Below are 113959 nucleotides of genomic sequence, written 5' to 3' on the forward strand. Positions count from 1 at the left end.
CCCGCCAGATTAAAGTCGCGCCAATCTCGCACCAGGGCGAACATCGCCCCGCCCCATCGTGCGCCATCGCAGTCCGCGGTGGCGCTGCGTGGGTCCAGGCGCGCCGAGCATGGAGGTTCCGCGCAGGTCGTACGGCGGGTCAAGCCCGCCCGACGCTTACTTGTCGCCGCTGCGCGCCAGCTTGGCGATGATCCAGCCCGCCGCGAAGGCCACGCCGAACGATGCCAGCGGACGTTCGCGGATGAGTTCGGAGGCGCTGTCGATCAGGTCGCGACCCTTGTCCATCAGGGCGTCCATCTGCTCCTTCGCGGCGCCGCCGGCCTGTTCGGCTGCGCTCAGTCCGGCGATCGCGCCATCGGCGAGGCTGGCCTTCACGTTGGCCTTGCCCAGGCGCAGTTCGTCGGCGGCTGCGCTGGCGGCGTTGCGCAGCGCATCGCCGGAATCGGTTGCGGCCTGCTTGAGGTGGCCGCCGGCTTCGCCGAGGTGGGACTTCAGGCCATCGGTGGAGTTGCTGTTCATGGGGGAGCTCCTGTGACGACGGGGCGGCGGTGTTGCCGCTGCTCGTGCTGCTTGTACCACGGTGTCCTGCGCAGGTGCCGCCGTGACGTGATCGCGCGCGAAGGCGATGCTCTGCAAAAGGTGATCCCTTCGCAAAGGTGATCCTCCGCGCGCCGCTCTACCGGACGGGTGCAGTGCTGCTCAGCGCATCGCCAGGTCGCCGCGCTGGCCGCCGCGCACCACGCGCAGTACCAACTGTGCCGGTGCCTGCGTGAAGCTGGCGCGGAAGCCCGGCAAATCGTCGAAGTTGCCCGCAGTGGCCGCGACAACGACGTCGCCCTTCTGCAGTCCGTTCTGCGCCGCACGACTGCCGCGCGCGACCGATTCCACCAGCACGCCGCCGGCGCCGGACTGGCGCAGCGACGCCGGCAGTTCGGCGAACGTCGCACCGTCCAGGCGTGCATCCAGGTCATTGCCGGCCAATGCGCGCGGTTGCTCGCGCAGGCTGGCGGTCAGCTTCAGCGGCTTGCCATCGCGCAGCACGTCCAGCGCGATCTTGCTGCCCACCATCTGCAGGCCTTCGAAATTGCGCAGCGCATTGCGGTCGTCGATGCGTTCGCCGTTGGCGGCGACGATCACGTCGCCTGCCTTCAACCCGGCTGCCGCCGCAGCGGATCCGCCGAACACGCGCGTCACTGCCGCGCCGCGGGCTTCGTCCAGGCCCAGCCCGCGCGCCAGGCCGGCGTCCACGCTCTGTGCTTCCAGTCCGAGGGTGCCGCGCCGAACCTCACCGGTGGCGACCAGCTGGTCCATCACGCCGCGCGCAATGGCGGTCGGAATCGCGAAGCCCAGGCCGATGTTGCCGGCCATCGAGCCGCGCGGATTGAAGCTGGCGGTGTTCACGCCGACCAGCTCGCCGTTGAGGTTGACCAGTGCGCCGCCGGAATTGCCGGGATTGATCGACGCATCGGTCTGGATGAAGTCCTGGTAGCCCAGCCCGCGCAGGCCGCTGCGGCCCACCGCGGACACGATGCCGGAGGTAACCGTCTGGCCGATGCCGAACGGATTGCCCACCGCGACGACGAAGTCGCCCACGCGCAGCTGGCTGGAATCGGCGAGCGGCAGCGCGACCAGTCCATCGGCCTTGATCCGCATCACCGCGATGTCGGTGTCGGGATCGGAGCCGACGAACTCGGCCTTGAGCGTGCGTCCGTCGCTGAGGGTGACGGAAACCTCGTCGGCGCCTTCGATCACGTGGTGGTTGGTGAGGATCAGGCCGCGCTGCGCATCCACGATCACGCCCGAACCCAGCGACTCGGCGATCCGCTCCTGGGTGAGCTGCGGGAACATGCGGCGGAACATCGGGTCGTCCCCGAATGGGCTCACCCGCACGCGCTGCTTGGTGTGCACGCTCACCACCGTCGGCGTGACCCGCGCCAGCATCGGTGCCAGCGAGGGCAGGGGCGTGGTGCCCACGGCGGCCGGCAGGGCGGCGACAGCGGGCACGGCGGGGGCTGCGGCCGGAAGCGGCGCGGCATCGGCGGGCGTGTCGATGGCGTCGCGCATCGCGGTGGCGGCAAAGCCGCCGAAAGCCGCAGCGGCGGTGAGGGCGAGCAGGGTCTTGTTGGCGGTGCGCATGGGCAGAAGGTCGACGGATATCGAGGGAAGGTCGTGGCGCCCCTGGCTGGATTCAAGTAACTGAACCCTGCCGAGGCGGGCACTGGGATTCCCATCTTCCGCACCGTTGCTTAAATCGGGGATGAAATCGGGCATGAATCGGGCGCGCGTTCCGATGCGAGCGCCGCGTCGCAGGTCGCCACTGCGCGCTGCCGGGCTCCAAGGATCGTCAACCGCGGCGTAGGTGCTACGCAGCGGCCCGATCCTTGCCCCGCGCAATGATCGGTCCCGGGCTACGTTGTTCCCCGCGCGGAGCATGAGAGCCCGGCGTCGGAAGACGGTTCCGATCGTTACGCGTCCGCCTCCCATGCATCGGAACGATGCCAGTCACATCATCGTGGCCCACGCCACGGCGACCAAGGGAAGTGTCTGCCGGGTCGCGGAATTGGCCGAGTTCCAGATGACATTGGCGCCGGTCGCGGAGTTGCGCCAGAACAGGTCCCACTTGCCGTCGCCATTGAAATCCCCCGTCGCGGTGACCTGCCACCGCTGGTCGATGACGTTCGCCACGACCTGCCGCAACAGGTTGTTGCCGGACTTCCAGATCGCGTTGGCACCCGTGCGGGTGTTTCGCCACAGGATGTCCGAACGGCCGTCGCCGTCGAAATCGCCGACCGTTGCGACCTTCCAGTCCAGGTCCCGGACGGAGGCGATGCCTAGCCGGGTCGCGGCGTTGCCCGAGCGCCAGATCGCGTTCTGCCCGGTAGTGGCGTTGCGCCAGAGGACATCGGATCGCGCGTCGCCATCGAAATCGCCGATCCCGGCCACCGTCCAGGCGAGGTTGGAGACCGACGCAACGGGATAGACGCCGGACCAATCGGCCCACGCCGCTTCCGCATGCAGGAAATTGCGGCCGTCGCGTTGGTTGCGATAGAGCACGTCCGACGTTCCGTTGCCGTCGAAATCGCCGGCGCCGACCGCTTTCCAATCGGACGTGCCGAGTGATTTGTATGCGGAATAGCCGGTGCTCCCGTTATGCGGGAACAGGTCGAAGTCGAAGCCGGTGCCCGCGTCGCGCACCAGCAACGTGCCACGAGGCGAGTAAAAAATGCCTTCGCCAATCGTGAGCGCCGGGCTCATGCGCCGCAAATCGAAGCCTGAGGGAACCGAACTGGCGAGATGGTCCACCTGCACGTACCTGGCCACGGCGGCACTGGCGTGGGACCAGTAGACGATCGTTCCGGTGGCCGCATTGCGCCAGATCAGGTCCGAGCGGCCATCGCCGTCCAGGTCATTGTGTCGCGCGGGTTCCCTGGCCTGTGCCAGCCCCGTTATGCCACCGAGTGCGAGCGTGATCATCGAGAGTGGAATCAGACGGTTCATGGGAGGTTTCCTTCTATCGGACGTTTCGGGCGCTTCGGTTCCTGGAGACACCGGAGTGGGGGATGCAGCCGGTGCCCAGTCCGGAGGCTCAGATCCTCGTCGACAGCGCGGAGCCGCACATTTCCGACATCAACGAGCCATCCGCGGCATAGCGTCGCGTGATCACCGGGCCGCCGGCCTGATTGCCGTCGGTGCTGAGCAGGATCGTGCGGTGTACTGTCTGGTAACCGTCGTACTGGCTGTCCAGGTACCAGTCGAACCGTTGGTCGACGCTGTACTGGCCGTTGTCGGGGTTCAGGCTCCAGGTCCCCACGCCGACGCTGCGATAGCGGCGCTGGGTGGTGCCTGGTACCGGGATGCCCGCAGGCGGGAAACGTGGATTGTCCAGGAACGTGCCGCCCGCGTTGAACAGCAGGGTCTGGCTCCCCGGGGCGCCGGCCGCGCCACCGCAGGGGCCGATTCGTGCTTCGTTTGCCCAGGTGCCGACGATGCGGTTGGCCGGGGTCGCCAGGGCGCCTGTGGTGGCAGGGCCGCCCGCGCCGGCGGGCAGGGCGGCGAACAGGCAGGCCACGAGCAGGCAGCCGTTGAGCATCAGATTGCGGCGTTTCATGGACGTTCTCCGTGCGGGCGGCGGGACCTCCCGCCGCGCTCCAGCACCAGACTCCCGCGACCATGGCCGGATTCGCTACGAAAAGCCGGTGAATTCCTCTGAATAGATATGAACCCGATGCCCGCCTCAGCCTTCCGTCGCTACCGCTTCGAGGATTACGTCCTCGACACGCGCACGCGTGAACTGCGCGGCGCCGGCGGCGAGGCGGTGACGCTCACCGCGAAGGCATTCGACACGCTGGATTTCCTGGTCGCCAACCGCGACCGCGTCGTCGGCAAGGACGAGTTGATGGCCGCCGTGTGGGCCGGCCGCGTGGTGGAGGAAAACAACCTCACCCAGGCAATCGCCGCGTTGCGTCGCGCATTCGGCACCGACGGCAGCGACCACCGCTACATCGTCACCATCCCCGGCCGCGGCTACCGCTTCGTCGCCGACGCGGGCGACATTGGAGCGGATGAGGCCGCCACGCCTGCGCCGGCAGCGCCCACCATCCCAGCGCCACCGGTGGCTGCGTCGCCACGCGACGCCGACATCGCCAGCCAGCGCCGCGTCGCCGGCCTGGGCGCGTTGCTGTTCTCCCTCGCGCTGTTCGCGATCGCCGCCTGGCATCTGCGCGACACGGCACCGCCGCGGGCGCCCGTTCCGGTGGTGACACTGGCGGTGATGCCCTTCCGCTCGATCACCGCGGCGCCGCGCGACGAGCTTCTGGAGCTTGGGCTCGCGGACACACTCGTCACCCGGTTGAGCCGGTCGCCCGCGTTGCGCGTACGCTCGCTCGCTTCCAGCCAGCGCCTGGCCGCGCGCGAGACCGACGCCCTTGCCGCCGGCCGCGAGCTGGGCGCCGCCTACGTGGTCGAGGGCTCCGCGCAGCGCATCGGAGAGCAGATGCGGGTCAACGCGCGCCTGTTGTCGGTAGCCCAAGGGCGTGCGCTTTGGTCGGGCACGTTCGATGCCGGCGCCGATCGCGTGTTCACCCTGCAGGACGACATCGCCGATGCCGTCGCCTCCGCGCTGGAAGTGCAGCCGCCGGTGGCGCCCGAGCGCGAGGCCAGCCCCTGCGACGGCGACGATTCCCAGGCTTATCGCGGCCTGATCGGTGCCCAGTACAAGCTGCAGCGCCGCGCGATCGATACCATCGCGGCGTTCCAGGACGTGATCCGCCGCGATCCGGTCTGCGCCCGCGGCTATGCGGGATTGGCCACGGCGTACATGTTCATGGCCCACTACGACCGGTCACCGGACGAGGTGTTTCCACTGGCGGCCGCCGCCTCGGCGCAGGCGCTGCGCATCGACCCCGATTCGGCCGCCGCGCACGTGGCGCGCGGCCGCTATCTGCAGTTGCACGAGTGGAAGTGGCGCGAAGCGGAGGCAGAGTTGCGCCGCGCCATCGAGATCAATCCGAGCCTGGCCGAGGCCCACTTCAGCCTGGCCCACCTGCTGGTGGACACCGGGCGCTTCAACGAAGGACTGGCGCAGGCACGCCAGGCGCGCGAACTGGACCCGCTGTCGCCGCTCATCAACGCCCTGGAGGCCGGATTCCTCAGTGCGGCGGGCATGCCGGAAGAAGCGCAGGTCCGCGTGGAACACGCACTGGAACTCGAGCCGGACTTCTGGATCGCGTTGCTGATCCGTGGCGGGCTGGCCCTGGATCGCGGCGACACCGCGTCCGCCCTCGCCGACCTGCAGCGCGCCGCCGAGCGTTCCCACCGCAACAGCCAGGTGCTGGCGGTACTCGCGATCGCCCACGTCGCCGCGGGCGACCGAGCACGGGCGGAGGCGATCCTGGGCGAACTCGATGCGCGCGCGCGGACCGAATACATCCCCGCCACGAGCCTGGCCGCCGTGCATACCGCCCTGGGGCAGACCGGCGCCGCCCTCGACCAGCTCGAACGTGCCCAGCAGGCCCACGACATCCGCATGGCCTTCCTCGGTGTCGACGCGCGCTGGAACAGCCTGCGCCGCGAGCCCCGCTTCCGCGCCATCGCCGCGCACATGGGTCTGTCCGCCGACACCGCTTACGGACGCTTCTAGGGCCCGCGCTGGGCGGCCCATTCCCCTCCGCGCAGCTGGCATGTTTCGTGCCGGCGCGGCATCGACGAACGGGCGCCGGCGTTTTCACGCAGCGCGGCTTCGCGGAACAAAAAAACGGTTGACTTGGTCTGGGGCCGGGTTTAGGTTTGGACCCCTGCCAGCCACTACATCTTGTGGTTCGGTAGGCGAAAGGAACCCAAGCTTAGGGGTAGCTTGGGAATTTCAGGCAACGGCCGGAAGCGCTGTGGAATCGGCGGCCGGCAGGAGCAGGATGGGTCGGCAACCGGCCCGTGACCACGAAAACCAACGCAGTCGCGGCGCCAGTCTGGATCTCCATCGGAGGCATCAGGGGAAGCATCGCAGGCCGGCCTGTTGGCGTTTTCGGGGTATGTGACCTGCAGCACACAATCATAAGAACAACATGGACGCGGGCCCGACCTGCGCCACTACGGAGACAGGACAGGCATGAGCACCGTACGCCTCGAGGCAGTCAAATCCCCCATGGCCGACCAGGCTCGCTCCAACGAAGAGATCCCGATGCAGCCGGCATCCCAGGACATCTGGGACAAGAAGTACCGGCTGAAGACCAAGTCGGGCGAAGCCGTGGACGCCGACATCGACGCCACCTACCAGCGCGTCGCCCGGGCCCTGGCCGACGCCGAGCCCAATGCCGAGAAGCAGGCCTACTGGTATGAGCGCTTCGTCTGGGCGCTGCGCCGCGGGGCCATTCCCGCTGGCCGCATCACGTCCAATGCCGGCGCGCTCGAACACAAGCCGGCGACCTCGACCATCAACTGCACCGTGTCCGGCACCATCGAGGATTCGATGGACGGCATCCTCGACAAGGTCCACGAAGCGGGCCTGACGTTGAAGGCCGGCTGCGGCATCGGCTACGAATTCTCGACCCTGCGTCCGCGCGGCGCGTTCGTCGCCGGCGCCGGCGCGTACACGTCGGGCCCGATGTCCTTCATGGATATCTACGACAAGATGTGCTTCACCGTGTCCTCGGCCGGTGGCCGTCGCGGCGCGCAGATGGGCACGTTCGACGTCTCGCACCCGGACGTGAAGGACTTCATCCGCGCCAAGCGCGAAGACGGCCGCCTGCGCCAGTTCAACCTCTCGCTGCTGATCACCGACGGCTTCATGGACGCCGTCAACGGCGACAAGGACTGGCCGCTGGTCTTCCCGATCAACAACAAGGAAGCCGGCGACATCGACCTGGCCAACGCCGAGCAGGTCGTCTGGCGCGACTGGCCGACGCACAAGAACTACATCAGCCGCGACGACGGCCTCGTCGCCTGCAGGATCTACGGCCACATCCGTGCCCGGCACCTGTGGGACATGATCATGGTCTCGACGTACGACTACGCCGAGCCGGGTTTCATCCTGATCGACCGCGTCAACGAGATGAACAACAACTGGTGGTGCGAATCGATCCGCGCGACCAACCCCTGCGGCGAGCAGCCGCTGCCGCCGTACGGCGCCTGCCTGCTGGGCTCGGTCAACCTGACCAAGTTCGTGCGCAAGCCGTTCACGGACGAAGCCTCCTTCGACTGGGAGGAATACAAGGAAGTCGTGCGCGTGTTCACCCGCATGCTCGACAACGTCGTCGAAGTGAACGGCCTGCCGCTGGAACAGCAGCGCAAGGAAATCATGCGCAAGCGTCGCCACGGCATGGGCTTCCTGGGCCTGGGTTCGACCGTGACCATGCTGCAGATGAAGTACGGCTCCAAGGAGTCGTGCGACTTCACCGATCGCATCGCCCGCGACATGGCCGTCGCCGGCTGGGAAATGGGCCTGTCGCTGGCGCAGGAAAAGGGCGCCGCCCCGATCATGGACGAGCGCTTCGCCGTCACCGCCGAGATGCTGCGCAAGCGTCCGGAAATGGTGAAGGACGGCTGGAAGATCGGCCAGGAGATCGAAGGCAAGACCCTGCACGCGCGCTACAGCCGCTACATGCAGCGCATTGCCACGGTCGCCCCGGAGCTGGTGGATGAGCTAGCTGTCGTCGGCGCGCGCTTCACCCACCACAGCTCGATCGCCCCGACCGGCACCATCTCGCTGTCGCTGGCCAACAACGCGTCGAACGGCATCGAGCCGTCCTTCGCCCACCACTACAGCCGCAACGTGATCCGCGAAGGCAAGAAGTCGAAGGAAAAGGTCGACGTCTATTCCTACGAACTGCTCGCCTACCGCGAACTGATCAACCCCAAGGCGATGCCGTTCAGCGAGGAAGCCGGGGCCAAGCTGCCCGACTACTTCATCTCCGCCGACGACATCACCCCGAAGGAACACGTCGACGTCCAGGCCGCTGCGCAGAAGTGGGTGGACTCCTCGATCTCCAAGACCGCGAACGTCCCCACGGACTACCCGTACGAGGACTTCAAGGACATCTACCGCTACGCCCACCAGCAGGGCCTGAAGGGTTGTACCACCTTCCGCTTCAACCCGGCCGCCTTCCAGGGCGTGCTGGTGAAGGAAGCCGACCTGGAGAACACGCTTTACCGCTTCGAACTGGAAGACGGCAGCGTGGTCGAGGTCAAGGGCAACGAGCAGATCGAATACGACGGCGAGATGCACACCGCCGCCAACCTGTTCGACGCACTGAAAGAAGGCTATTACGGCAAGTTCTGAAGCCCGCCTTTTTCTCCCTCCCTTTCGCGCAGCGAAGGGGGTGAGGAGAGGCGCTTGCGAGCCACTGGCTCGCGCCTCGACGAACGCCATCGGGCCTTGCCCGATGGCCGGGAAGCCGGGGAGGGGTAACAAGCGCCGCAGGCGCGAGTGCTTTCACCCGACCTGAACATCAAACAGCACTACACAGCTCCGATCCGCAGCAGTAGCATCGATTCGCAGCACCGCAATTGCGATTGTTTGTCCCGATAAAACCAGCAAGGCCTAAACGCCCGCGAGGAGGGCACATGAGCAACGGGAATGGAGTGACGGCGACCTTGTCGCAGGCAGCCGAAACGGTGAAGGAAACCGCGTCCAACGTCGGCGCCGCCATCGCCACCAAGGCCGAAGGCGCCGTGAACGCCGTGAAGAAGCGCGCCAGCAAGGCAACCAAGGCCGTGCAGAAACGCGCCAGCACCGCGAAGAAGGCAGCGAGCAAGGCCGTCAGCAAGGCGAAGAAGAAGCTCGCATCCGCCTCGGCCGCGGCCAAGAAGGAAGCCACCGCGCTGAAGGCCAAGGTCACCGGCAAGAAGGCAGCCAAGAAGACCGCGAAGAAAGCTGCAAAGAAGACCGTGAAGAAAGCGGCCAAGAAGGTAGCGAAGGCACCGGCGAAGAAGGCAGCAAAGAAGGCCGTCCGCAAGGCGCCCGCGAAGAAGGCTGCAAAGAAAGCAGTGAAGAAGGCAGCAAAGCGCCCGGCGAAGAAGGTCGCGAAGAAAGCCGCCCGCAAGTAAGCGCAGTACAAAGCAGTACCAAGAATAGAAAGCCCCGATTGGTCACCGCGCCCCGCGCGGGCGCGGTGACCGCACTGAACCACTTGGCTCCCCCAAGGCAGCACCAGGACAGCACGATGACCGTCAAGATCAACAAGAAGATCAAGGGCTACACCGTCGTTACCGCCGACGACAAGGCCAAGGAAGCGATCAAGGCGGAATCCGTATCGCGCGCCACCGTCGAAGCCGAGCTTCCGGTCGCCGACGTGATCCAGATGCACGAGCGCGTCGAGCGCCCGGAAGTGCTGATCGGTTCCACCTACAAGATCAAGACGCCGCTGGTCGAGCACGCCATGTACGTGACGATCAACGACATCGTCCTCAACCCGGGCACCGAACACGAACTGCGCCGCCCGTTCGAGGTGTTCATCAATTCCAAGAACATGGACCACTTCCAGTGGATCGTGGCCTTGACCCGCATCATGTCCGCCGTGTTCCGCAAGGGCGGCGACGTCACCTTCCTGGTCGACGAGATGCGCGCCGTGTTCGACCCGCGCGGCGGCTACTTCAAGGCCGGCGGCGTGTACATGCCGTCGCTGGTCGCCGAGATCGGCGCCGTGGTCGAGGAGCACCTCAAGTCGATCGGCCTGATGCACGACCCGGAAATGAGCGACGCCACCCGCGCGCTGATCGCCGAGAAGCGCAAGGCGTTCGAAGACCGGTCAAAAAAAAACAGTGAAATAGGCAAAGCCGGTGAAATGGGCGGCGCCATGAGCGGCGACGCCGACGCCCGCACCGAAGAAGTCATCGAAGTCACCGGCGAAGGCGTGTCGTTCCCGCCGTCCGCCACCATGTGCCACAAGTGCAGCGCGAAGGCGCTGGTGATCATGGATGGGTGTGCGACTTGTTTGAATTGTGGGTATAGCAAGTGCGGGTGAGGTAAGTGTTTGAACAGCGAAAGAAAGAAGGTGGGGGTGGTGCCGCGCGGTAAAGGCCGCCGGAAATTGGCGCCTTCTGGAGTTCTCACAGCGTTGAGCGTCTGGGGAGATGCGGGTTGAAGCAAATAGGCTCGACGGCCTGGCGAGTTATGCTCGTCCTTTTGGCTGTTACTACGCTAATCCTGGCGATTAACTCCCCGGCAACTCGCGGCCCCATGGAGACCGTCACGACGATCGTAGATTTTCTTGGTGACCTATTCACCGTGATGGCGTCTGCCCTAGCGCTCTATCTGTACTTCTTCCGGCGCGGCGAAATTGGAGCTGCAATCAAGGCAATTGCGAACTTTGCATACCAAAGCACGCTTGCGGAATTGCGTCAGAAGCTCGAAGCCCTCGCCAATTTGCACGCTAGCAACGGCGACCACCTTGACGACATAGTTAGTACATGGCACGACGTGTGCGGCCAAATTGAAGGAAATCCCGCGTTGGTCGTGGAGTGTGCGGAGTTCGTAAAGCGGGTAAAACGGGCGACCAATCGAGCGACGCCAATATCGCAGCCTCAGCATCGTGCGCTCATAAGTCAGTTGCGCGAGAAGCTGCGCCACATCGATGTGACGACCTTCGCTGATGCGCTTGGAGAAACCAATAAATGAAGATCGTTTCCGCAGTCAATGCGATGATCGCCAACGCTAACAAGATCTCAAACGTCTGCCACGGGAATACGCCGAACGACGAGGTGTTCTTTGTTTACAACGAGAAGTACAAGTTCTCGGTAATGAAAGCCAAGGATGATGTATCAGTCTACTTCTATCCTGGCGGAGAAGCGCTCGAGTCGCTGGCCGCATGGGACGATCGCGATTGGGATCAGTCCGGAGTCAGCGTGGTTCGCTATTCCGCGAAGGAGTTGGGCGATAAGGAAGCAATGGAGAGCTTCTCCGAACTGTTTCGCGTAGCTAAAGAGCGCGTTTATGGTGTCGACGACGTGCTCGACGACATAATTTCGGATCTGCAGTTCTAGCCGAAGCCAGCATAACCCTGAAAACAGGGATCAGAGTCGACTTCGGTTGCAGTAGAGCGTCGCTCAGCACAAAAGGAACAATAGGGACGGAGGCAATTAAGTGAGGCTACTCGCCTCCCTCCCTTTTCTGGTCGGGCTCTTCGCCGCGCTGCTCGTACAGCGACGGTGTCACGCCGGCACTGGCCAGGTAGCCGCGTAGGCTGCGTACGGCATTGCGGTCGAGGACGTTGCCTCGATGCGGGCGATGCAGGATCGCCTCGACCTGCTTGATGCGAAAGCGGATGCGATTGCCACTCAAGGTTTCGATTTCTGCGCCCAGGTGGTGCAGTAACGATTCCACTTCACGCCAATGGATGTTGCCGCTGACCGGGTCGTGGAAGATGGTGCGAATCAATGCGCCGTGATGATGACTCATGGCCAGCCCCTCCAGTCGCGGAAACAGTGGTCAGAGTACGTTTTCCAGGTTGACTGCGCCCTACGACGCTACGGATCGAATCGCTCGGTCGTATCCATGCGGACACCGCGGAGGTGCGCTGTTGCGAGGTGCGCGGCATGGCGGGGCTCGGCGAAGTAGCCGATCAGGATCGTGCGCCGGCGCGCGCCGCTGTGGTTCTGGCTGGCCGCATGCAGCAGGTCGGCATCGAACACGAGGACGTCACCCGCGCTGCCCGTGAGCGGCATCGACCGGGCTTCGTCGTCGAGCTCGACCAGCGCCGCGCCCTGCGTAGGGCGATGACTGCCAGGGACGATACGCGTTGCGCCGTTCGCGGGGCCGTAGTCGTCGAAGAAAGCCAGGACGTTCACCGTGTCGCCGGGCCGTTGCGCCGACAGGTCGCGATGCAGGCCCTGGTGGCCCGCTCCCGCCAGGGGCTCGCGCCCCTCCACCTGCGCGAGGAAGAACCTTTCGCCGATCAACGCGCCGACCGCGGCCAACAGCGCTGGCAAGCGGCACACGGCCTGCACTTTCGCATCGAGGTCCAGCAACGCATGGCGCCAGCCTGGTCCACGCGGCACGGGCCATTGCCCGGATGGCGTGACGCCCGCGTCGAACGCGCTGCGCAAATCGTCCAGCCACTCGGCCGGGATCGCTTGACGCAGCAGGGCGTAGCCGTGTCGTTGGACTTGTTCGCGATCGATCATGGCTTCCCGGTGGAGTGCTTCAGAAGGGGTCGGCTAAAAGGGGACGGAGGCAATCATGAGCGCGGGGTATCTGCGACTCGCTTCAGCAACCTCGCTGTTTTCGACTACGGCTTCCGGATCCGTTTCCACGGCCGTAGGGCGGGTTGGCTTTCAACGGCGGAGCCGGTCAAGCCGCCCTACGCAACGTCAGGGCGCTGATTCGGCCCCATTACCGCCTTTCAGCCTCAAGACTCTGTCGCCGGACCTCCCGGGGTCCAAGGGTGCACCTCTCCAGGTTCTGTGCCGGAGCTTTTTGGTCCGCGGTTGCACCTTTGCAGCCCCAAGGTCGGACCGGTTTGGGTCCAAGGTTGCACCCCCCAAGGTCCAGGCCCCGAGCATTTGGGTACAAAGTCGGACCTTGCCAGGTCCACGCTTGCACCTCCCCAGGTCCGATACCGGACCTTTCTGCTCAACGGTTGTACCTGCTTAGGTCCGCGGTCCGACCTTCCGAGGTTCGCGGCTGCACCCACTCAGGTTCAACGCGTTTGCGGCTCGGCTATTCCTGACGCCACTGGGGCGCAGAATCCTCGCGCCGCGCCTGCTCAGGCATCCAGCACCAGGCGATAGCGCGCCTTGCCCGCACGCAGGTGGTCGAGGGCGTCGTTGACCCGGTTCATCGGGAAGTGCTCGGTCTGCGGGGCGATGCCGTGGCGGGCGGCGAAGCCGAGCATGGCGTCGATCGTGCCGCGCGATCCGGTGGGCGAACCCGACAGGCTCTTCTGCCCGGAGATCAGCGCGAAGGCGACCACCGGGATGGGTTCCAGTACCGCGCCCACCACGTGCAGGCGACCGTTGGGTGCCAGCGCGGTGAACAGCGCCGGCCAGTCCAGCGGCGCGTTGACGGTGTCGATGATCAGGTCGAAGGATCCGGCCAGCGCGTTGATCGCCGCGCTGTCGCGGCTGGACACCACGCGGTGCGCGCCGAAGGCGCGGGCCTCCTCGGCCTTGGAGTCGCTGGAGGTGAACGCGGTCACTTCGCAGCCCCAGGCGCGGCAGAACTTCAGCGCCATGTGCCCGAGGCCCCCGATCCCGAACACGCCGACGCGACTGGTGGGGCGGATGCCCAACAGCTCCAGCGGCGAATACACGGTGATGCCGCCGCACAACAAGGGCCCGACTTCGGCGAAGGGCAGGGCGTCGGGAATGGGGACGGCCCACACCCAGTGGCAGCGGACCTTGTCGGCGAACGCGCCGTGGCGCCCCGTGATGGTGCCCACCACCGAGCGGCACAGGTGCTGGCGGCCGGCCACGCACTGTTCGCAGTGCAGGCAACTGTAGGCGTTCCAGCCGATGCCCACGCGCTGGCCGAGCGCCAGTCCCTTGGCCTGCGGCCCCATCGCCACCACGCGGCCCACGCCTTCGTGCCCCGGCACGAACGGATACACGGTCATGCCCCATTCGTTGTCGAGCATCGACAGGTCGGAGTGGCAGATGCCGCAGTGCTCGATCGCGATCTCGACGTCTTCGGCACCCAGCGGCCCCGGATCGTATTCGAAGGGTTGCAGGCGTTCACCGGCGGCCAGTGCCGCCCAGGCCTTGATCGTCGCCATCGTTCGCACCTCGGGCAGAGGCCCCGATGCTACGCGTCGTGTGTTCCGTCATCGTCAAGGAGCAGGAAAGCGGGGACAGCATCGACTGGTCGCAACAGCCGGCGTAGCCCGGGTAAGCGAAGCGCACCCGGGACTTTTCATCGGAGGCCGCGAACGGATCCAGCCCCGGGTGCGGCCTGTGGCCTTGCCCGGGCTACGATGGAAGCGCCCTCGCCGAGCAACGGCCGTGGAATGAATCGCCGAAAAGGAGCAACCGATGTCCGACCTCAACTATTCCGACACCAATGCCAAAGACTGATTTTTCCGTGATTCTCCGGCCTGTTGTCTGCGCGACTGCGCTCGGTATCAGCTTGATGGGGCCACGCCTTGCGGTGGCCGCCGAGGCGCCAGCAGAACAGGATCAGACGGGAAACCGGATCGAGGCTTTTGAGCCGATACCCGCGGAGGCGGCGACTGCGACTGCGACTGCGGAGATGGATTCGTCGGCCATGCATTGCACGCAGGACCGGCGATGGTGCGCGCGGATCCGCTCTGACGCCCAGGCCGGACGCCAGTGGCTCGAGTTGTTCGATCAGACGGTGCCGGTCGAGCAAAGGCGAACCTGGCGTCACGAACTGCCGGCGGGCGACAGCGATGAATCACCCACGCTCTGGCCTCGCATCGTGCGCATGCCGGAAGCTGACGACGACGGCAAGCGCGGGCGCCACATCGCAATCGTTGGCGTGGTGACGCATCTGAGCACCGGATATTCGGGTGGCGGGGCGAGTGCTGATTACCTTGGCCTGGTCAAGGTTGATGCCGCCTACGGTGGTGAAGCGGCGTTTGCGGAAGTGCTCTCGGTGCCGGTGAGTGGTTCGGTAATGATTCGCGCCTGTTTCTCGGAAGAGGATGTCAAGAATCGGGCGGAAGCCTGCCACGACGAATACAACTTCTCGGCGACGCTGGCCTTGGACGACGCGAAGTCGTTGCCCGGAGCGCTGCCACAGTTCAGTTACGTAACGCAGGCCACGAGCTTTCCGGGACCCATTTCGCGTAGCGCGGATTCTCTCGCCAATCCGCCGCTCCGAGAGGAAGACCTTGTTACGGTGGTCAACGATGAATGCAGTTACAGCAGGATCTTGCGCTTCAATCCTGCAACCGGTCGTTATGAGTTTGATTCGCCCGTCCCGGACTGCAGCGACTTCACCGTGCCTTAGCCGAGCATGCGAGCGCGCTGCGCCTTTGCAGCGGGGGACAAGGGGGGCGGAGGCTATCAAGCCAAGTTGACTGCCTCTGCGCCGCGCCTTTGCAGCGGTGCCTGCGCTTTCGGATACGAAACGAGGGAGCTTCGCCTCCCTCGCTTCGTCTTTGGCGCAATGTGCTGCAATGCTCGCGACTTGCGGGCGGGGCTTAGGTAGAACTGTTGGCTGATCGGTCACGTGAATCTGCAAGCAAAAGTTGGTTCCATAACGCACAAGCCCGCCGTTTGGCGGGCTTGTGTGATCCCGTCGCGTTGTCGCCTTGCGATGCACTAGCCAAGTCGTGGTGAAGGGGCGGTGGAAACCACCGCCCTTCCGGAGCACGCCTGCGATTGCGATCAGTAGAAGCTGTATTCCCAGCGCAGCGTGACGCTGCTTTCCGGCCCGTAGATTTCATACAGCGGGGCCCGGGTGTCGATGATGACGTTCCCGTCTGCGTCGACATCGCGCGAGCGCGCCGAGCGGTAGGTCGCGTAGCGCTTGTTGAGCACGTTGTCCCAGTGGATGGAGAACTCCGAGTTCTCGTTGACGCGGATGCGGCCGGACAGGTTCAGGGTGTGGTACGCATCCACCATGTCATCGTCGCTGGTGATGAAGTGCGACTTGTAGCTGCCGTAGGCGTTGACGTCGGCGCGGAGGAACGCCTCGCGGTTGAACAGGGTGAAGCCCTGGTCGAAGGCGATGTAGGCGTTGTAGTGCGGGATGTTCGCCATGCCGTCGCCCTTGTGCGCACCGATCGAGTCGACGTCGGACAGCATCTTCGAATCCGTGTAGGACGCGTTGAACGTCAGCTGGCTGCGCTCACCCAGGCCCAGGGTGCTCTCCACCTCGACGCCTTCCGAGCGTGCCTTCGCCGCGTTGGCGGTGTAGCTGAAACCGCAGCTGGGCATGTAGATCTCGGCCTGCACGCCACTCCAGTTGATGCGATAGGCCGCGGCGGCCAGGCGCAGGCGATTGTCGAACGCCGCGGTCTTCAGCCCCAGCTCGTAGTTGTCGATCTGGTCGGAGTTGTAGCGCGGCTTGAACGCGCCAGCGTACGTGTCTTCTTCGCAGTCGTGCGGCAGCGACGGGAAGTTGTTGCCGCCGGGGCGGTAGCCTTCCGAGTACAGCGCGTAGAGATTGAGGTTCTGGTTGGGCTGGTAGGACACGCTCAACTTCTTGCGGTTGCCCGATTCGCTGCCCGCGGACTGGGTGTCCAAGGGTTCCGGCCCGATCCAGATGCCTTCTTCGCGACCGGAGTAGGCGTCCTCCAGGCGGAAGTGGCGCAGGCCGCCGGTGAACTCGAAGGCGCCGATGCCGGTGTCCAGGTGATAGGTCAGCTCGCCGAAGCCCGCCAGTTCGTTCTGCTTGGAGTAGTAGAGGATGTTGCGGTAGTTGGCGTTCGGCCGACCCCACAGGTACTGGCTCATCTCGGTGACGTTGTGCACGCCGTAGGGTTCCCAGTCTTCCCAGGCCCAGTCGTTCCAGTCGGAGAAGATGGCCATGCTGGCCGGGTCGCTGTCCTCGTACTCCCATTGCAGGTCCGGTTCCGGATTCGACCAGGTGCGGTCCTGGAACACGCCCAGGGTCCAGTCGAAGCCGGCATGGGTTTCGTTGTTCTGCAGGCGCAGTTCGTGGGTGACGCGCTTTTCCGAATCCTTGTTGATGATCCAGGCATGGATCAGGTCGTCCATGTCCAGGCGCGACCAGTTGTCCAGCCCACTGTGGGCGCTGGTGCGGTACGAGCCTACGTAGTGCAGTGAGGCGAAGCCCCACAGGTTGTCGTGGTCGAAGCTGAGCGAGTAGAGGTTGGTCCGGTCGTTGTCCCAGTCGTCGAGCGACTCGTAGATGCTGTAGACGGGATCGGCGTGGCCGCGTGGGTTGCCGCCGGAGTAGCACTCCGCGCGCTCCGCGCCCGGCCGGCAGGTCACGTCGGTGTAGCTCACGTCGTAACCCCAGGGCGAGTCCACATTGGGCGTGGCACTCGCGAAGGTGCGGTATTCGGGGATCGAGCGGTCGGCGCGGTTGGTGCCGACGTCGTGGCTGTAAATGTAGAAATGACTGAAGTTGACGTGCATGTCGTCCGTCGGTTCCCACTGCAGCTGGGTGCGCAGGAACTTGCCTTCACGGTTCGACTGGGTGCCGGTGGCGGCATTCACGATTGCCAGTGGCGTGTCGTACACGCTGGCGGTCACGCGCGCGGCCAGCTTGCCCTTGATGAGCGGGATGTTCAGGCCGGCATCGCCGCGCAATGCGGTGCCTTCGACGTTGTTCGTCTCGGTCGCGCGCAGCGTGGTGAACATTTCGAAACTGTCCGTCTGCGGCCGGCGGGTGACGATCTGCACCGTGCCGCCGATGGCGTTGGAGCCCCACAGCGTGCCCTGCGGGCCGCGCAGGACTTCCACGCGCTCAACGTCGGCGAGGTCGCTGAACAGGCCGGCCGAAAGCGGCACCCCATCGACGAACTGGTTGGTGGTGCCCGGCGCGCCGCTGTTGCTGCCGGCCAGGCCGCGCAGGATCAGTTCGCCGGTGGCGTTGGCGCCGCTGGCGATGGTGCGGTACAGGTCGGTCACGCTACTCAGGTTGCGTTCCTTGATCTCGGTCGCGGACACCGCGGAGATGCTCATCGGCACCTTGAGGATGTTTTCCGAGCGTTTGCGCGCAGTGACCAGGACGGTGTCCAGGTCGGTGGCTTTCTTCGTGCCGGCGTTCTCACTGGTGCCGTCCTGCGACGCCGCGTCCTGTGGGGTGGCGGGCTGTGCGGGGTCGGGGGGCGAGGCGGGGGATTGCTGGGCGAACGCAGCGTTGTTGAACAGCAAGGCGGTTGCCAGGGCGACACTCAGCCTGTCCAGGTGCAGGCCGTTGCGGTGGTTGGTTTGCATTCTGTTCCCTCGAATGGAGTGCATGACCGGGGTTGCCGGTTCCCGCTCCGGCAGTGGGGGAACGTAACAGATTGGCTACGGGTGGTGTTCCGGCCCGCTGAGAGGCCAATTTGTCCCAGTTGCGCCGTTCGCGTTGCGGATCAAGGGCCAGATTCATTTGTTCGAAGAATGAGTCGCAAGGACACAGGGCGAACAATGGGAGGCAATCAAGCCCAGTCAATTGCCTGCGTGCCTTTGCTTGGCCCTTGCTGCGATGTTTGCGCTTTCACCAGGCGATTCCTGGAACGCGCCAGGGCCCACAAGATCGCAACAACGGCACAGGCCAACACCATCGTGACCAGCGAAGCTTCCGGGCCAAATACCCCGCCGGTCAGCCAGTCGGGCCCGTGGTATCGGCTGGCAATCGGCGCGAGGGAAACCCAGTCGCCGAGACCGGAAAGCGGCATGCCGGTCAGGATGATCGAGAAGTTCCAGGCCGCATGGTTTGCCGCCACCACCCAGAGATTGCGCGCGTACGCGAACACCAGGGTCAACAAGGCGCCCAGTAGCGTGACCGAGACGACGGTGGTGACCAGTGCTGCAGTGTTCGCATGGCCCTCGATGTTCTCCAGATGCCCTAGTCCGAACAGCAACGCCTGCAGCCACAGGGCGATGGTGGTGCCCCAGGCATTCTCCAGGATGCGAAACACGATGCCCCGGTAGACGACTTCCTCGAGCATTGCCGCGACCACGATCAAGCCGGCGACGCCGAGCAATCCGTGTTGCAGGCCGCGATAGGCGGTGACTTCGTAGGCGCCCAGTGCGAACAGCAGCAGTGCGGCGAGCAGGATCAGGCCGGCGCCAGTCACTCCCCCGACGACGATGCCGCGCAGTGTCGGACGAAGTTCGTCGACCTTTCGCTTCTCATGGAAGCGGACGTAGGCCCAGTAGGCCAGCAGCACGAAGGCGAAGATGCCGATGCGCCGCAGGAAGCTGGTCAACGCTTCCCCGGGGTGGAACAGCGAAACAAGTGCCGGCAACAGCAGCAATCGGAACGCCTGCACGCTACCGACGACGGCCGCTGCCGCGAGCAGCAGGCTCAGGCCAACCCGCCCGGCCAAGCGAAGCTGAAACATTGATCACCCCCCCGTGTTGTCTGCCGCGACCGCGATCAATGCAACGCGCTGATCCGTGCGGCGGATTGGGTGGCCACGCTAGGGTATTGGGGAATGCAGGGATAGGCGAAATGCGACAAACAGCCCGCCAGCGGCGACAGAAGCGGGAATGGAGCGACGTACGCAGCTTCCTGGTAATTGCAGCGGTCGGCACCTGGAGGCGGAGACAGCCGACGATAGAGCGCAGGGCGATCGCGCCGCATCGGGTAACCGAAGCCGTGGGTTCCGGCGCATCAAGCCTTCGCGCAATTTCGCCCTGCGTGTCCGCTTCTGGCTGGGGGCGGTCCCGTCATCGCGAGGGGACAATCAGGGACGTTTCGTGCCGGGGGTTGCCTGGCCCGCACGATTACCAGACCAGGTCGTCAGGCACCTGGAACTGCGCGTAGTACGCATCGTCTTCTGACGTTGCGGTAGGCTGCTCGTCGCCCGCGTTGCCATGATCGAGCACGACCATGCTGGCGTCGCGTTCGCGCACCTTGTCGCCAGCCGCGCGCGGCAACAACTCGTAGCGTTCGCCCAGGCGGACGATCACCAGCACGCCGGCGGACAGCTGCCTGCGCTGGTCGTCGTTGACGAGGAGGGTGCGGATGGCGCCGTCGGCGGTGAAGCGGTACTCGCTCTCACCGGCTGCCGGCACTTTCTTGTCTTCGATGATCTGCCGTGCCTGCGCACGAAGTTCAGCGACCCGGGCCTGGGCTTTGCGTTCGGCGGCCAGTGCGCGGTCCCGTTCGGCCTTTTCGGCGCGTACACGTTCGGCTTCCAGCTGGATTTCGCTGGGGCCGGACGGGCCTTTGGCATGTCGGGCCTTGTTCTGCTCGCGCGCCACCTCGGCCACCTTGGACTTCTTGACGAGGCCCGCCTTGAGCAGCTGTTCCTGGAGCGGATTCGTCTTCGCCATGACGCGGTTTCATGTTGGGGATATCGGGCCCATCATACCCGCCGTCCTTGCCGCCGCTCCCGTCCGCTTCTGCCATGGAACCTTTGAAGTACCTCGCCGGCTACCCGCAACACCTCCAGGCGCGGGTGCGCGAAATGATCGCGCAGGACCGACTGGGCACGATGCTGGCCGACAAGTACCGCGAGCCACACGCCGTGCGCAACGACGGCCAGCTGTACGACTACGTCCAGGCGCTCAAAGAGCAGCACATGCGCAAATCGGTGCCGCTGGGCAAGGTGGTCTACGACAGCAAGCTGCAGGTGATGAAGCATGCGCTCGGCACGCACACCGCCATTTCCCGGGTGCATGGCGGCAAGCTCAAGGCCAGCCGCGAAGTGCGCATTGCTTCCGTGTTCCGCGATGCGCCCGCCGGGTTCCTGAAGATGATCGTGGTGCATGAACTCGCGCACCTGAAGGAAGCCGAGCACAACAAGTCGTTCTACCAGCTATGCACGCACATGGAGCCCGACTACCACCAGTTGGAGTTCGATCTGCGCCTCTACCTGACGCATCTTGATGCAGGGCAGGGTTGAGGCGGGTGCGCGGTCGCAGCGGGCAGTGACTGCAATTGGCCGCTAACCGACCGGTGGTTGGATGCCGACCCATAGCGGCCAATCGCCACTCGTGCCGGCCCCGCTCTGGCAAGGCCAGGACACGGCCATGATCGGTTTAAACCCTCGAGCCGTTCGGCACATCGCACTGAGCGGGCCGGATGCGCGATCGCCCGACCCAGAGGCTTTCTGGAGATCACATCATCAGCGCGTTTGTCAGGAAAAGTTGCATGCGGTCTGGAAAACACCGCCTCACCACCATCATTGCCGCAGCGCTGATGTCGTTCCCTTGTCTTGCGCTCGCCGCCAATACGTTGCAAGAGGCCAACGGACTGGCCAGGCAATTCGTGCAGCAGACCATGAAGCAGCAGCGGATACCCGGCTTGCAGGTTGCAGTCATCAAGGACGGCCGGGTTGTGTTGTCCGAAAGCTATGGCTTCGCCAACGTCGAGAACCACGTACCAGTCACGAGCAGGACACTGTTCCCCATCAATTCCGCGACCAAGTCATTCACGGGCGTTGCCATGATGCAACTGGTCGAGTCAGGGCTGGTGGATCTCGACGCCCCGGTCTCCCGCTACCTGGACGACCTGCCCGCCACCTGGCGGGGGATACGCATCCGCCAACTGCTCGGGCATACGTCCGGCTTGCCCGACATCGTGGGCCAGCACGGCCTGATCGGGGGAGGGACCGAGCTGGATGCCTGGAAGGCAGTCAAGGAGCTGCCATTGGACGCGCCCATCGGCGACAGGTTTGCCTACAACCAGACCAATTACGGCTTGGTGGCGCAGATCATCGTCAAGCAGGCGAAGGTGCCCTACGAACGGTATCTGGCAGACCATCAGTTCGCCGCGGTGAACATGCCCTTGACCACGTTCGGCGACAGCTACGACCTTGTTCCCAACGCGGCGACGATCTACAGCCCCGGATCGGCAAGTGGCGGGAATTGGCGGTGCCCGCGCTGCATTCGTCGTCTACCCGGATGATGGATTGGCCATCGTCATGTTGACCAATCTCGCCGGAGCGAATCCGCAGAGGTTCATTCCGCAGATCGTCGAGTTCTACAGGCCATTGCAGCACGCGCCCCGGCGCTGAGCTCTTGCCTCCACGTAGAGCCCGTCGAAGCTTTCAGGTCGGTCCGCTTCTGGTCGGAAGTAGCCATTGGCGTTGAAGCCCACTCCATGCGGGTCGCAATGGATCTCGTAAGGCGGGTCTTGACCCGCCGCCCGACGGATCTGCATTGATCGCGTCGGCCTTGGGCCGCGGTGCAACGCCGCGAGGACCAGCGCCCTCCGCCCGCCCTCCCAAGGCACTTGCGGGTCGGGCCAAAACATTTCACCAAACAGTTGACAATCGTCCGCGTCGCTGTATATTCAACCTCATGGTTGATAAATATTCCGGCCGCCTCGACGCGGTATTTCAGGCCCTCGCCGACCCCACCCGGCGCGCGATGCTGCACGACCTCGCCCAGGCGCCGCGCACGGTCAGCGAACTCGCCGCGCCGTTCGACATCTCGCTTGCCGGCGCCTCCAAGCACATCCAGGTGCTCGAACGTGCCGGGCTGATCCAGCGCGAGATCCAGGGTCGCGTGCATACCTGCCGGATCGACGCGCGTCCGCTGCATGACGGCGCCGAGTGGATCCGCCACTACGAACGTTTCTGGAACCAGAAGCTCGACGCCCTCGAAGCCCTGCTCAAGGCCGGGGACGCCGCCAACCCACCTGGCAACAAGCGCACCAGCAGACCCGCGGCCCAGTCCGCCCGCAAGCCCCGCACCCCACGGAGGAAGTCATGAACATCGCCCTGCCTGAAACCGGTTACGCCACCCTCGACGCATCCAACACCGTGCGCGTCGAGCGCCTGCTGCCCGGCCCGATCGAACGCGTCTGGGCCTACCTCACCGACGGCAACCTGCGTCGACAGTGGCTCGCGGCGGGCGACATGGCGATGCACGTCGACGCGCCCTTCGAACTGACATGGCGCAACGACGAACTCACCGATCCGCCGGGCCAGCGCCCCGAAGGTTTCGGCGCGGAGCACCACATGGCCAGTCGCATCACCGAACTCGATCCGCCGCACCGGATCGCCTTCACCTGGAACGGCACGGGCGATGTCTCGTTCGAACTGCAACCCAAGGGCGACGCCGTGCTGCTTACCGTCACCCACCGCACCATCCGCGAGCGCTCGACGCTGCTGAAGATCGGCGCTGGCTGGCACATGCACCTGGACATCCTGGTCGCGCGCATCAGCGGCGAAACGACGGAACCGTTCTGGGACGGCTGGGCCCGGCTCCGCGACGAATACGACCGGCGCGTTCCTGCCTGACGCGGTCGCCGCAACGCCGGCTTCGAAGGCAGCACCACGCGTGCCATCGATTTCCACGATGGCGATGGGATCGGTGGAAACACTTTGCAGGCACACACTCGCGCCGCCGTGGCACTGAACACGGCGGCGCGACTTTGTCGTCATGGCCGAGGCGAACGCATGGGCGGACCAACGGCGTGGAACCGAACGACGGGCAATTGCAGCGTGGGCAGTCGCCACTGGTCGCCAGCACGGCAGCGCCAGCGGAACAATCCCGATCGGCGGGGCACTGAATCCCGCGGATCGCCGACCCGCGGTGCTTGCGCGGCGTGCCCGCGCCCCCATGTGCTCACGGTCCCCAGTGGGACGCACCTCCCTCCACCAGGAATTAGCCATGACACTTTCCATGTACCAGGCCAGCGTCCCCGTCTTCCAGCGCGTGCTCGGCAACCTGCGCCACGTGCTCCAGCAGGGCGAGGCCCACGCGACGCAGAAGGGCGTCTCCAACGAGGTGATGCTGCAGACGCGACTGATCCCGGACATGCTGCCGCTGGTAAAGCAGGTGCAGATCGCCACCGACATGGTGAAGAACGGGTGCGCGCGCCTGGCCGGTGTCGATCCGCTGCCGTTCCCGGACGACGAAACCACCTTCGAGCAGCTCTACGCCCGCCTGGACCGCTGCATCGAACATCTGTCCAGCTTCCGTCCGGAGCAGATCGATGGCACCGAGTCGAAAGAGATCGCCTTCGCCACCCGCACCGCGGAGCTGAAGTTCGACGGCCAGAGCTACCTGCTGCACTACGTGCTGCCGAACCTGTTCTTCCACGCCACCACCGCCTACGCGATCCTGCGCAGTGCGGGTGCACCGCTGGGCAAGATGGACTTCCTGCGCGGCGGCAACTGACCGGCTGCGGCTGCGGCTGCGGCGCGGGATGCCGTATCCTCGGCGCCGCGCCGCAGCCACCGTGTTTGACCCCGCGCTGACGTCAGGGCGCCGAATCCACCGCGCCGCAGCCATCTCGCCATTTCCGCAACTGCCCATGCGATCCACGATCAGAACCTCCCTCGCCGCGGCCACGCTGTTCGCGTTGCCACTGCAGGCCGCGCCCGCCGCCCAGGCCATCCGCTGGCCCAATCCGTGGGCCGCAACGCCGGACCTCACCTACCAGTCCGAAGGTCTGGAGACGCAGGTGAAGAACGGCGTGCGCGAACAGACGCGCCACACCGACACCACCACGCTGCATGTCACCGCCGACAAGGGCGAGGGATTCGTGCAGGAATGGACGGTCAACGGCTCGAAGTGGGAGATCATCGAAGGCGATCCGGCGAAGGCCGCGACGCTCGAGGCCGCCGGCAAGGTGCTGCAGGGCTTCCCGATCGCGACACGGCTCGACCGGGACGGCAACTACGTCGGGATCGACAACATCACGGAGCTGGCGACGCGCATGCGTGATTCGCTGCGTCCGCTGATCGTCAGCGGCGTGGAACGCAAGCTCGCCGCGATCCCGGATGCCACCGCGCGCGAGTCCGCGCGTAGCGAGGCGATGCAACGCGTGGACGACGCGCTGGCGCAGCTGACCACGCCGGCCGTAGTGGAGGTTACCGTGGGTCGCGTCATCCAGACTTACAACGCCTTCGTCGGCGTCGAGCTGGAACCCGAGCAGTGGTACGAAGTCGAAACCGCACTCGACAATCCGCTCGGCGGCGACAAGCTGCCAGCGAAGCTGCAGTTCACACTGTATCCGTCGAAAGACGACGCCGATGACATCTTCCTGGAATGGAACAGCTCGATCGACCCGGCGAAGGGCGCGCAGGTGGCATGGGACATTGCCGGCAAGCTGGCCGGCGTGCCGATCAGCCAGGCGCAGCGCAAGGGCCTGCCTGGCCAGGTCGTGATCCACGACACCGGCTTCGCCCTGTTCCGCCGAGCGACCGGCGTGACCGAGATGTTCGAAACCACGCGAACGGTGAAACTGGGCGGGCAGGAAAAGACCAAGCGCGAACGCATGCGCCTGGCCAATGGCAACCACGCGCACGAATGGACGCAGGAAGACGCTCCAGCCGCCGCGATGCCTGCACCCTGACACCAAGCGCAATGCCAACCTCCGCACTCGCGTGCGACACGAAGCCGACCCGCCATGTCCCGTAACTCAAAAGCCAAGCGCGATGCGCGAAAGAAGAAGGAACCCAAGCGTCCGATCCGGCGCCTGGGCGCACCGCTGCAGCCGCACGCGCAACTCACCGATGCGCAAGGCAATGCCATAGGCGGCGCCGGCTGGCGCGATGGCCAGTGGTTGATGGTGCTCGGCGGCCAGGTGGTTGCACGCACGCCCAGCGCGGCGATGACGATGGCGATGTTGCGCCATGTCGTTGCCCTGCAGGCGCAGTCCGGCGTAGTCGTGCACCTCACCCAGTCGCCGGCGATGGTGGACGTAGCGACGAAGGAAGCCGCGGCCCTGGGCCAGACGCTGGACGAGTACCTGCAGCAGCTTGAGCAGGAGCGCGTGGAGCGCGCCGTGCGGCAGGACGATCAGGTTGAAAGTACGCACGGTGAAAGCGAGCGTGCGGATGTTGCCGATGCAGGACGCGTTGATGTGCCGCCTGTTGTGTCCGCGGACGACGAACTGCCGTAGTTGGGTAAGCTCCGGCGCACGCTGGATTGAATCAGGGCCTGTTGACCAGGTCTTGTTTGAGATGTCGTCCCGAGCGCAGCGAGGGACCTGCTGTCCGGCGCGAAAACCAGATCCCTCGCTGCGCTCGGAATGACAGGGCAAGACTTGTTCAGTCCTCCTCGGGAACGTCAAGAAGCTGGAATTTCGAGCGGGGCGGGAAGTCCTGATCGTGGTGTCCGCAGATTCCTCACCACGTCCCGGGATGACAATTCCAGGTTGCCAGACCTTCCGGGATCGCTGAAAACGAGACGGCCGCGCGTGGCGGCCGTTCGTTCACCGCGAGTGTCGCCGCGCTTACTTCGCGCCGGTCACCGGCGTCGCTTCCGTCGCCTTGCCTTCGCCGGAACTGGCCTTGCCGGAGCCGGTTTCGCCGGACTTGCCTTCGCTCGCGCGAAGTTCGGCGAAGGTCTCCTCCTGCAGTGCTTGCAGCTTCGGCATCATCTGGCCCATGCGTCCCTGCATCGCCTGCATGGTGTGCTGCATCACCTGCGGCATCTTCGCGATCACGGCCTGTCCGGCGGGCGAGCGATAGAAGGACAGCATGCCGTCGACTTCGCCCTGGGTGAACGTCTTGCGGTAGACGTCGAGGAAGATCGGCTCCATCGACTCCCACGTCATCTCCGACTTGAGCAGCGCGATGACCTTGCCCTGCATCTTCGACAGGATCTCCTGCTGCTTCGGCGTGAGTTCCTGGCCCTGCGTCGCCTGTTGCATCGACTGCTGCATCATCGCATCGACCTGGGCCATCGAGCTGTCCAGGATCTTGCGCGATTGCGAAACCTCGATGAGTTCGCGCAGCGAGGCATCACTGACGGCGGCGTCTGCGCCGCGGGCAGCGGTTTGTTCGGCGGCGCTCGCACCGTGACAGGCGAGCAGGGCAAGCAAGGCGTACTTGGCGATCTTCATGTGGGTCCCCGGAGTTGGAAGTGGAGGCCGGAGTTCACGGTCCGGCCATGGCAAATCTGATCGACGATTGAGGTGTCGGTGTTTTTCAGGCTTCTAATCTGGCATCGCTCGAGCCCGCGATCTCAGTCGCCGAACTGCTCGCGGGTCAGGTTGATCGGATCGCCGTCGGTGCACACCACATCGTCTTCGATGCGGATGCCGCCGTAGGGCTTGAAGGCTTCGACGCGGTCCCAGTTCACGCTTGGACCCAGGCCCTTGTCCTTGAGCTCGTCCAGCAGCATGTCGATGAAATACAACCCCGGCTCGATGGTCACCACCATGCCTGCCTCCAGCACGCGGGTCAGGCGCAGGTAGGGATGGCCGACCGGCTTGGCGATGGTGCCGCCGCTGTCGCTCTGCGCGAAGCCGGCGACTTCATGCACCTGCAGGCCGATGCCGTGGCCGATGCCGTGCGGGAAGAACGCGCTGCTCACGCCAGTCTCCACCGCGACTTCCGGCGCGACGTTGATCAGGTCGAAGTCGCGCAGGATGGTCGCGATGGCCATGTGGGCATCGAGGTGCAGCTGCTTGTAGTCGAAACCGGCGCGGACCTGCGCGCACATCGTCCGTTGCGCGGCGTCCATCGCATTGATCAGCGCCTGGAAGTCGCCTGACGTGTCGCTCGCGTAGGTGCGGGTGATGTCGCTGGCGTAGCCGTGGAAGCTCGCGCCGGCATCGATCAGGAAGCTGCGGAAATCCTTCGGCGGCAACCGGTCGCGTTCGAAGTTGTGCAGCACCGCGGCGTGTTCGTTGAGGGCGATGATGTTGCTGTACGGCAGGTCGTTGGCGTCCTGCCGCGCTGCCTGGCAATACACCAGGTGGATGCCGAACTCGCTCGTGCCGGCGCGGAATGCGCGCTCAGCGGCGCGGTGCGCGCGCACGCCAATCCGCGAGGCCTCGCGCATCATCTCGATTTCGTACGGCGTCTTGAACGCGCGGTGGTATTCCAGGTAGGCGATCACCGCTGGCGGATTGTTCGGGGCGAAGTCGCCCACCGTGCTCAACGCCTCGCCCAGGATCGCGCAGCGCGCCGGATCGCTAGGGAGGTGCTGCAGCGCTTCATCGGGCTTGCGGATGACGACGATGTCGAAGTGCTCGGCCCAGTAGCCCGACGGGGCTTCCGGCACGACGTGCCAGTAGTCGAACGGCTGCAGGTAGATGAGCTTCGGCCGGCGACCCGGCGTGGCCACCAGCCAGCTGCCGGGATTGCGCGTCAGCGGTGCCCAGTGCTTGAACTGCGGATTGGTCGCGTACGGATAGTCGCGATCGTCGAAGAGCTGGTAGTGCAGGGTGCCGCTGGGAACGACCAGGTGGTCGAAGCCGCCGCGCGCGAGGGCTTGCGCGGTGCGTTCGTGCAGGACGTCCAGGTGCTGCGGATACAGCGCAGCGATGCGGGCGGGAATGGCGGGGTTCATGCGCGCTCACCAGGGGAGGGTGGGCGCATTCTACGTTCGGCCGGCGCAAGGCGCCGTGTGCAATTGGTCAGTCGCCGATGCCGCGCTTTGCCGTATTTGCCGGGAGCGGAATGCCAACATGCTGGTCGCGATCCTGCCTCCCATCGGCACGACTGCGCCGTTGGCACTTCATGCGTAGCGACTGCCGGGAGCGTCGATCCAGCTGCGCAGCTCCATCATCTGGTCATCGCTCATGCTGATGAAACGAAAGCCCGCCCATGCCTGGCCCGCGGCGCTGGCCTGGTCATTCCACAGCAGTTGCGCACCGACTTCGATCGAGGGCTTGCCTCGGCCAGTCGGGCCATCGGGCAGGCTGAAGCGCAGCTGGTAGAGCGCATCGGGCACGAGTGGCGCGCTGGCCATTACCAGCATGCCGGTCTCCGACAGGTTGCCCAGGTTGCCGATCACGACCTCGGTCATGCTGTCGATGATGTGGACGGTCTCGGCTACCTGGCGCCGTCGGCTGCGTCGGAATTCCTTCATTCGTACGACTCCCCGGTTGCGTGTTCGCCGTGGTGGATGAAGTTGCGCAGCACCCCGAGCGCGCTGTGCCAGGCGCGATCCACCAGGCTGCTCTGCTCGACGGTGACCACGCGCAGCTGTCCATGCGCCAGCATGCGCGCCAGGCTGTCCAGCGACTGCTCGCCCACGCGCTGGCCGCGCTGGTTGACGAACAGCGCGTGGTCGGTGAGCGGGCTGTACCACGACAGGCGGCGGCGTATCGCATCGCCCTGTTGGTTGGTGAGAAATTCGAACCAGGTACCGAACGGCAGGTGCTTGAGTTCCTCATAAGCCAGCTGCTCCGGCTCGGTGCGCGGCGGCAGGTCGGGTTTCTCGCCGGTGGCATCCTGGCCCAGGCGGCCGCGGGCCTTCAGGCGCATGGTCAGCTCGGTGCGCGAGGCCGGATCGTCCACGTCATCGTCGATGTTGGCGGTCAGGCGCCTGGCGATCTCGCTGGCTTCCTGGGCGTGGTAACCGACCAGGCCCAGGGCGTGCTCGATCTGCTCCGCCAGTCCGGGCGGTGCCGGCCGGGTGTCGGTGAGCGAGGTCGCCGCGATGATCGCGTGCGTCGCGGCCAGTTCCCGGACCCATTCATCGGACTCCTCGCCGTGACGCAGCAGCATCAGGGTCAGCACGTCGGCCCAGGTGTTGACCAGCAGCGTCTGCACGAAGCGCGGCAGCTTGTGGTCGCGCGATGCACCTTCGATGATCTCGGCGGCGCGGGACTTGGCGAGTTCCAGCTTCTCCTTGCCGCGCGCGGCATCGACATGGCGGCGCTCGGCCACTTCGGCGCGACGCGCCATCGTCTGCAGGTGCTGCTGCACGCGCTGGTTGGCGGCATCGAAGACGCTGGCATCGCCCTGGTAATGGGTGACGACGTCGTCCACGGCGCTGCGCAGGTTTTCGTTGAGCTGCGGGTCGGCTTCGTCTTCGGGCAGCCAGGAAGCGCCGGATTCGGCGACGGCGTTGAGCAGTTGCCGCGCCGGATGCTGGTGGCGCACGAAGAAACCGCGGTCCTTCAGCACCAGTCGCAGCAACGGCACCACCAACTGGTGCATCAGGCGGTGGCTGGGGGCGTCCTTGCGCACTTCGCGCTGGATCTCGTTGAGCAGGATCGACAGCAGTTCAAAGGCGTCGTTGTCCTCGCGCGACAGCGCCGCGGCTTCCCCGCGCACCTGCCGCGCCTGTGCCAGTAGGGCCTGGCGCACGTCGTGCACGCTGCGCGGTGCGCCCGCGCTGGACTCGCCGGGTTCCTTGGACTTCGACTGCAGCCGAGACAGGCCCTGCATCACGTCGTCGGTGCTGAGGTTCGACTTGTGGCCGCCGCCCTTCCCGGGCTTCAGCTTGCCCAGCAGGTCGCGGCGCGAGGCCAGCATCTGCTGCAGCATGGCGAAGGTCTGCGCCTCGGCGTCGCTGTCGGCGACTTCGTCACCGCCGAACCACGCGGTGTGCGGACGCGCGCCGGTCGGCATCGTCGCGGGCTGCGCGGTGGCGCCGGCGATGTCCTCCAGCTGGCCGCGAACGTGTTCGCGGCGCAGGCGCACGGCTTCGCCGGTGAGTTCGGACTGCACCGTCGGGCGGATGCGGATCGGGACGTAGGCCAGGTTGGGCAGGATGTTCTCGCGCGCCAGCGTGGCGTTCATCGCCTCGACCAGCTGCATGTAGCCGTTCAGCGCGTAGTGGTCGAAGCAGCGGAACAGGTCCAGTCGCGGCGCCAGGTCGATCTGCAGGACCTGGCTGGCCTGGGCCAGGATCAGGCCGAGCTGCTGCGGACCTACGGGCAGCTTGTCGGCCTCGAAGGCGGGCGTACCGGCCATCACGCCGAAGCGCTGGCCAAGCAGGTGCAGCGGCAGGCTGGAACGCGCTTCGTGGCGCGAGGCCACCGCGCGCAGCACGCTGCCTTCGTCGACTTCATGGTCTTCGACCAGGCGCAGTTCGCCGAAATGCAGGTGGCCGGTGGGCTTTTCCTCGACCGGCGCCACCAGTCGGATGCTGGCCAGCGCCGATTCCATGCCGCTGAGGAACTGCGGAATCAGGTCGGCGCGGTTCTGCCGCACCATGCGCAGGGTTTCGAAGTGGGCCTGCTGCTGGCCCGGACTCGGGGCTTGGTCGGCCTGGCGGAACAGCTGCTGTTCGAACTCGATCAGCATGCGTTCCAGCGCACGCGCCATCTCGTCGGAGGCCAGTGCGTAGAGTCGCTCCAGCGCGCGCCGGACCCGTCGTGGCAGGGTGGCCGAGGCCAACGTAAGGCGGTGCGAGGAAGCTGAAGACCCGAAGATCACGGACATGATTCCTTCCCGACGGCCCGGCTGAGCTTGGGAAATCTAACCACGCTCACGTTCTTATCGCCAGCGGGCAGGCGGTCATCCGGTCGTCCGGTCGGCGCCGACGACCCTACAGGAACAACGACACGAGGTCGTTGGTGAACCGGCGGCCCGCGTCGGTCGGCCACACGTGGCTGCCCTCGAGCGCCAGCCAGCCCTGCGCGCGGGCCTGTTCCAGCTGCGGGGCGATGGTTTCGACGGGCAGGCCGGTGCGGTGGATGAACAGGTTCAGGTCGAAGCCGTCCACCAGCCGCAGCGCATTGAGCATGAATTCGAACGGGCGGCGATCCGCATCGATGCGATCATCGCCCCCGATCGCGCCGTCGCTGCCCGCCGCGGCGAGGTAGGCGGCGGGATGCTTGTGCTTCCAGCGCCGCAGGATGCTCTGCTCATGGCCCAGGGTCAGCTTGCCGTGGGCGCCGGCGCCGATGCCCAGGTAGTCGCCGAAACGCCAGTAGTTCAGGTTGTGCACGCACTGGCGCCCGGGTTGCGCGTAGGCGCTGACCTCGTATTGCGCGTAACCGCGCGCGGCCAGCATTGCCTGGCAGTGCTCCTGCATGTCCCAGCTGGCGTCGTCGTCCGGGATGCCCTGCGGCGGTTTTGCCGCGAACACGGTGTTGGGTTCCAGCGTGAGCTGGTAGTGGCTGACGTGCGTGGGCTGCAGGGCGAAGGCGCGTTCGAGGTCGTTTTCCGCCATGGCCAGCGTCTGCTGCGGCAGCGCGTACATCAGGTCCAGGTTGATGTTGTCGAAGCCGGCGTCCTGCGCCAGCTTCACCGCCGCGTCGGCCTCGCGGCTGTCGTGGATGCGCCCAAGACGTTGCAGGCAGCCGTCGTCGAAACTCTGGATGCCGAAGCTCAGGCGATTGATGCCAGCGGCGCGGTACAGCTCGAAGCGGCCGTGTTCGGCGGTGCCCGGGTTGGTTTCCAGGGTGATCTCGCAACCCGGCGCGAAACGCAGGCGGCTGCTGGCGGCCTGCAGGAACCGGTCGATGTGCTGCGGCGGGAACAGGCTGGGCGTGCCACCGCCGAAGAACACCGTCTGCACGCTGCGACCCCACGCCAGCGGCAGGTCGTGATCGAGGTCGGCCAGCAATGCATCGATATAGGCATCGAACGGCAGCGCGCCGCGACCTTCGTGCGAATTGAAATCGCAGTACGGACATTTGCGCACGCACCACGGCAGATGCACATACAGCGACAGCGGTGGCGGCGAGAGTGTTGCGGTGTTCAGCATGATGCGTAGCGACCGATGCAGCGCTCCGCGACGGTCAGCGCATCGCCGCGTGCGTCGATGGCGGCGTAGCGGTCGCGGGCGGCTTCAAGGAAGGCGTCGTAGTGCGCGGTGGAGTCCCAGCGGTCGATGGTGACAAAACGCCCGTCGACGCCGCGCAGGCGTTGGGTGTCGATGTAGCCATCGTGCTCGCGGAACAGCGCGGCCCAGTCGCCGGACGTGCTGTACAGCGACGTGAACGCGGCGTCGTGGCCGGCGCGCACTTCGTATTCCCAGATCACGACGAGCATGACTGCGCCGCGGCGTGGGCGGCCGCCTCTTTCAAGGATGTCCCTTCCGGAGCCAGCTCTTCCGGGGGCGTTGCCTGAAGCGCCATTCCACCCAGTGTCGCGCCCTCCAGCTTGGCCCGCAGCACGCTGAGCGCGCGACCGCGGTGACTGCGACGGTTCTTGATCGCCGGATCCAGCTGCGCTGCCGCAAGCCCGCTTTCCGGGTCCAGGAACACCGGGTCGTAGCCGAACCCGCCATCGCCCTGTGGCGTATGCAGGATGGAGCCGGGCCATATGCCTTCGGCGATCAGCGGTTGCGGATCGTCGGCGTGGCGCAGCAGCACGATCACCGCGTGGAAATGCGCGGCGCGTTGACCGTCGGGCACGTCTTTCATCGCATCGAGCAGCTTGGCGATGTTTGCCTTGGCATCGCCGTGCGTGCCGGCGTAGCGCGCCGAATACAGTCCTGGCGCGCCACCCAGCGCATCCACGCACAATCCGGAGTCGTCGGCGAGCGCCGGCAGGCCGGTGGCGAGCGCGGCATTGCGCGCCTTCAGCAATGCGTTCTCGACGAAGGTCAGGCCGGTTTCTTCCGCGTCAACAACGCCCAGTTCGCCTTGCGTCACGAAGTCGAAGCCGCCTTCGCCCAACAGGTCGCGGAACTCCGCCAGCTTGCCTGCGTTGCTGCTGGCGACGACGAATCTTTTCGGAGCGGATGTCTGGTTGGAATTCATGACGGCAGGCGGGTCGCGGCAGGCAATGACGACAGTAGCGGGACGGATCTCAGGGAGTGACCAGTTCCACCAGGTCCCAGCGATTGCCGTACAGATCCACGAACACGGCGACGGTGCCGTAGCTTTCGCGGCGCGGATCCTCGGCGAAACGCACGCCGCGTTCGACCATCGCAGCGTAGTCGCGGGCAAAGTCGTCGGTGTGCAGGAAGAAGCCGACGCGGCCGCCGACCTGGTCGCCGACGCGGGTGCGCTGCGCCTCGGTGTGGGCCTGCGCCAGCAGCAACGCCGTACCGGTCGCGCCGGGCGGCGCCACGCGCACCCAACGCTTGCCATCGCCCAGGTCGGTGTCCTGCAGCAACGTGAAGCCGAGCACCTGCGTGTACCAGGCGATGGCTTCGTCGTAGTCGCCGACGACCACGGCGACGTTGGCCAGATGTTGGGTCATGTGTTCCTTTTACTGCAAAGCGGGGAGGGTAGGCGGGTCGAGCGGCTTAGCGGCGTAGCGGAGGGGCGGACAGGCCGGACGGGGTGCGCCGGGCTTCGCGGGCTGTCGCACCGCTCGCTGCAGGCGGAATACAACCCGCCTCCCGCGTCAGGGGCGAGACACGCACCGCACCGGATGTGCCGACACCGCCGGCGCGCTATTCAGGTTCGGGCGACGATGGGAGATTCGCGATCGACGGCGCGCGGCGGTGTCCTGCGCGCGCCAGCCAAGCCGGGGTTATGCCAGCGCTTCCCGTTGCAGGGCGATGAGCTGCGTGATCCCGGACTGCGCCAATGCGAGCAGTTCATCCAGCTCTTCACGGCGGAACGCATGGCCTTCGGCCGTGCCCTGAAGTTCGATGAAGCCGCCGCCGTCGTTCATGACGACGTTCATGTCGGTGTCGCAGTCGCTGTCCTCGGCGTAGTCCAGGTCCAGCACCGGCGTTCCGCGGTAAACGCCGACCGACACGGCCGCAACCGCCCCGAACACGGGGTTGGTGGTGATCATCCGCTTGGCCTGCATCCAGCGCATCGCATCGACCAGCGCGACATACGCGCCGGTGATCGCGGCGGTGCGGGTGCCCCCGTCAGCCTGCAGGACGTCGCAGTCGAGGGTGATCGTGCGTTCGCCCAGTGCCTTGCGATCGATGCACGCGCGCAGCGCGCGACCGATCAGGCGCTGGATCTCCAGCGTGCGTCCGCCCTGTTTGCCGCGTGCGGCTTCGCGGTCGTTGCGGGTATTGGTCGAGCGCGGCAGCATCCCGTACTCCGCGGTCACCCAGCCTTCGCCCTTGCCGCGCAGGAAGCCGGGGGCCTTCTCGTCGACGCTCGCCGTGCACAGCACGCGCGTGTCGCCGAAGCTCACCAGGACCGAACCCTCGGCGTGGCGCGTGTAACCGCGTTCGATGCGCACATCGCGCAATTGGTCGGCGGTGCGGCCGCTGGGACGCCGGAAAGTCGTATTCATCGGCCGCAGTTTAGCAGCCGCCGCCGCAGCCCACCCGGAGATGCGCTCCGGGGCCCCGGGCGACGCGGCTCGCAACCAGGATCTGCCGAAGGATCGTCGCGCCCCACGCAATGGCATACTGCGCGCCCAAAAGAACCGGCCGGAGTCCCGCATGATCCGCAGCATGACCGCCTTCGCCAGCGGCGAACGCGCCACGCCCTGGGGCACGCTCGGCTGCGAACTGCGCTCGGTCAACCACCGCTTCCTCGAGATCGGCGTGCGCCTGCACGACGAACTGCGCTCGCTGGAGCCGGCGCTGCGCGAGCGCGTCGGTGCCCGGCTGACACGCGGCAAGCTCGACCTCACCCTGCGCCTGCGCAGTCCGGAAGGCGGCAACGGCCTGCAGCTCGATCCCACGCGCCTGCGCGAACTCAGCGACCTGTCCATCGACCTGGCCGCGCGTTTCCCTGGGCTGCACACCGATTTCACCCAGCTGCTGCAGTTTCCCGGCGTGCTGCAGGCGCCGGCCACGGATGCCGCGGCGTTGCAGGAACAGGCATTGGCGTTGCTGGACGAAGTGCTGGATGAATTCGTCACCTCGCGCGAACGCGAAGGCGCCAAGCTTGCGGCGGTGATCAACGAACGTGTCGACGGCATTGCCCGCATCGCCGGCGATGTACGCACGATGATGCCGGCCATCCGCGCCGGGCAGCGGCAGAAGCTGGAAACGCGGTTGGGTGAGCTGACGCAGTCGCTTGAACAGGGACGGCTCGAGCAGGAACTGGTGCTGTGGCTGCAGAAGCTCGACGTCGAGGAAGAGCTCGATCGCCTTGATTCGCACGTCAGCGAAGCGCGCCGCGTGCTCAAGCTGAAGGAGGCCGTCGGTCGCCGCCTCGATTTCCTGCTGCAGGAATTCAACCGCGAAGCCAACACGCTGGGCTCCAAGTCGGTCGACGCGCGCAGCTCCGCCGCCGCGGTGGAACTGAAGGTGCTGATCGACCAGGTGCGCGAGCAGATCCAGAACATCGAGTAGCCGGGCGGTAGCGGGCTGCGGGTTCGTAACCACGTACGATCCCGGCAGTGGTCCCGACAGCTCAAGCGAATCCCCTGTTTTCCTGAATCATCTTCCCGAATCATTTTCGAGAGCCCCGGCCTGCAATGCGCGGAACCCTCTACATCGTCGCGGCGCCTTCCGGTGCCGGAAAATCCAGCATCGTCAACGCCACGCTGGCGCGCGATGCGAACATCGCGCTGTCGATCTCGTTCACCTCGCGCCAGCCGCGTCCGGGCGAACGCCACGCCGAGCACTACCACTTCGTCAGTGCGGCTGAGTTCGAGGCGATGGTCGAAGCCGGCGATTTCTTCGAGCACGCGCTGGTCCACGGCGACTGGAAGGGCACGGCGCGGCAATCGGTTGAACCGCAGCTGGCCGCGGGCAAGGACGTGCTGCTGGAGATCGACTGGCAGGGCGCGCGCCAGGTCCGCAGCAAGGTGCGCGACGCGGTGAGCGTGTTCATCCTGCCGCCGTCGCGGCCGGCGCTGGAGCAGCGCATGCGCAACCGCGGCCAGGACAGCGAAGAGGTGATCCGCCAGCGCCTGGACGCCGCCCGCGAAGAGATGTCGCACTACACCGAGTTCGACTACGTCATCGTCAACGAGCGCTTCGACACCGCCGTCGACGAGATGTGCGCGATCTTCACCGCCAGCCGGCTGCGCCGGGAGGCGCAGGTGGCGAGGCATTCGCGCCTGATCACCCAGCTGCTGGTGGACGAATAGGGTTTGCCGTTCGTAGGGCAGGTCTTGACCCGCCGCCCGGCTGCTCCGGGTGTTTCGATGGCTTGATCCCGCGCAGGTTGGGGGCGGGTTTGAACCCGGGTCCCCAATTTTGTGGGCGGCGGGTCAAGACCCGCCCTACGCTGACCCGCTGATTCCGTGAGCGACTCGAGTGCGGTGATGCCTTGGTCTCGGGATGACAACAGGCGCCAGGATCGCCTCCGGCGACGGCACAAATGGGGCTGGGCCCGACCCAGGGCGGGTCGATTCGCCCTAACTATTTGATTCATATGGAAGCGGCTTGCTTTCGCCCCGCCGGAGCACTTACACTCCGCACCCCCTCAAAGCCTGCATGGACGGCCGCCTGGCCGCCCGGGAGTCCCATGGCCCGCATCACCGTAGAAGATTGCCTGGAAGTGGTCGATAACCGCTTCGAACTCGTCATGATGGCCGCCAAGCGCGCCCGCCAGCTGGCCAACGGCGTCGAATCGCAGCTGGACAACAGCGAAGCCAACGACAAGCCCACCGTGCTGGCCCTGCGCGAAATCGCCGCGCGCCGCATCAACACCGACTACATCGACGCCGTCGAGAAGTCCGAGCGCGAGCGCAAGGAGCGCGAGGCGCTGGAATGGGCCGCCGCCGAAGTGGTCGCCGACGACGACATGTCCAAGGGCGACGACTGACCGGTCGTCCACCCACCGAGATACAGCAGACGGCCCCGCTTCGGCGGGGCCGTTTGTTTTCCGGCCTCTGGTTGCGTAGGCATGAACGAGGCTGGTGTAGGCCAGTCAACCCGCTCGTCCTGAGCGTAGGCGTGAAACGCCGAAGTCGAAGGGCCTGATGCCATGCGACGTGACGGTTCCCCGCCGAACGCTTCCCGGCTTCCGACGCGCACCAAGATATTCGCGTCGCCATTCCTGTGCTCTGACTCCCGGGCGATTGCCCTGTCCATTGCACCCCGCCGGTCGCGCCCTTAGATTCCAGACATGACTCCTTCGACGCCCGTACTCGATCCGGCTGTCGCGTCCTACGACGCGGACATGCCCGATTACGTGCGCGAGCTGGAGCAGGCCGCCCACTACCTGCCCGAACCCCAGCGCGTCCTGCTGCGCCGGGCATGGACCGTCGGCGCAGCCGCGCATGCGGGGCAGGCGCGCAAGTCCGGCGAGCCGTACATCACCCATCCGGTAGCAGTCGCCAAGGTGCTGGCCGACCAGGGCCTGGACGTGGAGACGCTGATCGCCGCGATCCTCCACGACACCCTCGAGGACACGCCGCTCACGCCCGAAGCGATCACCACCGGCTTCGGCGCGACCGTGACCGAGCTGGTCGACGGCGTCACCAAGCTGGACAAGTTGCAGTTCCGCGACCGCCAGGAAGCCAACGCGGAGAGTTTCCGCAAGATGCTGCTGGCGATGTCGCGCGACCTGCGCGTGATCCTGATCAAGCTCGCCGACCGCCTGCACAACATGCGCACGCTCGGCGCGCAGAGCGTGGAAGCGCGCCGCCGCATCGCCACCGAGACGCTGGAGATCTACGCGCCCATCGCCCAGCGACTGGGCATGAACCTGATCAAGGCCGAGCTGCAGGACCTCGGGTTCCGCGCGCTGCATCCGTGGCGCCACGCCGTGCTGGAAAAGCGCATCCGCACCCAGCCGGTGATGCGGCGCGAGGCGATGGTGCAGATCGAGGCGCAGCTGGCGCAGAAGCTGGCCAAGGAAAAACTGCAGCACCGGCTGATCAGCCGGGTGAAATCGCCATGGAGCATCTATTCAAAGATGCGCGGCGAGCACAAGAACTTCACCCAGGTGATGGATGTGTTCGGTTTCCGCATCGTGGTGGGAAGCGTGCCCGACTGCTACCACGCGCTCGGTGTCGTGCATGCGGCGTACAAGCCGCTGGACGCGCGCTTCCGCGACTTCATCGCGATCCCGAAGGCGAACGGCTACCAATCCCTGCATACCGTGCTGTTCGGCCCGTACGGTTCGCCGATCGAAGTGCAGATCCGCACCGAGGACATGGACCTGATCGCGGAAAAGGGCATCGCCGCGCACTGGTCGTACAAGCACCGCGGCGACATGCCGTCCAGCGCGCAGAGCCGCGCGCACAGCTGGATCGCCAGCCTGGTCGAGTCGCAGCGCAGCACCGGTTCATCGCTGGAATTCCTCGAGAACGTCAAGGTCGACCTGTTCCCCGACGAGGTCTACCTGTTCACCCCAGCCGGCGACATCCTTTCGTTGCCGCGCAATGCCACCGCGCTGGACTTCGCGTACGCGGTGCATACCGACGTGGGCAACCGCGCCGTCGCCGCGCGCGTGGACGGCAAGCTGGTGCCGCTGCGCAACAAGCTGGCCAGCGGCCAGCGCGTGGAGATCATCACCGCCAAGTCGGCCTCGCCCAAGCCGCAGTGGCTGGAGTTCGTCGTGTCCGGCAAGGCGCGCACCTCGATCCGCCAGCAGCTCAAGCAGCTCGAGCACGAAGACGCGGTGCAGCTCGGCCATCGCATGCTCGACCGCGCGCTGGAATCGCTGGCGACCTCGCTGGAGCGCGTGCCGGCGCAGCGCATGGAAGCCTTCCTCACCGAACACCGCTATCCGCGGCTGGAAGCGTTGCTGGCCGACATTGCGCTGGGCAACCGCATGCCGCAGCAGGTGGCGCAGGCGCTCACGCGAGAAGCCGCCGCCAAGCCGCGTCGCCGCGTCGTCGCCGATCCGGTGCCGATGCCCAGCAGCGGCGACAACATCCTGATCACTGGCGCCGAGCGTGGCGTCATCAGCTTCGCTCAATGCTGCCTGCCGATTCCCGGCGACGAAATCATGGGCTACCACACCACCGGGCGCGGCATCGTCGTGCACCGGCTGGATTGCCCGAACGTTGCCGAATACCGCAAGTCGCCCGACCGCTGGGTCGCGATCGGCTGGGACCGCAAGGTCAACGGCGACTTCCCGGCGGGGCTGCGGATCGAACTGGACAACCGCCCCGGCGCGCTGGCGCAGGTCGCCGCCGCCATCGCCGAAGCCGGGTCCAACATCGATCGCGTGGAATACATGGAGCGCGACACCAACGTCTCGTCCATCCGCTTCCAGATCGAAGTCGGGGACCGTAAGCACCTGGCCGAAGTCATGCGCCGGGTGCGCCGCCTGAAAGTGGTGCTGGGCGTGCAGCGGATCTGAAGGCAAGGGGTTGTCGACGCGAAGATCGGACGTCGCGTGGGCGGGCATTACACTACCCGTACAGAAAACCCATCTCGAATCCCACACCGGACTCCTCCATGTCACGCGACATCATCCACAGCGACCGCGCTCCTGCCGCCATCGGCCCATATTCGCAGGCAGTACGCGTTGGCGACACCGTCTATCTGTCCGGCCAGATCCCGCTCGATCCCGCCACCGGCCTGGTGATCGAAGGCGACATCGAGGCGCAGGCGCGCCGCGCCTTCGCCAACCTGCAGGCAGTATGCGAAGCCGCGGGCGGATCGCTCGACCACATCGTGCGCGCCGGCCTGTTCCTCACCGATCTCAACGACTTCGCCAAGGTCAACGCGGTGATGGCCGAATATTTCAGCGCACCGTTCCCCGCGCGCTCCACCGTGCAGGTCTCGGCATTGCCGCGCGGCGTCGAGTTCGAGGTCGACGCGATCATGGTGCTCGACTAAGCCGGGTACCGTTGTTGCCGGCGTGAGAGCGTTATGCCCCTGTAGTGCCGAGCTTGCTCGGCACGCTTTCCCCGGGCGCCAACGCCGCCGGGCAAGTTCGACACTACCCCGCTTCTGAATTAACCGGAAGCGCACCCAGTCGACGCACCGATCCACGATCCGCGACGTTCACTTCCGCATCCCGCCGCACTGGGGTTCTGCCCGGCGCGAATTCCCGGCATCCTTGCCGCATGCCGACCAATTCCGGCGCCGCCGCGAACCGGCCGGCCGTCGATCTCAACCAGCAACCCCTGACGCGCCTGCAAGGCGTGGGTCCCAGCATGGCCGAGAAGTTGGCCGCGCGAGGGTTGTTCACCGTGCAGGACCTGTGGCTGCACCTGCCACGCCAGTACGAAGACCGCACCCGGCTCACGCCGATCCGCGCATTGCAGGCCGGCGTCGCGGCGCAGGTCGAAGGCGTGGTCGAAGCCGTCGACCGCGGCTTTCGCTACCGCCCGATGCTGCGCGTGGCCATCGGCGACGAGTCGCGCGCGACACTGGTGCTGCGCTTCTTCCATTTCCGCGCCGCGCAGGTCGCGCAGTTCTCGCCCGGCACACGCGTGCGCTGCTACGGCACGCCACGTCCCGGACAGCACGGGCTGGAGATCGTGCATCCCAGCTACCGCGTGCTCGATGCCGCTGCGACCGACGATCTGGGCGACGCGCTGGATCCGGTCTACCCGGCCATCGAAGGCATTGGTCCGGCGACGCTGCGCAAACTGATCGGCCTCGCGCTCGACCGCCTGCCCGACGACGATTCGCTCGAACTGCTGCCGCGCGAACTGCGCGAGGCATTGCAGCTGCCAACGCTGCGCGCGGCATTGCTCACCGTGCACCGGCCGCAGGCGACCGACGACGTGTCCGCGTTGCTGGCCGTCCGCCATCCGGCGCAACGGCGACTCGCGCTGGAAGAACTGCTCGCACATCACCTGAGCCTGCGTCGGCAGCGTCTGGCGCAGCAGGCGCACGCGGCGCCGGCACTGCGCAAGGCGACGCTGTCGACGAAGCTGCGCAAGGCGCTGCCGTTCCGCCTGACTGGCGCGCAGGAGCGGGTGTTCGAGGAAATCCGCATCGACCTGGCGAAACCATCGCCGATGCTGCGGCTGGTGCAGGGCGATGTCGGCAGCGGCAAGACCGTGGTTGCCGCGCTCGCCGCCATGTTCGCGGTGGAGGCGCGCAAGCAGGCCGCGCTCATGGCGCCGACCGAGCTGCTGGCCGAGCAGCACCTCAACAACCTGCGCGGCTGGCTGGAACCGCTGGGCGTGCGCGTGGCCTGGCTGGCCGGCAAAGTGACGGGAAAAGCGCGCAGCAAGGTGCTGGAGGAAGTCGCTTCGGGCGCGGCGCAGGTCGTGGTCGGCACGCATGCGCTGATGCAGGAAGGCGTGGCCTTCAACGACCTCGCACTCGCCATCGTTGATGAACAACATCGCTTCGGCGTGCACCAGCGCCTGGCGTTGCGCGACAAGGGCACGGGTTCGGTCGGTAACGGCGACAGCATCGTTCCGCACCAGCTGGTGATGACCGCAACGCCTATTCCGCGCACCTTGGCGATGGCCGCGTACGCGGACCTGGATGTATCCGCGATCGACGAGCTTCCGCCTGGACGCACGCCGGTGCAGACCGTTGCGCTCAGCGCGGAGCGTCGCCCGGAACTGGTCGAACGCATCCGCAAGGCGTGCGCGGAAGGCCGCCAGGCCTACTGGGTGTGCACGCTGATCGACGACAGCGACGAAGTCGTCGCGCAGGCCGCGCAGAGCACGTTCGAGGACCTGACGAAAAGTCTGCCGGCGCTGCGCATCGGCCTGGTGCACGGGCGCATGAAAGCCGCCGACAAGCAGGCGACCATGCGCGCGTTCAAGGAAGGCACCGTCGACCTGCTCGTGGCGACGACCGTCATCGAAGTCGGCGTCGACGTGCCCAATGCCTCGCTGATGATCATCGAGAACGCGGAGCGCCTTGGCCTGGCGCAGTTGCACCAGCTGCGTGGCCGGGTCGGGCGGGGCAGTGCGGCATCGAGTTGCGTGCTGCTGTACCAGGCGCCGCTGTCGCAATTGGCGCGGCAGCGGCTGGAAACGATGCGCGAAACCAACGACGGCTTCGTCATCGCCGAGAAGGACCTGGAACTGCGCGGCCCCGGCGAACTTCTGGGCACGCGCCAGACCGGGCTGGCGGGTTTCCGCGTCGCCGATCTTTCGCGCGATGCCGATCTGCTGCCGCAGGTGCAGCAGCTGGGCGCGCAGTTGCTCGTACAGGCTCCCGACGTCGCCGAACGCATCGTCGCGCGCTGGGTCGGTGGCGCGGCGCGTTACGCGTCCGCATGATTGCCTGATGGAGAATGCGACGACACGCTGGTTCGGTCCGTACCTCACCCGCCTGCATCCGCGCCTGCAGGCGCTGCATCGCGAGGGTGGGTGCCTGCGCGGGACGGTGACGATCACGTCGGGCAAGGGCCTTGCCGGTTCGATCGGGAGATGGATTGCCAGGCGCATGGGCATGCCGCTGGATCGTCCGCTGCGCGGGTTCGAGGTGCGCATCCGCCACGATCGCGACGCGATGACGTGGGAGCGCCGGTTCGAAGACGGGACGGTGCTGGCATCGACGTTCCGTCCGGTCGGACATTTTCCGGACGGGTACTGGCTGGAGGAGGTTGGGCCCATGCAGCTGAAACTGGCCGTGGACGTGATCGATGGCGGCTGGCATTGGCGGCTGCTCGGCGCCAGCATCCGCGGCGCGGCCCTGCCGCGGTTCCTGTTTCCACGGACGACTGCGTTCAAGCGCATCGATCGCGACGGGCGCTACTGCTTCGGCGTGTCTTTCGCGCTGTTTCCGTTCGGCACGTTGCTGCAGTACGAAGGCCTGCTGCAGCCGGAGTGAGCGGGCTGCGTTTTTGGCCTTCATCGAGCGGCCTGCGCGTCGGGCCTTCATAATGCCGGCATGACTTCGCGCATCCCCTTGCTGATCGATACCGATCCCGGCGTCGACGACGCCCTCGCGCTGCTGATGGCGTTCAATTCGCCGGAGCACCAGCTGGTCGGGCTGACCATCGCCGCGGGCAACGTCGGCCTGGCGCATACCGTCGCCAACGCACTCAAGCTGTGCGAAGTGGCGGGCGTCGATGTGCCGGTGTTCGCGGGCTGCGGGGCGCCGTTATTGCACCCGGCGCGCGATGCTGCCTACGTGCATGGCCGCGACGGCTTCGGCGACACCGGTTACGAACCCGCCCGCCGCGCGGCGGAGACCGAGCACGCCGCCTTGGCGATCATCCGCCTGTCCCACGAACACGCCGGCCGACTCCTGCTGGTCACGCTGGGCCCGCTGACCAACCTGGCGCTCGCGCTGAAGCTGGATCCCACGTTGCCGTCGCGCATCGCCCGCTGCGTGGTGATGGGCGGGGCGGTGACGGCGCACGGCAACATCACCGCGGCGGCGGAGTTCAACGTCGCCTTCGACCCCGAGGCCGCGCATGTAGTCCTCAGTGCCTTCCCGACGGTTGACCTGTGCGACTGGGAGGCCAACCTCAGGCACGGCTTCGCCCATGCCAGCGTCGACGCTTGGCTGCAGGCGGATTCACCCCGGGCCCGGTTCTACGACGCCATTTCCCGCCACACCCGGTCCTGGGCGGCCGACGCCCGCGGCGCCAACTGGCATTCGGCCGACGGCCTGGCCATGGCCTGCGCGCTGGCCCCGGAGGGCATCCTGGACGCCTTGGAGCGGCCGGTCGCGGTGGAACTGGTGGGTCGGCATAGCCGCGGCGCTACCGTGGTGGATTGGCGCCGCGAGGAGGGGATGCCCGACAACGCCCGGATCCTGCAGCGCTATGACCAGGCCCGCTACGACGCCCTGATCCAGGCGGCCCTGGCGGCCCGCTGACCGACCCGCGTTCGGCCGGGGTCTACCGGGTTCTGAAAGCTCGTCCTCGCCGGGGTTGCCACGGTCGGCAAGGGGCCGCTATACTTCTGCGCTTTCCCCGAAACGAAACTGGTTGCGTCATGAAAGCCGACATCCACCCCAATTACCGCGAAGTCGTTTTCCAGGACGTGACCACTGATTTCGCGTTCCTGACCCGCTCGACCCTTGGCAGCAAGGAAACGATCAAGTGGGAAGACGGCAACGAATACCCGCTGGTCAAGCTGGACATCAGCTCGGCGTCGCACCCGTTCTACACGGGCAAGCACAAGATCATGGATACCAGCGGCCGCGTGGACAAGTTCCGCAAGCGCTACGCGAAGTAATCCCGTCCGCGCCATGCGCGCGGATGCCGGAATCATCGTCCGGTCCAGCAGGATTTCCCTGCCGCCGAACAGAGCACGACAGCCACCGCGAGGTGGCTGTTGTCGTTTGGGCGTCTGACGGTTGCGGCCCATTGATTCCGCGCTGTTGATTCCGCTCCGTGTTTTGGAGCTTGGGCTCTAGTAAAAACGCTGTTTTCCGCTCATGCAGCGCCATGCGACGCCGGGTCGTTGTGCAATAATTTCCGGATCGCGGAGGGCCCCGCGGAGTCCCTGCCGAATGTGTTCCCCATCCGTCGCGCAATCCCGCGGCGTGCAGATACCAGGAGCGTTGCGTGACCGAGTCTTCCAAGTCCGGCCTTGATCAGGTCACCGTCACCGCCGGCGACAAGAGCGTCGTCCTGCCGGTCCATCATCCGGTGCTGGGCGCGCCGTGCATCGACATCGGCAAGCTGCCCAAGGAAACCGGCTGCTTCACCTACGACAACGGCTTCACCGCCACCGCGAGCTGCCGCTCGGCGATCACCTACATCGATGGCGATGCCGGCGTCCTGCTTTATCGCGGCTACCCGATCGAACAGCTGGCAGAGAAGTCGAGCTTCCTCGAAGTCGCCTACCTGCTGATGAACGGCGAGCTGCCGAGCAAGGAAGAGTTCTCCAGCTTCGAGCACGAAGTCACGCATCACACGATGATGCACGAGGCCTTCCGCACGTTCCTGTACGGCTTCCGCCACGACGCGCACCCGATGGCGATGCTCACGGGCATGCTCGGTTCGTTGGCGAGCTTCTATCACAACGATCTCGACATCGACGATCCGGAACAGCGCCGCCTGGCCGCGATCCGCCTGATCGCCAAGGTGCCGACGATTGCTGCCGCGTGCTACCGCTACTCGATCGGCTGGCCGATCCGCTATCCGCGCAACAACCTCGAATACACCACGCGCTTCCTGCACATGATGAAGGAAGTGCCGTCTGAGCCGCTTGAGCTCAATCCGGTCGCCGCCCGCGCGATGGACCTGCTCTTCATCCTGCACGCCGACCACGAACAGAACGCGTCGACCTCGACCGTGCGCCTGGTCGGCTCCACCGGTGCCAACCCGTACGTGAGCGTCGCCGCCGGCGTCGCCGCGCTGTGGGGCCCGGCGCACGGTGGTGCCAACGAAGCGGTGCTGAAGATGCTGGCCGAGATCGGCAAGCCGGAGAACGTCGGTTCTGCCGTGGCAAAGGCCAAGGACAAGGAGTCGGGCTTCCGCCTGATGGGCTTCGGCCACCGCGTCTACAAGAACTACGATCCGCGCGCCGCGCTCGTGCGCAAGATGACCCACGAAGTGCTGGGCGCGCTCAACATCAACGACCCGTTGCTGGAAGTCGCGCTGCGCCTGGAAGAGGCTGCGCTGAAGGACGACTATTTCGTGCAGCGCAAGCTGTACCCGAACGTCGACTTCTACTCCGGCATCATCTACAAGGCGCTGGGCATCCCGACCGAGATGTTCACGGTGATGTTCGCCATCGCCCGCACTGCCGGCTGGGTGTCGCATTGGCTGGAGCAGCAGAACGATCCGGAAAACAAGATCGGCCGCCCGCGCCAGATCTACACCGGTGCGGCAACGCGCGACTACGTGGGCATGGACAAGCGCTGATCGCGCTGCGTCCTGTCACAAAAACGCCCCGCATTGCGGGGCGTTTTTTTTGGGCAATCGATGTGTCGATTGAAGTCAGGTGGTCCGGCGTGGGAAGTGGTACCTGGCCTGCGGCTCGCGGGCTCGTAGTGGTCGGTCATCGAGTTGTCGCCGATCAGGTCTGAAAGCAGATCCCTCGTTGCACTCGGGATGACAGGAGAAATGCCTGGACGGCAGAAGGAAACGCGTTTCCGCAACGGCGGCGTGCACGCGCTTCGTCGCGCCGGACACGCAGCCCCAGCACCAGTTGCGTGCGCACAGCCGCGCTACTTCGCCAGCTCGTACAGGTATTGGACGAACGACATCGTCGCGCCGTCGAAGCCCGGGATCTTCGGGTTCGTCGATTCGATCAGGTAGTACTCGTCCGGCCCGTGCGCGCCGCTGCCATGGCCGAGGCCGAAATGCCCGGCCGCCAGCTTCAGCGGCGCGTCGGTGAACGTGTAACCCGGATACGAGCCGGCGTTGCGCGGCCACAGCAGCGGGTCGATGCCCGCGTGCTTGAGCGTCGCGATCTGGGCCTGGATCAGGGCTGCATCGGCGGACGTGCTGGTCGGCCCGTAGCCACCGGTCACGTTCACCTCGATGTCGCCATAGCCGCGTTTGGCAAGGTGCGACTTCAGGGCCGCTACCGCGTCGTCCATCGCCATGCCCGGCGCCAGCCGCAGGTCCATCTTGGCGACCGCGCGATGCGGCAGCACGGTCTTGCCGCCCGGGCCGGTGTACCCGCCGACGAGGCCCTCGATGTTCACCGTGGGTTGCGATGCCAGCCGCTCGTTCGCCTGCTGCCAGGGCAGGTCGTCGATCCAGTGCTGCACACCGAGCTGCTTCTTTGCCTTTGCCTCGTCGCGCCGCTGCGAAGCCGCCGCGATCATCGCCTTCTCTTCCGCGCTGATCGGGCGCGGCTGTGGATAGCCGTCGATGGTGATGGTGTTGCCGTCATCGGACACCAGCGTGCCCAGCGCCTTCACCAGCCGCCATGCCGGGCTGTCCACCATCGCCTTTAGCGATGAGTGGATGTCCTTGGACGGACCGCGGCCCCATTTCTCGCCGCTGGACACCAGTTCCAGCTCGACCACGCCCTTGGCGCCCAGGCTGACGATGACGACACCGTCGGCATCCTGCATTGCCGACGGCATGAACACGCCGACGGTGTTGCGCAACGCGGCTTCGACGTCGGGGCGATGCGCGAGCTGGCTGATGTGCGGCGAGCCGACTTCCTCTTCGCCTTCCGCCACGAGCACGAGGTTCACCGGCGACTTCTTTCCGGCGCCCTTGATGGCGTGCAGGGCGGCGAGGAACGCCGCTTCCGGACCTTTCTGGTTGACCGCGCCGCGCCCGACGATGGCCTTGCCCAGGCCCGGCTTGTCGACCAGTCGCGCCTCCAGTGGCGGCGAAGTCCATTCGGACGGATCGAACTGCTTCACGTCGTACATGAAGTACAGGCCGACGGTCTTCGGCGCGCCGGCGTCGAGCGTGGCGAAGACGCCCGGCTTGCCGTCGGTCTGGACCACCTCGACCTTCTGGAAGCCTGCGTCGCGGGCCAGTTGCGCCATGTACTGCGCGCCACCGGGATAGCCGCGATCCTCCGCAGCGATGGCGGGCTGCCCGATCCAGTCCTGCAGCCGCTTGACCGCTTCGCCGTGGCGCTGCGTCACTTCCGCGCGAATGGCGTCCATGTCCCGGGTTGCGTCCGCGGCGATCGCTGCGCCTGCGAAGGCAAATGCCGTGGCGGCGAAAACACTCAGCGCGCGGTGGGGCGTTGCTGGCATGGTGTGGTTCCTCTGGTTGGATGGGCGTTCGAGTCCGCGGTCGCGTGTCGCGCCCGTGGGAGTACGGCTCAGCCCTGGTCGAGCTCGTAGCCGGCGATTTCCTCGTCGGCGAGCAACTGGCTGAGTTGCGAAGCCGAGGCCCGCCGCATCGGCTTCTCGTCGATTCCCGACAGCGGCGCCTGGCGCAGCACGTCGAGCGGCAGCACGGTCACGTCGAAGGCAAGGTTCTCCGCGCTGAACAGCCACACCGGGAATTCGTCGCTGCGTTCGCGATCCAGGCGCAGCCGGCGCGTGCGTGACTCGGCCGGAATGCCGTGGCGGTCCAGGAAGTGGTGGGCGGCTTCCGGATCGTCGCTGTGCAGGTGCAGGGTGACGGCGGAGCGCGCATCGGCGGTGCCATCCAGGACCGGACCGACGAGGCGCGGGTCGAACGGCTCGAAGAATTCCAGTGCGCGCAGGGCGGCTTCGCGGCGCACGCGAAGTTCGGCGATGTTCTCGCGCTGGAACAGGCGCTGGTACTCGCGCAGCGCGTCCTCGATCTCGCGGTTACGCGGCAGCGAGGCGTCGTCGAAGATACCCAGGCGCTCCGCGGCCTTGAGCTTGGCCTGGTGGTAGTCGCGGATGCCGCCTTCGGCCATCAGGCGGGCGGCTTCGTGGGCCAGGCTGCGCCGGCGTTCGGACGTGCGAGTGAGCGCGTGCTGCTGGGCGTGCTGTCGGGCGTGGCGCATGACGACCTCCGCGGCTGGCACGACGACGACTGGAAGCTTCGTCGCGACCGGAACAGGCGCCGGCGGGAGTCAACGCTAGCACGCAGGGAGTGAATCAGGAATCTCGGCGCCGCCACTGCCTGTATTGGGCACATTTGCCGGCACGAACCGTGCTGCCGGCAACAAAAAGGCGGGCACGAGGCCCGCCTTTTGTGATCCAGACCTGACCGGTGGCGGTCAGAAGATGTCGAACGACTCCTCGGCCGGCACCGCTTCCTGCGGGCCGTAATCGACGAAGGTTTCCATCTTCTCGAGGTCCTCGGTCTTGACCCACTCGACCACGCCGGTGCTGCCTTCGGGCAGCAGCGAGCCGTTGGCGGCGACGGACACCTTCACCATCCCGTCGGGCGGTTCGTTGCCGGCAATCGGCTGGTCTTTCAGCGCGACGCGCATGTAGTCGATCCAGATCGGCAGCGCCGCCTTGCCGCCGTACTCGCGGTAGCCGAGCGACTTGAAGTCGTCGCGGCCGACCCAGACGGTGGTGACGTACTGGCCGCCCACGCCGGAGAACCAGGCGTCGCGGTGGTCGTTGGTGGAGCCGGTCTTGCCGCCGACGTCCTCGCGACCGAGCACCTTGGCCGCGGTGCCGGTGCCGCGCTGCACGACGTCGCGCAGGATCGACACGATCTGGTAGGCGATGCGCCCGTCCATCGCGCGCGGTGCCAGCACGAAATCGCTTGGCAACGGCTTGGCATCCTTCGGCTTGGGTGCCGACGTTTCAACGGGTTTCGCGGCGGGCTTGCTGCCACCGGCGGGGCCAAGGTCGAAGCCATCGACCACCGCGGATGCCTGCACCACCGGCTGGCCCGGTGCGCCACCACTGGCGCACGACGGACACGCGGTCGGCGGCTTCTCCTTGAAGATCACCGCGCCCGTGTTGTCTTTCACCTCGTCGATGAACCACGGCGTCACCAGGAAGCCGCCGTTGGCGAACGCGGAGAACCCGCGCGCCATCGACAGCGGCGTCAGCGAAGCCGTGCCCAGCGACATCGACAGGTTCGGCGGCAGGTCCTTCTCTTCGAAGCCAAAGTGGCTGATGTACTTGCGCGCATAGTCCACGCCGATCGAGTCGAGCAGGCGCACCGACACGAGGTTGCGCGACTGCACCATCGCCTCGCGCAGGCGCATCGGACCGGCGAAGTTGCCGCTGTCGTTCTGCGGACGCCAGATGTGGCCGCGGCGGTCCTTGAACACGACCGGCGCATCCAGCACCACCGACGCCGGGTTGAAGCCGCGCTCGAACGCCGCCGAGTACACGAACGGCTTGAAGCTGGAGCCCGGCTGGCGCCGCGCCTGGGTGGCACGGTTGAACTTGTTGCCGGCAAAGCTGAAGCCGCCGGTCAGCGCGCGCAGGGCGCCGTTGGACGGCTCCAGCGAGACGAGGGCGGCCTGCGCCTGCGGCAGCTGGTCGAGCTGGTAGCTCACGCGCACCGGCGCGGCGGCGGCCGCCTTGCCGTCGGTGGCCTTGGGCGCTTCGGCGGTGGCGGGCGTCTCGACGCGGCGCAGGCGAACGCGGTCGCCGCGCTTGAGCAGGCTGCCCGGGCTGCGGCCCGCGTAACCCTGGTTACCGGCCAGGTCGACCTGGGTGCCATTGGCCAGCAGCAGCTTCGCGCCGGAATCGTCGCTGGACAGCACGATGGCCGGCCACAGCGCGGCCTGGGTCGGAACCGTGTCCAGTCGCGCCGCGGTGGTCGCCGGGTCCTCGTTGGTGGCGAGGTCGTAGTGCTCTTCCACGCCGTGCCAGCCGTGGCGCTGGTCGTACACCCGCAGGCCCGCGCGGATGGCCTCGTCGGCGGCGGCCTGCAGGGTCGGGTCGATCGTGGTCAGGACGTGGTAGCCCTTGGTCAGCGCCTCGGCGCCGTACCGGGCGATCATTTCCTGGCGGACCATTTCGGCGACGTAGGGCGCGTAGACCTCGACCGGACGCTCGTGCGGCGTGGCATGCATCGGCACGGCCTTGGCGGCGTCGGCGTCGGCCTGGCTGATGAACTTCAGCTGCGCCATGCGTTGCAGGATGTAGACGTCGCGGCGTTCCTTGGCTCGCTCGGGATTGCTCAGTGGATTGGCCGTGGACGGGAACTTTGGGATCGCCGCCAGCGACGCCATCTCGTCCAGCGAAAGCTGGTTGAGCTTCTTGCCGTAGTAGAACTCCGCCGCCGCACCCACGCCGTAGGAGCGATGGCCGAAGAAGCTCTTGTTGAGGTAGAGCTCGAAGATCTCGTCCTTGCTCAGCTCGCGCTCGATGCGCATGGCCAGCATCATTTCGGCGAGCTTGCGCTTGTAGCTGTATTCCTGGCTGAGGAAGAACTGGCGCGCGACCTGCTGGGTGATGGTCGAACCGCCCGGCACGCGCTTGTCGTCGGTCGTGGCCAGCAGCCACACCGCACGCGCAATACCCTTGAAATCAAGGCCGTGGTGCTTGTAGAACCGCGCGTCCTCGGCGGCGAGGAAAGCCTGCTTCAGGCGCGGCGGCACGTCCTCGATGTTGACCGGATAGCGACGCGTCTCGCCGAACAGCGCCATCAGGCGGCCGTCGCGTGCGTAGACATACATCGGTTCCTGCAGCTCCACGTTCCGCAGTGTTTCCACATCGGGCAGCTTGGGAGCAATGGCGTAGTACAGATAACCCAGCGCAATCACGCCGAGCAGGGCCACGCTGGCGAGTGCAATGAGCGACCAGCGCAGCAAACGTCGTAAACGGGGCATCGAAGCGGATTTCCTGTGCAGCGTAGGATTGCGGGTGTGTTGGTCGAGGAGTATAGATGACCCCCGTGCACGCTCTGGAACGAATGGAAACGCGACAAGCGTTCCGCGAGGCAGGCGTCACACGTGGGGCATGTGGGTTGGGAGGTCGCCTGTGATCGGCGCTTTGCGCAGTTCACTCAGGGGAGGCGGTCTTCAAGCGGGCGGGACTGCGGTTGTGCCCGTCCCGGCCAGGACCGGACGCCATGGTGTCCGATCGAGGCAGGTGCCCGGCACCGGTTGGGGTCGATGGTTGCCTGAAGGGGTCCGTCTAGGGGTTCCAAAGGTCGTCGGCCGGTCCCGGACGGGTTCGGCGTTGGAGGGGAAAAGCGGTCTGGTTGGCAGTTCCCGGAACGTGGGTGTTGCCAGTCCGTTAAAAGTCCGATATTTAAGGCACGGCCACACGAAGTGCGCGTAAGCGCTTGTGGCATGGGGAGAAAAATCGTGGGGATCGTCACAAAAGGCCAGCCGACCCTTGTCGGCGTGGACATCAGTTCGACCGCGGTGAAGCTGTTGCAGCTCTCAAAGGCTGGCGACCGCTACCGCGTCGAGCACTATGCGGTCGAGCCGCTGCCGCCCAACGCCGTGGTCGAAAAGAACATCGTCGAGGTCGAGGCGGTGGGCGAAGCGATCAAGCGCGCGGTCAACCGCTCGGGAACCAAGATCAAATACGCCGCGGCCGCGGTGGCTGGTTCGGCGGTGATCACCAAGGTGATCCCGATGCCGGCCGACCTGGACGAGGACGACCTGGAATCCCAGGTTGAACTCGAGGCCGTCAATTACGTGCCCTACCCGATCGAGGAAGTGAACCTCGATTTCGAGGTCCTGGGGCCGATGCCGAACAATCCGGGCACCCTGCAGGTCCTGCTGGCGGCGTCCCGCTCCGAGAACGTCGAACTGCGTTCCTCGGCGCTGGAAATCGGCGGTTTGACGCCGAAGGTCATGGACGTCGAGGCGTTCGCGATCGAAAACGCCTTCGCGCTGCTGGCCAACCAGCTCAGCGGTCCGCGTGACGGCCTGACCGCGCTGGTCGACTCCGGCGCGACCATGACCACGCTCAACGTGCTGCGCAATGGCCGCAGCCTCTACAGCCGCGAGCAGGTCTTCGGCGGCAAGCAGCTCACCGACGAGGTGATGCGACGCTATGGCCTGAGCTACGAAGAGGCCGGCCTGGCCAAGCGCCAGGGCGGCCTGCCGGAAAGCTATTCGGCCGAAGTGCTCGAGCCGTTCAAGGAAGCGATGGTCCAGCAGGTCAGTCGCCTGCTGCAGTTCTTCTATGCCGGCAGCGAATTCAACCGCGTCGACCAGATCGTCCTCGCCGGTGGCAACGCGGCCATTCCGGGCATTGCCCAGATGGTCGAAGAGCAACTCGGCGTGCCGACGCTCGTAGCCAATCCGCTGGCCCACATGACGCTGGGTCCCCGCGTCCAGGCGCACGCGCTGGCACAGGACGCCCCGGCCCTGATGATCGCCTGCGGCCTTGCCCTGAGGAGCTTCGACTGATGGCACGCATCAATCTCCTCCCGTGGCGCGCCGAGCGCCGCAAGCAACGTCAGAAGGAATTCGGGATCCTGCTGGGCTTTTCGGCCCTCGGCGCAGTCCTGCTCTCCTTCTTGATGATCGGTTACTACAAGGCCCAGATCAGCGGCCAGAACGAGCGCAACCAGTACCTTACCGACCAGATCGCGCTGGTGCAGAAGCAGATCGACGAGATCAAGCTGCTCGACGAGAAGAAGGACAAGCTGCTCGCGCGCAAGCAGGTCATCGAGAAGCTCCAGTCCAACCGCTCGCAGATGGTGCACCTGTTCGATTCGCTGGTGCGGACCATCCCTGACGGCGCCGTGCTGACGGCCATCAAGCAGGACGAGGACATCCTCACCCTGGAAGGCCGGGCCCAGTCGAACGCGCGCGTCAGTACCTACATGCGCAACCTGGAAGGCTCCGGCTGGATGACCAAGCCTGACCTCTCGATCATCGAGGCCAAGGGTGATGACAAGTCGCTGCCCTACGAGTTCAAGCTTCAGGTGAAGCTCGCCAACCCGAACGCCAAGGATGAAGACGGCGATGGCGTGCCGGATGCTCCGGCTCCGGGTACGACTCCCGCCGGAACCATGGCACCGGGTGCTGCCGCTCCCGCAACTACGCCGTCGGCCACGCCACCCGCCGCAGCTCCGGCGGCCGCACCTGCCGCAGCGCCAGTCAAAGAAGGAGCCGCGTCGTGAGCAAGAAGAAAATCTCACTGCGGGAACTTGACTTCAACAACATCGGCGGCTGGCCCCAGCAGGCGAAGATCGGCCTGTGCGTGATCATCGCGCTGCTGATCGTTGGTCTGTCATGGTGGCTGTTCGTACGCGAAAAGCTCACCGAGCTCGAAGGCCTGGAAAGCAAGGAAACCGAACTGCGTCAGGAGTTCGAAACCAAGCAGGGTCGCGCTGCCAACCTCGAGCCGCTCAAGCTCCAGCTTGCGCAGATGGAGGAGCAACTCAAGCAGATGCTGCGCCAGCTGCCCAGCAAGACCGAGATGCCTGACCTGATCGTTGACATCTCGCAGACCGCGCTGGCCACCGGCATCACCAACGAACTGTTCCAGCCTGGCGCGGAAGTCCCCAAGGAGTTCTACGCCGAAAAACCGATTGCGCTGCGCATGGTGGGTACCTACCACCAGTTCGGCGGCTTCGTGAGCGGCGTGGCGACGCTGCCGCGCGTGGTGATCATGACCATGCATGACATCCAGCTGCAGCCGCGCAACCACGACAAGTCCGGCAAGATCATCCCGATCACGCCGAACAGCCCCCTCGAACTGGCCGGCACGGTGAAAACCTACCGCTATCTGGACGAGGAAGAAGTGGCCGAACAGGAAGCCGCGACAAAAAACGCGGACGCTCAGAAGCAGGGGGGTACCTGAGATGCGTGGACATCGAGTTCGCCTGCTGAGTGCCCCAGGCTCCAGGACGGTGCTCGGCCTGGCGTTGATGCTGGCCCTGGCCGGTTGCACGCGCGGCATCACCAGTACCCCTGGCGATGCGCCGAACCTGGAAAAGTGGGTGGCCGAAATCAAGGCCAAGCCCGCGCCGCCGCTGGAACCGCTGCCCGTGATGCAGCAGTTCGAGACATTCGAGTACGCCGCTTACGCGATGCGTGACCCGTTCAGCAATGCCTTCACCGACGACGGGACCGGTAGCGGTCCACGTCCCGATCGCGACCGCCGTCGCCAGACGCTCGAGCAGTTTCCGCTCGACAGTTTGGACATGGTCGGCACGTTGGGTACCGGTGGCGGGATCGTTGCGCTGGTCATGGCGCCGGACAAGGTGACGTATCGAGTGCGGCCAGGAAATTACATGGGCCAGAGCGATGGCCGGGTGACCGGGGTCTTCGAAGACCGCATCGAACTGGTGGAACTGGTGCCGGATGGCGCGGGTGGCTGGCTGGAACGTCCAGCGTCGGTCGCATTAGAAGATCAATGATTGGGGGATAGACGATGACCGTTTTCAACGCCAACCGCTGCAAGCGCACCGGCATCGGCCTCGCAATCGGGCTGCTCGCCGGGTTCAGTGCGGCCAACGCCGCGTCGCCAGCCCCGCAGGGCAGCTTCGTGCCGACATTCGTCGCCCAGGTCGCTTCTGCGACGGCTCCGACGCCCAGCAACGATCCGGCCAAGCAATTGCCGGGTACGGTGTCTGTCGCCAACATCGACTTCAAGCGCGGTGATGGTGGTTCCGGCAAGCTCATCCTGCGGTTCAGTGGTGATGGTGCTGCGCCGGACCTGCGCACCACCGGTTCGACCATCACCATCAATGTGGGTAACGCCCAGCTGCCTGCACACCTGCAGAAGCCGCTGAACGTGACCGACTTTGCCACGCCGGTGCAGAGCATCGACGCACGGGCGGCCGGCAACGGGTCCCAGCTGGTGCTGAACACCAACGGTGCGTTCGAATCGATGGCGTACCAGACGGGTCGCGATTACATCGTCGAGATCTCGCCGCGCGCAGCCGGTGCACGCCGTGCGGTGGGGGCATCCACGTCCAGCAGCTCGGCTGCCGGTGCCACGCCTCGCTACGCCGGTCGGCCTGTCACCTTCAACTTCCAGGACGTACCGGTTCGCACCGTCCTGCAGCTGATCGCCGAAGAGTCCGGGCTGAACATCGTCGCGGCCGATACGGTCGTGGGTAACGTCACTCTGCGACTGGTGAACGTGCCTTGGGACCAGGCGCTCGACATCGTCATGCAGGCCAAGGGCCTGGACAAGCGTCGCAGCGGCAACGTGGTCTGGGTCGCCCCGCAGTCCGAAATCGCCAAATACGAACAGGACAAGGAAGACGCGCGCATCGCGCTGGATTCCCGTGCTGACCTGGTGACCGAGTACATCCAGATCAACTACCACAATGCCGGTGAGATCTTTAAGGCGTTGACCGAGGCAAAGGGCATCGGCGGCGGCGGTCAGGGTGGTGGTAACCAAGGTAACAATCAGAACTCCAGCAATGACAATGGCTTCCTTTCCACTCGAGGAAGGCTGGTTGCGGATGAGCGCACAAACACGCTGATGGTCAGCGACATTCCGAAGAAGGTCGCCCAGATCAGGGAGCTTGTGCATGTCATTGATCGGCCAGTAGATCAGGTGATCATCGAGGCCCGCATTGTCATCGCGACCGAAACGTTTTCGCGTGAATTGGGTGCCCGCTTTGGTTTTTCGGGCCAGCGGGATCATGCCCTGGCCAGCGGCTCATTGGACAGCAACCACAACTACATGAACGGGTTGGCTTCCAACGCCGAGGCTACCGCCACGTACAACAACGCCCTCGCCGCATGGATAGCAAACGGCCGCACTGGCACCGCACCTACGGCCCCTACTTTGCGGACTCCCTCGTGGTTGTTCCCGGCCGGTTATAACGTCAATCTTCCGGTCACCAATCCCGCGGGTGCGCTGGCCCTGACCATTCTCAACGCCGGCCACATCCTCGACCTGGAGCTGTCGGCCATGCAGGAAGAGGGTCGCGGCGAGGTAATCTCGAACCCGCGCGTCGTCACGAGCAACCAGCGTGAAGCCGTCATTCGCCAGGGCCAGGAGGTCGGCTACGTGACCCTGACAAATCAGGCTGGTGGCCAGTCGCAGCAGACCGTCCAGTTCAAGGACGTGCTGCTCGAGCTCAAGGTCACCCCGACGATTACCAATGACGGCCGCGTGTTCCTCAACATGAACGTCAAGAAGGATGAGGTTGAGGGCTTCGTGCAGGCCTCTATCGGCCAGGTCCCGCTGATCAACAAGCGCGAGGTCAACACTGCCGTGCTGATCGAGGACGGCCAGACCGTCGTCATCGGTGGCGTGTACGAGTTCCGTGATCGCAGCGACGTGCAGAAGGTTCCGTTCCTGGGCGACATCCCGTTCCTGGGCAACTTCTTCCGCAAGAAGGGCAAGTCGAAGGACAAGGCCGAGCTGCTGATCTTCGTGACGCCGAAGGTTCTGCAGGTAGCACAGCGCTGAGTCGCTGCCGGTCGTAACGAACGGGGGCCTGCGGGCCCCCGTTTGCGTTCATGGATCGCGATTTGACCGCCGCTTGGCAGCGTGATCGGCAAAATGAACGGAAGCAGGCGGCCGCGCGGATCCGGACTATCGGCACGAACTAGTGCGCGCGTCTTCGGTCAGAATCCGGCGAGCCCCAGCACCGAGAGCGCGATGGACAGCAACATCCACGCCCCCCCGCACGACCAACCCCGAACCGACCCCGGCAGCGGGTTGCACGCCGCATTCCATCGCCTGCGCGACGGGCTTTCGGCCGAGATCGTCGGCCAATCCGCCCTGATCGAACGGCTTCTGATCGCGTTGCTGGCGGACGGACACTTGCTGGTGGAAGGTGCCCCCGGCCTGGCCAAGACCAGCGCCATCCGCGCCCTGGCTTCGCGCCTGGAAGCCGACTTCGCCCGTGTCCAGTTCACGCCAGACCTGTTGCCGGCGGATCTCACCGGTACCGAGGTCTGGCGCCCGCAGGACGGACGCTTCGAATTCCAACCCGGCCCGATCTTCCATCCGATCCTCCTCGCCGACGAGATCAACCGCGCGCCGGCCAAGGTGCAATCGGCGTTGCTGGAAGCCATGGGCGAACGCCAGGTCACCGTCGGTCGTCACACCTATCCACTGCCTTCGTTGTTCCTCGTAATGGCGACGCAGAACCCGATCGAGCAGGAAGGCACCTTCCCGTTGCCCGAGGCGCAACTTGATCGTTTTCTGATGCACGTGCGCATCGGCTATCCGGAAGCCGCCGCCGAAACCGAAATCCTCCGGCTGGCGCGCGAGCGCGCCCGTGAGACCGTACGTGCGACGACAAGCGCCATCGCGCGCATCCCGATATCAGAAGTGTTTGCTGCCCGCGCTGCGGTGCTCGATCTGCACGTGGCACCACCGGTAGAGCGTTACCTGATCGAACTCGTGCTTGCTTCGCGTGACGCACGACGCTATGACGCCACACTCGCCCGCCGCATCGCATGGGGCGCGAGCCCGCGTGGCTCAATCGCGCTCGAACGCTGCGCACGCGCACATGCCTGGCTGGCGGGGCGCGACTACGTCACCCCCGACGACGTCCGTGCGATCGCGCCCGACGTGCTGCGCCATCGCATCCTGCCCAGCTACGAGGCCACGGCCGAAGGCTGGGATGGCGATCGCCTGGTGGGTGAACTGCTGCGGCAGGTTCCACTGCCCTGATCCGCGGGCGGGCTCAACGGCAATGGCGAACGAAGCGAAAGGCCCGGTGGGCGACGCCAGCAACGGCATCCAGCCGACGCTGGCTGAACTGGTTGCGTTACGCGGCGCTGCCAGCGGGCGACGCGCCGCACGGCTGGGCCGTCACGGTGCGAGTGGACACGCGTTGTCGCCACTGCGCGGACGCGGCATGGAATACGCCGAATCGCGCGAATACGTCGCCGGAGACGACGCCCGTCATATCGACTGGCGACTCACCGCACGTACCGGACGCGCCCACACCAAGCTGTTCCAGGCCGAACGCGAACGCCTGACCCTGGTGGTTGCCGATACCGCACCAACGCTCTATTTCGGAACGCGTGTGCGTTTCAAATCAGTGCAGGCGGCACGCGCGGGTGCCGTCGCGGCGTGGGCCGCCATGCGCGACGGCGATCGCATCGCAGCCTTGCGCGGCAGCGTGCGCGAACCCCCGGTTGCACCGGCGTCCGGTGCGCGCGGTGCATTGCGCGTGCTGGACGCGCTGGTACGCTGGTACGCGCAGCCACCCGAAGACGATGCGGGACTGTCCGTCGCGCTCGACCACGCGCAGCGCTTGTTGCGACCGGGGTCGCGCCTGATCGTGCTTGCCGATCCACGCAGCGTCGCGGGTATCGCGGAGCGTCGCTGGCCGGCGCTGGCGCAACACCACGAAGTGATCGTGCTGCTGTTGACCGATCCTCTGGAGGCCGCGCCGCCTGACGCCGCGTTGCCATTCAACACCGCAGGGCATCGCGTGGAAATCGACCTCGCGGCGTCGGCACAGCGTCAACGCTGGCACCAGGAATTCATGGCGCCGGTGCAGGCCGCGCTGGACACATTGCCCGCGCGCGGCGTGCGCGTGCAGGCGCTCTCCACGACGGCAGCGAGCGAATCCTGGTTGCCCCTGCTGGGCCGCGCACGGCCACTGGTGGCCTGATGCAGGCGCCGCCGCTCGTCCTGCGCGACATCCACGAGCTGCCGGCACCGCCGCTATGGCCGCCGGCTCCGGGCTGGTGGCTGCTCGCGGCAACGCTGATCGCGATTTTCGTCGTCGCGTGGTACCTGCGCCTCCGACGATTGCACCGTCGTCGCGCGATCGCTGCGGTGTTCGACGACGCGCTGGGACATGCCAAAGACGAGCCCGCCCGCATCGCCGCAATGTCCGACCTGCTTCGCCGCGCGGCGCGTCGCCGCGATGCTGGCGCGGACAAGTTGCACGGCGATGCGTGGCTGCGGTTCCTCGATGCCGGCAATCCGGCCGCCGGTTTTTCCGACGGCGTCGGGCGTCTGCTGCTGGACGGCGGGTTCCGTAGCGACGCTGACCCGCGCGATGTCGACGCGCTGCGAACATTGGCGCGCGCACGGTTCATGCAATGGATGTTGCCGCCGTGATCGACGCCCTGCTCACGCGCATCGATGACCTGCGCGACCTCTTCGCGTGGCCGTGGTGGCTGCTGGCGCTGCCGGCCCCGCTGCTGGTGCGCTGGCTGCTGCCAGCGGCCCGGAACGACGCTGCCGCGCTCAAAGTGCCCTATGGCGAACGCATCGCTCCCATCGCGAAGGGTGGCCATCGCAGCCTGCGCGGTCACGGCGCCGGTTGGTTGGCATGGCTGGGCTGGACGCTGCTGTGCATAGCCGCAGCGCGCCCGCAGCAACTGGGTGAAGCCCTGCAACCGCCGCAAGCCGGTCGAGACCTGATGCTCGCGCTCGACCTGTCGATGAGCATGAGCGAACCGGACATGGAGCTGGGCGCGCGCCCGGTCGATCGCCTCACCGCGGCGAAGGCCGTGCTCGCGGACTTCCTCGATCGTCGCGCGGGCGACCGCATCGGCCTGCTGGTGTTCGGGCGGCGCGCCTACGTACTGACGCCGCTTACGCTGGATCGGCAATCCGTGCGCGACCAACTCGCGGACAGCGTCGTTGGGCTGGCCGGACAGGAAACCGCAATCGGCGACGCCGTGGGACTTGCAGTCAAGCGCCTGCGAGCGCAGCCGGCGGAGCAGCGCGTACTGATCCTGCTGACCGATGGCGTCAACACGGCAGGCATGCTGGATCCGCACAAGGCGGCGGAACTGGCGAAAGCCGAGCACGTCCGCGTGCACACCATCGCATTCGGTGGCGAAGGGTCGCTGTCGCTATTCGGCATCCAACTGCCGATGCCTGGCGCGGGAGACGACATCGATGAAACCGCGCTGCGCGACATCGCGGCGCAGACCGGCGGAAAATTCTTCCGCGCGCGCGACACTTCAGAGCTCGTCGGCATCTATGCCGAGATCGATCGCATCGAACCGGTGCGTCGTCCGGGCAAGGCTGTGCGTCCGCGCCTGGAACGCTACCCGTGGCCTCTGGGGGCCGCGCTGGCGTGCGCGCTGCTTGCGTTCGCCGTTCCGCGGAGGCGTGCATGAACGCGCCACTCGACTTCGCGGGTTTCGATTTCGCGAGCCTGGCCAATCTTCACTTCCTGCGCCCGTGGTGGTTGCTTGGCTTGCTTGCATTGCCGCTGTTGGCCGTGGCGTGGCGCTTCCGCCAGCGACGCCGCAATGCGTGGCATGGCATCGTCGATGCGCACCTGCTGCCGACGTTGCTCGATACCACCCTGAGCCGACGCGGCCGCGTCGGACTGTGGATCGCGATGCTGGCCGGTGCAATCGCCGTGCTCGCGATGGCGGGCCCGAGCTGGCGCCAGTCCGCGCAACCGCTGTGGCAGTCGCGTACGCCGCTGGTGATCGCGCTCGACCTGTCGAGCGCATCGCTTGCCGCCGACCTTCCTCCTTCGCGGTTGGCCCAGGCGCGCGCCAAGCTCGCGACGCTGCTGCGCGAACGCAACGGCGGCCAGGTGGCGCTGGTGGCGTTCGCCGACGACGCTTACACCGTCGCGCCATTGACCGATGACGCGGCGAACGTCGCGCTGTTTCTCGACGCGTTGCAGCCCGACGTCATGCCGGTCGACGGCCAACGCGCCGATCGCGCGATTGCCTGGTCGATGCAGCTGCTCAAGCGCGCCGGCGCATCGCAGGGCGACATCCTGTTGATGACCGATCACGCGGACAACGCCGCGCGCGATGCTGCAAGCGACGCAGCGGGCGCAGGCTATCGGGTGTCGGTAACGGGCCTGGGCGGCGATGCCGGCGTGGCCTACCGCCGCACCGACGGTCAGATCGCCAACGCGCGATTGGATCGCGACTCGTTGCGACGCCTTGCCAGCGCGGGCAACGGTCGTTACGCGGATATCACCGGTGACGTGGGCGACCTGCGTTCGCTCGGATTGCTCGATCCCGGCAGTGCCAGCGGCTCCGCGTTGCGTGGCCAGGCCGGGCTGACGTGGCAGGACGAAGGCTACTGGCTGCTGCCGCCGTTGCTGTTGCTTGCGTTGTTTGCGTTCCGGCGTGGCGCGGGCACGCTCGCCGTGCTTGCGCTGTGCTTCATATTTCCGCTGCAGTCGGCTCACGCTGCCGACCTCTGGCGTCGCGCCGACCAGGCCGAACACGCGCGGATGCAACGCGGCGACGCGGCCTACCGGAAGGGTGATTTCGCCGGCGCCGCGAAGCAGTACGAAGGCATCGACAATGCCGACGCCAACTACAACCGCGGCAACGCACTCGCCAAGGCCGGGCAATTGCAACCGGCGATCGACGCCTTTGATCGTGCGTTGCGACAGCGGCCGAAGATGGACGACGCACTGGCCAACCGGCGTGCCGTCGAGCAGGCGCTCAAGCGGCAACAGCAGGGTGGATCGAACCAATCGCAGCGTGGCGGAAAAACGCAATCGGGGCAGGGCGGGCAGTCGCAGCAGCAGGGCGGGCAGCAGCAGCGACAGGATCCGTCCACGCAATCCTCGCAGCAGCGAAGCCAGCAGCAAAATCAGCAGCAGCAAAATCAGCAGCAAGCCGGAAAGGGCGCGCAGCAGAATCAGGATCGCCTGGGCCAATCGTCGCAACCACAAACCGGGCAGACGCAACAGGATCCTGCGAATCGCCAGTCGCAGGCTGCATCGCAGCAATCGACAGCGCCCGCCAAACCAACGGACGCCGCCACCCAGCAGCAGGCCGACCGCGCCCAGCGCGAAAAAATGCAACGCGAATTGCAGGCGCAGCAGGCACGAGCGGAAAAAAACGGACGCGCCGCCACCGCGCCGAAGGAAACCGCCGAGCAGCGCGAACGCCGCATCGCCAACGATGCCTGGCTTCGTCGGGTGCCCGATGATCCGGGTGGCTTGTTGCGCGCGAAGTTCCGCCTCGAATTCGAACGCCGCCAACAGCAGGGACGGCCCGGAGAATGACCATGATCCACGCGCGTGCCCGTCGGCACCTCCTGCTGCGGTTGTCGTTGCTGCTGTCGTTGATCGCGGTCGTGTTCACGGCCAGCGCGCAACCGCGTGCGTGGCTGGATCGCGACCAGATCGGCTCAGGCGAGACGGTCACCCTCAACGTCGAGACCGACGGCGCCAGCCAACCCGACTTCGCGCCTTTGCAGCGCGACTTCGTGCTCAGCGGTCGCAGCAGTCGCGTGCAGGTGGACAACACCGGCGTGCGCAGCCTGTACGCGGTGGCGCTGCGCCCGCTGCGCGACGGCACATTGGCGATCCCCGCGCTCACCGTCGGCAACCAGCGCACGCAACCGTTGACCCTGCAGGTGGCGCCAGGCAATGCCGCGCCCCCGCCGCGCGGCGACGAGGATGCTTTCATCGAAAGCGAACCCGACGACGCCCGTCCCTACGTGCAGCAGGCCGTGGGCTGGGTGGTGCGGCTGTATTCGGCGGCGCCGCTGGTGTCGGGCGGGATCGAGCAGCCCGCGCCCGAAGGTGCATCGCTGCAGCAGGTCGGCGAAGACGCCCGCTACTCGCGCGAAGTCGGCGGGCGCCGCTATGAGGTCATCGAGCGTCGCTACCTGCTGATTCCCGAGCGCAGCGGCGCGTTGACGGTGCCGGGTGCGCGCTTCGAAGGCCGCGGCGTCGGCGGCATGTTCGACGAGCTGTTCGGTGGTCGTGGCGCGGAGCTCAGCGCACAGGCACCGGCGCGGACGCTGCAGGTGCAGGCCGTGCCCGCCAATGCACCACAGCCCTGGTTGCCGTTGCGCGACCTGCAGTTGCGTTACGTCACCACGCCGCGCGACTTGCGTGCCGGCGCCGCCGCAACGCTCACCATCGAGGCCACCGCCGATGGCGCCAGCGCGGCGCAGATGCCGGAACTGCAATTGCCGCCGATTGATGGCGTGCAGGTATTTGCCGATCCGGTCCAGGCTGACGAGACCTTCCGCGAAGGCCGTCCGCGCGTGAAGCTGACTCGCAAGTTCTCGCTGGTGCCTTCGGGCGAGGGCGCGGCGAAGCTGTCCGGGATGCAGCTGGCCTGGTGGGACGTGAAGTCCGGCACGGCACGCACCGTGAGCCTGCCGCCCTTGTCCTGGGCTGTGGCGCGCGCGGACGGCACTGCGCCTGCCGCCGTGAAGGCATTGCCTTCGGGCGAGATCGTCGGTCCCGCACCTGCACGGGCGGCCGGAAGCAGCGGAGCGAATCGCGTGTGGATACTGGCGACGCTGCTGTTCGCCGCGTTGTGGCTGTTCACGCTGGTGTGGGGCTTCCACCAGCGCCACCACGCGCACGCGCGTGCCGCGTCGCATGGCCATGATGCCGACGGATCGCCGTCCCCGCAGTCGGGTGGACACCGGTCCGACGCCAAGGTGCTGCAACGCGCGCTGGACACCGGCGACCTTGGCGAGGTCGCGGACGCGTTGTGCGCGCTTGCGATGCCGCCCGTGCGCGATGTCGATGCGATGCGGACGCAGCTGGCCGATGCGCGCCAGCAGGCCGCGATCGATGCGTTGCAACGCGCGCGCTGGGGTGGCGGTGATGGCTCGCTGGCAAGGCGCCAGCTGCGTGATGCCTTCGCGAAGGGACCGCACTGGAAACCGAAGGTCGTAGCCGCGGCATCGCCGTTGCCGCCGCTGTATCCGCCAGGGTGAGGCAGGCGGCATCGGAATCTGAACAGGGGGCTCTGGTGTAATCTCGCGGCTGTTTTGCCGATCCGAGACCGCCCGCAATGACCCACGCCAACCTGTCCGTCGCCCCCTCCAAGGGGATTCCGCTGCACGTGAAGGTGTTGCTTGGCTTCGTCATCGGCGCCGTGCTCGGCGTGCTGGTTCACACGTACATTGGCGCCGATACGCCATGGGTGGCTGGCGTCATCGCCTACGTGGCCAAGCCGTTCGGGCAGATCTTCCTCAACCTTCTCTTCATGCTGGTGCTGCCGCTGATGTTCTCGGCACTGGTGCTGGGCGTGACCGAACTTGGCGACATCGCCAGCCTCGGCCGCCTGGGCTGGCGCACGCTGACCTACACGGCGGTGGTCACCGGTGCGGCTGTCGCGATCGGCCTGTTGATGGTCAACCTGATCCAGCCCGGGCTGCACATGGACCCGGTGCTGGTGCAGAAGGCGATGAGCGACAACGCCGACCGCATCGGCGAGATCGTGACCAACGGCCAGCAGCTGCGCTTCTTCGACCTGCTGGTCAACATCGTTCCGCACAACGTCGTCACCGCCGCCGGCGATGACAAGCAGAAGCTCGGCATCGTCTTCTTCGCACTGATGATCGGCATCGGCCTGGTGCTGACGCCGTCGCCGGCGACGCAGGCGTTCAAGCACGCGCTGCAGGGGCTGTTCGAGATCAGCATGCGCCTGATCGGGCTGTTCATCCGCCTGGCGCCGTACGCCGTGGCCTGCTTCATGTTCACGTTGTGCGCGAAGCTGGGTGGCGATGCGCTCACCAGCCTGGCCTACTTCGTGGTCACGGTCGTGCTGGCGCTGGCCATCCACATGTTCGTGGTGCTGCCGCTGTGGGTGAAGTTCATGGGCGGCATGTCGCCGCGCGTGTTCTTCCGCGGCAGCCAGGAAGCCGTGCTGACCGCGTTCGCCACGGCGTCTTCCACCGCCACCTTGCCGGTCACCCTGCGCGTGGCCGAAGAAAACCTGCACCTGCCGCGCAAGGTCAGTCGTTTCGTGCTCACCGTCGGCGCTTCGGCCAACCATCACGGCACCGCGCTGTTCGAAGGCGTGACCGTGCTGTTCCTGGCGCAGGTGTTCGGCCTGCACCTGCCGCTGGCCGAGCAGCTGATGGTGCTGGGGCTGTGCATCCTCGGCGGCATCGGTACCGCCGGTATTCCGTCGGGTTCGTTGCCGGTGATTGCGATGATCTGCGGCATCATCGGCCTCAACCCGGCGGGCATCGGCATCATCCTGGGCGTCAACAGCTTCCTCGACATGTGCCGCACCTCGCTCAACGTGACCGGTGACCTGGCGACGGCAGTCGTGGTTTCCGCCCGCAGTGGCGAGGCCGAAGTTGCGTTGGCGGCGACGGAAAACGTGGAAACCGTGGAAAACGTGCTGTAGAAGCCGTCGCAGGGGCCGCGGTAAAAGCCGCGGTCACCCGGCTCCGCTTACGGCGGAGCGAGCCTGGATAAGCCGGCCACCCGCGCCGGCTCCCATCACGGAACATCTGAACAAGTCTCACCCTGCCAACCCGGGCGCAGCGAGGGATCTGTTTTCGCGGCGAAACAGCAGGTCCCTCGCTGCGCTCGGGACGACATGCGCTCTATCCAGTCCTTCCCTGGCGTCGGCGCGAGGCATCCGTTGACCGAGGACGACGCACCCGCTTGGTAAGCTCGGGCATCCGACACCGGAGCCAGGCGATGAGCGAAGCCCGCGCTGTCCCGCCGAAGCTGCCGTTGCACTGGAAGATGCTGATCGGCTTCATGGTCGGTCTCGCCCTCGGACTGCTCGTGTACTACACCCGTGGTGCCGACGCCGGGTGGGTGAAGCTGCTCACCACCTACGTCACCCAGCCCGCGGCGACGATCTTCCTGCGCCTGATCTTCATGCTGGTGATCCCGCTGCTGTTTTCCGCGCTGGTGATCGGTGTGTCGGAGATGGGCGACGTCCGCGCCTTTGGCCGCGTCGGCTGGAAGACGCTCAGCTACACCGTGGTGATGTCGGCGCTGGCGGTCGTGCTGGGCCTGGTGATGGTCAACGTGTTCAAGCCGGGTGCCGGCGTGGACGAGGCGCAGGCGCTCAAGCTGCTCAGCGACAACGCCGAACGCGCGCGCGGCATCGTCAGTGACCTGGGCGAACAGCCCAAGGGCCTGGACATGCTGTTGTCGATCGTGCCCGACAACGTCGTCGCGGCGGCGTCCAGCAACGGCACCATCCTGTCGGTGATGTTCTTCGCGCTGATGCTCGGCATCGGCCTGGTCGTCACCCGCAACGAGGCGACGCAAACGCTCACGCGCGCTATCCAGGGCGTGTTCGACGTATCGATGACCCTGATCGGCATGGTGATCCGCCTGGCGCCGTATGCGGTGGCGTGCCTGATGTTCAACATGACCGTGGTGTTCGGCTGGGACCTGCTGTTCAAGCTGGCCGGCTATGTCGCCGTGGTGGTTGGCGCGCTGGCGCTGCATATGTTCGTGACCTATTCGATCGCGCTGAAGTTCATCGGTGGCCGTTCGCCGCTGCAGTTTTTCCGCGCGGTGCAGGAAGCAATGCTGCTCGCCTTCTCCACCGCTTCCAGCAACGCCACGCTGCCGACGTCGCTGCGCGTCGCCGACGAGAAGTTGAAGCTGCCGCGCAACATCTCGCGCTTCGTCCTCACCGTCGGCGCCACCGCCAACCAGAACGGCACGGCGCTGTTCGAAGGCGTCACCGTGATCTTCCTCGCCCAGTTCTTCGGCGTGGACCTGTCGCTGACCCAGCAGGTGACGGTGATGTTCGTGTGCATCCTCGGCGGCATCGGCACCGCGGGCGTGCCGTCGGGTTCGTTGCCGGTGGTGGCGCTGATCTGCGCGATGGTCGGCGTGAAGCCCGAAGGCATCGGCCTGATCCTGGGCGTCAACCACTTCCTCGACATGTGCCGCACCACGCTCAACGTGACCGGTGACCTGGCCATCGCGGCGATGGTGTCGAAGGGAGAGCGCGAAGCGTAGGCGGTACGTGGCGCGTGGCTATACTCGACGGGCGCAAAGGAAGGCGTCCATGGCGGGTGCCGTGCGCGATGGGATGAACCGATGAAAGGAATGATGTTGCTGGGCCTGCTCGCCGTCATGGGCGTAGCGAATGCGGACACGGGCAAGCCCGGCTGCCAGGCCAACTACAAGCAGGAAGGCAGCTTCTTCGGCGGCCGTAGCTTCAGCACCTTCGATGTGCTGCCCGGCGTATCCAGGGACGTGGCGTTCAAGCGCGTCTATACCGAGCTGATGAAGTCCGGATTCAAGGTGACCAGCTCCGACAAGGGGATGGGCGTGCTCACGGCCGAGTACGTGGCCACGCACAACGGCGGTTCGGTCTCGCTGCCGGTGAACGTGGTGATCGAACCGGAAGGCAAGAGCGTCAAGGTCAATATCAGCAAGACGACGCCGGGCGGCTACGCCACCAGCGAAGATTTCCAGATCAAACAGATGTGCGCCATCATCGATACGGCCAACGGCAAGTAAGCCGTCCCGGGTCACCGCACAACGCCCCGCCTGTCGGGGCGTTGTCGTGTGGGGCGGGTCTCGACCCGCCACCCAACATGTTCCGCCGCGTGGCGAAGGGAATCGACGCTGCGCCGCAACCTTTGGCGGGTCGGATGGCGGGTCGGATGGCGGGTCGAGACCCGCCCTACGCCTGCACCAAGCCACGCGACCCTCGCCACGACCCAAACGTGGGTCCCGCCGACCCACGCGACCCTCGCCACGAACCACGCTCGGGTCCGGCCGACCCACGCGACCCTCGCCGCGACCCAGACGTGGGTCCCGCCGACCCACGCGACCCTCGCCACAACCCAGACGCGGGTCCGGCCGACCCACGCGACCCTCGCCACGACCCAGACGCGGGTCCGGCCGACCCGCGCGACCTTCGCCGCGACCCACACTCGGGTCCCGCCGACCCACGCGACCCTCGCCGTGACCCACGCGCGGGTCCGGCCGACCCACGCGACCCTCACCACAACCCAGACGCGGGTCCGCCGCCTCCGCTGTGGGACAATGGCGCCCTTCGCCGGCCCGCAGTGCTGCCCGCCGCGCCTCTCTTCCCCGCTTCCCGCCTCCAGCCGCCTCCCATGACGACGCCCCAGCCTGCTCGCCGCGAACTCGCCAACGCCATCCGTTTCCTCGCCATCGACGCGGTCCAGGCCGCCAACTCCGGCCATCCCGGCATGCCCATGGGCATGGCCGACATCGCCGAAGTGCTGTGGAACGACTACCTGCGCCACAACCCGGCCAATCCGTCGTGGTTCAACCGCGACCGTTTCATCCTCTCCAACGGCCATGGCTCGATGCTGCAGTACGCGTTGCTGCACCTGGCGGGCTACGACCTGTCGATCGAGGACCTGAAGAAATTCCGCCAGCTCGAATCCAAGACGCCGGGCCACCCCGAGAACTTCATGACGCCGGGCGTGGAAACCACCACCGGCCCGCTCGGCCAGGGCTTTGCCAACGCGGTGGGCATGGCGCTCGCCGAAAAGCTGCTGGCGCAGCGCTTCAACCAGCCCGGCTTCGAGGTCGTCGACCACCACACCTATGTGTTCATGGGCGACGGCTGCCTGATGGAAGGCATCTCGCACGAAGCCGCCTCGCTCGCCGGCACCTGGGGCCTGAACAAGCTGATCGCGTTCTGGGACGACAACAAGATCTCGATCGACGGCAACACCGACGGCTGGTTCACCGACAACACCCCGGCGCGCTTCGAGGCCTACGGCTGGAACGTCGTGCGCGGCGTCAACGGCCATGACAGCGTCGAGATCAAGACCGCGATCGAGACCGCGCTCAAGTCCAGCGACAAGCCGACGCTGATCTGCTGCCGCACCACGATTGGCTTCGGTTCGCCCGGCAAGGCCGGCAAGGAATCCAGCCACGGTGCGCCGCTGGGCAAGGACGAGATCGTCGCCACGCGCGCCGCGCTGGAGTGGTCGCACGACGCGTTCGTGATCCCGCAGGAGATCTACGATGCCTGGCGCACCGACGCCGGCGCCAAGCGCGAGGCGCAGTGGAACGAGGTGTTCGCGGCCTACACCGCGAAGTTCCCGGAGCTGTCCGCCGAACTGCTGCGCCGCAACCGCAACGAGCTGCCGGAAGGTTTCATTGCCGCCGCCGATGCCTACATCACCAAGCTGCAGGCCGAAGGCCCGGTGGTGGCTTCGCGCAAGGCCTCGCAGATGGCGATCGAAGCCTTCGCGCCGCTGCTGCCGGAACTGATCGGCGGCTCCGCCGACCTCGCCCATTCCAACCTGACGTTGTGGAAGGGCAGCAAGTCGGTCGCCAGCACCGACCCGAACGCCAACTACATCTACTTCGGCGTGCGCGAATTCGCGATGACCGCGATCAGCAACGGTCTGGGCCTGCACGAGTGCTTCATCCCGTACGACGCGACGTTCCTGGTCTTCAGCGACTACGCGCGCAACGCCGTGCGCATGAGCGCGCTGATGGGCGCGCACGCGATCCACGTCTACACGCACGACTCCATTGGCCTGGGCGAAGACGGTCCGACCCACCAGCCGATCGAGCACCTGGCCTCGCTGCGCTACATCCCGGGCAACGACGTGTGGCGTCCGTGCGACGCGGTCGAGTCCGCGGTGTGCTGGAAGAAGGCGATCGAGCGCCATGACGGCCCCAGCTGCCTGATCTTCTCGCGCCAGAACCTGCCGCATCAGACGCGTAGCGCGCAGCAGGTCGCCGACATCGAACGCGGCGGCTACGTGCTGAAGGATTCGGTCGGCGCGCCGGAGATCATCCTGATCGCCACGGGTTCCGAAGTGGGCCTGGCGATGCAGGCTGCAGCGCAGCTCGGCGACAAGGTGCGCGTGGTGTCGATGCCGTCGACCGACGTGTTCGATCGACAGGATGCGCAGTACCGCGAGAGCGTGCTGCCGAAGGCCTGCCGCAAGCGCATCGCGATCGAAGCCGGCGTCACCGGCTTCTGGCGCGCGTACGTCGGCCTGGACGGCGCGGTGATCGGCATCGACAGCTATGGCGCCAGCGCGCCGATCGAACAGCTGCTGCCGCATTTCGGTTTCACCGTGGACAAGGTGGTCGAGGCGGCCCGCTCGATCGGTTGAGGTTGTCGACCCGCTGCAAAAGTAAAACGGCGCCCGCGGGCGCCGTTTTCATTGGCGCGATCCACAGGCGCGGCGCCAGGTGGTTCGTTGACGTTCCCGCACCTCGCCCATACGCTCACCAGCCATCGACGGGATCGAATGCTGGAGGCAGTCGTGCACATGGACAGTCGGGTTCGTTGTTTCGCGGCGATGCTGGTGTTGTCCGCGCTTGTTGCCTGCGCAACGCGCGGTGCGCGCGACCAGATCGAAGCACGCATGTTCATCCCGCCGGCCGCGACGCGGATCGAGCTGAAGCAAGACGAGCGATTCCTGATGGCGATCCCGGTCGAGCAACCGATGCCGGTGTTTCCTGCGGGCATCGACCACGGTGACTTCGCGCCCACGACGCTGTGCGCCGATATCGTCGTGGATGCGACGGGCGACGTCGGCGATGTTCGGCCGCTCCCCGGCGATTCCGAATGCGCGGACCCGGCCGGCACTTCCGCCACCTTGCTGGTTCAGGCGGTGATCGCTGCGGCACGAAAGTGGTCGTTCGTCGCCGCAGCCATCTGCAAGCCGGCCTCGCCGCAGGACGAGGACTGCGAGGGCGCCGATGCGCAGGTTCGCGCCGTTCCGGTCAGGCTGGCGTATGCGTTCACGTTCTCCCGCGAGGCGGGCAAGGCAAGCGTGCGCGCCGCCGCGCGCCATTGAGGGCCGGCACGGGCAGGGGACTGCTTCGCCCCTTGTGGCCTCGCCCGTTTCCCGGCACCCTGCGCGATCCATACGCAAGCGTACGCGAATGATCCCCGCCGCCGATCCGACCGCCGCACACCCCGTCTTCCCCAACTTGTTCGCTCCACTCGACCTGGGCTTCTGCACGTTGCCCAACCGCGTGCTGATGGGATCGATGCACACCGGACTGGAAGACAAGGCGCGCGATTTCCCGAAGTTGGCCGCGTATTTCGCCGAACGCGCCGAAGGCGGCGTGGGCCTGATGGTCACCGGCGGCTTCTCGCCGAACATCGAAGGCTGGCTGAAGCCGTTCGGCAGCAAGCTGCGCTGGCCGTGGGATGTCGGCAAGCATCGCCAGGTCACGCGCGCGGTGCACGCGCATGGCGGTCGCATCTGCCTGCAGATCCTGCATTCGGGTCGCTACGGCTACCAGCCGCTGCAGGTCGCGCCGTCGAAGTTGAAGGCGCCGATCAATCCGTTCACGCCGCGCGCGCTGTCCGCTGGTGGCGTCGAACGGCAGATCCGCGCTTTCGTGCGTACGGCGAAGCTTGCGCGTGACGGTGGCTACGACGGCGTGGAGGTGATGGGTTCGGAAGGCTACCTGCTGAACCAGTTCACCGTGCCGCGCACCAACAAGCGCACCGATGCCTGGGGTGGCGATGCTGCAAAGCGCATGCGCTTCGCGGTGGAGATCGTGCGCCGCATCCGCGAGGCCTGCGGTCCCGACTTCATCATCATCTACCGGTTGTCGATGCTCGATCTCGTCGACGACGGCGGCACCTGGGACGACGTCGTAGCGCAGGCAAAAGCAATCGAAGCCGCCGGCGCGACGATCATCAACACCGGCATCGGCTGGCACGAAGCGCGCATCCCGACCATTGCGACCTCGGTGCCGCGCGCTGCGTTCACCGGCATCACCGCGCGCCTGAAACCGCACGTGCAGGTGCCGCTGGTCACCACCAACCGCATCAACATGCCCGATGTCGCCGAACGCATCCTCGCGAGTGGTGAAGCCGACATGGTGTCGATGGCGCGACCGCTGCTCGCCGATCCGCAGTGGGTGAACAAGGCGCGTGCGCGGCGCGTGGATGAGATCAACACCTGCATCGCCTGCAACCAGGCGTGCCTGGACCACGTGTTCCAGAACAACACCGCCAGCTGCCTGGTCAACCCGCGCGCCTGTTCGGAAACGCAGCTGGTCTATCGCCCTGCGAGCACCGCGAAAACAGTCGCGGTCGTCGGTGCCGGTCCCGCGGGGCTCGCCGCCGCGACGGTGGCGGCGGAGCGCGGGCATCGCGTCACCTTGTTCGATGCCGCCGGTGACATCGGCGGCCAGTTCAACCTGGCCAAGCGCATTCCCGGCAAGGAGGAATTCTTCGAGACGCTGCGCTATTTCCGTCGAAAGCTGGAACTTACCAAGGTCGACGTGCGCCTCAACACGCGCGCCGATGTCGCGACGCTGGCCACGGCATTCGATGAAGTCGTCCTCGCCAGCGGCATCCAGCCGCGCAAGGTGGATTTCCCCGGTTCAACGCACGCGAAAGTGGTGAGCTACATCGACGTGCTGACCGGACGCGTCGTGCCGGGCGCGAAGGTCGCGATCGTGGGTGCGGGCGGCATCGGCTTCGATGTCGCCGAGTTCCTCGTGCATGCGGCGCACGGCTTCGATGGCGCCATGCCGACGCTGGACGCGCAACGCTGGCGTGCGGAGTGGGGGGTGGACCTGGGCTACGACGGCAACCGCGGCGGCTTGCGCAAAGCCGCACCGGAAGCCCCGACGCGCGAGGTCTGGTTGCTGCAGCGCAGCCCCGGCAAGCCCGGCGCCAAGCTCGGCAAGACGACCGGCTGGATCCATCGCGCCACGCTGAAGGCGAAGCAGGTGCGCATGCTCGGTGGCGTGGACTATGTCGGCGTCGATGACGAAGGCTTCCACATCCGCGTCGATGGCGCGCTGCAGACGCTGCCCGTCGACCACGTCGTGATCTGCGCGGGACAGGAGCCGCATCGCCCGCTGGCGGACGAACTGCGCGCGCTGGGTGCCAGCGTGCACGTGATCGGCGGTGCCGATGTCGCCGCGGAGCTCGATGCCAAGCGTGCGATCGACCAGGGCAGCCGGGTGGCTGCGGCGCTGTAGAGCGGGCCTTGGCCCGCCGCGCCAGGACGGCATCAATGGGGCGGGCCTTGGTGCGCCAATCCCGCGTCTTCTTCCGAACGCAGTCTGCGATGACGGGCGGCGGGTCAAGACCCGCCCTACGAAGGTTCGACCCTCTGGACTCGATGCCTCAGAACTGGTCCAGCGGAATCTTCAGGTAGCGCACGCCGTTGGGCGACGCCTCCGGCAGCGTGCCGGCGCGCAGATTGACCTGCAGCGCGGGCAGGATCAGCGCCGGAACGGCGAGCGTGGCATCGCGTGCTTCGCGCATGGTGACGAACTCGGTTTCGCTCACGCCGATGCGAACGTGGATGTTGCTGCGCTTCTGTTCGCCGATCGTGGTTTCGCCCAGCGGGCCGCGGCCCTTGTTGTCGTCGCGCCCGCCTTCCACCGGCTTGATGCCGTAGTCGTGGCAGACGAATACGCGTGTTTCATCCGGCAACTCGAAGAGGTGGTGGATCGAGCGATACAGCATCGCCGCGTCGCCACCGGGGAAGTCGCAGCGCGCGGTGCCGGCGTCAGGCATGAACAGCGAGTCGCCAGTGAACAGCGCGTCGCCGATGAGGTAGGCCAGGCTGTCGCGGGTGTGGCCGGGCACCGGGATCGCGCGCGCCTTGATGCTGCCCAGGGTGAATACGTCGTCGTCGCCGAACAGGCAGTCGAACGTCGAGTGCGGACCGGAGATCCTGTCTTCCAGGTCGAACACGGTGGCGAACGTGCGCTGCACCTCGCGGATGCCCTGGCCGATGGCGACCATTGCATCGGGCAACCGCTTGGCCAGCCATTGCGCGGCGGTGAGGTGGTCGGCGTGGGCGTGGGTTTCCAGCAGCCAGCGCACCTGCAGGCGCTGTTCGATGACGCACTCGAGCAGCTGTTGGGCGAAGGTGTTTCCGGTGCGGCCGGACTTGGCATCGAAATCCAGCACCGGATCGATGATCGCGGCCTGCCGCGTGGCCGGATCGGCGACGACGTAGCTCCAGGTCCCCGACTCGGCGTGGTGGAACGGGTGGACGACGGGTGCAGGCGATGCGATGGCAGCGGTCGTCATGGCTTGCCTGGTGTTTCGTTGACCAGGGTTTCGTTGAGCAGGTTGGACAATCGCCATGCGGCCTGCCGCACGCGTTGTTCCGCCAATGCCCGCTGCGCGTCGTTGTAGCGGTGGTCCAGCTTGTGTTCTTCCGCGCCGCTCGCGGTGGTCGGGTAGAGCTGGCGCGCATCGATCAGGCGGCAGGATTCGCCGGCCCAGGCGGCCGCGCCACTCAGCAGGCCGCCCGCCGGGGGCCACGGCTGGCGATCGAGCCGGTCCGCGTACGCCGCGACGCTCAGGCCGCGCTCGCCGAGGATGTAGTAGTCCCACACCGAATGCAGGTTGGTGCCCATCACGTGCGTCGCGCGGTCGTACTTGTCGCGGGCATAGGCCTCGGGCTCGAGGTCGGTGGTGAGGCTGACCTGGTACTTGTTGCCGCCGAGGTCGCGGTGGTTGCTCGAGTGCAGCGGCTGGTGCACGTCGCCGACGAAGTGGACCAGGAACTTCAGCGCCTCGCGCCGGGCCTCGACCGGCTGGCTGCGATCAGCCAGGACCTTGCGCTGGGCCTCGATCGCGCCGACCACGCACTGGCCGTCCGGGCAGTCGCGTCGGGCGTCGAAATTGCAGCCGCCACCGGTCATGTCGGCGTAGTGCCAGCGGCTGGTGGCCTTGAAGCGTGCCGGGTCGCTGTCGCGCAGGGTGTCGGCCCAGGTGGCCACGCCGGCCAGGGTCGGGGTGGGTTCATCGGCGAGCAGTTCCGCGACCTGGGCCCGCGCGGCCGGGGTCAGGTGGCGCTGGGCCAGCTCGCCGATCAGGCGGTGCCCCAGGGCGCTCCAGGCCCCGACGGGGGTGGCCAGGACGAGCAGGAGCAGGGTCGGGACGACGATGGCGAGGCGGCGGGTGGATCGGCGCATGCAGCGGGCTCGTTCGGGGCAGGCACGCCTGAGTGGGTGCCCGGGGGAGGGGGAACGGCTAAAATAGCGACCTTTCGTCGCAAATCCCACCGCAGGAGTCCCCCCGAAATGGCGATCAAGGTTGGCATCAACGGCTTCGGCCGCATCGGCCGCAACGTGTTGCGCAGCGCCGTGCAGAACTTCGGCAACGATATCGAGATCGTCGCCATCAACGACCTGCTGGAGCCCGAGTACCTGGCCTACATGCTGCGTTACGACTCCGTGCATGGTCGCTTCAAGGGCGACGTGTCGGTCGAAGGCAACACCCTGGTCGTCAACGGCAAGAAGATCCGCCTGACCCAGGAACGCGATCCGGCCAACCTGAAGTGGGATGAAGTCGGCGCCGACGTCGTCATCGAATCCACCGGCCTGTTCCTCGACAAGGTCACCGCGCAGAAGCACCTCGACGCCGGCGCGAAGAAGGTCGTGCTGTCCGCTCCGTCGAAGGACGACACGCCGATGTTCGTCTACGGCGTGAACCACGCCAAGTACAACGGCGAAGCGATCATCTCCAATGCCAGCTGCACCACCAACTGCCTGGCGCCGATCGCCAAGGTCGTCAACGACAAGTGGGGCATCAAGCGCGGCCTGATGACCACCGTGCACGCCGCCACCGCGACGCAGAAGACCGTCGACGGCCCGTCCAACAAGGACTGGCGCGGCGGCCGCGGCATCCTCGAGAACATCATTCCGTCCAGCACCGGCGCCGCGAAGGCCGTCGGCGTGGTGATCCCGGAACTCAACAAGAAGCTCACCGGCATGGCCTTCCGCGTGCCGACGTCCGACGTGTCGGTGGTCGACCTGACCGTTGAACTCGACAAGCCCGCCACCTACGCCGAGATCTGCGCGGAAATGAAGGCGCAGTCGCAGGGCGCACTCAAGGGCGTGCTGGGCTACACCGAAGACAAGGTCGTCGCGACGGATTTCGTCGGCGAGACCTGCACCTCGGTGTTCGATGCCGAAGCCGGCATTGCGCTGGATGGCACCTTCGTCAAGCTGGTCAGCTGGTACGACAACGAATGGGGCTACTCCAACAAGTGCCTGGAAATGGTCAAGGTCGTCGCCGGCAAGTAAGCGATACCGAAGCAGTCACGAAAAACCCCGCGCAAGCGGGGTTTTTTTGTTGGTGGCAAGGGACGCCATGCTTTTTGTAGAACCGGAAGGCTCCGTTGCCATCGTGTTGGCAATGAAAACTGCGGCACCTGCGATGAAAGCAGAACGCCGCGCTACGGGCGTCGCGTGACATGGTGACGCCGCTTGCCGGGCAGTGTCAGGTTCGCCCATTCGCGGGAAGGCAGGGCCTCGCGCAGGGACGGAGCCCCGTCGCTTTTGGTGTAACGTCCCACCGACTGCGAGGGGACATGGACCGATGGAAGGATTGATCGTACTGGTCGTACTGGCACTGCTGGCCGTGCCGGTGTTGCTGATCGCGGCGCTGGTGATGATCAGCGGACTCAAGCAGCGCGTGGGTCGACTGGAAGCGGACGTGCAGGCGCTGCGTGGGGCGTCGCAGGCGGCCGAGCCGTCGCTGGGCGACTGGATGCGGGCCCAACCTTCGCCAGCGCAGCGCGAGTCGACATCTGTCCGGCGCGAGCCGATGCCAGGCGCGGCGGTTGCATCATCGTCCCTGGATACCGGTAGCAACAACGCCGCGTCAGGCGAGTCGGCGGCGTCGCCGGCGATCCAACCGCCTACCGACCGTACTGTCGAACCTGAAGACGGCGCCGCAGTGTCGGCCGCGGTTCCGCCGCCGCTGCCCGACATGCCGGCGCGCGCCGCGGCTTCAACACCGTCCGTGCGCGATGCCACCCCCCCGGCGTCCGCGCGTCCACGCATTCCCACGCCGCCGCGCCGCCCCGATCCGCTGACGCTGGGCCTGCGTGCGGTGCGACGCTGGTTCACCGAAGGCAACGTGCCGGTGAAGGTCGGCGTGCTGGTGCTGTTTGCCGGCGTCGCCGCGTTGCTCAAGTACGCCACCGACCAGGGCTGGTTGCACCTGCCGATCGAACTGCGACTGGCGGGCGTGGCGTTGTCGGCGCTGGGCGGGCTGGTGTTCGCGTGGCGCCAGCGCGAGACGCGGCGCAGCTTCGCACTGGCCGTACAGGGTGGTGCGATCGGCGTGCTGCTGCTGGTGGCGTTCGCGGCGTTCAAGCTCTACCACCTCATTCCCGCGGGTGCGGCGTTCGGCCTGAGCGTGGCGATCGTCGCCGGTGCGGGCGTCCTCGCGGTGCTGCAGGATGCGCTCGCGCTGGCGGTGCTGGCGTTGCTCGCCGGCTTCCTCGCACCGTTGTGGCTGTCGACCGGAAGCGGCAACCACGTCGCGCTGTTTGGCTACTACGCGGTGCTCAACGCCGCGATCTTCGTCATCGCGTGGTTCCGTTCGTGGCGCCTGCTGAACCTGCTGGGTTTCGTGTTCACCTTCGGCATCGGCACGCTGTGGGGCGCCTGGGATTACAAGCCGGAGAAGTTCGGAACGACGCAACCGTTCCTTGCGCTCTTCTACGCGTTCTACCTGCTGATCCCGATCTTCCATGTGCGCCGCCGTGCGGGTCGCCGTGGCGCGATCGAAGGCTGCCTGGTGTTCGGCACACCGCTGGTGGCGTTCTCGCTGGAAGCCGGATTGCTGCATGGGACCTTCCCGGACGCGGCGCGCATGATGCTGGCGTTCTGCGCGCTCGGACTGGGCGTGGTGTACGCCGCGCTGGCCTGGCTGCTGCGCAATCGCGAGAGGCTGATGGAACTCTCCACGCCGTGCGCGTTGCTCGCCGTCGGGTTCGCCACGCTCGCGGTGCCGCTGGCGTTGTCGGCGCAGGCGACCGCAAGCGTATTCGCGCTGGAAGGTGCGGCATTGGCGTGGCTGGGATTGCACCAGGGACGACGCCTGCCGCAGGCGACCGGACTGCTGTTGCAACTGCTGGCCGCGCTGAGTTTCGTGATTGGCGTTGGCAATTCCGTCGCGCCGCTGCAGGCCGTGGTGAATGCGCGTTTCATGGGCGCGCTGCTGATCGCGTTGGCGGGCTTCGCCTGTGCGTGGAGCTATCGACGCAAGGCGATCACGACCTTCGCCCTGCCGTACTACCTGTGGGGGCTGGCGTGGTGGGCCGGCAACGGCCTCACCGAGATCGCGCGCTTCGTCGCCGATCCCGTACAGGTGGACGCGACGATGTTGTTTGTCGTCGCCACGGGCTGGATCGCGGCGGAAGTGCAACGTCGCGCCCCGGCGCGTGCGCTGGCGTGGACGGCGGTCGCCGCCATGGCGCTCCCCGTGGTGCTGGCGCTGGTGCAGGCGACGACCCATGCGCATCCGTTCCGCGACTACGGCTTGGTCGCGTGGCTGCTGTACGCCGTGGCCGGCTGGCGCATCCTGGGTTGCCTGCGTGTCGATGTCGACGTTCGTGCCGATGCCGATGTCGACCATGCGGACGTCGAACGCGACGGTCCCGCCCACGCCAACCTCGGTATCGCCGTCGCGCACAGCGCGTGGCTGTGGGCATGGCCGCTGGCAGTCGCGTTGTTCCTGCAGCACTTCGCACACCAGGCGCAGCTAGGCGACGGCTGGCGTCTGGCGGCGTTCGGCCTGCCGTGGCTGCTGACGGCAGCGCTGGTCCAATGGCGACCGGCGCTGGTTGCGATGCCGCTTGTGGATCGCTTCGCGGAATGGCGCGCGCCGTTGCAGGGTTCCTTCATCGCGGCCCTGGCATTGGCGGCGTTGGGTGCATTGTTCGCGCCGGGTGCGGCCGATCCGCTGCCGTGGGTTGCGATGCTCAATCCGCTGGACCTCGCACAGGCCGCCGTACTTGTGCTGGCGATGAAGTGGCTCGCGAGCGAACTCGCGCCCGACGACCTGCGCGCGCTGCGCATTCCTGCGCTGGCTGCGGCCGCATTCGCGCTGATCACCACGATCACGCTGCGCGCGACGCACCACTGGGGCGGCATCGCATGGGATTCCGCGATGTTCTCCGCCAGCCTGGTGCAGACCAGCCTGACCATCGTGTGGAGCGTGCTGGGCGTGCTGGGCTGGATCGTCGGTTCGCGACGCGGCCAACGCGGGTTGTGGCTTGCCGGTGCGGTGCTGATGGCGGTGGTGCTGGCCAAGCTCGTGCTGGTCGATCGCCAGCACCTGGGCAACCTGCTGGGCATTGCGTCCTTCATCGCCTACGGCCTGCTGTGCACGGCCGTGGGCTACTTCGCGCCGGCGCCGCCAAGGGCTGCGTCCGATGAATCGAACGCGACGGAGGAAACTGCATGAACGCTTCCGCCCTCCGACGACTGATCGCCTTCGCCTGGATCATCCTCGCCTGCATCCCGCCGCTGCTCGCCTTCGCCGCGGTGCGCGACGACTACGCGCGGCAATGGCCACTGACGCTTGCGCACGACAACGAGGGCGCCTATCGCGCCACGCTCGACGAAAACGTCTACCGGCAACTACGCGATCGACAGGTGCGCGACTTCGTCGTCGTCAATGCCGACGGCACGCCGGTGGCCACCGCGGTGTTCGCACCCGAGGAAGCCCTGGTGAAGCCGGCACAGCGCATCGCCTTGCCGTGGTTTGCGTTGCCGGCGTCCGCCGCCGATGCCGGTGCGAAGGGGTGGGAGCTGGTGAGCCAGGCCGACGCCGATGGCAGGCTTAGCCGGGTGGAGGCGCGCATCACCGACACCGCCGCTGCCGCATTGCCGCGCAGCGCACTGCTGGTGGATGTGAGTCGCGTGCGTGACGCGATCGTCGCACTGGAGCTGCAGTGGCAGCCGATCGATGCACTGGATCTCGGCTACCGCGTGGAAGGCAGCGACGACCTCGAGCATTGGCAACCGCTGGCGACGCGCGGTCGCCTGGTCGACCTGCAGCGCGAAGGCGTGCGCCTGCTGCATCGACGCATCGAGCTGTACGGCCTGCTGCCGCACTACCAGAAGCTGAAGTACCTGCGCCTCACGCCCGATCGCCGCGATCAGGCGATCACCATCACCGCCGTCAATGCCGAGCTGGCCGCGGCGCGTGCGGCGGTACAGCCGAAATGGCTGGAGCTGAAGGGCGAGCGCACGACGGCCGACGGCGGCGATGCCTTCGAATTCCAGATCGAAGGCCGCTTCCCCGTGCAGCAGGCGGACGTCGCCATCGCCGGCAACCATGCGGTGGAGTGGCGACTGGAAAGTCGCGACAACGACGAAGACGACTGGCAGCCTCGCGCCGGCCCATGGGTGGCGTACCAGCTGGGCGCGAGCGGTCCCGGCAATCATTCCGCGCCGCGCGAATTGAATGTGCCGGTGCGTGACCGCCAATGGCGCCTGCGCGCCAATGGCAAGCTCGACGCGGAGCCGACGTTGCGTCTGGGTTATCGGCCGGAAATCGTCGTGTTCCTCGCGCAGGGTCCAGCCCCCTACACACTCGCAGCCGGCAGCGCACGCGCGCAGCGGGCGACATCGCCGATTCCGCAGCTGGTCGCCGAATTGCGTCGCAAGCGTGGTGCCGACTGGCAGCCTGCGCCGGCTTATCTCGGCGTGCCGCAGGTGCTTGCCGGCGACGCCGCGCTGCGCGAGGCGCGCGACTGGAAGGCATGGTTGTTGTGGGCGGTGCTGGGGCTGGGCGCGCTGGTCGTGGTCGCGTTCGCGGTCACCCTGCTGCGCGGTGCAGCGCCGAAGCCCGCAGAGGGCGGCGACGCCTGATGCGGGGCGCGGCGGCCCGCTGTTCGGGTCGCTTCAGCGTGGCGATCCGAACCAGCGATCCACCTGCGGAAGCGCTGGCAACATGCCAATCGCCGCCAATTCCGCCGGGCCGTGCTGCCGCCGCGTTTGAAAGCCCGGCCCTGGCGCCGGACAATGTGCGCCCTTTTTCGCCGCCGGCCCCCCAACGGCCCAGGAGCCCCATGTCCATCCTCCGCATGACCGACCTCGACCTCGCCGGCAAGCGCGTGCTGATCCGCCAGGACCTCAATGTCCCGGTCGCGGAGGGCAAGGTCACCTCCGACCAGCGCCTGACCGCGTCCATCCCTACGCTGAAGCTGGCCCTGGAGCAGGGCGCCGCGGTGATGGTGATGTCGCACCTGGGGCGGCCGAAGGAAGGCGCGTGGACGCAGGAAGACTCGCTCGCACCGGTCGCGGCGCGGCTGTCGGAACTCATGGGTCGTGACGTGCCGCTGGTGAAGGACTGGGTGGACGGTGTCGAGGTCGCGCCGGGCCAGCTGGTGCTGCTCGAGAACTGCCGAATGAACGTCGGCGAGGGCAAGGACAACGAAGACCTGTCGAAGAAGTACGCCGCGCTGTGCGATGTCTTCGTCATGGACGCGTTCGGCACCGCGCACCGCGCGCAGGCCTCCACGCATGGGGTCATCAAGTTCGCGAAGCAGGCCGCCGGCGGCCCGTTGTTGATGGCGGAGCTCGACGCGCTGGCCAAGGCGCTGGACAACCCGGCGCGCCCGCTGCTGGCGATCGTCGCCGGCTCCAAGGTCAGTACCAAGCTGGAGCTGCTGTCCTCGCTGGTGGGCAAAGTCGACCAGTTGATCGTCGGTGGCGGCATCGCCAACACCTTCATCACCGCGATGGGCTTTGGCGTCGGCAAGTCGCTGGTCGAGATGGACCTGCTCGATACCGCGAAGAAGATCATCGCCGACGCGAAGGCGCGCGGCGCCGACATCCCGGTGCCGACCGACGTGGTCGTCGCACCGGCATTCGCCGCGGATGCGCCGGCGACAATCAAGTCGGTCGATGCCGTTGGCGCGGACGACATGATCCTCGACATCGGCCCGGACACCGCGGCGCGTTACGCGCAGATGATCGCCAACGCAGGCACGGTGGTGTGGAATGGGCCGGTTGGCGTGTTCGAGTTCGACGCCTTCGGCAAGGGTACGGAAACGTTGGCGCGCGCGATTGCCGCGTCGAAGGCGTTCTCGATCGCCGGTGGCGGCGACACGCTGGCGGCAGTGGACAAGTACGGCATCGAGGACGACGTTTCCTACATCTCCACCGGCGGCGGCGCGTTCCTGGAATTCCTGGAAGGCAAGGAGCTGCCGGCGGTCGCGGCGCTCAAGGCGGCCCGCGATTGAAATGAAGCCGCGGGGATATCGATGCCGCGCCCGCGGCCGGGAACGTCAGGCGGCGGGCTGCAATTCCTTTGACGTAGGTGCACGGTAAACATGGCCACGATCTTCTTCGACATGGACGGTACGCTGATCAATTCCGAGATCGGCATCACCCGCTGCGTCGCGCACGCGTTGACGCAGATGGGGCTGGAAGTCCCGCCGCATGCGGAACTGCGCCGCTGGATCGGCCCGTCGTTGCGCACCAGCTTCGCGCCGCTGCTGCGCGACGACGACAAGGTTGAGCAGGCGGTATTGCACTACCGCGAACGCTTCGAGTCGCACGGTTGGGCGGAGCACGAGGTCTATGACGGCATCGCCGACGCCATCGAAGCCCTGCATGACGCCGGCCACCGGTTGGCGGTGGTGACGGCGAAGAACGAGCCGCATGCGCGCAAGATCGCCGCGCATCTGCCGTTTGGCGAGCGCTTCGTCGACGTCATCGGTGCCACCATCGACGGCAGCCGCAGCGACAAGCCGGACCTGATCGCCGAGGCCCTGCGTCGACTCGACGCTGCGCCCGACGATTGCTGGATGATCGGTGATCGCCGCATGGACGTCGAAGGCGCGCGCCATCACGGCATGCGCAACATCGGCGTGCTGTGGGGGTTTGGCGGGCGCGACGAACTGCAGGGCGCCGGTGCAGGGCTGATGGCGACCCATCCGGGTGAGTTGCGGGCGTTGCTCGCGGCCTGATACGTCATCGCAGCGGTGCCTGTGGACTGGTGCGCCAGTCGCTACGCATCGGGGCTTTCGTGTATCCAATGTCATCCCCGCGAAGGCGGGAAGCGCTTTACAACGGCGAAGCCGGTCATCCAGTGACGCCAGGTGGTTGGCGGCACGGAACACGGCAGTTTTCGACGTGCACGGAAGTCGATGGATGAAGCGCTTCCCGCCTTCGCGGGATGACGGCAAGAACACCGGCCACCCTTCCCGTCACCTTCCCCGATCTCCGCCTGTGACGCCGACCCCAGCCGCGGCGACTGACTTCGTTTTCAGCGGCGCGCGCGGTCAGGTGCAACTTCCGCTGTGCTAGGTTTCGGCCATCCCCGGAAAGAACGCCAATGTCCGCCAATCCGCGCCGCACCAAGATCCTCGCCACCCTCGGCCCTGCCACCGATGCACCGGGCGTGCTCGATGCCCTGCTCGCGGCGGGTGTCGATGTCGTCCGTCTCAACTTCTCGCACGGCGATCCGTCAGGGCAGGTCGCGCGCGCCAACGCCGTGCGCGAAGCCGCACGCCGCGTCGGGCGCGAGGTCGGCATCCTCGCCGACCTGCCCGGTCCGAAGATCCGCATCGAGAAATTCGCGCAGGGCCGCGTGCAGCTCAGCGCCGGCGCGCGCTTCGACCTGGTCGCCAGTGCCAGCGCCGCGCCGGGCAACGAGAGTGAAGTCGGGGTGAGCTACCTCGGCCTGCCCGGCGACGTCGTGCCCGGCGACGTACTGCTGCTCGACGACGGCATGCTGCAGTTGCGCGTCGATCGTGTGGAAGGCGAACGCATCATCAACACCGTGCTCAACGATGGTGCGTTGTCGGATCGCAAGGGCCTGAACAAGCAGGGCGGCGGCCTGTCCCTGGGCGCGCTGACCGAACGCGATCGCGAGCTGATCAAGGTCGCGGCCGAACTCGATGCGGACTTCATTGCCGTGTCGTTCTGCCGCAACGCGCAGGACATGCACGACGCCCGCCAGGTTGCCCGCGAAGCCGGTAGCGACGCTGCGCTGGTGTCCAAGATCGAGCGCGCCGAAGCCATCGAGAACCTGCGCGAAATCGTGCTCGCCAGCGACGTGGTGATGGTCGCGCGCGGCGACCTGGGCGTGGAGATCGGCGACGCCGAACTGCCCGGCCTGCAGAAGAAGATCATCCGCGAATCGCTGGAGTGCGGGCGCGTGGTCATTACCGCGACGCAGATGCTGCAGTCGATGGTCGACAGCCCGATCCCGACGCGCGCCGAAGTGCTCGACGTTGCCAACGCGGTGATCGACGGCACCGACGCGGTGATGCTGTCGCAGGAATCGGCGGCCGGGAAATATCCGATAAAGGCGGTGGAAGCGATGGCGCGCATCTGTCTCGGTGCCGAGCGCCAGTTCGAAGCCGATACCGACTTCGAGGATGCCCCGCGCAACCTCGAACGCGCCGATCAGGCCATCGCGATGGCCGCGATGTTCCTGTCCGAACACATCGGCGTGCGCGCCATTCTCGCTGCCACCGAATCGGGCGGCACCGCCCGCTTCCTGTCGCGCTTCCGCTCACCGGTGCCGATCTTCGGCCTGTCGCGCCACGACGGTGCGCGCCGGCGCATGGCGATGATGCGCGATGTATTCCCGATCGATTTCGACAGCCGCGGCCTGGCGTCGCGCGAGGCCGCGCGGCAGTCGATCAAGCAGCTCTACGACGCCGGTCAGCTGGTCGAGGGCGATCGGGTGATCTTCACCAGTGGCGACCACATGGAGCATCACGGCGCGACCAATACGCTGCGCCTGCTGCAGGTGGGCGAGGCGGGGAAAGCGGAAGGCCTCGGCGAGCTGTAGGGCGGGTCTCGACCCGCCATTGGGATCGAGCGCTGTACGGCGGGGGCTCGCCCCGGCCATTGCGATTTCCAGGCAATCCGTGGACCCGGATTTGCGTGACGGATGCGACGCGGGGAGAGGGCCGGGTGGCTTCCTGGTCGGTCATGGCGGGTCAAGACCCGCCCTACGCCCTTGGCCACGGATGTAATCGCTGGCTGTTCGCGTCCGGCCGCCGTTGGACCGTCCCGGTGGTTCCGCTGGGACGGTCATCGCCAGCCAGTCTGGACCTCGGCCCAGGCGCCCCGGCGGGGAGGGTCGGACCGCCGGTCCGGGCTATAATCGCGGACTTTCCCAAGCCCTCAGGATCCCCCGCATGAGCATCGAACAGCTTGCCGAAACCGCCCAGGCCATGGTCGCCCCGGGCAAGGGCATCATCGCGATCGACGAATCCACCGCGACCTGCGCCAAGCGCTTCGCCGGTGTCGGCATCGAGAACACCGAAGAGAACCGTCGCCGCTACCGCGAGCTGCTGCTGACCACGCCGAACCTGAGCGACTACATCTCCGGTGCGATCCTGTTCGACGAGACCATCCGCCAGTCCACCAGCGACGGCGTGCCGTTCGCCAAGTACATGATGGACCACGGCATGATCCCGGGCATCAAGGTCGACAAGGGCACGCACAACCTCGCCGGCTGCCCGGGCGAAGTGGTGACCGAAGGCCTCGACGGCCTGCGTGCGCGGCTGGAGGAGTACTACAAGCTCGGTGCCCGCTTCGCCAAGTGGCGCGCGGTCATCAACATTGGTGACGACATCCCGTCGGGCACCTGCATCGAAGCCAACGCCCATGCGCTCGCGCGCTACGCCGCGCTGTGCCAGGAGCAGGGCCTGGTGCCGATGGTCGAGCCGGAAGTGATCATGGATGGCTCGCACGACATCGACGAATGCTTCCAGGTCACCGAAGTGACCCTGCGTTCGCTGTTCTCCTCGCTGGTCGAGCAGAACGTCGTGCTGGAAGGCACCATCCTGAAGGCCTCGATGGTCGTGCCGGGCACCACCAGCGGCGAACAGGCCGGTGTCGAGGAAGTCGCCGCGGCCACGCTGCAGTGCTTGAAGTCGACCGTGCCGGCGATCCTGCCGGGCATCGTGTTCCTGTCCGGCGGCCAGTCTGATGAAGCCGCCACCGCGCACCTCGACGCGATGAACCGCATGGGCCCGAACCCGTGGCCGCTGTCGTTCTCCTACGGCCGCGCCATGCAGGCTGCCGCGCTCAAGCTGTGGTCCCAGGACCTGGTGAACAACTTCGCTGCCGCACAGAAGACCGTGTACGCCCGCGCCAAGGACAACGGCCTGGCCGCGCTGGGCCAGTGGCAGAAGGCGTAAGCCTCCGCGCTACCTGCCACATGAAAAACGCCGGCCATGTGCCGGCGTTTTTCTTTGCTGGCGCTGCGAGGTGTCGCGCGCGTGCTGCATGCGCGAGCCCGCGCGATCAATCCCGGTGCGTCAGCTCACCACTTGCGGCAGTCCCGTCGTTCCGCGCTGCAGCCAGCGATGCTCGATCACGTGCATCATCACGTCGGCGATGGTCTTGAGCGCGCCGAACAGCAGCAGCCCGCCGCTGCTTCCGAGGATCATCCCCAGGATGATGGTGATGTGCATCGGGAACACGCGCAGGTACGGCAGGAACATCAGCGATCCCAGGTTCGGTACCCGGCGCAGGTCCGCGGCGACGTGCGCACGGTGCGAGGCGCGGTGGGTGAACCAGAACAGCAGCGACGCCGCGATCACCAGCAGGAAGTCGGTGGGCGTGATGTGGTCGAGCGGTTGTCCTGGTGGGAACCCGGTGCCGGACGTCGCCAGCGCTGTCATCACCACCAGGAAGACCAGGTAGACGAAGTGGAAGAAGCCGTAGTGCACGACGAAGAAGATCGCGGTGCTGCGTTGCGACGCAGGAGTGGCTTCCACGGGCTGGTCGTTGACGGAAAAGCCGTCGGTACTGAACTTCGTCAGCGCCAGGATGCGCTTGCGCGCGTACCAGCCGATGATCACCGACTGACACCAGTACGGCCACAGCAGCATGACCAGCGGCCAGTGCTGCGACCACGCCATCGCCAGCGTGGCAAGGTTGGCGATGACGATCGCCAGGATGGTGATGTCAGGCATCGTCGGGTTCCTGCTCCAGTGCGCCGCGCAGGATCGTCGCCATGCGCGCGTCCAGGCAGCACAGCAGCACGTGCCGCGGACGCGCCTGAGCGCGCTGCCATTCACGCACGGTAGCGACGGCGATCGTCGCTGCGAGCTCGTGTGGATAGCCGAACACGCCACAGCTGATCGCCGGGAACGCGATGGAACTGATGCCGTTTTCCTGCGCCAGGCGCAGCGATTCGCGGTAGCAGCTGGCCAGCAGCCGCGGCTCACCGTCGTTGCCGCCTTCCCAAACTGGGCCGACGGTGTGGATCACGTGCCGCGCCAGCAATTTGTGCCCGCGGGTAATGCGTGCCTCGCCGGTAGGGCAGCGCACGCCGGGCTCCACTTCCGCCAGCGCGCGGCATTCGGCCAGCAATCCCGGTCCCGCGGCGCGATGGATCGCGCCGTCGACGCCGCCACCGCCCAGCAGGGCCTCGTTGGCCGCATTGACGATGGCGTCCACTGCGAGGATGGTGATGTCGCCCTGGATGACTTCGATGTTCATGGCGTCCCCCCGGTCGCTCGACTTTGCTGATTCTGCCTCAATGCGGCCTGCCTCAACGCGGCCAACCGATGGCCCATCCCGTCGTAACAGGCTCCCCGTAGAATCCACGATTGCCTGTTTCACGGAGCGGCGCATGCGCCCAAGCCAGCGGATCTTTGCCTTCGTCGCCATCGCCCTGCTGGCCGCCTGCGGTCGCGACGCGGCTGGCAAGCGCGAAGGTGGCGATCGCCCCGTTACCGTGACCACACAGCAGCTGCGGCTGCAGTCGTGGAACGACAGCATGCTCGCCCTGGGTACGGTGCGGGCGCGCGAGTCGATCACCGTGACCGCCAAGGTCAGCGAGATCGTCCAGCAGGTGCATTTCGACAGCGGTGAGGTCGTCGCCAAGGGCGCGGCGCTGGTGACGCTGAGCGGGCAGGCGCAGCAGGCCTCGCTGGCCGAAGCACAGGCCAATGCCACCGAAGCGGAAAAACTCTTCCGCCGCCAGAGCGAGCTGGCCGATCGCCAGCTCATCGCGCGCGCCAGCCTGGACACGCAGCGCGCCGCCCGCGACGCCGCCAACGCCCGCGTCGCACTGATCCACGCCCAATTGGGCGACCGCGTGATCCGCGCGCCGTTCGCAGGCGTGCTCGGCATCCGCCAGATCAGTCCGGGTTCGCTGGTGACGCCGGGCACTGCGATCGCCACGCTCGATGACACCGCGCGCGTCTACGTCGACTTCCCGCTGCCCGAAGCCATGCTCTCGCTGGTCGCCCCCGGTCTGCACGTGAGTGGCCGCAGCGAGGCCTACACCGGTCGCACGTTCGACGGCGTGGTCAGCACCGTGGACGCGCGCATCGACGAATCCACCCGCGCGGTCACCGTGCGCGCCGACTTCCCCAATCCCGACCGCGCCTTGCGCCCCGGCATGTTGTTGCAGGTATCGCTGCAGCGCCCGCAGCGGCAGGCGCTGGTCGTGCCGGAGATTTCCATTGTCCAGATCGGCACTGACGCGTTCGTGTTCCGCGTCCTCGCCGATGGCAGCGTGGAACGCGTCGACGTGAACGTTGGTGCCAGGCGCGAGGGAATGGCAGAGATAGTGGACGGCGTGAAGGCCGGCGAGCGGATCGTGGTGGACGGCACCGTGAAGTTGCGGCCGGGCAGCAAGGTGGTCGAAAGCGATGCGAAGGAACACGGCGCCGCGCTGAAGTAATCCATCGGTCCGTGCGCAACGCGCCGGGCTTTACTCCCTCCCTTGCGCGCAGCGCAGGGGAGGGTTGGGGAGGGGTGCTTTTGTTGCTGTTGGCGTAGCGATTCAAGGCAACAACAAAAGCACCCCTCCCCCGGCCCTCCCCTTCGCCCTTTGGCGAAAGGGAGGGGGCGCAAGGGCACAAGGCGAAGGCATGAAACTTTCCGACATCTCCATCAAGCGTCCCGTATTCGCCACCGTGATCAGCCTGCTGCTGATCGTGCTGGGCGTGATGGCTTTCACCCGCCTGACGCTGCGCGAACTGCCGGCGATCGATCCGCCGGTGGTGTCGGTGGAGGTCGCCTATCCCGGCGCCTCGGCGGCGGTCGTGGAAACCCGCGTCACCCAGATCCTCGAGGACGCGCTCGCTGGCATCGAGGGCATCAACACCATCGAGTCGCGCAGCAACGGCGGTCGCTCCAACATCAGCATCGAGTTCAACCTGACCCGCGACATCGAGGGCGCTGCCAACGACGTGCGTTCCGCCGTCAGCCGGGTGAGCGACCGCATGCCGGAAGAAGCCGATCCGCCGCAGGTGGCCAAGGTCGAGTCCGACACCGACCCGATCGTGTGGGTCAACATGAACAGCGCGAACATGGACACGCTGCAGCTGTCCGACTACGCCGAGCGCTACATCGTCGATCGCCTGTCCAGCATCGACGGCGTGGCGCAGGTACGGTTGGGTGGGCAGCAGCGTTATGCGATGCGTGTGTGGCTCGACCGGGATGCGATGGCCGCGCGTGGCATCACCGCCTCCGACATCGAGTCGGCCCTGCGCGCACAGAACGTCGAGCTGCCGGCCGGTCGCATCGAGTCGGAAAGCCGCGACTTCACCCTGCGTGTTGCGCGCAGCTTCGAGAAGCCCGCCGACTTCGCGCAGATTCCGCTGCGCAAGGGCGCCGACGGTTATGTCGTGCGACTGGGCGACGTGGCGAAGGTGGAACTCGCCTCCGCCGAACGCCGCAGCTACTACCGCAGCAATGGCGAGCCGAACATCGGTCTGGGTATCGTCAAGACGTCGACCGCGAACAGCCTCGATGTCGCCCGCGCGGTCCGCGCCGAAACAGAGCGGATCCAGGCGACGCTGCCCAAGGGCACCAAGATCTTCATCGCCCTCGACATGACGACCTTCATCGATTCGGCGGTCGAGCGCGTGTACCACACGCTGATCGAAGCGATCGTCCTGGTGCTGATCGTGATCTGGCTGTTCCTGGGCAGTGTGCGCGCCGCGCTGATCCCGGCGGTAACGGTGCCGGTGTGCCTGATCGCCGCGTTCATCCCGCTCTACGCCTTCGGCTACTCGATCAACCTGCTCACGCTGCTGGCGCTGGTGCTGTGCATCGGCCTGGTGGTGGACGACGCGATCGTGGTGCTGGAGAACATCCAGCGCCGCGCGGATCTGGGCGAGCCGCGCTTGGTCGCTGCACGTCGCGGCACGGCGCAGGTGGCGTTTGCGGTGATCGCGACGACGGCGGTGCTGGTATCGGTGTTCCTGCCGATCGGTTTCATGCAGGGCAACACCGGCCGCCTGTTCCGCGAACTGTCGGTGGCGTTGGCCGGCGCGGTGGCGATTTCCGCCTTCGTCGCGCTGACGCTCACGCCGATGATGTCGTCGAAGCTGGTCAAGCCGCACAAGGAAGAGAAGTCCAATCCGCTCACGCGCCGGGTCAACGCGTGGCTGGATGCGGTCAGCGCGCGCTATCGCCGCCTGATCGACCACAGCGTGGAGCGGCCAAAGTTCTTTGGCGTGCTGATGCTGGCGGCGTTGGCGTTGAGCTACGGCCTAATCAAGCTGGTGCCGTCCGAACTGGCACCGGCGGAAGACCGCGGCGTGTTCTTCGTGATGTTGAATGGCCCGGAGGGCGCGGGCTTCGACTACACCGTCAAGCAGGTGCAGGCGGCGGAGAAAATCGTCAGCAAGCATGTTGGCGAAGGTGGTCCGATCGAACGGGCCAGTCCGCGCGTGCCCGGTTCCTTCGGTCCCAGCGACGACATGCAGAACGGCCGCCTCAGCGTGTTCATGCGCGACTGGCGCGAGCGCAAGGCATCCACGGCCGACGTCGCGCAGCAGATGCAGAAGGAGCTGAGCCAGCTCCCGGGCGTGCGGGTGTCGTCGCAGGTGCCCGGTGGGCTGGTCCGCACGCGCGGCCAGCCGGTGCAGATCGTGCTCGGTGGTCCTGACTACGCGCAGCTGGCCGAGTGGCGCGACCGCATGCTCGCGCGCATCGAGCAGAACCCGGGACTGGTCGGCGCGGATTCCGACTACAAGGAAACCCGTCCGCAGATGCGCGTGCAGATCGACCACCAGCGCGCCGCCGACCTGGGCGTCAGCGTTGGCGACATCGGCAGCACGCTGGAGTCGATGATGGGCTCTCGCCGCGTTACCACGTTCGTGCGTGGTGGCGAGGAATACGACGTGATCGTGCAGGCGGCCAAGGCATTGCGCGGTTCACCGGAAGACCTTGCCGCGATCCAGGTGCGCACGCGCAGCGGCGAACTGGTCCCCCTGTCGAACCTGGTCACGCTCAAGGAAATCGCCGAGCCGGGTAATTTCAACCGCTTCAATCGCCTGCGTGCGATCACCATCAGCATGGGCCTGGCGCCGGGTTATCGCATGGGCGATGCGATCCCGTGGCTGCAGCAGGCGGTGAAGGAAGAACTGCCGCAGCAGGCGCAGATCGACTGGAAGGGCGAGTCGCGCGAGTACCAGGCTGCTGGTGGCGCGGTGCTGCTGACCTTCGCCATGGCGCTGCTGATCGTCTATCTGGTGCTGGCCGCGCAGTTCGAGAGCTTCATCCATCCCTTCGTGATCATGCTGACCGTGCCACTGGGCGTGCTGGGTGCGTTGCTGGGACTGTGGTTGTTCGGCGGAACGCTCAATCTGTTCTCGCAGATCGGCATCGTCATGCTGGTGGGACTGGCGGCGAAGAACGGCATCCTGATCGTCGAGTTCGCCAATCAGTTGCGCGACGAAGGCCGCAGCGTCCACCAGGCGATCGTCGAATCCTGCGCGGTGCGCCTGCGGCCGATCCTGATGACGTCGATCGCGACGATCGTCGGTGCGGTTCCGCTGGTCGTGGCGGGTGGTCCGGGGTCGGCGAGCCGCGCGACGATCGGCATCGTGGTGATCTTCGGCGTGGCGTTCTCGACGCTGTTGTCGCTGTTCGTGGTGCCCACCTTCTACAGCCTGCTGGCGCACTACACGCGATCGCCGGAAGCGGTGGCGCACGAACTGGAGAAGCTTGAAGCGCAGACGCCGCAGGCGGGTGGACACGCGTAGGGTGGGTCTTGACCCGCCGCCCAACGCCCCGGCTTCCTGGCCGTGCAAATGGAAAGCCCCGCCGAGACGGGGCTTTCCGGTATCGCTACTGCATCAAGCCGTAGCAGGCTGCGGCGCCGCGCGCTGCCCATTGCCCTCGAAGCGTTCGCCCAGCATCTGCCGCAGCGTGTCCACGCCTCCGCCCTTCCGGCGGACTTGAGGAAGTGATACGCCTGCAGCGCCGCGGTCATCGCATCGCTGCCCAGCGCGACGTCGGTATCGCTCACCCTCTCCATCAGGCGGTGAAGATGGAGAGTCCCGCGATAGGGACGTGCCACCTGATCGCAGTCGATAAAGAGTCGCGCGCGAAGGGCGGGCGAGTCTCTCGGGCGCGACTTTTTGTCTCGTGGAGGGGACTTGTCGCCCCTTGTGAGAAACAAGAAGTCGCGCGCGAGGGACTTTCTGCGGCATCCGGGAGCCCAGGCAGTCGCTCGACCGGAACTTCTTGTGGCGCCCGGGTCGCGGAAAGTCGCGATGACGGGCCTTGGACCGGAGTGAGCAGGACTTTTAGTCGACTGGGAGGGTGTGGGAGGTCGAACAAACGGAGGTAGTTGACCCGCTCAAGGCGGGCAAAAACCCGCCCTACGAAATCACCGCGTAGGGCGGGTCTTGACCCGCCACTCTGACCTTCCCTTTGCGAGCGGGACTTCAGTCGGCTGGAGCGCTGCGAGGGCCCGTTCACGATTCAGGTATAAAACTGCCGACCTGCGCTTGGCATTGAAGCCTGTGTGGGGAACCAAGGGAGACCTCCCGGCACTCGTATGTTTCCGAACCTGGCAACAGTAAGCATCGATGACTACTGATCCCACCGCTTCCAGCACGGACCAAGAAGCCCATGAATCTGAAATTCCCAATCGTCTGCTCCCTAGCCATCCTTCTGGCCGCGTGTGCCGCTACAGATGCAGCGGTAGCGCCATCATCCGCTCCGATCAACCGCCAGGTCTTCGCCGAGTACCCGCGGGAGCTGCATGGACTATGGATGCCCAAAGGGATGGGTTGCCCCACGGCAATCAACTACGACAGCGAGTTCTTGCTGTCGATCGACGCGGGCATGCTCGGGCAGTACGAGAACACCAGCAAGCCATTGCGTGTAGAGCAGACAGCGCGGCAGCCTCCCACCTGGCACATCCTTTCCACCTTTAGCCCGGGCACAGGTGAATACGAGGGAGAAGACACAATCATCTTTACCCTCGGGAACGGCACGCTCTCTATCCGGGCAGGGGACGCAACGACCTCATACACGAAGTGCAAGTAATGGAGTAATGCGATGTCAGAACAGCCTCGGATGTTCACCATCACACAGCTGGGCCCTCCACGCGGACCTGGAGCCGTGCAAGCCAATGAAGCAGTGGCTGACCTGGACGGTTTGGTCATGCACCATCCAGGCGCAAACCGAAACAGCCACATGCAAGAAGGGCGCATCGTTGGAGTCGAGGACCTGCAGCCGGGCTATCGTGGCGGGGACAGATCGTATGCGCACATCGATGGGGAGTTTCAGGAAGTCATCGACAACACCACCGACCGTTATCAGTCGCTCAAGCGCGACCAGGTTTTGATGGTGAAGGACTTCATCCTGGAAGATCCCTCCCCCGCGCCAGGTGCAAGTGCCCGCGCCGTATCCGTACCTTCGCCAACAGCGGGATACGTGAGCCTTGTGCGAGACAGCGGCGGCATGGTGGAGATCATGGATCGCCAAGGCGGAACGGTGATCGCTCGTGTCCGGCATCTTGACCCGATCTCGGTAGAGGTTGGCGATACGATTACTTATGGTCAGTCGCTAGGCACACAGGACAATAAGGGCCTGCCTGTCAGCGCTGGCGTCCATGTCCACATCGAAATGGACACCGGGCACCACGAACAGCTCAGCAATTACATTGATGACCTGGCTAGTGGAAGGCTCACTGTCCAACCTGCGTTTCGTGCTGATAGCGCCAGGCCAGCAATGGGAGACGGAACATTCCGACTGGGCCAGTCCGATGACCGTATCAGGGACCTGCAGCAGGTTATGGCGAGCGAGGGGTACCGAGCCGTCAGCGGCCGCCCATTGGATCAAGACGGCGTGTATCGCCCAGGCATGCAGGGGGCACTTCTAGATTTTCAGCGCGCCCATGGCATTCCACAGACGGGAAACATTGACCCTGCCACGCAGCGGATGGCACCACCACCGGCGCAACGGGTCATCGATATTGATGACCGATTCGTCCCCGGCCGCCCGATGTATCAGGGGCCGGCGCTCCAACCTACCGCGCCGGGACACCCAGAGCATCCTGACCACCGGCCGGTGCCGGCCGTCGCGCCCCCTGCAGTCAATCAACATGGGCGTCGAGCCGCAACGGACATGCAAGAACCAGCGTCCACCGCCTGGAGAGCGATGGACGATCACCCGCTCCTGTTGCAATCACAAGCTGCGGTTGCCCATCTGGATCGTAGCCTCGGGCGGACACCCGACGAGGCAAGTGCCTGCATGAGCGCAAGCTTGGCCTGCCTCGCAAGCGAAAATGGCCTGACCAGGATCGATCATGTGGTGCTTAGCCGGCAGACCGATGCCGTCCGGCAGGGCGAGAATGTATTCGTGGTGCAGGGCCGCCTGGAGGATCCCGCCCATCTCGTCGCCCATATGAAGACGAACACCGCAATGCAGACGCCAGTCCAAGAGTCGGTGCAGCGTCTCTATCAGCTCGATCGAACGACGGCACAGCAGACCCAGCTGGCTATTCCGGAGCCGCAGAACCTTGGCGAATCACAGCGTCGGTCGATGACGATGTAGCCACTTGTCGAGACAGCAGGATCAGGTTGAGTGCACGACCGTGCGGGTTAAAACCCGCCATGCGTGAGGCGGGTACGACCTTTGTAGGGCGGGTCTTGCCCGCCGTCCTGAGAACGAAACGCCCGACCATGTGTCGGGCGTTCTTTTTTTGCGGGCACCGCTACGTCGACTATGGCGACGATAAGCCCCGCGTAGGGCGAGTCAAGGCCTCCCACGCTCTACAAGATGGCGGTCGCGGCGTAAGCTTGCCGCATGTCTGAAGACCGTACCCGACCGCCGCGCCGTCCCACCTCTGGCAACAATCCCTGGGGCGACCGCCAGCCCGCGGCGCGACCGCAGGGTGAGCGGAAGCCTGCCGACCCGCCCAGGCGGGAGCATCGAGCGGACGATCGTGGAGACGTCGGGCGTGCTGACGTTGGGCGTCGCGACGTCGGGCGTAGCGATCGTCCTGACGTCGAGCGCTCTCGTGGCGATCGCGCGCACCCTGCCCGCAGCCACGGCGTGCGTTCGGAGCGCCCGTATGAGGCGCGCGCCCGGGTCACGCATCCGCCGCGTGACGAACTGGTCCATCACGACGAAGTCGATGCCGAGGGTGCGTCGCCGCGTGGGCACCGCCAGACCGAGTTGCGCCTGTACGGCCTGAATGCAGTCCACGCCGTATTCGCGCGCCGTCCGCAGTCGATCCGCAAGCTGTACCTGCATTCCTCGCGCATTCCCGCGGTGCAGCCGCTGCTGAAATGGTGCGTGGCCAACCGCATCGGCTACCGCGTGGTGGAAGAGGAAGACCTGGACAAGCTGGCGGCGAGCACGCACCACGAAGGCGTCATTGCCGACGTGCTACGCGAAGAGCCGCAATCGATGTCGCACTGGCTGCGTGACCTTCCCGCCGGCCCACAGTGCGCGCTGTGGCTCGATGGCGTGGGCAATCCGCACAACCTCGGCGCGATCCTGCGTTCGGCCGCGCACTTTGGTGTGAGCGCGGTGCTGCTGCCCAAGCATTCGTCGCTGGCGTTGTCGGGTGCGGCGGCACGCGTGGCCGAAGGCGGTGCCGAAGTCGTGCCGATGGTGCGTCTGGGACGTCAGGACAACGCGCTGGCGCAGTTGCGCAGTGCGGGATTCTCGATGGTGGCCACGTTGGTGAACGGCGGGCGTCCCGTGTTCGAAGCCGGACTCCCGCAGCGGCTGGTCTACGTGATCGGCGCCGAAGGTGAGGGCATGGATCGCGAGCTCGCCGCTGCCTGCGACCTGCGCGTGTCGATTCCCGGTAGCGGCGCCGTGGAAAGCCTCAATGTCGCCGCGGCGACGGCGGTGCTGCTGGCGGCGTGGCGGCAGCGCGGTTGATTGCAAGGCCGTGGTCGCGTAACTGCTTGCAGCGGAGCCCGCTCCTCTGCAGTCCAAGAACCCGGTTAGGGAAGGTCTGAATAATTGCCGTCATCCCCGCGAAGGCGGGGATCCAGCGACTTCAAACCATTGAAAGCAAGGCGCCGGAAGCCCCGCCTTCGGCTGTTGTAAAGCACTCCCGCCTTCGCGGGAATGATGGGCAAGAGCTGAGTTATTCAGACCTTCCTTAGCGCTACGAAGCGGCTTCACCCCCGCAGGGTGACGCCTCACTCCTGCGGCGGCTTCACGTCCTTCAGCTCGCTGCCGAAATCCCCGTCCGCACTCGCCGCCATGTAGGCGAGCACCGCATACGCCGCGACGTTCTGTGCCAGCGACTGCGGGTCGATCTTGTCCAGCGTGTCGTCCGGCGTGTGGTGGTAGTCGAAGTAATCGGTGCCATCCTGGCGCAGGGCCGCCCATGCCATTCCGCGCTCGGCGGACGGACCGACATCCGGGCCAGGGCCGCCTTCCTGCGGCGTGTGCGCGATACCCAGCGGCGCCAGCGCATCGGCGATCTGCTGCACCGCCGCCGTGGCGTACTCCGGCGCGCCACTGCGGAACGCGTAGATGCGGCCCGCGCCAAAGTCGCTCTCGGCGCCGATCTGGTGCTTGCCGATGTCGCCGAGGTGCTTTTCGGCATAGGCCTTGCCGCCGTACAGCCCCTGCTCCTCGTTGGCGAAGGCGACCACGCGGATCGTGCGCGCCGGGCGCTGCTTCTGCTGCCCGATCAGCGCGCCGGCCGCCATCGCGATGGCGACGCCCGCGCCGTCATCGATCGCGCCCGTGCCCAGGTCCCAGGAGTCCAGGTGCCCGCCGATCAGCACGACTTCGTCTGGCTTCTTCGTTCCGCGGATCTCGCCGATCACGTTGTGCGAAACCGCTTCGCCGTCCCAACCGCAATCCAGCGCCACGCGCACGCGCACCGGGCCGCGCGCCGCCAGGCGCGAGAGCTGCGCGGCATCGGGTGTGGCCAGCGCGGCCGAGGGAATCGGCGTGAGCCCGTCATCGAAGCGGGTGATCCCGGTGTGGGGAACGCGATGCGAATCGGTGCCCGCCGAGCGCATCAGGTAGGCCACGGCGCCGGCGCGGATCGCCGCGGACGGGCCGCGGGTTCGCGTCTTGCTGCCTTCGCCATAGCCTGCGCCATCGCGTGCGCGTTCCATCGGATGGTCGACGAAGGCGATCTTGCCGGCGAGCGAGCCGGCCGGCGCCGCTTCAAGCGCCGCCAGACTGTCGAAGCGGACGACCTCGGCCTCGACCGCGCCGCCGGGGCTGCCGCCCAGTGCGGTGAGCGCCAGCGGCTGCGCGTTCGCACCGAGCACTTCGCCGCGCTCGCTACGCCGCTGCCATTTCGGGAAATGCACTTCTTCCAGCCACACCTTGTCGAAGCCCAGCGCCTTGAATTTCGCTTGCGCCCATTGCACGGCGCGCGCATCGGCTTCGCTGCCGGCCAGGCGCGGTCCGACTTCGGTGGTGAGCGACGCGACGACGTCGAACCCGAGGTGGCTGGCCAGGGCCTGTTCGCGCAGTTGCGTCGCCACGGCCACGGCGCGATCGGGGATGCGCGTCGGCTGGTGCGTGGCGGCGCGTGCGACCAGCGGCAGGCAGGCGGTCAGGAGGGAAGCCAGAACGGTGGGTGCAACGCGCATCACGGGTCCTTCACTTGGCAGGAAAATCAGCGGGAAAAATTCAGGGAAAAAACGGAGGAAGCCGCGAGCTTACGGCCCGCGGCTTCCCGGTGTTGTGCCCCAGGCCACGGTGGCCGTGGGACTTCTTGGCGGCTGCCTTACTTCTTCAGCGAATCGCGGATCTCGCGCAGCAGCAGTACATCTTCCGGCGGGGCGGCCGCCGGCGCGGTGGCGCGCATGCGGTTGTAGGCCTTGAGGAACACGAAGATCACCAGCGCGATCAGCAGGAAATCGATCACGGTCTGGAAGAACGCGCCATACTTGATCGCCACTTCGGCCGCGACTTCCTTGCCGGCTGCATCCAGTTGCGCCGGCGTGAGTACGTGCTTCCAGTCGGAGACATTGGCGCCGCCGCTGACCAGGCTGACGATGGGCATCACGATGCCATCGACCAGGGCAGTGACGATCTTGCCGAACGCCGCACCGATCACCACGCCGACGGCGAGGTCGACGACGTTGCCGCGTGCCACGAACTCTTTGAACTCAGCAATCAGTCCCATCTTGTGCTCCTGGATTGAAGGCACGGGCGTGCCCGCGGCCGAATATACCCGAGAGCCTGTCCAAGGCCAGCGCAGGGCCAGCGTACGACCTGGGGGGCGTGAAGGACTTGCGAAGCAGGGGCGCGGCCGGACGTCAGTACGGCGACGAGGCGGTTGACGCCACCTGCCAGCCGAACGTCACCGGGCAGTACGCGCGGCGCATCGCGCGTCAGGCGCCCGAAGGCGCGATGTGGCCGCGCAGCGCGATGGCGTCGTCCAGGGTGGCCTCGAAACGGTCGCCCGGCTGCAGCGCCGCGACGCCCGCCGGGGTGCCCATGAAGACCAGGTCGCCCGCGCGCAGTGCGTACAGCCGGGAGAGTTCGTGGAGGATCTCGGCGACATTCCAGACCAGGTCGGACAAATGCCCTTGCTGGCGCAGTTCGCCATTGACCCGCAGCGACAGCGTGTGTGAGGTGTAATCGCCGATGCGCGCGGCAGGAACAATCGCGCTGATCGGCGCGGCGTGATCGAACGACTTGCCCGTGTCCCAGGGCAGGCCCTTGGCCTTGGCGGCGGCCTGCAGGTCGCGGCGTGTCAGGTCCAGGCCGACGGCATAGCCGAACACCAGCGCCATTGCGCGGCTCGGGTCCAGCACGCCACTGGGCGCATCGCAACCGATCGCGACGACCAGCTCCACTTCGTGGTGCAGGTCGCGCGTTCCCGGCGGATACGGCACGACGCCATCGGTGACGATCGCGTCGGCGGGCTTGAGGAAGAACGTCGGCGCGCCGCGGTCGGCCGCCGACGTGGGTACGTTGGCGCCCATTTCGCGTGCGTGCTCGGCGAAATTGCGGCCGACGCAGTAGATGCGATGCACGGGGAAGGTGCCGCCCGCGACGTCGTCCACCGGTACGCGTGGGACCGGGTGCGGCGCGATCACATCGGAAGCGACGGACGCCGCGGTGGCACTCACTCTGGAAGTCGCGTCAGTCATCAGTGCCTCCTCAGGACTTTCGGCGCACGAGTTTAAGGCCGGACCAGTCCGCATCCACGGCGCAGACCTTGATGTCGACCCAGCCACGCGGCAGGGCGAGTTCGCGGATGGTGTCTTCGGTGATCTCACAGGCGATGGCGCTGGCGATCTTCGAGGTGCGCTTCGGCCAGGACACCCACAACATGCCGCGTTCGACCAAGCGCTTCTCCGCGCGCGTCAGCAACGCATCCAGTCCGGTGCGGGTGTGGGTGAAGCCGTGGATGACGTCGAGTTCCCCGCGCGCAGGAAATACCAGCGTTGCAGTATCGAAACCGGTGAGCGTTGCGTAGTCGACAGGACAATCGATGACTTCGACGCGCTGCCCGGCCATCAGGCCGAGCTTGGCCCACAACGGTTTGCCGGAGTAGCCGGCGCTTGCGCTCAACGCGCGACCGGCAGCACCGGCCGGGTGACGACGCGATACTCGGCGTCGATGGCGCCGTCGCGTGCGACGGGCTTGCCGCGCTGCTTCCACAGCTTGTAGACCACGCCCGCCACCACCATCGCCGCACCCACGAACAGGCCGAACATCACCAGCAACGCCAGCAGGGCCAGGCCGATCAGGCCAAACACCACGCGCAGCAAACGGTGGCGCGGCTTGCGCGGCGCGAAAAACTGCTCGAATCGGAAGGTCTGGGCGGACACGGTTTGCCTCGTGACACAATGCGCGGACGCATCGGGGGCAGGCAGTATCGAGCGGCTGATGAACGAAAGTGTGAGAACTCCGTTAAACAATGAGAGCCCGGTCGCAGGTCAGGAGCCCGCGCCGTCGCTGATCGCGCTCGATCGCATCGTCGATGGCGGCTTTGCCGAAGTCGAGGTTTCCATCGACGGCGATGCGGAGTCGCTGATCCTGCATCGCGAGGGTGCCAGCGTGCGCGCGTGGCTCAACATCTGCCCCCATGCGGGCCGTCGCCTCGACTGGGCGCCGGGACAATTCCTCAAGACCGCCGAAGGCCTGCTGGTATGCGCGGCGCACGGCGCGAGCTTCGAGTTGCGTGGCGGCGAATGTGTCGCCGGGCCCTGCCGCGGCGCTGCGTTGAGGGCCGTCAAGGTGGACGTGCGCGATGGCGAGGTGTGGTTGGTGTCGCGGGGCTAGCGGCGAAAGCGTTGGCTTGGCGTGCGTGTCGCAGTAGGGCGCCTCAGTTTTCCAAGCTTGGCTGATTCGTTGTCACGGGCCGCCGGCGCGGCATCGTTATCTCTGGAGTGCAGGTTGTGCCGTGGGCCGGCCGTCCGTCAGAACATCACCTGCACCATCGCCACGATCACGACCGTGTAGATCAATGACAACGGACCGCCGATGCGCCACAGGTCCTTGCCGGTGTATCCCGCGGGCCCGACGATCATCGAGATCACCGGGTTCGACGCGGTCATGAAATTGTTGGACGCCGACAACGCGACGATCAGCGCGAAGGCGGTCGGATTGCCTTCCGCGGCCAGCGCCAGGTTGATCGCCAATGGCACGACAACAATCGTTGCACCGACGTGGCTGATCACCAGCGAGAACGCCGTGGTGAGCACGCCGACCAGCAGTTCCAGCACCCACACGGGCGTGCCACGCGGCAACTGTTCGAGCGAATGTCCCGCGACCCACGCCGCCGCACCGCTGGAATCCATCGCCCAGCCCAGCGGAATCAGGCACGCCATCAGGAACACCGTGCGCCAGTTGATCGACGCGTAGGCTTCGTCGATGTGCAGCACGCCGGCGATCAGCATGCCGGCGACGCCGGTCATCAGCGCGATCGATACCGGCAGGCGCGACGACAGGGCCAACAGCATCGACACGACGAAGATCGACAGCGCGATCTTCAACTTGTGCGGGCGCGTTTCGCCCTTTGGATAGTCGGTCACGACCACGAGGTCGCGGCTCTCGGCGGCTTCGGCCAGGTCGGTCCAGATGCTGTGCAGCACGAGCATGTCGCCGCTGCGCAGCGGCACGCCCCGCACGTCTTCGCGCAGCACCTGCTTGTCGCGGTTGACGGCCAGCAGGCTCAGCCCCAGGTTCTTGCGCAGGCGGATCTCGCCGGCGGTCTTGCCGAGGAACCGGGACGTCGGCGGCACCACGGCTTCGGAGATGCCCGCGCGGCTGGGGTTGAACAGGTCGGCGAAATTGCGCAGCCGCGAACTCAGGCGAAGGAAGTTGTTCTGCGCGAAGTCGTGGACATCGTCCTTCGAGCCCATCGCGCCCAGCACGCTGCCAACCCAGATGCGCGCGTCCGCCGGCGGCGCCAGGCGCGACTCCTCGCTGGTCTTCAGGGCGAGCATCAGCGGTGCGCCGCGCAGCGCTTCGGCTTCGCCGATCGACATCCCCACCAGCGGGCTTTCGGCGCTGACGGTGAGCTCGTAGACATCGCCGTCGATGCCGTAGGTCTTGGCGAAGTAGCTCTGCGTGCGCGCCGGCGTCGCGCCCTGGCCGGGATCTTCCTTGTCCCGCAGCATCTTGTCGCCGAAGAAATGGAAGTACGCGAGCGACGCGCCTACCAGCACCAGGCCGATCGGCAACGGCGCGAACATCTTCAGCGGCTCGATGGTCGCAGCGCCCGACGGCAGGTTGCTGTTGGCAGCGAGCAACAGGTCGTTGAGCAGCATCAGCGGCGAGTTGCCGACCATGGTCAGCGCGCCGCCCATCACGATGGCGGCGGCGATGGGCAGCAGCATGCGCGGCAGCGACAGGCCCGTGCGCGAGGACAGGCGCGAGGCGACGGGCATGTACAGCGCCATCACCGACGGGTTCTGCATGAAGGAGGAGTTGAGCCCTGCGACCGCGGTGGTCAGCAGCAACAGTCGCTGTTCAACGCCCTTTGCGCGACGCAGCAGCCACGCGGCCAGACGGTTGAGGGCGCCGGTGCGATCCAGACCCGCGCCCAGGATCATGGTGGCGATGATGCTGATCACTGCGTTGCCGGAGAAGCCGTTGAACAGCAGCTCCGGTTCGACCACGCCCGACAGTCCCAGCAGCACCAGCACCACCAGCGCGACGACGTCGGCGCGGATGCGTTCGAACAGGAACATCACCATCGTGAACACCACCAGCCCGAGGACGAGCTTCATGTCGGTGGTGAGCGGGAGGGAGGTGTCCATGCGTGGAGACGGTGGCCTTTTTCCGGTGGCAGGTTTCAGTCGCAGGTTGCGGTTTCAGTGGCTGCTGGCAGTTTGAACAACAACCGGCAACCGGTTTTCACGTGCGGTCGTACAACAGATCCCACACCCCATGGCCAAGTTTCTGGCCGCGGGTCTCGAAGTGTGTTTGCGGACGCCACGGCGGCCGCTCCACGCAGCCGCGCTTGCCGGCGCGATTGACGATGCCCTGTGTTGCATCGAGCACGTCCCACATCTGTTCGGCATAGTCCTGCCAATCCGTGGCCAGGTGCAAGCGGCCATCGCTGGCGAGTTTGCGCACGATCAGGTCCGCGAATTCCGGCTGCACCAGACGGCGCTTGTTGTGGCGCTTCTTGTGCCAGGGATCGGGGAAGTAGATGCGCACTTCGTCGAGCGAGCCGTCGGCGATCTCGTGCGTCAGCACTTCCACGGCGTCGTGGTGGTACACGCGGACGTGGTCGCTGCCGTCGGCGGCCAACGCGTTGAGCAGGCGCCCGACGCCGGGCGCGTGGACCTCGATGCCGATGAGGTCGCGGTCCTTGTCGTGCTGTGCGGCAAAGCGCAGGGCTTCGCCGTTGCCGAATCCGATTTCCACCACGCGCCTGGCCGAGCGACCGAAGGCGGCGTCGAAGTCGCGCGGGGTGCCGGCGCTTTCGATGGGCCTGAAGTCCAACCCGAAGCGCGGCCACAGTTCGTCGAACGCGCGCTGCTGCGCCGGCGTGAATCGTCCCTGGCGCAGCACGAAGCTGCGCACCTTGCGGTGGCCTTCCTCGATCGTGAAGGGCTTGGGTGGGGCCTTCTTTTGTTCCTGTTCGGCCATCAGCCGATCAGCCCGTCCACCGGCGACGAAGCGCTGGCGTAACGCTTGCGCGGAATGCGACCGGCCTTGAACGCGGCGCGGCCGGCTTCGACCGCCAGGCGCATGGCGTGGGCCATCAGCACCGGGTCCTTCGCACCGGCGATCGCGGTGTTCATCAGCACGCCGTCGCAACCCAGTTCCATCGCGATCGATGCATCCGACGCGGTGCCGACGCCGGCGTCGACGATGATCGGCACCTTCGCGTTCTCGATGATCTCGATCAGGTTGTAGCGGTTCTGCACGCCCAGGCCGGAGCCGATCGGCGCGGCCAACGGCATCACCGCGACGCAGCCGATCTCTTCCAGGCGCTTGCACAGGATCGGATCGTCGCTGGTGTAGACCATGACGTCGAAGCCGTCCTTCACCAGCGTTTCGGCGGCGGACAGCGTCGCCACGACGTCGGGGTAGAGCGTGCGCTGGTCGCCGAGCACTTCCAGCTTGACCAGCTTGTGGCCGTCGAGCAGTTCGCGGGCGAGGCGGCAGGTGCGCACGGCGTCGTCGGCGGTGTAGCAACCGGCGGTGTTGGGAAGGATGGTGAACAGGTTGGGCGGCAGGACGTCGAGCAGGTTCGGCTCGCCCGGGTTCTGGCCGATGTTGGTGCGGCGGATCGCGACGGTGACGATCTGCGCGCCGGCGGCATCGGTGGCGCGGCGGGTTTCGTCGAGGTCCTTGAACTTGCCGGTGCCGGTGAGCAGGCGGGAAGCATAGGTCTGGCCCGCAATGACCAACGGGTCGGCGGGCGGCATGAAGAGGGCGGGGAGCGTCATGCCGCGATTTTAGCAGCGGCGGCGCCGGCGCCGGGCTTATACGCGAACCGTGCGGCCGGGTCGTATCCCCTGTTCGGGGGAGGGGATTTGGAGGCCGCCATGCTGCAGTCACCGCGTTGAACAGGGAAGCAGGTGCCATCGGCTCGGCCAAGGGGACGCCCCCTGCATCGCCTTCCGACCGTGACGCTGCTTCGCGCGGTTTGCACCGTGCGGTACGCCAATAGCACACCCGGCGCGAGCCGGGGCCGCAAAGCCGAGGATCCCAGGCGCTCCCTCCGCCTGCGATGGCCGGGCTCCCGCTACCGACCGGTGCCTGCCGCGCGATCTTTGCCTTCCAGGCTTTCTCTGGTGGCGAAACGACAACCCGGGCTTCGGCTCGGGTTTTTTGTGCGGTGCGTAACCGCGACCCGGATTGCCATCCCTACGTTGGCTCGTTATAGCGACAGGCTTGATCTGTGGGGAGGGTTCCGCGAAGGGCGCTTTCGCCTTCGGCAGCAGTCACCCACCACCCAGCGCATGCACGATCTCGATGCGGTCGCCTTCGCCCAGCACGGTCTCACCGTGGCGGCTGCGCGGCACGATCTCGCCATTGATTTCCACCGCGACGCGACGTTCGCCCAGGCCTTCGGTCTGCAGCAGCTCGAGTACGGATTGCGGTGCGGCAAGCTGGCGGGACTCGCCATTGAGGACGATGTTCATGCGCGCATTGTCCTTCCCTTGGCCTCGCGTGGCCAAATCCCGCGTTTGCCATGCAGGTCGTGATCGCCTGTTCCGCAAGTCGCGCCGCTCCTGCCGGCTTGTCCTGTCAGGCTTTTCCAGCCGGCTCGCATGCTGCGTGGCCCCGTGCTGCACGACCACTTGTGCCAGTGACCGACGGCGTGTTTCGATGCGGCGTCCATCCGTACGCGTATGCCCTTCCTGTTGCGGCGCGCGACCACCATCCAGACCAGATCCAAGAGGGGATACCAACCATGAAGAAACCCGTCCGCCGCCTGCTGGCCGCCGCGCTTGCGCTGGCCTCGATGCCTGCCCTGGCCGAAACCTTTTCACAGACGATCTTTTTCGGCGACAGCCAGACCGACAGCGGTTTTTACCGGCCGGCGCTGGTGCAGGTTTTCGGTGCCAGCGCGACGTCGGGGGGACGCTTCACCACCAATCCAGGCCTGGTGTGGAGCGAATACCTTGCCGATTTCTACGGCACGGACGCGACGTCTGCATGGCAGATCAATGCCGACGGCAGCATCGTGGCTGGCACGGGCACCAACTTCGCCGCGGGCGGGGCGCGGGTCAGTCAGGGACCGGGTAATCCGCCGATCTCCACGCCCGTGCCGGTTGGCGCCGCGCCGCCGCTGACGGCGCAGGTGGATGCGTACCTGGCCCGCACCGGTGGCCGGGCCGATCCGAACGCGCTGTACACCGTATGGGGCGGTAGCAATGACCTGGGTTACCTCGTCGGCAGCATGCTGGGCCTGCTGCCGCCTGCGTTGCAGATCACGCCGGAAACCTTCTTCGCTACTGCCGGTGCCCAGGTGCAATTGATCCAGCAACTCCAGGGCGCGGGGGCGCGTTACGTCCTCGTGCCGACCATGCTGGACTTCGGCGCGACGCCGCGCGGCCTGGCCGCCGGTCCGCTTGGCGCACTTGGCACGCAATTGTCGAGCACTTACAACACCCTGCTGTTCCAGGGCATCGCCCAAGCGGGCCTACGGATCATTCCCCTCGATACGTTCCATCTGATTCGGGAAGTCTCCGCCGACCCGGGCGCGTACGGAATCAGCCCGGTTACCGCCGCGGGCGGCGCCTGCGGCACCTTGTACTCACTGTTCTGCACTACAGCCGGGTATGTGTCGCCCGATTCCGGCAACAACCTCTTCGCTGACGACGTGCACCTGAGCTCGCGTGGCCACGCGATCGTCGCGCAGTACGCCGAATCGATCCTCGAGGCGCCGCGCCAGATGGCCGTGCTTCCCAACTCCGCCGCGATGGTCGGCCGCTCGCGCGCCGACCGCGTCGCTGCGCACGCCGGCAAGCCGGGCGAGGGCGGCATGAACTGGTGGAGCGACGTCCGCGGCGACTTCCAGCGCTATGGCGGCGGCGACCTGTACGACGGCGTCGGCCCGACGCTGACCTTCGGCGTCGACTGGAGCAGCGGCAACCTGGTCTACGGCGGCTTTGCCGGCTACGGTCGCCAGCAGCTGGATTGGGGCCATCGCGGCGGCGGCTTCGACCAGAGCGACCTGACGCTGGGTGGCTTCCTCGGCTGGTACGGCGAAGGTGGCGGCTGGGTGAACGGCCAGCTGAGCTGGAGCAAGGTCGACTTCGACATCGACCGCGAAGTGCACCTGGGCTCGGCCGTGCGTACGCACACCGGTTCGGCTGATGGCCGCAACATCTCGCTGGGCATCAGCGGCGGCTACGAGTTCGGCGAAGGCGCCCTGCGCCATGGCCCGGTTGCCAGCCTGCTGGCGCAGCGCATCGACATCGACGGCTTCGCCGAGAGCAACCCGGAGCTGTCCACCTCGCTCGCCTACCCGGACCAGAACTTCGATTCGATGATCGGCAGCATCGGTTGGCAGGCCAGCTACGCGATCAACGACCACCTGACGCCGTACGCGCGTCTCACCGCCGATCGCGAGTTCGAGGATTCGGCGGAAGAGGCGTTCGCGATCTCGCAGACGATGCCGGGCACCGGTGCCTACGCTGTACCGGGCGTGGAATTCGACCACGACTACGGCACGCTGACGTTTGGTGCCAAGACAAAGCTGTTCGGCCTCGACGCGAACCTCGGTGCCGCTGCGACCGTCGGCCAGACCGGCGGCAACAACACGACGGTGTTCGTGACGGTCGGCAGCTCGTTCTGACCGCTCGTCAATGGGTTTGAGTCAACTGGATTGAACCAACTGATTGAAAACGAGGGGCCCTGCGGGGCCCTTCGTTTTTTTCGCGGCCGGCGGGAGGTATGGGGCGCGGGACGACGAACGCGCTGTGGCTTCGAGCGCGGGCCCGCGTTGCCAACGCGCGGCGCCGGGGCATAGACTTCCGCCTCGGCAGCGGTACGCCGCGGGTGTAGTTCAATGGTAGAACTGCAGCTTCCCAAGCTGCTAGCGTGGGTTCGATTCCCATCACCCGCTCCATTCCGGCCCTCGCGCCACGCTGTTCCGGCGACGCGGGGGCGCTTCGCAATCGCGGTTGAACGCGGTTGCGCGACACCACAACCAGCAACAAAACCGTAACGGCAGTCGCGTCACAGTGACTGCCGTTTTTTTCTTTCCCGGTGGCCGCACGTGGCGCGATTGGCTCGTTCCGAACGGATCATGCTCGGCTGGCGCGAATGGGCCGGACTGCCCGGCCTTGGGCTGCCGCGGATACGTGCAAAGGTCGACAGCGGCGCGCGCAGTTCGGCGCTGCACGTCGATGCGTACTGGCGGTTCAGCGAGGCTGGCGCGCCGTGGGTGGGGTTCCGCTTGAGCAACGACGGCTTGGGCGAGGCCGCGGTGCAGACGGTGGCGCCGATCTTTGATGAGCGCGAGGTCACCGATTCCGGCGGCCACCGCACCAGGCGGATCTTCCTGCGCACGCCGCTGGTGCTGGCCGGGATCGAACGCGAGATCGAAATAAACCTGACCGATCGGCGCGGCATGCTGTTCCCGATGCTGCTGGGACGCACCGCGATGGCGCGGGTGTTCACGGTGGATCCGGCGCGATCGTTCCTGCATGGACGGCAGGGCGTGGTGGCCGTGGGCGAATCGGTTCCGATGGTTGAAGGACGTCCGGAATTCAGCCAGCTGGATCGCAACGAGGACGCCGTCGTCCAGCGATTCCGACAACAGCGGGCGCCGCGCTGAAGCAGCTTCGACAGCAATCGGCTTCTGTTTTCCAAACGTTCCCGAACTCCCGTCAGCCGCAGGCTGTCACTCCATTCCCGAATTCCGACTACCGACCATGAAACTCGCGATCCTCTCGCGCAACAGCAAGCTCTACTCCACGCGGCGCCTGGTCGAGGCCGCCCGCGAGCGTGGCCACAGCGTGCGCGTGCTCGACCCGCTGCGCTGCTACATGCGCATCGCCAGTGATGGCTTCGCCATGCATTACAAGGGTCGGGAGCTGGCCGACTACGACGCGGTGATCCCGCGCGTCGGTGCGTCGATCACCCGCTACGGTTCGGCGGTACTGCGCCAGTTCGAGTTGATGGCCACTTACACCCCGAATACCTCCGACGCCATCCTCAAGGCGCGCGACAAGCTGCGTTGCCACCAGTTGCTGGCGGCGCAGGGGATCGGCTTGCCGGTGACGGCGTTCGGCGACAATCCCGACGACACCCACGACCTGCTGGCGATGCTCGGCCCGCCGCCGCACGTGATCAAGCTCAACGAGGGCACCCAGGGCGCGGGCGTGATGCTGACCGAGAAGCTGTCGGCCTCGCGCAGCGTAGTCGAGGCGTTGCGCGGCCTGTACGCCAACTTCCTGGTGCAGGAGTTCGTCGCCGAAGCCAAGGGCGCGGACCTGCGCTGCTTCGTCGTCGGCGACCGCGTGGTGGCGGCGATGAAGCGGCAGGCGCCGAAGGGCGACTTCCGATCCAACCTGCATCGCGGTGGCACCGCCAAGGGCGTGAAGGCAACCGCGGCCGAACAGGAAGTTGCGATCCGCGCCGCGCAGGTGCTGGGACTGGGCGTTGCCGGTGTCGACCTGATCCGTTCGAAGCGTGGTCCGCTGGTGCTCGAGGTCAATGCGTCGCCAGGACTTGAAGGCATCGAAGCGGCCAGCGAAGTCGACGTCGCTGGCGAGGTGATCGAGTACGTCAGCGGGCGCCTGCGCCGAGGTCCGAGGCAGGCCGCAGGCCGGCCGGACCGGCCCTCGCCAGCCAACGGCCGTCAGTCGGGGGACCGGCGGGCCTTCGAAAATTTACGATAGAAATCATGAAGATAAATGTTAAAGAAGGGCGTTTTAGCGAGGTCGCCCGGGCGCCTTAACATTTTTTTACAACGGGTTTTTAACAGACTTTTTAGTCCCCGCAGGCGTAGCCTGAGCGGACCGGATTCCCTGCCGCTTCCTCGTCAGTAGTCGGTCGCAGTGATGACGGTAATCGGGGCAACACCCTTTTTGGCCCGGATGCGGCGGCCCCGCATCCGGGCCTTTCTTTTGCCCGGATCCCCGCAACGTGACCGCGTGCCATCGTGGTGATGACATCGATTGCGTCGGATTTGTTAATTTCACAGACACTGCGCTGCGCAGTTCCGGAACCCCGCACGAGCGGGACGGTCGAACGCCCACCAATAAGGACGGACAAATGCGCATCCTCGTGATCGAAGACAACCAGGACATCGCCGCCAACCTGGGCGACTTCCTGGAAGACCGCGGGCACACGGTCGACTTCGCCGCCGACGGCATCACCGGCCTGCACCTGGCCGTGGTGCACGACTTCGACGCCATCGTGCTGGACCTCAACCTGCCGGGACTGGACGGGCTGGAGGTCTGCCGCAAGCTGCGCAACGAAGCGCGCAAGCAGACCCCGGTGCTGGTGCTGACCGCGCGCGACTCGCTGGACAACAAGCTGGCCGGGTTCGATTCCGGCGCCGACGACTACCTGATCAAGCCGTTCGCGCTGCAGGAAGTCGAAGTCCGCCTCAACGCGCTGGCGCGTCGCGGCCGCGGCGTACAGACGCGCGTCCTGAACACCGCAGACCTGGAATACAACCTGGACACGCTGGAAGTGCGTCGCAAGGGCAAGTTGCTGCAGCTCAACCCGACCGCGCTGAAGATCCTGCAGGCGCTGATGGAAGCCTCGCCCGCGGTGGTGACGCGACAGGAGCTGGAGACGCGCGTGTGGGGCGAGGAACTGCCGGATTCCGATTCCCTGCGCGTGCACATCCACGGCCTGCGTGCGGTGGTCGACAAGCCCTTCGACGTGCCGCTGATCCAGACCCGGCACGGCATCGGTTACCGGATCGCCGCCCCCGAAGGCACCTGATCACGCCGGGTCGCTGCGGGCGCGAACTGGCTGGCCGGTCGCGAAGCTCGTCGCGTCCCGCCACCCGCACGCAGACGCATTCCACGCCATTGCACAGCACGCCCTTGCAAAGCCCGCCCCCGCCGCCGCCGCGCAAGGTCCGTTTCCGGCGGCAGTTGCGCAGCCGCATCATCCTGTCGTTCGTGCTGCTGGGCTTCGGCCTGACCGCACTGTTCGCGTACGCGACCAACTGGACCCGGTCCCGCGTCGAGAACGCGCTGGTCGAGGACGTGCTCAACCGCAACATCGACGAATACGCGCGCCTGTACGCCGCCAGTCCGGACAGGAATCCGGCGCTGCCGGTGCAGCAGATGTACGGGCGGGTGGTGAAGCACGAGGACTTCGAGAAGCTGCGCCTGGAAGAGCCGGACTGGTACGAGTTGGGCGACGGCATCCACAACATTGTCGGTCGCAACATCGACGGCACTCCGTTCTCGTACAAGCTGGCAGTGCGCAAGACGCCGGACGAGTGGTTCTTCCTCGCTTACGACATGACCCAGACATTGCGCGGCGAGGCGCAGTTCAACCGCGCGATCTACATCTCAGTGGTGGTGTTCACCCTGTTGTCGCTGGTGGTGGGGCTGTGGGCGGCGTCGCGCGTGATGAGCCCGGTGTCGGAGCTGGCCAACCGGATCAAGCAGTCCGGCCGCCACGAGGCGCAGCCCGAAGGCCTGGCCGAACATTTTCCCGATGACGAAGTCGGCCAGCTCGCCGAGGCGCTCGACGACTATGCCGAGCGGCTCACCCATGTCGTCCAGCGCGACCGCGAGTTCAACGCCGACGTCAGCCACGAATTGCGCACGCCGCTGGCGGTGATCCGCGGTGCGGTCGAGCTGCTGTTGTCGCGTCCGGAACTGGAGGAGAAGACCCGCGCCCGCCTGCAGCGCATCACCCGCGCCGAACAGCAGTGCACCGACCTGATCAGCGCCTTGCTGCTGCTCTCGCGCAACGAACGCGGCCACGGCGCGACCGACGTGGCACGCGTGGCCGACCAGCTGACGGATGCACACCGCGCGCAACTCGGCGGCAAGCCGCTGCAGCTGAGCGTGGAAGGCGAGCGCGGATTGATCGTCGATGCGCCCGAAGCCGCCGTGTCGGTCGCGCTGGGCAACCTGATCGGCAACGCGGTGAAGTACACGACGGCAGGTTCGGTCGTGGTGCGGTTGCATCCGCAGGCGGTGGAAGTGATCGACTCCGGTCCCGGCCTGTCCGAGCAGGATGCCGCGAAACTATTCCAGCGAGGCTACCGCGGCACCCACGCGGGGCATTCGCAGGGTGGCGGCATCGGCCTGTCGATCGTACGGCGCCTGTGCGAACTGTATGACTGGGATGTGCGCGTGCTGCCGGGTAGCGAGCGTGGCGTGGTCGCAATCCTGACGTTCGGGAAGGATCCCCAAGGGACCTTGCCGTTGTAGCTGCGGGCGCAGCGATGCTTTGGGCTGGGGCTTTTGAACCGCCGTCCTGTTCCGGAGTGTTCTCGAAGCTGTCGCGCCGCGTGTGCGATGGGCTCCTGCTTCTTGAAGCCGACCCGAACTGAGGAGGCTACTTTTTACGTTGCCACCGACCGGCGGGAAAAAGAAGAGCCGGGTTGCCCCGGCTCTCCCGCGATCGATATTCCTGCAGGCTTACAGCGCTTCCAGCCAGCCGTACTTGTCTTTCGTCTTGCCGTTGAACAGGCCGAAGAACAGGTCCTGGATCTGGCGCGTCACCGGGCCCGCCTTGCCGGCGCCGACCTGGCGGCCGTCCACGGAGCGGATCGGGGTGATTTCTGCCGCGGTGCCGCACATGAACAACTCGTCGCACAGGTACAGGTATTCGCGCGGCAGGTCGCGTTCGACGACGCTGATGCCGTTGTCGCGCGCCAGCGTGATGATCGTGTTGCGGGTGATGCCGTTGAGCAGTGCGGCGCTGACCGGCGTCGTGTGGAGCGCACCGTCGAAGACGAGGAACAGGTTCTCGCCGGCGCCTTCCGACAGCAGACCGGTGGACGCGAGCGCGATGCCTTCGCCGAAGCCCAGGCGACGCGCTTCGCGCGCGATCAGCTGGCCGGAGAGGTAATTGCCGCCGGCCTTGGCGCCGGCCGGGATGGTGTTGGGCGCGAAGCGCTGCCAGCTCGACACGCAGGCGTCGATGCCGGCTTCCAGTGCACCTTCACCGAGGTACGGGCCCATGAACCACGAGGCTACCGACATCTCCACCGGCGTATCCGCCGACAGGCCGAAGCCGCCCAGGCCGCGATACGCGAACGGACGCAGGTAGGCCTTGCTCAGGTTGTTGCGCTTGATGACCTCGCGGCACGCGGCGTTGAGCGTGTCCAGGTCATAGGGCAGGCCCATGTCGTAGATCCTGGCCGAGGCGTACAGGCGCTTGTTGTGGTCGGTCAGGCGGAAGATCGCCGGGCCGTTGGGCGTCTCGTAGCAACGGATGCCCTCGAACACCGAGGAGCCGTAGTGCAGCGCATGCGCCATGACGTGCGTCGTGGCGTCGGCCCAGCGCTTGATCTCGCCGTTGTGCCAGATCCATTCGGGGTATTGCATGGACATTCGGGATTCTCGGTGGGGGCAAAGACTGCCTAGTTTACCGTGCCGAAGCCCCAGCACCGGCATTGAAAAGGCCGCGCAGTTGCCTGCGCGGCCTTTGTTTCAGGTGCAACTGGATTTGAGCTGCTGCTGGCTCAGCGGCGACCCGCTCAGCGGAACCCGGCCACCGTGGCCTTGGTCTGCACCAGCACGCGCTGGTTGTGGTTCTTGTCGTAGGTACCCATCGGCAGGCCGCCGTAGGTCACCGACGGGTTCGACCAGTAGTTGATGCGCGGACAGCCGGAGCCGGCGCAGTTGTAGGCCATGATCGTGCGCCACACGTTGCCCGGGGCCTGGTAGCCGTGGCCGTACGCGTAGGGCGAGGTGGTCGGATCGTTGACCGGATCGTGGCGCGCCGACTGCAGGTGGCCGATCTCATGGGCGAAGCTGTAGTAGCCGGTGATGCAGTCCCAGTACGCGGTGACGAATGCGGTGGACGCGGTGGAACCGATGCCCGACGCCAGGCCGCACGCGGAAGCATCGTTGGCCACCAGCACGCCGACGTCGGCGGCATTGGCGTCACGGGTGGCGTGGATGGAGTCCATGTAGCCGTCGTTCGTGCTGCGGAAACGCGACAGATCCGTGCTCATCCCGGCAGTGGCGTAGGTCGTGGTCGAGTAGCTCGCCAGTTCCATGTTGATGCCGATGTTGGAGTTCAGGTAGCCCTGGTTGGATTCGGCCACGGCCAGCTGCACCAGCGCCTGCATGTCGCCGCCGTAGGCTGCGATCGCGTCGTCGGTGGCGACGACCATCACCCGGATGGTCTGGGTCGGGCCGGGTTCGACCGGAGTGCCGCCGCAGTTGGTGCGGCACGGCTTGCCCTTGTTCAACATCGCCGACTTGGCGGCGACATCGAAGATCTGCCTGTAGGCGTCGGCCGGATGGTCGGCGGGCATGCGGTTTTCGTCGATTTCGACCACGGCGGTGGCGCCGCTGGGCAGCGGACGGATGCGATAGAGCTTGCCGTCGACGCGCGCGGTGCCGGTGATGTGGCCGTCGTGGCGCACCAGGATCACGTCGTTGAGCGGATCGGCCGTAGTTTCGCGCGGCGCGTAGGCGGGATGCGACTTGGTGCCGCGGACGTGGCCGAACCACACCGTGCTGCCGTCGGCGGCCTGGGTGCGGCTGCGGTCGACCGTGACCCTGCGGTTGCCCAGGACCAGTTCGATCGCCGCGTTGTCGGCTGCGCGGGAGTCCAGTTTCACCAGCTTGACGTCGCGTGTGCTCGGATTGGCGAGCAGGCGCTCGAGTACGCGCTCGTTGCGCGCGTCGGCCTTGCCGCTGGTGGTGGTGAACAGCGACTTGCCGGCGGCGCTTGCGGTGCCGGCGATCAACAGGCCGGTCATGCCGGCGAGGAGACAAAGCGATGGATTCTTCCGCACGAAGGTTTCCT

Annotated in this window: 94 protein-coding genes, 1 tRNA gene, 2 pseudogenes and 1 riboswitch; of the genes and pseudogenes, 60 read left to right on the forward strand and 37 right to left on the reverse strand. The window is 66.5% G+C overall.

Annotated elements, in window-relative coordinates:
• Positions 1-156 precede the first annotated feature (156 nt).
• The 4 genes from ACYVD7_RS04150 to ACYVD7_RS04165 form a co-directional block, all read right to left on the reverse strand.
• The gene (locus ACYVD7_RS04150) at positions 157-519 is read right to left on the reverse strand and encodes a hypothetical protein (protein ID WP_460759416.1); all 363 of its coding nucleotides are present in this window, start codon (positions 517-519) and stop codon (positions 157-159) included.
• A gap of 180 nt (positions 520-699) precedes the next feature.
• Positions 700-2136 (reverse strand): Do family serine endopeptidase, encoded by a 1437-nt coding sequence (locus tag ACYVD7_RS04155; protein ID WP_460759419.1) that lies wholly within the window; start codon positions 2134-2136, stop codon positions 700-702.
• 366 nt (positions 2137-2502) lie between these two features.
• A complete protein-coding gene (locus tag ACYVD7_RS04160; protein WP_460759421.1) occupies positions 2503-3498 on the reverse strand; it encodes an FG-GAP repeat domain-containing protein in 996 nt (331 codons plus the stop codon).
• Between the two features lie 88 nt (positions 3499-3586).
• Positions 3587-4108: a hypothetical protein gene (locus ACYVD7_RS04165; RefSeq protein WP_460759424.1), complete on the reverse strand. Its 522-nt coding sequence runs from the start codon at positions 4106-4108 to the stop codon at positions 3587-3589.
• A 117-nt stretch (positions 4109-4225) separates the two neighbouring features.
• Here ACYVD7_RS04165 and ACYVD7_RS04170 point away from each other — a divergent pair, with 117 nt between their 5' ends.
• The 6 genes from ACYVD7_RS04170 (at position 4226) to ACYVD7_RS04195 (ending at position 11475) form a co-directional block, all read left to right on the forward strand.
• Positions 4226-6139, forward strand: a complete 1914-nt coding sequence (locus tag ACYVD7_RS04170) for a winged helix-turn-helix domain-containing protein (protein WP_460759426.1) — start codon at positions 4226-4228, stop codon at positions 6137-6139.
• A gap of 465 nt (positions 6140-6604) precedes the next feature.
• Positions 6605-8773: an adenosylcobalamin-dependent ribonucleoside-diphosphate reductase gene (locus ACYVD7_RS04175; RefSeq protein ID WP_460759429.1), complete on the forward strand. Its 2169-nt coding sequence runs from the start codon at positions 6605-6607 to the stop codon at positions 8771-8773.
• 284 nt (positions 8774-9057) lie between these two features.
• Positions 9058-9540, forward strand: a complete 483-nt coding sequence (locus ACYVD7_RS04180) for a hypothetical protein (RefSeq protein ID WP_460759431.1) — start codon at positions 9058-9060, stop codon at positions 9538-9540.
• Between the two features lie 116 nt (positions 9541-9656).
• Positions 9657-10457, forward strand: a complete 801-nt coding sequence (locus ACYVD7_RS04185) for a TSCPD domain-containing protein (RefSeq protein ID WP_460759434.1) — start codon at positions 9657-9659, stop codon at positions 10455-10457.
• A gap of 215 nt (positions 10458-10672) precedes the next feature.
• The gene (locus tag ACYVD7_RS04190) at positions 10673-11110 is read left to right on the forward strand and encodes a hypothetical protein (RefSeq protein WP_460759436.1); all 438 of its coding nucleotides are present in this window, start codon (positions 10673-10675) and stop codon (positions 11108-11110) included.
• Complete coding sequence (locus ACYVD7_RS04195; protein WP_460759438.1) at positions 11107-11475, forward strand: hypothetical protein; 369 nt, start codon at positions 11107-11109, stop codon at positions 11473-11475. The genes ACYVD7_RS04190 and ACYVD7_RS04195 overlap by 4 nt, the downstream gene beginning before the upstream one ends.
• Before the next feature lie 106 nt (positions 11476-11581).
• Here the strand turns inward: ACYVD7_RS04195 and ACYVD7_RS04200 are convergent, their stop codons facing one another.
• The 3 genes from ACYVD7_RS04200 to ahr form a co-directional block, all read right to left on the reverse strand.
• Positions 11582-11890 carry a type II toxin-antitoxin system HicA family toxin gene (locus ACYVD7_RS04200; RefSeq protein ID WP_460759441.1) on the reverse strand — a complete coding sequence of 103 codons (309 nt, stop codon included), beginning with the start codon at positions 11888-11890 and terminating at the stop codon, positions 11582-11584.
• A 68-nt stretch (positions 11891-11958) separates the two neighbouring features.
• A complete protein-coding gene (locus ACYVD7_RS04205; RefSeq protein ID WP_460759443.1) occupies positions 11959-12615 on the reverse strand; it encodes a phytanoyl-CoA dioxygenase family protein in 657 nt (218 codons plus the stop codon).
• A 581-nt stretch (positions 12616-13196) separates the two neighbouring features.
• Positions 13197-14204: an NADPH-dependent aldehyde reductase Ahr gene (ahr, locus tag ACYVD7_RS04210; RefSeq protein WP_460759446.1), complete on the reverse strand. Its 1008-nt coding sequence runs from the start codon at positions 14202-14204 to the stop codon at positions 13197-13199.
• Between the two features lie 284 nt (positions 14205-14488).
• Here ahr and ACYVD7_RS04215 point away from each other — a divergent pair, with 284 nt between their 5' ends.
• Positions 14489-15400, forward strand: a complete 912-nt coding sequence (locus tag ACYVD7_RS04215; protein ID WP_460759449.1) for a hypothetical protein — start codon at positions 14489-14491, stop codon at positions 15398-15400.
• 380 nt (positions 15401-15780) lie between these two features.
• Here ACYVD7_RS04215 and ACYVD7_RS04220 read toward each other — a convergent pair whose 3' ends face one another.
• From ACYVD7_RS04220 to ACYVD7_RS04230, 3 genes are all read right to left on the reverse strand, one after another.
• Positions 15781-18303: a TonB-dependent receptor gene (locus ACYVD7_RS04220; protein ID WP_460759451.1), complete on the reverse strand. Its 2523-nt coding sequence runs from the start codon at positions 18301-18303 to the stop codon at positions 15781-15783.
• Positions 18304-18509: 206 nt separating this feature from the next.
• Positions 18510-19418 (reverse strand): lysostaphin resistance A-like protein, encoded by a 909-nt coding sequence (locus ACYVD7_RS04225; RefSeq protein WP_460759454.1) that lies wholly within the window; start codon positions 19416-19418, stop codon positions 18510-18512.
• 385 nt (positions 19419-19803) lie between these two features.
• Positions 19804-20355, reverse strand: a complete 552-nt coding sequence (locus ACYVD7_RS04230) for a DUF2058 domain-containing protein (RefSeq protein WP_460759457.1) — start codon at positions 20353-20355, stop codon at positions 19804-19806.
• Positions 20356-20429: 74 nt separating this feature from the next.
• Here ACYVD7_RS04230 and ACYVD7_RS04235 point away from each other — a divergent pair, with 74 nt between their 5' ends.
• The 7 genes from ACYVD7_RS04235 to ACYVD7_RS04265 all read left to right on the forward strand — a co-directional run bounded on the left by ACYVD7_RS04235 (position 20430) and on the right by ACYVD7_RS04265 (position 25882).
• On the forward strand, positions 20430-20927 hold the full coding sequence (locus ACYVD7_RS04235) for a YgjP-like metallopeptidase domain-containing protein (protein WP_460759460.1): 498 nt from the start codon (positions 20430-20432) through the stop codon (positions 20925-20927).
• 248 nt (positions 20928-21175) lie between these two features.
• Positions 21176-21931 carry a serine hydrolase domain-containing protein gene (locus ACYVD7_RS04240; protein WP_460759463.1) on the forward strand — a complete coding sequence of 252 codons (756 nt, stop codon included), beginning with the start codon at positions 21176-21178 and terminating at the stop codon, positions 21929-21931.
• Positions 21932-22326: 395 nt separating this feature from the next.
• Complete coding sequence (locus ACYVD7_RS04245) at positions 22327-22740, forward strand: ArsR/SmtB family transcription factor (RefSeq protein ID WP_460759465.1); 414 nt, start codon at positions 22327-22329, stop codon at positions 22738-22740.
• Positions 22737-23270 (forward strand): SRPBCC family protein, encoded by a 534-nt coding sequence (locus ACYVD7_RS04250; protein ID WP_460759467.1) that lies wholly within the window; start codon positions 22737-22739, stop codon positions 23268-23270. The genes ACYVD7_RS04245 and ACYVD7_RS04250 overlap by 4 nt, the downstream gene beginning before the upstream one ends.
• A 373-nt stretch (positions 23271-23643) precedes the next feature.
• A complete protein-coding gene (locus ACYVD7_RS04255; RefSeq protein ID WP_460759470.1) occupies positions 23644-24153 on the forward strand; it encodes a DUF1993 domain-containing protein in 510 nt (169 codons plus the stop codon).
• A gap of 136 nt (positions 24154-24289) precedes the next feature.
• On the forward strand, positions 24290-25333 hold the full coding sequence (locus ACYVD7_RS04260; protein ID WP_460759472.1) for a hypothetical protein: 1044 nt from the start codon (positions 24290-24292) through the stop codon (positions 25331-25333).
• A 54-nt stretch (positions 25334-25387) separates the two neighbouring features.
• A complete protein-coding gene (locus ACYVD7_RS04265; RefSeq protein ID WP_460759475.1) occupies positions 25388-25882 on the forward strand; it encodes a hypothetical protein in 495 nt (164 codons plus the stop codon).
• A gap of 333 nt (positions 25883-26215) precedes the next feature.
• Here the strand turns inward: ACYVD7_RS04265 and ACYVD7_RS04270 are convergent, their stop codons facing one another.
• From ACYVD7_RS04270 to rph, 9 genes and pseudogenes are all read right to left on the reverse strand, one after another.
• Entirely contained in the window at positions 26216-26827 is a 612-nt protein-coding gene (locus tag ACYVD7_RS04270) for a DUF2059 domain-containing protein (RefSeq protein ID WP_460759477.1), read from the reverse strand.
• A gap of 122 nt (positions 26828-26949) precedes the next feature.
• Entirely contained in the window at positions 26950-28281 is a 1332-nt protein-coding gene (gene pepQ, locus ACYVD7_RS04275) for a Xaa-Pro dipeptidase (protein WP_460759479.1), read from the reverse strand.
• A 168-nt stretch (positions 28282-28449) separates the two neighbouring features.
• Entirely contained in the window at positions 28450-28803 is a 354-nt protein-coding gene (locus ACYVD7_RS04280) for a PilZ domain-containing protein (protein ID WP_460759482.1), read from the reverse strand.
• The gene (locus ACYVD7_RS04285; protein ID WP_460759484.1) at positions 28800-31109 is read right to left on the reverse strand and encodes a DUF1631 family protein; all 2310 of its coding nucleotides are present in this window, start codon (positions 31107-31109) and stop codon (positions 28800-28802) included. Before ACYVD7_RS04285 ends, ACYVD7_RS04280 begins: the two co-directional genes overlap by 4 nt.
• Positions 31110-31215: 106 nt before the next feature.
• On the reverse strand, positions 31216-32379 hold the full coding sequence (gene hemW / locus ACYVD7_RS04290; protein WP_460759487.1) for a radical SAM family heme chaperone HemW: 1164 nt from the start codon (positions 32377-32379) through the stop codon (positions 31216-31218).
• Positions 32373-32666: an antibiotic biosynthesis monooxygenase family protein gene (locus ACYVD7_RS04295; RefSeq protein ID WP_460759489.1), complete on the reverse strand. Its 294-nt coding sequence runs from the start codon at positions 32664-32666 to the stop codon at positions 32373-32375. Before ACYVD7_RS04295 ends, hemW begins: the two co-directional genes overlap by 7 nt.
• A gap of 92 nt (positions 32667-32758) precedes the next feature.
• A pseudogene (gene rdgB, locus ACYVD7_RS04300) lies at positions 32759-33379 on the reverse strand (RdgB/HAM1 family non-canonical purine NTP pyrophosphatase); the annotation flags it as partial.
• A gap of 49 nt (positions 33380-33428) precedes the next feature.
• On the reverse strand, positions 33429-33824 hold the full coding sequence (locus ACYVD7_RS04305) for a VOC family protein (protein WP_460759492.1): 396 nt from the start codon (positions 33822-33824) through the stop codon (positions 33429-33431).
• A 276-nt stretch (positions 33825-34100) separates the two neighbouring features.
• Positions 34101-34829, reverse strand: coding sequence for a ribonuclease PH (rph, locus tag ACYVD7_RS04310; protein ID WP_460759495.1), 729 nt, complete (start codon positions 34827-34829; stop codon positions 34101-34103).
• A gap of 151 nt (positions 34830-34980) precedes the next feature.
• Between rph and ACYVD7_RS04315 the strand changes: the two genes are divergently transcribed.
• From ACYVD7_RS04315 to ACYVD7_RS04360, 10 genes are all read left to right on the forward strand, one after another.
• Positions 34981-35841, forward strand: a complete 861-nt coding sequence (locus ACYVD7_RS04315; protein WP_460759498.1) for a YicC/YloC family endoribonuclease — start codon at positions 34981-34983, stop codon at positions 35839-35841.
• A 125-nt stretch (positions 35842-35966) separates the two neighbouring features.
• Positions 35967-36584 (forward strand): guanylate kinase, encoded by a 618-nt coding sequence (gene gmk / locus ACYVD7_RS04320; protein WP_460759501.1) that lies wholly within the window; start codon positions 35967-35969, stop codon positions 36582-36584.
• Between the two features lie 380 nt (positions 36585-36964).
• Positions 36965-37264 carry a DNA-directed RNA polymerase subunit omega gene (gene rpoZ, locus ACYVD7_RS04325; protein ID WP_460759504.1) on the forward strand — a complete coding sequence of 100 codons (300 nt, stop codon included), beginning with the start codon at positions 36965-36967 and terminating at the stop codon, positions 37262-37264.
• 303 nt (positions 37265-37567) lie between these two features.
• Positions 37568-39754, forward strand: a complete 2187-nt coding sequence (locus tag ACYVD7_RS04330; RefSeq protein WP_460759507.1) for a RelA/SpoT family protein — start codon at positions 37568-37570, stop codon at positions 39752-39754.
• Positions 39755-39852: 98 nt separating this feature from the next.
• Positions 39853-40236 (forward strand): RidA family protein, encoded by a 384-nt coding sequence (locus ACYVD7_RS04335; protein ID WP_460759509.1) that lies wholly within the window; start codon positions 39853-39855, stop codon positions 40234-40236.
• 230 nt (positions 40237-40466) lie between these two features.
• Positions 40467-42596 carry an ATP-dependent DNA helicase RecG gene (gene recG, locus ACYVD7_RS04340; RefSeq protein ID WP_460759512.1) on the forward strand — a complete coding sequence of 710 codons (2130 nt, stop codon included), beginning with the start codon at positions 40467-40469 and terminating at the stop codon, positions 42594-42596.
• Positions 42597-42603: 7 nt separating this feature from the next.
• Entirely contained in the window at positions 42604-43149 is a 546-nt protein-coding gene (locus ACYVD7_RS04345) for a DUF4166 domain-containing protein (RefSeq protein ID WP_460759514.1), read from the forward strand.
• A gap of 60 nt (positions 43150-43209) precedes the next feature.
• Positions 43210-44145 (forward strand): nucleoside hydrolase, encoded by a 936-nt coding sequence (locus tag ACYVD7_RS04350; protein ID WP_460759517.1) that lies wholly within the window; start codon positions 43210-43212, stop codon positions 44143-44145.
• A gap of 119 nt (positions 44146-44264) precedes the next feature.
• Positions 44265-44507 carry a type B 50S ribosomal protein L31 gene (locus tag ACYVD7_RS04355; RefSeq protein ID WP_460759520.1) on the forward strand — a complete coding sequence of 81 codons (243 nt, stop codon included), beginning with the start codon at positions 44265-44267 and terminating at the stop codon, positions 44505-44507.
• 332 nt (positions 44508-44839) lie between these two features.
• Positions 44840-46144, forward strand: a complete 1305-nt coding sequence (locus tag ACYVD7_RS04360) for a citrate synthase (protein ID WP_460759523.1) — start codon at positions 44840-44842, stop codon at positions 46142-46144.
• Between the two features lie 305 nt (positions 46145-46449).
• Here the strand turns inward: ACYVD7_RS04360 and ACYVD7_RS04365 are convergent, their stop codons facing one another.
• The 3 genes from ACYVD7_RS04365 to ACYVD7_RS04375 form a co-directional block, all read right to left on the reverse strand.
• On the reverse strand, positions 46450-47952 hold the full coding sequence (locus tag ACYVD7_RS04365) for a M20/M25/M40 family metallo-hydrolase (protein ID WP_460759526.1): 1503 nt from the start codon (positions 47950-47952) through the stop codon (positions 46450-46452).
• A 68-nt stretch (positions 47953-48020) separates the two neighbouring features.
• On the reverse strand, positions 48021-48680 hold the full coding sequence (locus ACYVD7_RS04370) for a hypothetical protein (RefSeq protein WP_460759529.1): 660 nt from the start codon (positions 48678-48680) through the stop codon (positions 48021-48023).
• Positions 48681-48896: 216 nt separating this feature from the next.
• A complete protein-coding gene (locus ACYVD7_RS04375; protein WP_460759531.1) occupies positions 48897-51425 on the reverse strand; it encodes a penicillin-binding protein 1A in 2529 nt (842 codons plus the stop codon).
• Positions 51426-51890: 465 nt separating this feature from the next.
• Here ACYVD7_RS04375 and ACYVD7_RS04380 point away from each other — a divergent pair, with 465 nt between their 5' ends.
• The 17 genes from ACYVD7_RS04380 (at position 51891) to ACYVD7_RS04460 (ending at position 73093) form a co-directional block, all read left to right on the forward strand.
• Positions 51891-52964, forward strand: a complete 1074-nt coding sequence (locus ACYVD7_RS04380) for a pilus assembly protein PilM (RefSeq protein WP_460759534.1) — start codon at positions 51891-51893, stop codon at positions 52962-52964.
• Positions 52964-53683 carry a PilN domain-containing protein gene (locus ACYVD7_RS04385; RefSeq protein WP_460759537.1) on the forward strand — a complete coding sequence of 240 codons (720 nt, stop codon included), beginning with the start codon at positions 52964-52966 and terminating at the stop codon, positions 53681-53683. Before ACYVD7_RS04380 ends, ACYVD7_RS04385 begins: the two co-directional genes overlap by 1 nt.
• Positions 53680-54366: a type IV pilus inner membrane component PilO gene (locus tag ACYVD7_RS04390; protein ID WP_460759539.1), complete on the forward strand. Its 687-nt coding sequence runs from the start codon at positions 53680-53682 to the stop codon at positions 54364-54366. Before ACYVD7_RS04385 ends, ACYVD7_RS04390 begins: the two co-directional genes overlap by 4 nt.
• A 67-nt stretch (positions 54367-54433) precedes the next feature.
• A complete protein-coding gene (locus ACYVD7_RS04395) occupies positions 54434-54925 on the forward strand; it encodes a pilus assembly protein PilP (protein ID WP_460759812.1) in 492 nt (163 codons plus the stop codon).
• 14 nt (positions 54926-54939) lie between these two features.
• Positions 54940-56940, forward strand: a complete 2001-nt coding sequence (locus ACYVD7_RS04400; RefSeq protein WP_460759542.1) for a type IV pilus secretin PilQ — start codon at positions 54940-54942, stop codon at positions 56938-56940.
• 204 nt (positions 56941-57144) lie between these two features.
• Complete coding sequence (locus ACYVD7_RS04405; RefSeq protein WP_460759814.1) at positions 57145-58155, forward strand: AAA family ATPase; 1011 nt, start codon at positions 57145-57147, stop codon at positions 58153-58155.
• 22 nt (positions 58156-58177) lie between these two features.
• Entirely contained in the window at positions 58178-59107 is a 930-nt protein-coding gene (locus ACYVD7_RS04410) for a DUF58 domain-containing protein (protein WP_460759544.1), read from the forward strand.
• On the forward strand, positions 59107-59562 hold the full coding sequence (locus tag ACYVD7_RS04415; RefSeq protein WP_460759547.1) for a DUF4381 family protein: 456 nt from the start codon (positions 59107-59109) through the stop codon (positions 59560-59562). Before ACYVD7_RS04410 ends, ACYVD7_RS04415 begins: the two co-directional genes overlap by 1 nt.
• Positions 59544-60575: a vWA domain-containing protein gene (locus tag ACYVD7_RS04420; RefSeq protein WP_460759549.1), complete on the forward strand. Its 1032-nt coding sequence runs from the start codon at positions 59544-59546 to the stop codon at positions 60573-60575. Before ACYVD7_RS04415 ends, ACYVD7_RS04420 begins: the two co-directional genes overlap by 19 nt.
• Positions 60572-62449 (forward strand): VWA domain-containing protein, encoded by a 1878-nt coding sequence (locus ACYVD7_RS04425; RefSeq protein WP_460759552.1) that lies wholly within the window; start codon positions 60572-60574, stop codon positions 62447-62449. The genes ACYVD7_RS04420 and ACYVD7_RS04425 overlap by 4 nt, the downstream gene beginning before the upstream one ends.
• Positions 62446-64128 carry a BatD family protein gene (locus tag ACYVD7_RS04430; RefSeq protein WP_460759554.1) on the forward strand — a complete coding sequence of 561 codons (1683 nt, stop codon included), beginning with the start codon at positions 62446-62448 and terminating at the stop codon, positions 64126-64128. The genes ACYVD7_RS04425 and ACYVD7_RS04430 overlap by 4 nt, the downstream gene beginning before the upstream one ends.
• Before the next feature lie 77 nt (positions 64129-64205).
• The gene (locus ACYVD7_RS04435; protein WP_460759557.1) at positions 64206-65552 is read left to right on the forward strand and encodes a dicarboxylate/amino acid:cation symporter; all 1347 of its coding nucleotides are present in this window, start codon (positions 64206-64208) and stop codon (positions 65550-65552) included.
• Positions 65553-65851: 299 nt separating this feature from the next.
• Entirely contained in the window at positions 65852-67141 is a 1290-nt protein-coding gene (locus ACYVD7_RS04440) for a dicarboxylate/amino acid:cation symporter (protein WP_460759560.1), read from the forward strand.
• 81 nt (positions 67142-67222) lie between these two features.
• The gene (locus ACYVD7_RS04445; RefSeq protein WP_460759562.1) at positions 67223-67648 is read left to right on the forward strand and encodes a hypothetical protein; all 426 of its coding nucleotides are present in this window, start codon (positions 67223-67225) and stop codon (positions 67646-67648) included.
• Positions 67649-68253: 605 nt separating this feature from the next.
• Positions 68254-70248 carry a transketolase gene (tkt, locus tag ACYVD7_RS04450; RefSeq protein WP_460759565.1) on the forward strand — a complete coding sequence of 665 codons (1995 nt, stop codon included), beginning with the start codon at positions 68254-68256 and terminating at the stop codon, positions 70246-70248.
• A 255-nt stretch (positions 70249-70503) separates the two neighbouring features.
• Positions 70504-70938: a hypothetical protein gene (locus ACYVD7_RS04455; protein ID WP_460759567.1), complete on the forward strand. Its 435-nt coding sequence runs from the start codon at positions 70504-70506 to the stop codon at positions 70936-70938.
• 88 nt (positions 70939-71026) lie between these two features.
• Positions 71027-73093 carry an oxidoreductase gene (locus tag ACYVD7_RS04460; RefSeq protein WP_460759569.1) on the forward strand — a complete coding sequence of 689 codons (2067 nt, stop codon included), beginning with the start codon at positions 71027-71029 and terminating at the stop codon, positions 73091-73093.
• Between the two features lie 148 nt (positions 73094-73241).
• On the opposite strand, the gene ACYVD7_RS04465 is transcribed toward ACYVD7_RS04460, so the two are convergent.
• Together ACYVD7_RS04465 and ACYVD7_RS04470 are read right to left on the reverse strand one after the other, a co-directional pair.
• The gene (locus ACYVD7_RS04465) at positions 73242-74159 is read right to left on the reverse strand and encodes an MBL fold metallo-hydrolase (RefSeq protein ID WP_460759571.1); all 918 of its coding nucleotides are present in this window, start codon (positions 74157-74159) and stop codon (positions 73242-73244) included.
• The gene (locus tag ACYVD7_RS04470; protein ID WP_460759574.1) at positions 74156-75052 is read right to left on the reverse strand and encodes a S1/P1 nuclease; all 897 of its coding nucleotides are present in this window, start codon (positions 75050-75052) and stop codon (positions 74156-74158) included. Before ACYVD7_RS04470 ends, ACYVD7_RS04465 begins: the two co-directional genes overlap by 4 nt.
• A gap of 108 nt (positions 75053-75160) precedes the next feature.
• Here ACYVD7_RS04470 and gap point away from each other — a divergent pair, with 108 nt between their 5' ends.
• From gap to ACYVD7_RS04505, 7 genes are all read left to right on the forward strand, one after another.
• Complete coding sequence (gene gap / locus ACYVD7_RS04475; RefSeq protein WP_460759576.1) at positions 75161-76165, forward strand: type I glyceraldehyde-3-phosphate dehydrogenase; 1005 nt, start codon at positions 75161-75163, stop codon at positions 76163-76165.
• A gap of 295 nt (positions 76166-76460) precedes the next feature.
• Positions 76461-79340, forward strand: a complete 2880-nt coding sequence (locus ACYVD7_RS04480) for a DUF2339 domain-containing protein (RefSeq protein ID WP_460759579.1) — start codon at positions 76461-76463, stop codon at positions 79338-79340.
• Positions 79337-80752, forward strand: a complete 1416-nt coding sequence (locus ACYVD7_RS04485) for a DUF3999 domain-containing protein (RefSeq protein WP_460759582.1) — start codon at positions 79337-79339, stop codon at positions 80750-80752. Before ACYVD7_RS04480 ends, ACYVD7_RS04485 begins: the two co-directional genes overlap by 4 nt.
• Before the next feature lie 200 nt (positions 80753-80952).
• Positions 80953-82128, forward strand: coding sequence for a phosphoglycerate kinase (locus tag ACYVD7_RS04490; RefSeq protein WP_460759585.1), 1176 nt, complete (start codon positions 80953-80955; stop codon positions 82126-82128).
• Positions 82129-82218: 90 nt separating this feature from the next.
• Positions 82219-82857, forward strand: a complete 639-nt coding sequence (locus ACYVD7_RS04495; RefSeq protein ID WP_460759587.1) for an HAD hydrolase-like protein — start codon at positions 82219-82221, stop codon at positions 82855-82857.
• Between the two features lie 368 nt (positions 82858-83225).
• Complete coding sequence (pyk, locus tag ACYVD7_RS04500) at positions 83226-84692, forward strand: pyruvate kinase (protein ID WP_460759590.1); 1467 nt, start codon at positions 83226-83228, stop codon at positions 84690-84692.
• A 352-nt stretch (positions 84693-85044) separates the two neighbouring features.
• Positions 85045-86052 (forward strand): class I fructose-bisphosphate aldolase, encoded by a 1008-nt coding sequence (locus ACYVD7_RS04505; protein ID WP_460759593.1) that lies wholly within the window; start codon positions 85045-85047, stop codon positions 86050-86052.
• 120 nt (positions 86053-86172) lie between these two features.
• Here the strand turns inward: ACYVD7_RS04505 and ACYVD7_RS04510 are convergent, their stop codons facing one another.
• Together ACYVD7_RS04510 and ACYVD7_RS04515 are read right to left on the reverse strand one after the other, a co-directional pair.
• A complete protein-coding gene (locus ACYVD7_RS04510) occupies positions 86173-86832 on the reverse strand; it encodes a DUF6498-containing protein (RefSeq protein ID WP_460759596.1) in 660 nt (219 codons plus the stop codon).
• Positions 86825-87361, reverse strand: a complete 537-nt coding sequence (locus ACYVD7_RS04515) for an O-acetyl-ADP-ribose deacetylase (protein ID WP_460759598.1) — start codon at positions 87359-87361, stop codon at positions 86825-86827. Before ACYVD7_RS04515 ends, ACYVD7_RS04510 begins: the two co-directional genes overlap by 8 nt.
• A 133-nt stretch (positions 87362-87494) precedes the next feature.
• On the opposite strand from ACYVD7_RS04515, the gene ACYVD7_RS04520 reads away from it, so the two are divergent.
• From ACYVD7_RS04520 to ACYVD7_RS04540, 5 genes are all read left to right on the forward strand, one after another.
• On the forward strand, positions 87495-88553 hold the full coding sequence (locus tag ACYVD7_RS04520; RefSeq protein WP_460759601.1) for an efflux RND transporter periplasmic adaptor subunit: 1059 nt from the start codon (positions 87495-87497) through the stop codon (positions 88551-88553).
• A 190-nt stretch (positions 88554-88743) separates the two neighbouring features.
• Entirely contained in the window at positions 88744-91869 is a 3126-nt protein-coding gene (locus ACYVD7_RS04525; protein ID WP_460759604.1) for an efflux RND transporter permease subunit, read from the forward strand.
• An 874-nt stretch (positions 91870-92743) separates the two neighbouring features.
• Complete coding sequence (locus ACYVD7_RS04530; protein ID WP_460759607.1) at positions 92744-93163, forward strand: hypothetical protein; 420 nt, start codon at positions 92744-92746, stop codon at positions 93161-93163.
• Positions 93164-93238: 75 nt separating this feature from the next.
• Positions 93239-94675 carry an XVIPCD domain-containing protein gene (locus tag ACYVD7_RS04535; RefSeq protein ID WP_460759609.1) on the forward strand — a complete coding sequence of 479 codons (1437 nt, stop codon included), beginning with the start codon at positions 93239-93241 and terminating at the stop codon, positions 94673-94675.
• Positions 94676-95236: 561 nt separating this feature from the next.
• Positions 95237-96016 (forward strand): TrmH family RNA methyltransferase, encoded by a 780-nt coding sequence (locus tag ACYVD7_RS04540; RefSeq protein ID WP_460759816.1) that lies wholly within the window; start codon positions 95237-95239, stop codon positions 96014-96016.
• Between the two features lie 266 nt (positions 96017-96282).
• Here the strand turns inward: ACYVD7_RS04540 and ACYVD7_RS04545 are convergent, their stop codons facing one another.
• From ACYVD7_RS04545 to ACYVD7_RS04565, 5 genes are all read right to left on the reverse strand, one after another.
• Positions 96283-97704: a M20/M25/M40 family metallo-hydrolase gene (locus ACYVD7_RS04545; protein ID WP_460759612.1), complete on the reverse strand. Its 1422-nt coding sequence runs from the start codon at positions 97702-97704 to the stop codon at positions 96283-96285.
• Positions 97705-97841: 137 nt separating this feature from the next.
• Entirely contained in the window at positions 97842-98243 is a 402-nt protein-coding gene (mscL, locus tag ACYVD7_RS04550) for a large-conductance mechanosensitive channel protein MscL (RefSeq protein ID WP_460759615.1), read from the reverse strand.
• A 208-nt stretch (positions 98244-98451) separates the two neighbouring features.
• Entirely contained in the window at positions 98452-99216 is a 765-nt protein-coding gene (locus ACYVD7_RS04555; RefSeq protein WP_460759618.1) for a fumarylacetoacetate hydrolase family protein, read from the reverse strand.
• Positions 99217-99226: 10 nt separating this feature from the next.
• A complete protein-coding gene (locus ACYVD7_RS04560; RefSeq protein ID WP_460759620.1) occupies positions 99227-99640 on the reverse strand; it encodes a DUF3052 domain-containing protein in 414 nt (137 codons plus the stop codon).
• Positions 99637-99900 (reverse strand): hypothetical protein, encoded by a 264-nt coding sequence (locus ACYVD7_RS04565; protein ID WP_460759622.1) that lies wholly within the window; start codon positions 99898-99900, stop codon positions 99637-99639. Before ACYVD7_RS04565 ends, ACYVD7_RS04560 begins: the two co-directional genes overlap by 4 nt.
• A gap of 58 nt (positions 99901-99958) precedes the next feature.
• Here ACYVD7_RS04565 and ACYVD7_RS04570 point away from each other — a divergent pair, with 58 nt between their 5' ends.
• Positions 99959-100354: a Rieske (2Fe-2S) protein gene (locus tag ACYVD7_RS04570; protein ID WP_460759625.1), complete on the forward strand. Its 396-nt coding sequence runs from the start codon at positions 99959-99961 to the stop codon at positions 100352-100354.
• Positions 100355-100491: 137 nt separating this feature from the next.
• Here ACYVD7_RS04570 and ACYVD7_RS04575 read toward each other — a convergent pair whose 3' ends face one another.
• The 4 genes from ACYVD7_RS04575 to thiS form a co-directional block, all read right to left on the reverse strand.
• Positions 100492-102336, reverse strand: a complete 1845-nt coding sequence (locus ACYVD7_RS04575) for an SLC13 family permease (RefSeq protein ID WP_460759627.1) — start codon at positions 102334-102336, stop codon at positions 100492-100494.
• Positions 102337-102433: 97 nt separating this feature from the next.
• Positions 102434-103174, reverse strand: a complete 741-nt coding sequence (gene trmB / locus ACYVD7_RS04580; protein ID WP_460759629.1) for a tRNA (guanosine(46)-N7)-methyltransferase TrmB — start codon at positions 103172-103174, stop codon at positions 102434-102436.
• The gene (locus tag ACYVD7_RS04585; RefSeq protein ID WP_460759632.1) at positions 103174-103980 is read right to left on the reverse strand and encodes a thiazole synthase; all 807 of its coding nucleotides are present in this window, start codon (positions 103978-103980) and stop codon (positions 103174-103176) included. Before ACYVD7_RS04585 ends, trmB begins: the two co-directional genes overlap by 1 nt.
• Before the next feature lie 212 nt (positions 103981-104192).
• A riboswitch (cyclic di-GMP riboswitch) is annotated at positions 104193-104281 on the forward strand.
• A gap of 197 nt (positions 104282-104478) precedes the next feature.
• Positions 104479-104679, reverse strand: a complete 201-nt coding sequence (gene thiS / locus ACYVD7_RS04590) for a sulfur carrier protein ThiS (RefSeq protein WP_460759634.1) — start codon at positions 104677-104679, stop codon at positions 104479-104481.
• A 296-nt stretch (positions 104680-104975) separates the two neighbouring features.
• On the opposite strand from thiS, the gene ACYVD7_RS04595 reads away from it, so the two are divergent.
• From ACYVD7_RS04595 to ACYVD7_RS04620, 6 genes and pseudogenes are all read left to right on the forward strand, one after another.
• Positions 104976-106841, forward strand: coding sequence for an autotransporter domain-containing protein (locus ACYVD7_RS04595; protein ID WP_460759819.1), 1866 nt, complete (start codon positions 104976-104978; stop codon positions 106839-106841).
• A 199-nt stretch (positions 106842-107040) separates the two neighbouring features.
• Positions 107041-107114: transfer RNA gene (locus ACYVD7_RS04600), tRNA-Gly, on the forward strand.
• Between the two features lie 180 nt (positions 107115-107294).
• Positions 107295-107825, forward strand: coding sequence for an ATP-dependent zinc protease family protein (locus tag ACYVD7_RS04605; RefSeq protein ID WP_460759637.1), 531 nt, complete (start codon positions 107295-107297; stop codon positions 107823-107825).
• A gap of 97 nt (positions 107826-107922) precedes the next feature.
• Positions 107923-108795 (forward strand): annotated as a pseudogene (rimK, locus tag ACYVD7_RS04610) (30S ribosomal protein S6--L-glutamate ligase); the annotation flags it as partial.
• 472 nt (positions 108796-109267) lie between these two features.
• On the forward strand, positions 109268-109948 hold the full coding sequence (locus ACYVD7_RS04615; RefSeq protein WP_460759639.1) for a response regulator transcription factor: 681 nt from the start codon (positions 109268-109270) through the stop codon (positions 109946-109948).
• 104 nt (positions 109949-110052) lie between these two features.
• Complete coding sequence (locus ACYVD7_RS04620) at positions 110053-111402, forward strand: sensor histidine kinase (protein ID WP_460759642.1); 1350 nt, start codon at positions 110053-110055, stop codon at positions 111400-111402.
• Positions 111403-111612: 210 nt separating this feature from the next.
• On the opposite strand, the gene ACYVD7_RS04625 is transcribed toward ACYVD7_RS04620, so the two are convergent.
• A complete protein-coding gene (locus ACYVD7_RS04625) occupies positions 111613-112530 on the reverse strand; it encodes a branched-chain amino acid transaminase (RefSeq protein WP_460759645.1) in 918 nt (305 codons plus the stop codon).
• Between the two features lie 146 nt (positions 112531-112676).
• Positions 112677-113912, reverse strand: coding sequence for a M12 family metallo-peptidase (locus ACYVD7_RS04630; RefSeq protein ID WP_460759821.1), 1236 nt, complete (start codon positions 113910-113912; stop codon positions 112677-112679).
• Positions 113913-113959: the final 47 nt, after the last annotated feature.

It is taken from the genome of Lysobacter fragariae (assembly GCF_054779775.1).

What these genes read in the sequence shown, in the direction of transcription:
- rpoZ (WP_460759504.1), top strand. Translation starts at nt 36,965, where the DNA reads ATGGCCCGCATCACCGTAGAAGATTGCCTGGAAGTGGTCGATAACCGC.
- ACYVD7_RS04615 (WP_460759639.1), top strand. Translation starts at nt 109,268, where the DNA reads ATGCGCATCCTCGTGATCGAAGACAACCAGGACATCGCCGCCAACCTG.
- ACYVD7_RS04235 (WP_460759460.1), top strand. Translation starts at nt 20,430, where the DNA reads ATGGAACCTTTGAAGTACCTCGCCGGCTACCCGCAACACCTCCAGGCG.
- ACYVD7_RS04230 (WP_460759457.1), bottom strand. Translation starts at nt 20,355, where the DNA reads ATGGCGAAGACGAATCCGCTCCAGGAACAGCTGCTCAAGGCGGGCCTC.
- ACYVD7_RS04530 (WP_460759607.1), top strand. Translation starts at nt 92,744, where the DNA reads ATGAATCTGAAATTCCCAATCGTCTGCTCCCTAGCCATCCTTCTGGCC.
- mscL (WP_460759615.1), bottom strand. Translation starts at nt 98,243, where the DNA reads ATGGGACTGATTGCTGAGTTCAAAGAGTTCGTGGCACGCGGCAACGTC.
- ACYVD7_RS04545 (WP_460759612.1), bottom strand. Translation starts at nt 97,704, where the DNA reads ATGCGCGTTGCACCCACCGTTCTGGCTTCCCTCCTGACCGCCTGCCTG.
- ACYVD7_RS04375 (WP_460759531.1), bottom strand. Translation starts at nt 51,425, where the DNA reads ATGCCCCGTTTACGACGTTTGCTGCGCTGGTCGCTCATTGCACTCGCC.
- ACYVD7_RS04485 (WP_460759582.1), top strand. Translation starts at nt 79,337, where the DNA reads ATGAACGCTTCCGCCCTCCGACGACTGATCGCCTTCGCCTGGATCATC.
- ACYVD7_RS04455 (WP_460759567.1), top strand. Translation starts at nt 70,504, where the DNA reads ATGTTCATCCCGCCGGCCGCGACGCGGATCGAGCTGAAGCAAGACGAG.
- ACYVD7_RS04460 (WP_460759569.1), top strand. Translation starts at nt 71,027, where the DNA reads ATGATCCCCGCCGCCGATCCGACCGCCGCACACCCCGTCTTCCCCAAC.
- ACYVD7_RS04395 (WP_460759812.1), top strand. Translation starts at nt 54,434, where the DNA reads ATGCTGGCCCTGGCCGGTTGCACGCGCGGCATCACCAGTACCCCTGGC.
- gmk (WP_460759501.1), top strand. Translation starts at nt 35,967, where the DNA reads ATGCGCGGAACCCTCTACATCGTCGCGGCGCCTTCCGGTGCCGGAAAA.
- ACYVD7_RS04400 (WP_460759542.1), top strand. Translation starts at nt 54,940, where the DNA reads ATGACCGTTTTCAACGCCAACCGCTGCAAGCGCACCGGCATCGGCCTC.
- ACYVD7_RS04200 (WP_460759441.1), bottom strand. Translation starts at nt 11,890, where the DNA reads ATGAGTCATCATCACGGCGCATTGATTCGCACCATCTTCCACGACCCG.
- ACYVD7_RS04150 (WP_460759416.1), bottom strand. Translation starts at nt 519, where the DNA reads ATGAACAGCAACTCCACCGATGGCCTGAAGTCCCACCTCGGCGAAGCC.
- ACYVD7_RS04185 (WP_460759434.1), top strand. Translation starts at nt 9,657, where the DNA reads ATGACCGTCAAGATCAACAAGAAGATCAAGGGCTACACCGTCGTTACC.
- pyk (WP_460759590.1), top strand. Translation starts at nt 83,226, where the DNA reads ATGTCCGCCAATCCGCGCCGCACCAAGATCCTCGCCACCCTCGGCCCT.
- ACYVD7_RS04295 (WP_460759489.1), bottom strand. Translation starts at nt 32,666, where the DNA reads ATGCTCGTCGTGATCTGGGAATACGAAGTGCGCGCCGGCCACGACGCC.
- ACYVD7_RS04555 (WP_460759618.1), bottom strand. Translation starts at nt 99,216, where the DNA reads ATGACTGACGCGACTTCCAGAGTGAGTGCCACCGCGGCGTCCGTCGCT.
- ACYVD7_RS04315 (WP_460759498.1), top strand. Translation starts at nt 34,981, where the DNA reads ATGATCCGCAGCATGACCGCCTTCGCCAGCGGCGAACGCGCCACGCCC.
- recG (WP_460759512.1), top strand. Translation starts at nt 40,467, where the DNA reads ATGCCGACCAATTCCGGCGCCGCCGCGAACCGGCCGGCCGTCGATCTC.
- ACYVD7_RS04240 (WP_460759463.1), top strand. Translation starts at nt 21,176, where the DNA reads ATGCGGTCTGGAAAACACCGCCTCACCACCATCATTGCCGCAGCGCTG.
- ACYVD7_RS04380 (WP_460759534.1), top strand. Translation starts at nt 51,891, where the DNA reads ATGGGGAGAAAAATCGTGGGGATCGTCACAAAAGGCCAGCCGACCCTT.
- trmB (WP_460759629.1), bottom strand. Translation starts at nt 103,174, where the DNA reads ATGGCCGAACAGGAACAAAAGAAGGCCCCACCCAAGCCCTTCACGATC.
- ACYVD7_RS04585 (WP_460759632.1), bottom strand. Translation starts at nt 103,980, where the DNA reads ATGACGCTCCCCGCCCTCTTCATGCCGCCCGCCGACCCGTTGGTCATT.
- ACYVD7_RS04280 (WP_460759482.1), bottom strand. Translation starts at nt 28,803, where the DNA reads ATGAAGGAATTCCGACGCAGCCGACGGCGCCAGGTAGCCGAGACCGTC.
- ACYVD7_RS04510 (WP_460759596.1), bottom strand. Translation starts at nt 86,832, where the DNA reads ATGCCTGACATCACCATCCTGGCGATCGTCATCGCCAACCTTGCCACG.
- ahr (WP_460759446.1), bottom strand. Translation starts at nt 14,204, where the DNA reads ATGGCGACGATCAAGGCCTGGGCGGCACTGGCCGCCGGTGAACGCCTG.
- rph (WP_460759495.1), bottom strand. Translation starts at nt 34,829, where the DNA reads ATGAATACGACTTTCCGGCGTCCCAGCGGCCGCACCGCCGACCAATTG.
- ACYVD7_RS04220 (WP_460759451.1), bottom strand. Translation starts at nt 18,303, where the DNA reads ATGCAAACCAACCACCGCAACGGCCTGCACCTGGACAGGCTGAGTGTC.
- ACYVD7_RS04270 (WP_460759477.1), bottom strand. Translation starts at nt 26,827, where the DNA reads ATGAAGATCGCCAAGTACGCCTTGCTTGCCCTGCTCGCCTGTCACGGT.
- ACYVD7_RS04525 (WP_460759604.1), top strand. Translation starts at nt 88,744, where the DNA reads ATGAAACTTTCCGACATCTCCATCAAGCGTCCCGTATTCGCCACCGTG.
- thiS (WP_460759634.1), bottom strand. Translation starts at nt 104,679, where the DNA reads ATGAACATCGTCCTCAATGGCGAGTCCCGCCAGCTTGCCGCACCGCAA.
- ACYVD7_RS04225 (WP_460759454.1), bottom strand. Translation starts at nt 19,418, where the DNA reads ATGTTTCAGCTTCGCTTGGCCGGGCGGGTTGGCCTGAGCCTGCTGCTC.
- ACYVD7_RS04365 (WP_460759526.1), bottom strand. Translation starts at nt 47,952, where the DNA reads ATGCCAGCAACGCCCCACCGCGCGCTGAGTGTTTTCGCCGCCACGGCA.
- ACYVD7_RS04490 (WP_460759585.1), top strand. Translation starts at nt 80,953, where the DNA reads ATGTCCATCCTCCGCATGACCGACCTCGACCTCGCCGGCAAGCGCGTG.
- ACYVD7_RS04515 (WP_460759598.1), bottom strand. Translation starts at nt 87,361, where the DNA reads ATGAACATCGAAGTCATCCAGGGCGACATCACCATCCTCGCAGTGGAC.
- ACYVD7_RS04155 (WP_460759419.1), bottom strand. Translation starts at nt 2,136, where the DNA reads ATGCGCACCGCCAACAAGACCCTGCTCGCCCTCACCGCCGCTGCGGCT.
- ACYVD7_RS04260 (WP_460759472.1), top strand. Translation starts at nt 24,290, where the DNA reads ATGCGATCCACGATCAGAACCTCCCTCGCCGCGGCCACGCTGTTCGCG.
- ACYVD7_RS04350 (WP_460759517.1), top strand. Translation starts at nt 43,210, where the DNA reads ATGACTTCGCGCATCCCCTTGCTGATCGATACCGATCCCGGCGTCGAC.
- ACYVD7_RS04170 (WP_460759426.1), top strand. Translation starts at nt 4,226, where the DNA reads ATGCCCGCCTCAGCCTTCCGTCGCTACCGCTTCGAGGATTACGTCCTC.
- ACYVD7_RS04410 (WP_460759544.1), top strand. Translation starts at nt 58,178, where the DNA reads ATGGCGAACGAAGCGAAAGGCCCGGTGGGCGACGCCAGCAACGGCATC.
- ACYVD7_RS04245 (WP_460759465.1), top strand. Translation starts at nt 22,327, where the DNA reads ATGGTTGATAAATATTCCGGCCGCCTCGACGCGGTATTTCAGGCCCTC.
- ACYVD7_RS04205 (WP_460759443.1), bottom strand. Translation starts at nt 12,615, where the DNA reads ATGATCGATCGCGAACAAGTCCAACGACACGGCTACGCCCTGCTGCGT.
- ACYVD7_RS04630 (WP_460759821.1), bottom strand. Translation starts at nt 113,912, where the DNA reads ATGACCGGCCTGTTGATCGCCGGCACCGCAAGCGCCGCCGGCAAGTCG.
- ACYVD7_RS04330 (WP_460759507.1), top strand. Translation starts at nt 37,568, where the DNA reads ATGACTCCTTCGACGCCCGTACTCGATCCGGCTGTCGCGTCCTACGAC.
- ACYVD7_RS04495 (WP_460759587.1), top strand. Translation starts at nt 82,219, where the DNA reads ATGGCCACGATCTTCTTCGACATGGACGGTACGCTGATCAATTCCGAG.
- ACYVD7_RS04505 (WP_460759593.1), top strand. Translation starts at nt 85,045, where the DNA reads ATGAGCATCGAACAGCTTGCCGAAACCGCCCAGGCCATGGTCGCCCCG.
- gap (WP_460759576.1), top strand. Translation starts at nt 75,161, where the DNA reads ATGGCGATCAAGGTTGGCATCAACGGCTTCGGCCGCATCGGCCGCAAC.
- ACYVD7_RS04190 (WP_460759436.1), top strand. Translation starts at nt 10,673, where the DNA reads ATGGAGACCGTCACGACGATCGTAGATTTTCTTGGTGACCTATTCACC.
- ACYVD7_RS04605 (WP_460759637.1), top strand. Translation starts at nt 107,295, where the DNA reads ATGCTCGGCTGGCGCGAATGGGCCGGACTGCCCGGCCTTGGGCTGCCG.
- ACYVD7_RS04335 (WP_460759509.1), top strand. Translation starts at nt 39,853, where the DNA reads ATGTCACGCGACATCATCCACAGCGACCGCGCTCCTGCCGCCATCGGC.
- ACYVD7_RS04415 (WP_460759547.1), top strand. Translation starts at nt 59,107, where the DNA reads ATGCAGGCGCCGCCGCTCGTCCTGCGCGACATCCACGAGCTGCCGGCA.
- ACYVD7_RS04575 (WP_460759627.1), bottom strand. Translation starts at nt 102,336, where the DNA reads ATGGACACCTCCCTCCCGCTCACCACCGACATGAAGCTCGTCCTCGGG.
- ACYVD7_RS04180 (WP_460759431.1), top strand. Translation starts at nt 9,058, where the DNA reads ATGAGCAACGGGAATGGAGTGACGGCGACCTTGTCGCAGGCAGCCGAA.
- ACYVD7_RS04420 (WP_460759549.1), top strand. Translation starts at nt 59,544, where the DNA reads ATGGATGTTGCCGCCGTGATCGACGCCCTGCTCACGCGCATCGATGAC.
- ACYVD7_RS04480 (WP_460759579.1), top strand. Translation starts at nt 76,461, where the DNA reads ATGGAAGGATTGATCGTACTGGTCGTACTGGCACTGCTGGCCGTGCCG.
- ACYVD7_RS04430 (WP_460759554.1), top strand. Translation starts at nt 62,446, where the DNA reads ATGACCATGATCCACGCGCGTGCCCGTCGGCACCTCCTGCTGCGGTTG.
- ACYVD7_RS04305 (WP_460759492.1), bottom strand. Translation starts at nt 33,824, where the DNA reads ATGACCCAACATCTGGCCAACGTCGCCGTGGTCGTCGGCGACTACGAC.
- ACYVD7_RS04215 (WP_460759449.1), top strand. Translation starts at nt 14,489, where the DNA reads ATGCCAAAGACTGATTTTTCCGTGATTCTCCGGCCTGTTGTCTGCGCG.
- ACYVD7_RS04470 (WP_460759574.1), bottom strand. Translation starts at nt 75,052, where the DNA reads ATGCGCCGATCCACCCGCCGCCTCGCCATCGTCGTCCCGACCCTGCTC.
- ACYVD7_RS04445 (WP_460759562.1), top strand. Translation starts at nt 67,223, where the DNA reads ATGAAAGGAATGATGTTGCTGGGCCTGCTCGCCGTCATGGGCGTAGCG.
- ACYVD7_RS04175 (WP_460759429.1), top strand. Translation starts at nt 6,605, where the DNA reads ATGAGCACCGTACGCCTCGAGGCAGTCAAATCCCCCATGGCCGACCAG.
- ACYVD7_RS04465 (WP_460759571.1), bottom strand. Translation starts at nt 74,159, where the DNA reads ATGACGACCGCTGCCATCGCATCGCCTGCACCCGTCGTCCACCCGTTC.
- ACYVD7_RS04345 (WP_460759514.1), top strand. Translation starts at nt 42,604, where the DNA reads ATGGAGAATGCGACGACACGCTGGTTCGGTCCGTACCTCACCCGCCTG.
- ACYVD7_RS04195 (WP_460759438.1), top strand. Translation starts at nt 11,107, where the DNA reads ATGAAGATCGTTTCCGCAGTCAATGCGATGATCGCCAACGCTAACAAG.
- tkt (WP_460759565.1), top strand. Translation starts at nt 68,254, where the DNA reads ATGACGACGCCCCAGCCTGCTCGCCGCGAACTCGCCAACGCCATCCGT.
- ACYVD7_RS04370 (WP_460759529.1), bottom strand. Translation starts at nt 48,680, where the DNA reads ATGCGCCACGCCCGACAGCACGCCCAGCAGCACGCGCTCACTCGCACG.
- ACYVD7_RS04285 (WP_460759484.1), bottom strand. Translation starts at nt 31,109, where the DNA reads ATGTCCGTGATCTTCGGGTCTTCAGCTTCCTCGCACCGCCTTACGTTG.
- ACYVD7_RS04250 (WP_460759467.1), top strand. Translation starts at nt 22,737, where the DNA reads ATGAACATCGCCCTGCCTGAAACCGGTTACGCCACCCTCGACGCATCC.
- ACYVD7_RS04165 (WP_460759424.1), bottom strand. Translation starts at nt 4,108, where the DNA reads ATGAAACGCCGCAATCTGATGCTCAACGGCTGCCTGCTCGTGGCCTGC.
- ACYVD7_RS04425 (WP_460759552.1), top strand. Translation starts at nt 60,572, where the DNA reads ATGAACGCGCCACTCGACTTCGCGGGTTTCGATTTCGCGAGCCTGGCC.
- ACYVD7_RS04570 (WP_460759625.1), top strand. Translation starts at nt 99,959, where the DNA reads ATGAACGAAAGTGTGAGAACTCCGTTAAACAATGAGAGCCCGGTCGCA.
- ACYVD7_RS04520 (WP_460759601.1), top strand. Translation starts at nt 87,495, where the DNA reads ATGCGCCCAAGCCAGCGGATCTTTGCCTTCGTCGCCATCGCCCTGCTG.
- ACYVD7_RS04440 (WP_460759560.1), top strand. Translation starts at nt 65,852, where the DNA reads ATGAGCGAAGCCCGCGCTGTCCCGCCGAAGCTGCCGTTGCACTGGAAG.
- ACYVD7_RS04265 (WP_460759475.1), top strand. Translation starts at nt 25,388, where the DNA reads ATGTCCCGTAACTCAAAAGCCAAGCGCGATGCGCGAAAGAAGAAGGAA.
- ACYVD7_RS04435 (WP_460759557.1), top strand. Translation starts at nt 64,206, where the DNA reads ATGACCCACGCCAACCTGTCCGTCGCCCCCTCCAAGGGGATTCCGCTG.
- ACYVD7_RS04385 (WP_460759537.1), top strand. Translation starts at nt 52,964, where the DNA reads ATGGCACGCATCAATCTCCTCCCGTGGCGCGCCGAGCGCCGCAAGCAA.
- pepQ (WP_460759479.1), bottom strand. Translation starts at nt 28,281, where the DNA reads ATGAACCCCGCCATTCCCGCCCGCATCGCTGCGCTGTATCCGCAGCAC.
- ACYVD7_RS04625 (WP_460759645.1), bottom strand. Translation starts at nt 112,530, where the DNA reads ATGTCCATGCAATACCCCGAATGGATCTGGCACAACGGCGAGATCAAG.
- ACYVD7_RS04355 (WP_460759520.1), top strand. Translation starts at nt 44,265, where the DNA reads ATGAAAGCCGACATCCACCCCAATTACCGCGAAGTCGTTTTCCAGGAC.
- hemW (WP_460759487.1), bottom strand. Translation starts at nt 32,379, where the DNA reads ATGCTGAACACCGCAACACTCTCGCCGCCACCGCTGTCGCTGTATGTG.
- ACYVD7_RS04160 (WP_460759421.1), bottom strand. Translation starts at nt 3,498, where the DNA reads ATGAACCGTCTGATTCCACTCTCGATGATCACGCTCGCACTCGGTGGC.
- ACYVD7_RS04255 (WP_460759470.1), top strand. Translation starts at nt 23,644, where the DNA reads ATGACACTTTCCATGTACCAGGCCAGCGTCCCCGTCTTCCAGCGCGTG.